The organism is Pseudomonas fluorescens (assembly GCF_000802965.1).
In the GTDB taxonomy this organism is placed as follows: Bacteria; Pseudomonadota; Gammaproteobacteria; order Pseudomonadales; family Pseudomonadaceae; genus Aquipseudomonas; species Aquipseudomonas fluorescens_A.
Genome location: NZ_JSAK01000019.1, coordinates 1 through 115,343 on the forward strand (window position 1 = coordinate 1; position 115,343 = coordinate 115,343).

A 115,343-nucleotide genomic window follows, 5' to 3' on the forward strand; every position below is an offset into this window, starting at 1 on the left:
AAGCAGTTGGGGTTTTGTTTTTTCGGTCGAAAATAGGCACGCCCCACTCAAGGTCAATCGTGAAAATAATCACACAAACCTGAGTCCACGGTTTTGGTAAGGTGCAGCTCATTTTTAATGGACTGAGTTTGCGGCCACGGATCGGCATTATTCTCAATGAGTTGCTGTACAAGTGCCTGAACCAATACCAATCAAAGACCACGAAAAAGAGACGCGCCTGGTCAACAAAAGACTGATGGCCTGCGCCTCCTTCGTCGTCGCCATTACCTGCGCGCTGGTGGTGCGCATGTATGTCTTGCAGGTCGTCGAATTCGACTATCACTCCACAATCTCTGAGAACAACCGCGTCCACGTCCTGCCTATCACTCCTACTCGTGGGTTGATCTACGACCGCAATGGCGTAGTCCTGGCAGATAACCGGCCCAGCTACAACCTGACCATCACCCGCGAACGCGCGTCCGATGTCAAAGAAGAGCTCGACGAGGTAGTTAACCTCCTGCATCTACCTGCTGAGGACCGCACACTGTTCGACAAGGCGATGAAGCAGGCACGGCATCCGTTCGTACCGGTCACGCTGTTCTATGAGCTCACTGAAGAACAGATTGCTGTACTCGCGGTTAACGAGTTCCGTTTGCCGGGCATTGATGTCGAACCGCAGTTCGTCCGTCACTATCCATTGGCCGAGCACTTCGCTCATTCGATCGGCTACGTCGGTCGCATCAACGAGAAGGAATCCAAGGTCCTGGATTCGGTCGAATACCGTGGCACCCAATCCATCGGTAAAACCGGGATCGAAAAATTCTACGAGTCGGAACTGCACGGCCACGTCGGTTACGAGGAAGTCGAAACCAACGCCCAGGGCCGGGTTCTGCGGGTGCTCAAGCACACCGATCCAATCCCCGGCAAAAACATCGTCCTGAGCCTCGACGTCAAACTTCAGGAAGCCGCTGAGCAAGCCTTGGGCGATCGTCGTGGTTCGGTGGTGGCGCTTGATCCCTCCACCGGCGAAGTGCTGGCCATGGTCAGTAAGCCAAGTTTCGACCCTAATCTGTTTGTCACCGGCATCAGCTTCAAGGAATACGCGGCACTGCACGATTCAATCGACCGGCCTCTATTCAATCGGGTGCTGCGCGGCCTCTACGCGCCAGGTTCGACCATCAAGCCGGAAGTCGCGATTGCCGGTCTCGACACCGGCGTTGTGACGCCGCAAACCCGGGTCTTCGATCCGGGTTACTACCAACTCCCTGACTTCGATCACAAGTATCGCAACTGGAACCACAGCGGCGACGGTTGGGTGGACATGGACGCGGCAATCATGCGTTCCAACGACACCTACTTCTACGACCTCGCGCACAAGCTGGGCATTGATCGACTGCACGATTACATGGCGATGTTCGGCCTCGGCGAAAAGGTTTCGTTGGACATGTATGAAGAGTCCGCCGGCCTGATGCCGTCCCAAGCCTGGAAGCGCGCCACGCGACGTCAGCCGTGGTTCCCGGGTGAGACGGTGATTCTCGGCATCGGCCAGGGCTACATGCAGGTCACGCCGCTGCAACTGGCCCAGGCCACGGCGCTGATCGCCAACAAAGGCGTGTGGAATCGTCCGCACCTGGCCAAAACCGTGGACGGCGTAGCGCCGGTGGATGAGCACCCGATGCCAAACATCCTGCTCAAGGATCCGCGTGACTGGGAGCAGGTCAACCACGGTATGCAGATGGTCATGCACGATGCCCGCGGGATTGCCCGGGCGGCGGCGGCGGGGGCGCAGTATCGCATCGCCGGCAAGAGCGGCACTGCGCAGGTGGTGGCGATCAAGCAGGGCGAACGTTACAACCGTGAGAAAACCCGCGAGCGAAACCGTGACAACGCGTTGTTTGTGGGCTTCGCCCCAGCTGAGCATCCTAAAATTGTCATTTCGGTGATGATCGAGAACGGCGAGGCCGGTGGTCGCGTCGCAGGTCCTGTGGTGCGGCAGATCATGGACGCCTGGTTGCTCGATCAGGACGGCCACTTGAAGCCGCAATACGCGGCGCCGAGCAAATTACCGGGCGATTCTCACGTTTAGTGCCGAACGGCTTCATCGCACATCTCACGAATCTTTCTGAAGGTCCACCAACGCTGGAAGGAAATCCGCGAGGACTCTGTGTTATCCGCTGTCCGGGGATGCCGACATCGCTAGCAAGCCAGTTCCTACAGATTGATGGTGTTCACCTTTTTCGTGAACGACTCAGTTCCGTAGGAGCAAGCTTGCTCGCGATGAGGCCATCACAGATGCTGAAGATTCAAACCCCCGGCACCGGACACCCCAAATCCCCCTCCTGACACTTCAAGTAAGTCTTGAACGTCTCAACCCGCGCCTTGGTCAATTCCGTCACGCAATTGCTGTAGATCAGCGGATAAACGCTCCCGCCTTCCACCGCGGACGCCGAAAACTTGCACTCGGCATCGCGAAACGCAATCCACGAACGCTGCGCGCCCACCAGCAGTTTCTTGCTGTCGGGATTGCCCTTCAAACGCGTGGTGATCTGCTGGTAAAGCGCATTCAACTCTTTATCTGCGGCCGCATGCTGTAGCGACGCACACTGATTCATCGTGGCCTGATCGGTGGCGTTATCGCAGTCCACGGCTTGGGCCAGGGGAATGAACAGCAAAGGCGTCAGCGCCAGGAAAAAACGTGGGTACATGGACAAAGCTCGCTGTAACCGGAAAAAGTGAGGTGCAGTGTAGCGAAGGCAAGTGAACAAACTTGCAGCCCGGCACAAACCTGTTGCGAGGGTGCTTGCTCCCGCTGAGGTGCGAAGCGCCCCCAATCATTTATTCAGAGTGACACCGATTTACCACTGCTGTGCAGGCGAGCGGGACGGTGCGGCGATCCGACAGGCTTCCTCGCCACAGAATATGAGTTGTCAACGGGAAACAGTGCTGCAGTCCATCAGGGCGTCAGCCATTGCTTCGATGCCTTCGCGCTGGTGCAACTTTTCTAGCCAGACTTCGGGAATGGCCTGTACGCCGTAATGAGCCCCGGCCAATTGGCCGACGATGGCAGCAGTAGTGTCAGCATCGTCGCCCAGATTGGCGGCTTTTAGGATGGCTGCTTCAAAAGTGTTTGTGTGATGGAAGCACCATAGGGCCGCTTCGAGTGAGGCAACGCAGTATCCGGTGCCTTGAATATTGCTTTCAGGTTTGGCGAGGAAATCGCTTCGGGCGATGGCGGTGACTTTTGGTTCAAGGAATGATGCATCTGTTGCGTTGAGCAAATCCTGCTTGGATGTGCCTCGCAGTGCCTCGCAGATTAGATCAGCGAACAACAGACAGCATTCGACTGCTTCCGGCGCAGCGTGCGTTGTCCGTGAGCTCTTGGCGGCAAAGGTTCGCACCCGCTCGCGATTTGGAAAGTAATACAGCACCACGGGCACCAGGCGCATCAGTGAACCATTGCCGGCCGTATAGGGATCGCTGGAGCCGGCGAATGGTTGGCCGGTCTCCTTGTACCGAGCCAGTGCATCACTGACGGTCATCCCAATGTCGAAGCATTCCCCGGTTGAACTCAAGTGTCCGTGTTGCCACCAATCGAGGTACCGGTCCATCTGGTCCGCCGCATCGAAGCCGTTTTTGGCTAACAGACTTTCGGCCAGGCACAGCGCCATTGAAGTGTCATCGGTCCATTGTCCAGGCTTGAGGTGGAACGGACCGCCGCCGACCATGTTGGTCAGGTGTGGGAAAGATCCGCGCGGCTGGAACTCGACACTGGTGCCAACAGCATCACCGCAGGCCAGGCCCAGTAGAGCTCCGCGATAACGTTCGATGAGCGAAGGCTGCATGAAAATTCCTTTTTTCGGGGCAAATACGTTGGGGAACGTTAGCAGGTTTGATCGGCTGACTTTGCTCGCTGATCTCGAACTTATCACCAGAAATGCAGCCGAATGTTTCAGGCAAAGTTGATCGTCGCACAACTTTAGGGTTGGACATGTGGTCTTACAGGCCTACTGTTGTTCATTACAGGAGGTGATGTATGAAACCAGTACCCAATAGTTTTGAGCGCAAAATCACGCTCAAATCGCCGCGTTCCCATGTATGGCGTGCCTTGGTCGATGCCGAGGCGTTTGGACAATGGTTCGGTGTTGCGCTCGAAGGCAGGCGTTTTATTGCCGGCGAGTGGACGCAGGGGCAGGTTACATATCCCGGTTATGAACATGTGTTGTGGAACGTGCTGGTCGAGCGGGTCGAGCCGCAGCAGTTGTTTTCCTTTCGCTGGCATCCCTACGCGGTGAACCCGAAAATCGACTACTCCCAAGAGCCCACTACGCTGGTCAAATTCGAACTGGCAGACTACGAGGACGGCACGTTGCTCAAAGTTTCCGAGTCAGGTTTCGCGCACATTCCCGACATACGCCAGAAAGAGGCGTATTACATGGACAGCCGTGGCTGGGAAGAGCAAATGAACCGACTTGAACAATTCCTCACCGAAAACGCCAAGGCCCGTGAGCGAGAGTGACTAACCGCGGCTCCTGACCTGCCGCCTGAGGCGTCTAAGGGTTTTCGGAAGATCCCTTATAGCGAATGTCTTACACGCGTTACTGAATATGTCGTCTATTTAAGATTGGATCCGATGCGTATTCTGGCCTCATCCACTGAAGCACAGGGAGTGCCTCAGGATCATGGATGATCGGCCATTTGCACGGAATGCTGACGACAGGGAGTTGTAATGGTCTTGGAAGAACCCGCTTCGGCGGGTTTTTTTATGAGCGCAGGAAAAGTAATGGCTGCGAGGACCTGGTCCCCGCAGCCATTTTTTTCACTGCAGATCGAGTTTCGCTGCGGCACGTTCGGTGATTTCCGCGCGCAGTTTCAATGAGCCAGCGGCACGTTTGCGGGCCTCTTCGAGCACGCTGGTCGGCGCTGTTTCCGGGCTCCCGGCTTTAAACGGTGGTGCCGGGGCGTATTCCAACTGCAATTGCACCAGCTCGGCGGTCTCCTGATCGAACAGCTCTGTGGCCAAGGTCAGGGCGAAATCGATGCCCGCAGTGATCCCGCCACCGGTCAGTAAGTTACCGTCACGCACCACCCGATCCTTCACGGCAATTGCGCCCAGCGGAGCCAGCAATTCGTGATAAGCCCAGTGGGTGGTGGCGCGTTTGCCCTTGAGCAATCCCGCCGCGCCGAGCACCAACGCACCGGTGCAGACCGACGTCACGTACCGCGCGTTGGCCGCTTGGGTCTTGATGAAGTCCAAAGTCTGCTCGTCTTCCATCAATGGGCCGACACCGCTTCCGCCGGGAATGCAAATCACGTCCAGCGTCGGGCAATCCTCAAAAGTCACGGTCGGTTTCAACATCAGGCCGGTGCTGGCAGTGATGGGCATCAGGTCCTTCCAGATCAGATGCACCTTCACGTCTGGCAGCGAAGCCAGTACGTCATAAGGGCCGGTCAGGTCGAGTTGCTGAACCTGTGGAAACAACAGAAAACCGATCTGCAAGGTCATGACGTTTTTTCTCCAGAAGTGGGTGGACGGCTCCACTGTAGGCGCTTAGGATTTGGCGCATACGCCAATCACCCCACGAATTACGCCAAATGACTAAAACCATTCACGTGCTCGCGTTCGCCAACGTGCAGTTGCTCGACGTCACCGGGCCGTTGCAGGTGTTCGCGTCGGCCAACGACATCGCCCGCCAGCAAGGTATTCCAGCACCCTATGCGCCAACGGTGATCGCCAGCGGCGGCGGGGCGGTGATGTCGTCGGCAGGGTTGGCGTTGCTGGCGGAACCGTTGCCGGAACAGGGCAGCGATACCTTGATCATTGCCGGCGGCTGGGGCGTATACGCGGCGGCGCAAGATCTGCCGCTGGTGGCCTGGGTGCGCGAGCATGCATCTGGGTGCCGACGGGTTTCATCGGTGTGCACCGGGGCGTTTTTGCTGGCCGCCAGTGGCTGGCTCGATGGCCGGCGCGTGGTGACCCATTGGACTCGCTGCGAACAGTTGGCGCAGCAACACCCGCAGTTGCAGGTCGAGCCCAATCCGATCTTCATCAACGACGGCCCGGTCTGGACGTCGGCCGGAGTGACTGCCGGCATCGACCTGGCGCTGGCCATGGTCGAGCAAGACCTCGGCCGAGCCATGGCCCTGGAAGTCGCCCGACAACTGGTGATGTTTCTCAAGCGCCCCGGCGGACAGTCGCAATTCAGCGTGACTCTGTCATTGCAGAAAGAAGGCAACCGCTTCGATGACCTTCACGCCTGGATCAGTGAAAACCTTACCAAGGATCTCGGCATCCCGACGCTAGCCCTTCAGGCTGGCATGAGCGAACGCAGCTTCGTCCGCCACTACCGCGCCGACACAGGCCAGACCCCGGCCCGGGCCATCGAACTGATCCGAGTCGAGACCGCGCGTCGCTTGCTCAGCGATACCGGCGTGCCGATCAAACGGGTCGCCGTGCAATGCGGGTTCGGCAGCGAAGAAACCCTGCGCCGCAGTTTTCTGCGGGCCATGGGCGTGACGCCGCAGGCTTATCGGGAACGGTTTTCGGTCAGCGTTGCGGCGGATTCTTAACGCTGTAAGCGTGATGGACTTTGTGGCGAGGGAGCTTGCTCCCGCTGGGTTGCGAAGCAGCCCTGAAATCTGAGTACGGTATGTGAGTTGTTCAGGGTTCAAAGGGGTTGGCGACTGCTGCGCAGCCGAGCGGGAGCAAGCTCCCTCGCCACGGGTGATAGGTGGTGTCGGACAGACTTGTTTACGGCTGCCACACGCTCTTTTCCCCACTCAACTTCCGATCGAGAAAACACGCCGCGCTGATCAACGCCAGGTGCGTCAGCGCTTGCGGTGTGTTGCCCATGTGACGCGCATGACTGTCGAATTCTTCGGCGTACAGCCCCAGCGGGTTGGCGTAGCGCAGCAGTTGTTCGAACTCCAGATGAGCCTTGTTGACCTGGCCGGCGCGGGCCAGGCATTCGACGTACCAGAAGGAGCACGCGGCAAATGCGCCTTCTGTACCGGGCAGGCCGTCGATGTGCTTGTCGTCATTGTGGTAGCGGTAAACCATGCCGTCGCGCACCAGGTTCTTTTCAATGGCGTCGAGGGTCGCCAGCCAGCGTGGGTCCTTGGCGCTGACGAAACGCACCAGCGGCATCAGCAACATTGATCCGTCGAGCGCGTTGCCGCCGATGTGCTGCACGAAATGCCCGCGTTCTTCATTCCAGAAGTTTTCCCAGATGTCTGTGTAAATGGCCTGACGGGTCTGATCCCAACGGGCGAACGGCGCGGGCAGGGAGCGTTTCGAGGCGAGGCGGATCGCCCGGTCCAATGCGACCCAGCACATAAGTCGCGAGTGCAGGAAATGATGCTGCTCGCCGCGCATTTCCCAGATGCCAACGTCTTCCTGTTCCCAGGTTTCACACACCTGATCGATCACTTGCACCGTGTGCTTCCAACCCTCATGGGAAATGGCTTCGCCGTACTTGTTCACCAGATAAATCGCGTCCATCAGCTCGCCGAAGATGTCCAGTTGCACCTGCGCGTAGGCCAGGTTGCCGATGCGCACCGGTTTCGCACCGCCATGGCCGGACAAATGAGGGAGTTCGACTTCCGGCAATTCCTGGCGGCCGTCGATGCCATACAGAATATTGAGTTTCATCGATTGGCCGTGGCAGTCGCTGACTCGCCCGCGCAACCAGCGCATGTAGGCGTTGGCCTCTTCGACAAAGCCCAGGCGCATGAAGGCGTATACCGTGAACGAGGCGTCGCGTATCCAGGTGTAGCGGTAATCCCAGTTGCGTTCGCCGCCGGTGACTTCCGGCAGGCCGAAAGTCGCCGCCGCGAGGATCGCGCCGTGTTTGCGCGAGGTCAGCAGCTTCATCGCCAGCGCCGAGCGATTGACCATTTCCCGCCAGCGGCCGCGATAGTTGGACTGGCCGATCCAGTCGCGCCAGAATTTCAACGTGCGCTCCAGGCACATCGACGCAGCACCTTCCTTGAAGCGCGGATCGTCGATGGCGCCGAGCAGGAACTCGGCCGTCTGGTCTTGTTTGAGAGTGAATTCGGCAACTGCTGCCTGGCCTTCGACCCGCATAGCCTGATCCGCCGCCAGGCGCAGGGACGGCTGATCGGCAGCCTCGAAAACCACGTCCTTTTTATCGAGGCGGGCGTGGGTGCGAGCGCGAGCGTAGTCATGGCGCACCGCGCAGCGCAGGTGAAACGTTGCCTGGCCGCTGACTACGCGAACCCGGCGCATCAGCACCGGCAAGCTATCTTCGCTGTCGCCGATGGGCAGCAGGTCGGTGATTTCTACCACAGCGTGATCGCTGAGCCAGCGGGTTTGCAGGACATTGGTGTCCGGCAGGTAGATTTGCTCGCGACGCGCATCGGGCAGGTCCGGGGAGAGTTGGAAGATACCTGCCTCGGGGGTGTCCAGCAGGGAACAGAAGATCGACGGGCTATCGAATTCCGGCCAGCAGAAAAAATCCACGCTGCCCTTGTCATTGACCAGCGCGGCGCTGCGCATATCGCCGATGATGCCGTGGCCGTCGATGGGGCTTTGTCGTTCGGGGTGATGGTCGGGCATTGTCGCGAAACTCCACAATTCAAGCGCGTATTCAGCTGACTGGGGCGCGCCGTCGAGAGTTCATGACCACCCATGAAAAGATCTTCACTTCAAGGCCGCCCCTTCGTCACGCCCTGATCTCAGGTCTGGTAACGCCCACTGTGGCGATGCCATTCCAGACTGCCCGCCACCCAGATTTTCACCCCTGCCAGATAGCGCTTGAGCAGCGGTGAGGCGTTTGCGAGCAGCTGTTGTTCGGCGGTCTCATATAGGCGCACCACATCGTCATGAACGTTGGCGCTTAGCTGCATGGCTTGTTCAATTGAGCATTTATGCTCATTCATGAGCAGTAACGGCAGATTGAAGTCACCGACTTGCGCCAGGCTTTCCTTGGGAGCCGAATACAGGTCGTTGGCGATGATTGTTGCGCTGGCGGCCAGGGTCGTGACGCGTCGCACGGCGGGTGCGGAGTAGACGTTGGCCGGCAGCTCATAGCCGCCGATGATGTCAATCAGCGACATGCATGGCAGAAAACTGTTGGTCTGACGCTGGGCCAGATATTCCCAAAGGGCAGGAGTGACGCCACTGATGCGCCAGGCGGCTTCGGCAGTCATCGTGACGAACATGGCGATGATTTCATGTCGGACTCTGGCGATCTGGGCAGGCGCGGCGAACTCGGCGACCCGCGCGATATACGCACGCAAACCCACCAGCACAGGATCGCGTTCCAGGGCCGCTTCCAGATCCGCGCGAAAGGTGTCGGTCAGGTGCGCTGGCTCAAGCGCCGCCAGCGCGACGGACAGCCGAGGCCCGACCAGTGCCGGGATCGATCCGGTGCTTTCATCGTCGCAGTAATAATCATCGACTGCGAACAATGCTGCAATGCATTGGGCGGACAACAGCAAGCGATCCGGATCGTCGGTATCCGCGTGACACAACATGGCGAACCGGCCGAATTCCGAAGCGCGAATCTTTTTCTGCTGACCGGCAAAGATGCCGGTTTTATCGATCCAGAGCATCAGCCGGTCATTGACCTCTGAGGCTAACGCTTCGTCGATCCGACCTGGTGAAGGGCAATACAGCGGCGGCACTCGCCAGTTCGATTTCAGTTGGTTTCGTGGCGTGGAACCCAGCGCAAGTTCGTACCATTGCTGTACGCCGTTCAGGCCGAACTGCTCGAAGATCCGGCGAAACCATGCGGTGAACGTCTGCGGCGCGGCATTGATGGCGCCAGGGATTTCAGACAGTGTTCGCCACTGCCAGCTCTGGGCTTCATCGGGATTGGCAACGGGATCGATGTCGCAGATGCCCGCGAGTACATGATCGTATTCGTGTTCGATCAACTGGTTGGAGACCGGTTCGTAATACAGCAATGTCGAGACTTTGATCAGTTTGCAGGTCATGCCCATTTCTTCGCGCAATCGCCGTTGCGCGGCGGCGGCCGTTCGCTCGCCGAGCCGGGGGTGGCCGCAACAGGTATTAGTCCAAAGGCCCGCCGAATGATATTTGCCAAGCGCACGTTGTTGCAGTAGCAGACGCCCGCTGCGATCAAAAATGAACACGGAAAATGCACGATGTCGCAGGCCTTGTTGATGGACCTGCATTTTGGGGGCGAAGCCGGTCTGGCGGTCTTTGGGGCTGACCAGAATCAGTATCTCTTCCATAGCTGGACTCCTGCGTGCCTTCGCTACTGGACGATACTGCGGGCCAGACTTCTTAGTGAACTTCAGACGTGTTGTTGAAAAGGAAAATCTAGTTCAGCTCCGGTGGTGTCGCAAGGGAGCCGTGTCGCCGGCCAAACTTACCGAGGGCCTGACCTGGCTGATCACCGTGTTGAGCTGCTCGGATCTGCAATCCAAAGTTATCGCCACCTGAAGTAAGGCACTACCCGTAGGAGCTGCCGAAGGCTGCGATTTTTTGACTTTGCCTTTTAAAAACAAGATCAAAAGATCGCAGCCTTCGGCAGCTCCTACAGGGGGTAATGATCCGACTAATTCTCCTCGGCGCTCATCCGTTCTTTTAGCAGACAACTGTTGAGGTAAGCCCGGTGACCCAGCTGACATTACTGTGCCTGCCGTATTCCGGCGCGAGTGCCATGGTCTATAGCCGCTGGCGGCGCAAGCTGCCGGAGTGGATCAAGCTGCAGCCCGTGGAGCTGCCGGGGCGCGGGGGCCGTTTCGGTGAGCCGTTGCACACCGACATGCGCCGCCTGTCGCTGCAACTGGCGCAGGAACAAAAAGCCACGCTCAAAGCGCCATACGCCTTGTTCGGCCACAGTCTTGGCGCGTTGCTCGCCTGTGAAATGGCCCATGCGTTTCGCTCGTTCGGCTGCCCGGAGCCGGTGGCGCTGTTTGCCTCCGGGACGGCTGCGCCGACGATGCGTGCCGACTACGACCGCGGTTTTGCCGAGCCCAAATCCGATGCCGAGCTTATCGAGCAACTGCGCAGCCTCAACGGCACCAGCGAAGAGGTTCTGGCCAATGAAGAACTGATGAGCCTGACGCTGCCAATCCTGCGCGCCGACTTCCAGTTGTGCGGTCGATTCGAGCCCTTGCAGCGGCCTTTGCTCAGGTGCCCGTTGCACGTACTCGGCGGCAAGGCGGACCGGGCGACCACCGAACAGTTGATCGGCTGGAGCCAGGAAACCCACGGCAGCTTTTCGGTGGACATGCTTGCCGGCGGGCACTTCTTTATCCATGAACACGAGGCCAAGGTGTTGAAGGTGATCAAGGATCAGCTTGAAATTCATCATCGCCGCCACAGCATGACCGTCACTGTCTGACCCAACCCCTGTAGGAGCTGGCTTGCTAGCGATGGAGTCATTACAGGCGACTTTGATGTGCCTGACCCGCCGCCATCGCTGGCAAGCCAGCTCCTACAAAGTGTGTTCTTCCCTCCTGACAATTATTCTCATTCGCTAATTTTTCCGGTCTGCATTCGTTTTATAGGGACGACGTGCCTTTGTGCTTCCCGCCACTGATCCGGATACCCAGAAATGAATGCTGAAGACTCCTTGAAACTTGCTCGCCGGTTTATCGGGTTGCCCCTGGAAAAGCGCCAGATGTTCCTTGCGGCCTTGCACAAGGAGGGCGTTGATTTCGCCCGGTTTCCGATTCCTGCCAGCGTCGACGCCGAGGATCGCCAGGCGCTGTCGTACGCCCAGCAGCGCATGTGGTTTCTCTGGCAACTGGACCCGCAAAGCGGCGCCTATAACCTGCCCGGCGCGGTGCGGTTGACCGGTCGCCTGAATCTGCCAGCGCTGGAGCAGGCGTTTGCCAGCCTGGTGGCGCGTCATGAAACCTTGCGCACCGTTTTCCAGCGTCAAGGCGACGATACGCTTCTGCAAGTTCCGGCCACCGAGCCGCTGGTGATCGCCCATACGGATTTCAGCACCTTGCCGGCCACCGAGCGCGAGCAGGCCGTGGCCCGGGCCGCCGAGCAGCAATCGGTCTTGCCATTCGATCTGGGCACCGGCCCGATGCTGCGCGTCACTTTGCTCAAGCTCGACGATCAGGAGCACGTGCTGCTGTTGACCTTGCATCACATCGTGTCCGATGGCTGGTCGATGAACGTGCTGATCGATGAATTCATCCGCTGCTACGACGCCTTCGATGCCGGCGCACAACCGCAACTCGCGCCATTGCCGATCCAGTACAGCGACTACGCCTTGTGGCAGCGGCGCTGGCTGGAGGCCGGCGAGCAGGCACGGCAACTTGACTACTGGCAGGCGCAACTGGGTGACGAGCATCCGGTGCTGGAATTGCCCACCGATCATCCGCGCCCGGCGATGCCCAGCTATCGCGGCACGCGCTACGAATTCGCCGTCGAGCCGCAACTGGCCGAGTACCTGCGAAGCACCGCTCAGAAACACAACGTCACCCTGTTCATGCTGCTACTCGGCGCCTTCAATGTGCTGATGCATCGCTACACCGGGCAGACCGACATCCGCGTCGGCGTGCCCATCGCCAACCGCAATCACGCCGAAATCGAAGGGCTGATCGGCTTCTTCGTCAACACCCAAGTGCTGCGCACGAAGCTTGACGGCCAGACACGCGTCTATGATCTCCTGCGTTCCATCAAGGAGACTGCGCTCGGCGCCCAGGCCCATCAGGATCTGCCGTTCGAGCGTCTGGTCGAGGCCTTGAAACTGGAACGCAGCCTCAGCCACACACCGCTGTTCCAGGTGATGTACAACCACCAGCCGCAAGTGGCGGACATTTCCACCGTCACGACAAAGTCCGGCCTGGCGTTAGGCGTGATCGAGTGGCAAGGACGCACCACCCAGTTCGACCTGACTCTCGATACCTACGAGAAGGGCGGCAAGTTGCACGCCGCGCTGACTTACGCCAACGACTTGTTCGACGCCGCGACCATCACACGCATGGCGCAACACTGGACGCACCTGTTGCAGGGCATGGTCAACGATTCGCAGCAGCGCATCAGCGATTTGCCACTGCTGGAACAGGCTGAATATCAGCGCATCGTCCATGAGTGGAATCGCGCTGACGAAAGCTTCGCGCAGGACTTGTGCATTCACCAATTGATTGCCCAACAAGTCGCCGCAAACCCGACCGCACTGGCCGTTACCTTCGGCACCCGGCAACTCGCTTACAACGAACTCGATCAGCAGGCCAATCGCCTGGCGCACAAACTGATCGAGCTCGGCGTCGGCCCGGAAGTCCGGGTCGGCGTGGCGATGCAGCGTTCCGAACATCTGCTTGTGGCATTGCTGGCAGTGCTCAAGGCCGGTGGCGCTTACGTCCCGCTGGACCCGGATTACCCGGCCGAACGCGTCGCCTACATGCTGGAAGACAGCCGCGCTTTGGTGTTGCTGACTGAACACGATGTCGCCGCGACATTGAACGTGACCGCCGACACCCAAGTGCTGCTGATGGACGACACCGAGTGGCTGGCCGCTCACCCATCCAGCGCCCCTGTCACCCGCGTCTCGCCGGATAACCTGGCCTACGTCATCTACACCTCCGGCTCCACCGGCAAGCCCAAGGGCGTGGCCATCGCCCACCGCAACGTGCTGGCGCTGATCGACTGGTCGAAATCGGTCTACAGCCGCGACGACATCCAGGGTGTGTTGGCCTCGACTTCAGTGTGCTTCGACCTGTCGGTGTGGGAGCTGTTCGTCACCCTGGCCAACGGCGGCTCGCTGATCATCGCCCGCAACGCCCTGGAGTTGCCGCTACTGCCGGCGCGAGATCAGGTGCGCCTGATCAACACCGTGCCGTCGGCGATCAACGCCTTGCAACGGGACGGGCAAATCCCGCCAAGCGTACGCATCATCAACCTCGCCGGTGAACCGCTCAAACAAAGCCTGGTGGAGGCGCTGTACCAGCAGCCGACCGTCGAACACGTCTACGACCTGTACGGCCCATCGGAAGACACCACCTATTCGACCTGGACCCGTCGCGAAGCCGGGGGCCGCGCCAACATCGGTCGCCCGCTGAAGCATACCGCCAGCTACCTGCTCGATGCCGACCTGCAACCCGTACCGCAAGGCGTTTCCGCCGAGCTGTACCTGAGCGGCGCCGGCATCACTCGCGGCTACCTGGCGCGCCCGAGTCTGACCGCCGAAAAATACGTGCCCAACCCGTTCGCCAGCAACGGCGAACGCCTGTACCGCACCGGTGACCTGACCCGTTATCAGGTCGACGGCACGCTGCAATACGTCGGGCGCATCGACCATCAGGTCAAGGTGCGCGGCTTCCGTATCGAGCTGGGCGAAATCGAAGCGCGGCTGTTGCAGCAAGAGGCTGTGCGCGAACTGGCTGTACTCGCCCAGGACGGCGCCAATGGTCAGCAACTGGTGGCCTATATCGTGCCGAGCGAGCCGGCATTGTTGGGCGACACCGACGCGCAAGCAACCCTGCGCGAATCCCTGAAAACAGCGTTGCGCCAGCACCTGCCAGATTACATGGTCCCGGCGTTCCTGCTGTTCCTCGCAGAATTGCCGCTGACCCCCAACGGCAAGCTCGACCGCAAGGCCTTGCCAGCCGTTGACGGCACACAGCAAAAGCGCGAACACATCGCACCGCACAGCGTTCTGGAAAAGTCCCTCGCGGCGATCTGGCAGGACGTGCTGGCCATCAACAACGTCGGCCTCGAAGACAACTTCTTCGAGCTGGGCGGCGACTCCATCGTGTCGATGCAAGTGGTCAGCCGCGCCCGCCAGGCCGGGATCGTGTTGAGCCCCAAGGACCTGTTCCAGCACCAGACTATCCGCAGTCTTGCCCAAGCGGCTCGTAGCGGTGAGCAGCAACTGATCGACCAAGGTCCGGCGGTGGGAACGGTGGCATTGGCGCCCGTGCAGCAGTGGTTCTTCGAACAGGACATCCCGCAGCGTCAGCACTGGAACCAGTCGCTGCTGCTGGTGCCGCGTGAGCCGTTGAACGGCGCGGCGCTGGAACGTGCCCTGGAGCAACTGTTGACCCACCACGACAGCTTGCGCCTGCGTTACCAGCAGACCGCCAGCGGCTGGCAGCAAGCCTATGCGGCGCCGACCACCGACTCGGTGCTGTGGCAGCGTCAGGCGCAGTCGGTAGAAGAACTCAACGCCTTGTGCGATGAAGGCCAGGGCAGTCTCGACCTTCAGAACGGCCCGCTGATCCGCGCTCTGTTTATTGCCATGGCCGACGGCAGCGAGCGCTTGCTGTTGGTGGTTCACCATTTGGCAGTGGATGGCGTGTCGTGGCGCGTGCTGCTGGAGGATCTTCAGCGGTTCTACAACGGCGGCGATGCGGCGGCGAAAACCAGCAGCTATCAGCGCTGGGTTGCCCGTTTGCAGGACCACCTTCCAGCGTTTGAAAACAGCCTTGGTCATTGGCAGACCCAATTGCAGGATGCACCGAAAGATCTGCCCTGCGAGCGTCCGAACGGCGCGCTGGAAAAACGCTTGGAGGAAAAACTCGAACTCAAACTCGACACCGAACAGACCCGCAAGCTGCTGCAACAAGCCCCGGCAGCCTATCGCACCCAGGTCAACGACCTGCTGCTGACCGCATTGGCCCGCGCCGTTTGCCGCTGGAGCGGGCAGGGCAGCTCGCTGATCCAGCTCGAAGGCCATGGCCGCGAAGACCTGTTCGATGACATCGACCTGACCCGCACCGTGGGTTGGTTCACCAGCCTGTTCCCGGTCACCCTGACGCCTGCGGCTGATGTCAGCGACTCGATCAAAAGCATCAAGGAGCAACTGCGCAGCGTGCCGGACAAAGGCCTGGGCTACGGCGCGCTGCGTTACCTCGGGACTGCGCAAACCCGCGCTGAACTGGCCGCGTTGCCGCAACCGCGCATCACCTTCAACTATCTGGGGCAGTTCGATCGGCAGTTCGACGACGGCGCCTTGTTCACACCGTCCACCGAAGGCAACGGCTTGGCTCAGGATCCATCGGCACCGCTGGGCAACTGGCTGGTGGTCGAAGGCCAGGTTTACGGCGGCGAGTTGTCCCTGAGCTGGGGTTTCAGCCGCGAGATGTTCGACACCGCGACCATCCAGCGTCTTGCCGACGATTACGTGCAAGAACTCAACGCGCTGATCGAACATTGCTGCGCACTCGAGGCGCCACAGGCCACGCCATCAGACTTCCCGCTGGCGCGCATCAACCAAGTACAACTCGATGCATTGCCGGTTGCCGTTGCGAACCTCGAAGACCTCTATCCACTGTCGCCGATGCAGCAGGGCATGTTGTTCCACACCCTGTATGAGCCGCAGGTCGGCGCGTACATCAGCCAGTTACGCCTCGACATTCAAGGCCTCGACCCGGAACGTTTCGCCAAGGCCTGGCAGTTTGCGCTTGAGCGTCACGACATCCTGCGCAGCAGCTTTCACTGGCAAGGTCTCGACACCGCGCATCAGGCGATTGCCCGTCAGGTGACGCTACCGCTGCAAGTGCTTGAAGCCACCGACACCGACGCACTGGCCGACGCCGAACGTGCCGAAGGATTTGCCTTGGGCAGCGCGCCACTGTTCCGCTTGAAACTGGTCCGCAAAGGCTCCCAGGACTGGCACCTGATCTACACCAGCCATCACATCCTGATGGACGGCTGGAGCAACGCGCAGTTGCTCGCCGAAGTGATCCAGCACTACGCCGCCGGCCAGTCGCTGCCGGCGCCGACCGGGCAATACCGCGATTACCTGGGCTGGTTGCACAAGCAATCGGCAGCGGCGGGCGAGCAATTCTGGAGAACCGCACTGGCACCGTTGGACGCACCGACGCTGCTGGCCGAAGCCTTGCGCCCACCGGTCGGCGCCTCGGGTATCGAGGAATACCGCGTCGCCCTCGACAGTCGCACGACCCAGCGTCTGGCCGAGTTCGCCCGTCAGCAGAAAGTCACCCTGAACACCTTGCTGCAAGCGGCGTGGAGCCTGTTGCTGCAACGCTATACCGGCCAGGATTGCGTGGTGTTCGGCGCTACCGTCGCCGGGCGTTCGGCACCGTTGCCGGGGATCGAGGAGCAGCTCGGCCTGTTCATTAACACCCTGCCACTGGTCTGCGCGATGAAGCCGGACCAGACCGTCAGCCAATGGCTCGGCGAGTTGCAAGCGCTGAACCTGGCCATGCGCGAGTTCGAGCACGTGCCGCTGTACGACATTCAGGGTTGGGCGGGGCAGCAGGCATTTGAGAAGAGGAGTTCGGCGCTGTTCGACAGCCTGTTGGTGTTCGAAAACTTCCCGGTGGCCGAAGCGCTGAAGCAGGGTGCGCCGGCCGGGTTGTCGTTCAGCAACCTGCACAATCATGAGCGCACGCACTATCCGCTGACACTCGGCATTGAACTGGGCGAAGGTCTGGGTCTGGATTTCAGCTACGACGCGGCGCGGTTCAGTGCCGCGCAGATCGCGCAGTTGTCGGTCAATTTGCAGCATCTGCTGACGCAATTGGTGGCGTCGCCAGATGCGGCACTCGGTTCCCTGGAATTACTCGAGCTCGGTGGCAAAAACGCGGTGCTTGCGATCAGCCAACCGGCCCCGGTTGAGTTATCCACAACGCTTTTGGTGCACGAGCAAATCGCGGCTCAGGCCGCTGCCACGCCGGACGCACTGGCGTTGCAGGTCGACGGACAGTCGCTGAGTTACGGCCAGTTGAATGCTGAGGCCAACCGCCTCGCCCATCGTTTGATCGAAAACGGTGCGGGTCCCGGCAAACGTGTCGGACTGGCGCTGCGTCGCGGCCCGCAACTGATCGTCAGCCTGCTCGCGGTGCTGAAAAGTGGCGCGGCCTATGTACCACTGGACCCGAATTACCCGACCGAACGCCTGGCCTACATGATCGAGGACAGCCGTATCGATGTGCTGCTGTGCGAGTCCGGTTTGTTGGAAGACATGCCGTTACCGACGAATCTGACGCGGCTCAGCCTTAACGACAACACCAGTTACCCGGACAACAATCCGCAAAACCATGCGGTTGCCGAAGACCTCGCCTACATCATCTACACCTCCGGTTCCACCGGCCAACCCAAAGGCGTGGCCATCGCCCATGGTGCGCTGCGCGAGTTCTGCCAGAGCGCCGCCGATTACTCGAAGTTGTCAGCCGCCGACTGCGTATTGCAATTCGCAACCTTCAGCTTCGACGGCTTCGTCGAGCAATGCTTCCCGGCGTTGTGCATCGGCGCGGCGTTGATCATGCGTGGCGATGATCTATGGGATGTGGGCCGACTGGCCGCAGAAATCGTCGATCAGGGCGTGACGGTGGCCGACTTACCTGCCGCGTACTGGTTCCTGCTGGCCGGTGAATGTGCCAGCGGTGCGGTGCAAAGCCTCGGCAATCTGCGTCAGGTCCACGTCGGTGGCGAAGCCATGTCGGTGGAAGGTTTGCGCCTGTGGCATCAGGCCGGTTTGAGCCATGTACGACTGCTCAACACCTACGGCCCGACTGAGGCGACCGTGGTGTCCAGCGTGCATGAATGCCAACTGCGAGATGCCAGCGACGCGTTCGGCATTCCTATCGGTCGGGCCATCCCTGGCCGCGCCTTGTATGTGCTGGATTCGGCCGGGCAATTGCTGCCGAACGAGGGCGTCGGCGAACTGTGCATCGGCGCCCCGGCCTGCCTGGCGCAAAGCTATTTCGACCGTCCGGCGCTGACTGCCGAACGCTTTCTGCCGGACCCGTTCGCCCGCGTGCCGGGTTCGCGGCTGTACCGCAGCGGCGACCTCGCGCGCTACAACCCCAATGGGAATCTGGAATACGTCGGGCGGATCGACCATCAAGTGAAGATTCGCGGTTTCCGCATCGAGATGGGTGAAATCGAAGCCTGCCTGCAAGCGCGGGAGAACGTGCGCGAAGCGGCGGTCATCGCTCAGGACGGTACGCAACTGGTGGCGTATGTCGTGGCCAGCGGCGCGGTGGGTTCTCAGATTGAATATGTGCAAGGTCTCAAGTCCGTTTTGCGTGAGTCGCTGCCGGAATACATGGTGCCAAGTCACCTGATCCTGCTGGACAAACTGCCGCTGAACAACAACGGCAAACTCGACCGCAGGGCCTTGCCCCGTGCCGAAGCAGGCGACGCACAACGTGATTTCGTGGCCCCGGCTCAAGGGCTGGAAACGCAACTGGCGCTGATCTGGCAAGGCGTGTTGCAGGTCGAGCAAGTGGGCCGCACCGACAATTTCTTCGAGTTGGGCGGGCACTCGTTGTTGGTGCTGCAAGTGATCTCCCGGGTGCGTCAGCAATTACAACTTGAGCTGTCCGTGAGCAGCCTGTTTTCCGCCGCGAACCTGGCGCAATTTGCCGAGCGTGCGGCGCTGGCCGAAACCAGCGGCCAACCGGAGCTGCAACGTGCGGCGGCCGATCAACCGCGAGTCCTGTCCTACGCCCAGCAGCGCCAGTGGATTCTCTGGCAACTCGATCCGCAGAGTTCGGCCTACAACATTCCGGCGGCGCTGCGTCTCAAGGGCACGCTGAACCGCGAAGCCCTGCGCGCAGCGTTCACGCAGTTGCGGGCCCGCCACGAAACCCTGCGCACGACCTTCGAGCAGGATGGTCAGCAGGCGCGTCCATTGGTTCACGGCGAAATGGCGCTGCAACTGAACGAGCGGTCAGTCGCCGAGTCATCGATCAACAGCGCCGTGGCGGAAGAAATCGCCCATCCGTTCGACCTGCGCAACGGCCCGCTGTGGCGCGTGTTGCTGCTGCAAATCAGCGCCGAGGACCATGTGCTGGTGCTCACCGTGCACCACATCGCCGCCGATGGCTGGTCGATGCAGGTCATGGTCGATGAGTTCAGCGCGTTGTATCAGGCTGCAGTAGCAGGTAACGCTGCAAACCTGAATGGCTTGCCGGTGAATTACAGCGACTACGCCCGTTGGCAGCGTGACTGGCTGGAAGCGGGCGAGGGCGCGCGGCAACTGGCGTGGTGGCGCGAACAACTGAATGGCAGCCAGGCACCACTCGAATTGCCGAGTGAACTGACCCGCCCGGCGCGCCGCAGTCAGCGCGGTGTAACACTGGCATTGAACGTCGACCGTGAGTTGCTGGCTGGTTTGCGTGAGCGTGCCCAGGAACAGCAAGTGACGCTGTTCATGCTGTTGTTGGCGAGTTTCCAGACGCTGCTGCATCGCCAGAGCGGTCAATCGAGTATCAGCGTCGGCGTGCCAAGTGCCGGGCGTTCGCGCCTCGAAACCGAAGGCCTGATCGGCTTCTTCATCAACACCCAGGTGCTGCGTGCCGAGATCGATGGACAGCAGTCCTTCAGCACGTTGTTGCAGCATGTCAAAAAGGTCGCGTTGGGTGCGCAGGCCCATCAGGACTTGCCGTTCGAGCAATTGGTCGATGCCTTGCAGCCGGACCGCAGCCTCAATCACAGCCCGTTGTTCCAGGTGCTCTACAACCATCAGCAACAGTTGGGTGGCAGCGTCGAGCGTGCTGTCGCCGACCTGCAGGTCGAACGCCTGCTCTGGCAGCAACACACCGCGCAATTCGATCTGGTGCTCGACACCCAGGAGCAGGGTGATGCACTGGACGCCAGCCTGAGCTACGCCACCGATCTGTACGACGAAGCGTCAATGCAGCGCTTCGCTGAGCAGTGGCTGAATCTGCTGCGTGCCGTGGTCGCCGATCCACAGCAACGCGTTGCCGAACTGCCGTTGCTGCAAGCGCCGCAATACGAAGATTTGATCCAGCACTGGAACCCTTCGTTCGAGTCGCAACCACAGTCGCCAACCTTGCATCAGCTATTCGAAGCCCAAGCCGCGCAACGCCCGGACACCATCGCCCTGTCCTGTGAAGGTGAGCACCTGAGCTACGCCGCGCTCAACGCCCAGGCCAACCGCCTGGCGCGCAAACTGCGCGAGCAGGGCGTTGGTCCGGAAGTGCGGGTTGGCATTGCCACCGAGCGGACGATGCCGCTGGTGGTTGGCTTGCTGGCGATTCTCAAGGCTGGAGGCGCTTATGTGCCGCTCGATCCGCAATACCCGGCCGAACGTTTGAGCTACATGATCGAAGACAGCGGCATTGCGCTGCTGTTGACCCAACAACATTTGATCGACGGTCTGCCGGCCCGCGACGGCGTGCAGGTGCTGAGCCTGGAGTCGTTGCAACTGGACGCCTACAGCAGCGACAACCTGCCGGCGCAGGCGTCTGCGGACAGCCTCGCCTACGTGATTTACACCTCCGGTTCCACCGGTCGGCCAAAAGGTGCGTTGCTCAGCCATGGCAACGTGGGGCGTCTGCTGACTGCAACGACAGCCGAGTTCCACTTCGGCGCGGATGATGTCTGGACCCTGTTCCATTCCTACGCCTTCGATTTTTCGGTGTGGGAGCTGTTCGGATCGCTGTGCACCGGTGGGCGTCTGGTTATCGTGCCGTATTACATCAGCCGCGAGCCGCAGGCGTTTCACCGCTTGCTCTGCGATGAAGGCGTGACGGTGCTGAACCAGACGCCTACGGCGTTCCGCCAACTGCTGCCGATTGCCTGCGCCAGTCCAAATAATCTGGCACTGCGGCAGGTGATTTTCGGCGGCGAGGCGCTGGAAGTGGCGAGCCTGCGGCCGTGGTTCGAACGCTTCGGCGACCAGCAACCGACCCTGGTCAACATGTACGGCATTACCGAAACCACGGTGCACGTGACTTACCGCGCGATTCGTTTGGCCGACCTCGACGGCAAGGCGCAGAGCCCGATCGGCCTGCCGATCCGCGACCTGCGCTGGTATTTGCTCGACAGCCAGTTGCAACCGGTGCCGGTGGGGGTGGCGGGCGAGCTGTACATCGCCGGTGCCGGTCTGGCACGGGGTTATCACGGGCGCTTCGGTCTGACTGCCGAACGTTTCGTGCCGAGCCCGTTCGACGCCGGGCAACGGCTCTATCGCAGCGGCGACCTGGCGCGCCAGCGTGCCGATGGCAGCATCGACTATCTCGGTCGCATCGACCAACAAGTGAAGATCCGCGGTTTTCGCATCGAACTGGGCGAAATCGAAGCCGCGCTGCTGGCCCAACCGGGCGTGCGTCAAGCGGTGCTGAGCGTGCACGCGGGCGATGGCGGGTCGCAGCTGTGCGCGTACCTCGTCGCCGAGCAGACCCCGCACGATCCGATCAGCTGGCGCGACAACCTGCGCGCTGCGCTCAAGGTCGACTTGCCGGATTACATGGTGCCGAGCCACTGGCTGTTGCTCGATGCCTTGCCGCTGACCAGCAACGGCAAGCTCGACCGTAAGGCCTTGCCGCTGCCGGATGCCGAAGACTGGCAACGACCGTTCGAAGCCCCCGAAGGCGACCTCGAACAGCAATTGGCAGCGATCTGGGCCGACGTGCTCGGAGTGGCGCAGATCGGCCGGCACGACAACTTCTTCGAATTGGGCGGGCACTCGTTGCTCGCCGCCCAGGCCAGTGCCCGCGTGGAGCTGGATTTGGGCATCGAGCTGCCGCTGCGTGCGCTGTTCGAATCCACCGACCTTCAGGCTTACGCCGCCATGGCCGGGCAACACGCCCCGACTGACAACGATGCACGTCTGGATGCGCTTGAGTCGCTTCTCGACGAGATGGAGATCAATTGATGGAACACAGCACCGCCATGCGTATCGCCACCCGCTTCGCCGGCCTGCCTGCCGACAAGCGCCGCGAGTTTCTGACAAAAATGCAAGAGCAGGGCGTGAGCTTCGGCCAACTGCCGATCCCGCCCGCCGCCGAGTCACACGCGACTTTCGAGTTGTCTTACGCGCAACAACGCCAATGGTTTCTCTGGCAGCTCGATCCGCAGAGCAACGCCTACAACATTCCCGCAGCCCTGCGTCTGCACGGGCCGCTGAATATCGCGGCGTTGCAGCAGAGTTTCGATGTGTTGTTGGAGCGGCATCAGAGTTTGCGCAGCCGTTTCGTCGAGGACGACGGCCAAGTCATGCAGGCGTTGGCGACGTTCACCACGCTGCCCATCGAACAGCATGATTTACGCACCGAGCCCGAGGCGCAGCGCCTCGAACTGGCGATGAGAAAAGTCGAGCAGCAAATCGCCCGGCCGTTCGATCTGCAACACGGCCCGCTGTTGCGCATCAGCCTGTTGCAACTGGGCGCTGAGGACCATGTTCTGGTGCTGACCCTGCACCACATCGTCACCGACGGCTGGTCGATGGGCGTTTTGGTGGAGGAGTTTTCCCGGCTCTACGCCGCTCATTGCCAAGGGCAGAGCGCGGTACTGGAAGCGTTGCCGATCCAGTATTCGGACTACGCCGCGTGGCAACGTCGCTGGATGGAAACGGGGGAGCTGGAGCGTCAACTCAACTGGTGGCGCGACAAACTCGGCAGCGAACAAACGCTGCTGGAGTTGCCGACAGATCGCCCGCGTCCGGCACAACCGAGCCAGCGCGGTGCGCGTCTGGATTTCGCCCTTGATGCCAACGTTGCCAGCGGCTTGATGAGCCTGGCCAAACAGCACGGCGTCACACCGTTCATGCTGTTGCTGGCGAGCTTTCAGGCCTTGCTCTATCGCTACAGCGGCCAGTCCGACCTGCGCATCGGCGTGCCCATCGGCAATCGCAATCGCGCCGAAACCCGTGGACTGATTGGCTTCTTCGTGAACACCCAGGTGATGCGTGCCCATCTGGACGGGCGTCTGCCGTTCAGTCAGTTGCTTGAGCAAACCCGCGCCGCTTCGCTGGATGCCCAGGATTATCAGGACCTGCCGTTCGAGCGTCTGGTGCAGGCGTTGCAAGGCGAGCGCAGCCTGAGCCACAGCCCGTTGTTCCAGGTGATGTTCAACCATCAGCAGGCCAAACCCGCCGCGGTCAGCGGTTTGTTGGCGGGCCTTCGTGTTGAAGCGTTGAACGCCACGGCGCACACCACCCAATACGACCTGCAACTGGATACCCAGGAAGAGGGCGAAAAACTGTTCGCCAGCCTGACCTACGCCACCGATTTGTTCGACGCCGAGCGTATCGAGCTGCTCGCTAAACATTGGCGCAACCTGCTGGCCGGAATACTGGCAAACCCGCAAACCCCGCTGGCCGAATTGCCGCTGCTGGATGCCGACGAGTGCCTGCGCATCCTCGACGACCTCAACAACACCGCCACGCGCTATCCGGGCGAAGTCTGCGTGCAGCGGCATTTCGAAGAGCGGGTGATTGAAAATCCTGAGGCCACGGCACTGGTGTTCAAGGGCAAGCGCCTGAGCTATGCCGAACTGAACCAGCGCGCCAACCGCCTGGCCCATCATTTGCGCGCCCAGGGTGTCGGCCCGGAAGTGATCGTCGGCATTGCCTGCGACCGTTCGTTTGAAATGGTCGCCGGCCTGCTGGCCATCCTCAAGGCCGGTGGCGCCTACGTGCCGCTGGACCCGGAATACCCGCTCGATCGCCTGAGCTACATGATCGAAGACAGCGGCATTTCGCTGTTGCTGACCCAGGAGCACCTGCTCGCCCAGTTGCCGACCCCGGACCACGTGCGCACCTTGTGCTTGCACCGTGACGTCGATTGGCTGAACGATCTGCCGGGCACCGACCTGCCAAACGTTGCGGTCGCAGAAAACCTCGCCTACGTGATCTACACCTCCGGCTCCACCGGTAAACCCAAGGGCGCGGGCAACCGCCATGTGGCGCTGCATAACCGTCTGGAGTGGATGCAGCAAGCCTACAACCTGCTGCCGAGTGACCGCGTGCTGCAAAAAACGCCGTTCAGTTTCGACGTGTCGGTGTGGGAGTTTTTCTGGCCACTGATGAAAGGCGCCACGTTGGTGATCGCCGCACCGGGCGAGCATCGCGACCCGCAACGCCTCGCCGCGTTGATCGTCGAGCAGTCGATCACCACGTTGCACTTCGTGCCATCGATGCTCTCGGCGTTCATCGGCGCTGACGAAGCGCTGGCCTGCACCTCGCTGACGCGGATCATTTGTAGTGGTGAAGCACTGCCAATGGAGCTGCAACGCCAGACCCTGCGCAGTCTGCCGCAAGCCAATCTCTACAACCTCTACGGCCCGACCGAAGCGGCCATCGACGTCACCCATTGGACCTGCGTCGAAGAGGGCCGCGACAGCGTGTCGATCGGTCGCCCGATCGCCAACCTGCGCACCTGCATCCTCGACAGCGAACTGCAACCGTTGCCACTGGGCGCGGTGGGCGAGTTGTACCTCGGCGGCGTCGGCCTGGCCCGTGGTTACCACCGTCGTGGCGCGCTAACTGCCGAGCGATTCGTGGTCGACCCGTTCGGCAGCGGCGAGCGTCTGTACCGCACCGGTGACCTGGCGCGCTACCGCGCCGATGGCGCCATCGACTACTGCGGACGCATCGACCATCAAGTGAAGATTCGCGGCTTGCGCATCGAACTGGGGGAAATCGAAGCGCGTCTGCAAGAACATGCCGAGGTGCAGGAAGCCGTGGTGCTGGCCCTCGACGGCCCGGGTGGCAAACAACTGGTGGCCTACATCGTGCCGCAGGACCGTGCATTGATCGGCGCCGATGCCGAGCAGCAAGGCGCATGGCGTGAAACCCTGAAGAGCCATTTGCTCGGCAGCCTGCCCGATTACATGGTGCCGGCGCAGACCGTGCTGATCGAGCAAATGCCCCTGAGCCCCAACGGCAAACTCGAGCGCAAACGCCTGCCGGCGCCGACCGCACAGATCAGCCAGCGCGCCTTCGAAGCGCCGCGCAGCGAACACGAACAGGTGCTGGCGCAGATCTGGCAGGACGTGTTGGGTGTGGTGCAGGTTGGGCGCCAGGACAACTTCTTCGAACTGGGCGGCGACTCGATCATTTCCATTCAGGTGGTCAGCCGTGCCCGTCGCGCCGGGTTGAGCCTGCAACCGCGTGACCTGTTCCAGCAGCAGACCTTGCAAGCACTGGCTGCGGTGGTCAAAGAGCAAGCGGCACCGCTGGCGCAACAGGGGCCGGTGGACGGCGTGCAGAAGCTCACGCCGATCCAGCGCTGGTTCTTCGACGAGCCGATCCCGCAACGCGCCCACTGGAACCAGGCGGTGTTGCTGACACCACGGGAAACTCTCGATTTGCCGCGTCTGCAATCGGCGCTGCAACGTGTGCTCAAACAGCATGACGCGTTGCGCTTGCGCTTCAGTCTGGTAGATGGCCAATGGTCGGCGCGCTATGTCGGCGCGGACAGTGCCGATGTCATCGACATGCTCTGGACCGCTCGCGTGGCCAACGAAGCCTCGCTGGAATCGGTGTGTGATGAAGCTCAGCGCAGCCTCAGTCTGCAAGACGGGCCGTTGTTGCGCGTGGCGTTGATCGCCCAGGCCGATGGCTCGCAGCGTTTGCTGCTGGTGATCCACCACTTGGCGGTGGACGGTGTTTCGTGGCGCGTGCTGCTGGAAGATTTGCAGGCCGCATATCAGGGTGAAGAACTGCCGCCGAAAACCAGCGCCTTCCAGGCTTGGGCGGACAAACTCGATACCTACGCACGCTCCGCTACCGCCGCTGACGAACTGAGCTGGTGGCAAGCGCAACTGGCCGGTGCCGATGATTCGCTGCCAGCGGCCAACGCACAAGCCAGTCAGGCCGGGCATCTGCGCCAAGGCGTCAGCATCGGTCTGGATCGCGAACAGACCCGCCAATTGCTGCAACAGGCGCCGGCGATCTATCGCACCCAGGTCAACGACCTGCTGCTGACCGCATTGGCCCGAACCCTCAGCCGCTGGACCGGTAGCGAATCGGCACTGATCCAGCTCGAAGGCCACGGTCGTGAAGAGTTGTTCGATGACATCGACCTGACCCGCACCGTTGGCTGGTTCTCCAGCCTGTTCCCGGTGCGCCTGACACCGACCGCCGACTTCGCCGGTTCGATCAAAGCGATCAAACAGCAACTGCGCGAAATCCCCGGCAAAGGCCTGGGCTATGGCCTGTTGCGCTACATGGGGGACACCGAAACCCAAGCGGCATTGGCCGCGCTCCCTCAGGCGCGAGTGACGTTCAACTATCTGGGTCAGTTCGATCAGAGCTTTGCCGAAGACGCCTTGTTCACGCCCGCGAAGGAATCCAGCGGCGCCGCGCAATCGGCGGATGCGCCCTTGCCGAACTGGCTGTCGGTGGACGGTCAGGTCTATGGCGGCGAACTGAAACTCGACTGGACCTTCAGCCGCGAATGCTTCGACTGTCGCGAAATCGAAACCCTGGCTGCGGATTTCCGCGCCGAATTGCTGGCGCTGATCGAGCATTGCCTGAGCGACGGCGCGGGCGGCGTGACCCTGGCGGACTTCCCGCTGGCCCGACTGACTCAGGCGCAACTCGATGGCTTGCCAGTGCCACCGGCGCAGATCGAGGATCTGTATCCGCTGTCGCCGATGCAGGCCGGTCTGTTGTTCCACAGCCTGTATGAGACTGACTCCGGCGCCTATGTGAACCAACTCAGCGTCGAGGCTCGCGGTCTCGACGCCGAACGCCTGGGCCGCGCCTGGCAAGCGGTACTCGACAGCCACGCGATCCTGCGTAGCAGCTTCCACTTCCCGGAAGGTTTCGAAGCGCCGGTGCAATTGGTCCATCGTCACCTGCAATTGCCGATGACCTGCCTCGACTGGCGTGGTCGTGACGATCAGGCCGAAGCCCTGGCGCAACTGATCGACAGCGAACGCCTGCAACTGGATTCGACTAAAGCGCCGTTGATGCGGCTCACGCTGGTGCGTCTGGACGATGAGAGTCAGCAACTGATCTACACCCACCATCACCTGTTGCTCGATGGCTGGAGCAACTCGCTGCTGTTGAGCGAAGTCCTGCAACGTTATGCCGGGCAAGAGGTTCCGGCGCCGATCGGGTGTTTCGCCGACTACATCGGTTGGCTGCAACGCCAGGATGCCCACGCCGACGAGATCTTCTGGCGCGAGCAACTGGCGACGCTGGACAACCCGACGCTGTTGGCCCAGAGCCTCGCCCATGGCGACAGCAAAAACCGCTCGAACGAGGCGTTTGCCGACCACCGCCAGACCTTCGACGTCGCCACCAGCCAACGCTTCAGCGACTTTGCCCGCCAGCAAAAAGTGACGCTCAACACGTTGGTCCAAGGTGCCTGGGCACTGCTGCTGCAACGCTACAGCGGCCAACTCAGCGTGGCGTTTGGCGCGACAGTGGCGGGGCGTCCGGTGGATTTGCCCGGGGCCGAAAGTCAGCTCGGTCTGTTCATCAACACCTTGCCGGTGATCAGCAGCCCGGACGCTATTGAAAGCGTCGAGCAATGGTTGAGCCGTTTGCAGGTGCAGAACCTGGAGCTGCGCGAACACGAATTCACCGCGCTGGGGGATATTCAGCGCTGGGCCGGGCGAGCCGGTGAGCCGCTGTTCGACAGCCTGCTGGTGTTCGAAAACTTCCCGGTGGCCGAAGCGTTACAGCAGGGCGCGCCGGCCGGGTTGAGCTTCTCGATCCCGCAAAACCATGAACGCACTAACTTCCCGTTGACCCTGGCCGCCACTGCTGAAGGCCAACTCAGTATCAACTGGAGCTACCAGTGTGCTCACTTTAGCGGCAAAGCCATTGCGCGCATGAGCGAACATCTGGCGGCGTTGCTGGCGGCGATGGTGGCCGCGCCACAGGCGGCCTTGAGTCAACTGGACCTGCTGACCGCACCGGAACGTGCGCAGCAATTGCTGGAATGGAACCCACCGTTCACCACGACGCAAAACCCGCTGTGCGTGCATCAGTTGATCGAAGCCCAGGCCGTCATCCGACCGGACGCCACGGCGCTGATCTTCAACGACCTGGAACTGAGCTTCGACCAACTCAACCGCCGCGCCAACCAATTGGCCCATCGCCTGCGCGCACTGGGCATCGGTCCGGAAGTGCGGGTCGGCCTGGCGATGCAGCGTTCGCCAGAAATGATCATCGGCCTGCTGGCGATTCTCAAGGCTGGCGGTGCCTACGTGCCGCTGGACCCGGCCTATCCAGCCGAACGCCTGCGTTATCTGATGGAAGACAGCGGAATCTCACTGCTGATCAGCCAATCGTGGTTGCGGGAAAAACTGCCGTTGCCGGAAGGGTTGGCGGTGCTGGAAATCGACCGTGAACCGCTGGCGTCGATGGCGGACAGCAATCCGCTCAATCTGACTTGCGGGGAAAACCTCGCTTATCTGATCTACACCTCGGGCTCCACCGGCCGGCCCAAAGGCGTCAGCGTGGCCCACGGTCCGCTGGCCATGCATTGCCTGTCGATTGGCGAGTTGTACGGCATGACCCCGGATGATCGCGAGCTGCAATTCGCCTCGATCAGCTTCGACGGCGCCCACGAGCGCTGGTTGACGCCGTTGGTATTCGGTTCGGCGGTGATGCCCCGCGACGATGAATTGTGGAGCGTGGAGCGCACCTGCTTCGAGATCGAAAAACACGGCATCACCATCGCCTGTTTCACCCCGAGCTACCTGGCGCAGATCGCCGATTTCATGGGCGAAGCGGGGCGTGATCTGCCGATCCGTTCCTACACGCCGTGCGGTGAAGGCATGGCCAAGCATGCGTTCGACGAGGTGCAGCAAGTCTTGCAACCCAAGCGTCTGATCAACGGCTATGGCCCAACCGAAACGGTGATCACGCCGCTGATCTGGCTGGCGTATCCGGAGACCGAATTCGACTCGGCGTTCATGCCGATTGGCCGGCCGGTCGGCAACCGCAGCGCCTATATTCTGGACGGCGGTTTGCAGCCGTTGCCGGTCGGCGTGGCGGGTGAGTTGTACCTGGGCGGCGAGGGTGTCGCCCGTGGATATCACCAACGTCCAGACCTCACTGCTGAACGCTTTGTGCCAGACCCGTTCGTGCCGGGCGCGCGTTTGTACCGCAGTGGCGACCTCGCGCGATTCCGTGCCGACGGCGTCGTCGAGTACCTCGGTCGTATTGACCAGCAAGTGAAGATTCGCGGTTTCCGCATTGAACTGGGCGAAATCGAAGCCTGCCTGATGGAGCACGAAGGCGTGCGTGAAGCCTTTGTGATCGATCGCGACGGTCCGGTGAGCCGGCAGTTGGTCGGTTATGTGGTGCCGCGCGATCCGCTGGCTGATGAGCAGGCGTTACGTGACGCGCTGACGGCGCACCTGCGCAGCCGTCTTCCGGCGCACATGCTGCCGGCGCACTTGATGTCTCTGGCTGCATTGCCGCTGACGCCGAACGGCAAGCTTGATCGCCAGGGGCTGCCGGCGCCGGAAGCGTCGCGCCAGAGCCATGATCAAGTTGCCGCCGCGTCGCCGGCCGAAGCGTTGTTGGTGGAGATCTGGCAGGAACTGCTGGGCCTGGATTCAGTAGGTGTCACCGAGAACTTCTTCGAGCTGGGCGGTGACTCGATCATCTCCCTGCAAGCGGTGAGTCGCGCCGGGCAACGTGGATTGGTGTTCAGTCCGAAGCAATTGTTCGAGCAGCAAACCATTCGTGCCTTGGCCGCTGTGGCGAGCAGCCGTGAAGCTGTGCTGATCGAAGCGCCGAAGGTCGAGGCCTTTTCGCTGGTGCCGCACATCGACGTCGCCGCCCGCGAAGGGCTGCAAGACCTGTATCCGCTGTCGCCGATGCAGCAAGGCATGTTGTTCCACTGCCTCGATTCACCGGAGCTCAATCCCTACGTCAACCAGTTGAGCGTGGCGGTGGAAGGTTTGCAGGTACCGCGTTTCCGCGCGGCGTGGCAAGCGTTGATCGAGCGCCATGAAGTGCTGCGCGCGGCGTTCCGCTGGCGCGATGGTCTGGCTGATCCGCTGCAAGCGGTGTTCGCCGCGGTGGAGTTGCCGATCGAAGAGTTCGACTGGCGTGACCGCAGTGACACCGAGCAGGCATTGAACGAATTGGCGGCTGCCGAGCAGCTCAAGGGTTTCGACCTGAGCTGCCCGCCGCTGATGCGCTTTGTGCTGGTGCGTCTGGGCGAAGATCGCTACCAGATGATCTGGATCTACCATCACCTGTTGCTGGACGGCTGGAGTGCTTCGCGTTTGCTGGGCGACATGCTGCGCCTGTACCACCACGACAGCCTGCCGGCCCTGACCGGTCGCTATGCCGACTACATCGCCTGGCTGCAACGTCAGGACGGTGCGCAGGCGGAAGGGTTTTGGCGCGAGCGTCTGTCCGTGCTCGAAACGCCGACCATTCTGGCCAAGGCGTCGGGCGCCGCAGGTTCCGGCCACGGCGTGATGTACAGCAACCTCGACAGCGAGGCGACACGCAAACTGCACAGCTTCGCCAAGCGTCAACGCATCACCCTCAACACCCTGGTGCAAGGCGCCTGGCTGTTACTGCTGCAACGCCACAGTGGTCAGCGCAGCGTTGCGTTTGGCGCCACGGTGGCGGGGCGTCCGACCGGGCTGGCCGGTGCGCAGGACATGCTGGGCCTGTTCATCAACACCCTGCCGGTGATCCAGACCCTCGACCCGCAACAGCCATTGGGCGAGTGGTTGCGCGAGTTGCAGGATTACAACCTGATGGTCCGTGACTATGAGCACACGCCACTCTCGGACATCCAGCGCTGGGCCGGGCAGGGTGGCCAGGGCTTGTTCGACAGCATCATCGTCTTCGAAAACCATCCGGTGGACCGTGCCTTGCGCGGTGGCGAGGAAGGTGAGCTGCGCTTTGCCGAAGTCGGCAGCGGCGGGGTGACCAACTTCCCGATGGACTTGATGGTCAGCGCCAACGACCAAGGCCTGGAGGTCGAGTACCTGTTCCTGCGTGATCGCTTCAGTGACGTGGAAGTGCAGCGGATTCGTGCGCAACTCGAAGGCTTGCTGCGTGCGTTGCCGCAGGACGCGGCTTGTCTGCTCGGCAACATTGGTTTGCCCGAGGCGCAGGTCAGCCTGCCGCAACCTTCAGAAGACAGCAGCGATTTGCTCCATAGCTTCAATCAACATGTGCGCACGCAACCGCAGAAAATCGCCTTGTTCTGTGAGGACCGGGAAGTCAGTTATGCACAGCTGGAAGTGCAGGCCAATGGACTGGCGCAGCAGCTGGTCGCGCGCGGCATCGGCGCGGAAAGTCTGGTGGCGGTGGCGCTGCCGCGTTCCGAGCGGACCATTGTTGCGTTCCTCGCGGTACTTAAAGCTGGCGCGGCGTATCTGCCGCTGGACCTGGCTTATCCGGCTGAGCGCCTGGCGTTCATGCTCAGCGATTCGGCTGCCAGCCTGTTGATCTGCGACAGCGATTTGGGCGAGCGGCTGACCCTGGCCGACAGCGTGCCCCGCCTGGTGCTCGATCAGTTGAGCATGGCTGATAACGCCCAGTGCCCGGTGATCCAGCCATTGGCGGATCATCTGGCGTACCTGATCTACACCTCCGGTTCCACCGGCCAGCCGAAAGGCGTGGCCGTGGCGCGCGGTCCGATTACCCGGCATTGCCGCGGCATTATCGACCTCTATGAATTGGCGCCACGTAGCCGCGAACTGCACTTCATGTCGTTCGCCTTCGACGGTGCCCAGGAACGCTGGTTGAGCGTAATGCTGGCCGGCGGCAGTCTGGTGATCCGCGATGACAGCCTGTGGACCCCGGAACAGACCCTGCAAGTGCTGCATCGTCACTGCGTCACCGTGGCGTGTTTCCCGCCGGCATATCTGCAACAGATGGCGGAAGTGGCCGAGCGCCTGGGCAATCCGCCGGCGGTCGAGGTGTATTGCTTTGGCGGCGATGCGGTGCCGGAGGCCAGTTTCGAACAGGTCAAACGCACCTTGCGTCCGCAGCGACTGGTCAACGGTTACGGCCCGACCGAAACCGTGGTCACGCCGCTGTTGTGGCGTGCCGAGTCCAGCGAAACCTGCGACGCCGCTTATGCGCCGATTGGCCGTGGCGTAGCGGGGCGCGGCTTGTACGTGCTGGATGCCGACCTCAATCCCTTGCCGGTCGGTGTCAGCGGCGAGTTGTACCTGGGCGGCGAATGCCTGGCCCGTGGGTATCACCAGCGTCCGGGTATGAGCGCCGAACGGTTCATTCCCGATCCGTTCGAGGCCGGTGGCCGCATGTACCGCACCGGCGACCTGGTGCGCCAGCGTGAATGCGGTTTGATCGACTACCTGGGGCGTCTCGACCAGCAAGTGAAGATCCGTGGTTTCCGCATCGAACTGGGTGAAATCGAAGCGCGCCTGCGCGACTGCGCCGGTGTGCAGGACGCCGCGGTGGTGGTGCATGACACGCCGACCGGCAAGCAATTGGTCGGTTATGTGGTGGCCGCTGGTGCCATCGGGGTTGATCGCCGCTTGAAATCCGAGCTGCAAGCACAACTGCCGGATTACATGGTGCCGGCGCGAATCCTGGTGCTGGAACGCTTCCCGCTGTCGGCCAACGGCAAGCTCGATCGTCGTGCGCTGCCGGAGCCGGAATGGGCACTAGGCGGTTATCGCGCGCCGCGCAATGCACTGGAAACTGCGTTGACTGCGATCTGGCAAGAGGTGCTCGGCGTGCCGCAAGTGGGCATCGACGACAACTTCTTCGAACTCGGCGGCGACTCGTTGCAGGTGCTCAAAGTCATCTCGCGGGTGCGCAGCCAGCCGCAGCTCGGCTTCGAATTAAAACTGCGCGACCTGATGCAGAAACCCTGCATTGCCGAACTCAGTGGCTATCAGGCGATGGAAGCGGCGAAAGCGCCGGACCCGCTGCTGGCGTTGAATGGCCGGGTTGCGAACGCGCCGGCGCTGTTTTGCCTGCACGCCGGTTTCGGCACGGTGTTTGACTACGAACCGCTGGCCCGGCGTCTGGAAGGACGGCGCACGGTTTATGGTTTGCAATGCCGGATGCTGCTCGATCCGCAGTGGCAGGATCAATCACTGCTGGCCATGGCTCAGGCCTACGCGCAGCGGATTCGCGCGCAGCAGCCTGAAGGGCCGTATTACCTGCTCGGCTGGTCGTTGGGTGGCGCGTTGACGCAACTGGTCGCCCATGAACTGGAAAGCCAGGGCCAGACCGTCGCGTTTGCCGGACTGGTCGACAGCTATGTGGCCGGCACGGCGGAAGCGGGGGACTGGCGCGAAGATTTGGCGGACTTCCTGAAGTTTGTCCTCGGTCATCCGTCTGAAGAAGCACAGGCATTGATTGCCTTGAAGGCCGCAGGCCTGAACGAGCGCGACGGTGCCGCTGCGGTGATCGAGGCGGCCATGCACGGTTCCAATGGCCACGCGGCGTTGGGGGCGAGTGAGCTGACGCAGATCTTTGCCACCGGTTCAGCGCTCAAACAGCTTGCCCTGGCGCAACGGCAACTGCCGAAGACTCAGGTCGCGGCGCATCGTTGGTGGGTGGCCGGGCGCGAGGATGAGCGTCGAGTGTTCGAAGCTCAGGACAGCAGCCACGGCGTTGATCGGTTGTTGGGGGGCGGGCATTACGAATTGCTGCGGGGTGATGAGTTGCTGGATCAGTTGGAAGACTTGTTGGAACGCCGCATGGTCAATGCATAAAAATTGTGGCGAGGGAGCTTGCTCCCGCTGGATTGCGCAGCAATCCCTCTTTTGGGGCCGCTTCGCAGCCCAGCGGGAGCAAGCTCCCTCGCCACATGTTCGTCGCTCGTAACTGTCTTGCCCGATTATTGACCTCTTTGTGTAAAAGGATTCGCCCCATGGCCGTGTTGCCAGAACTGGAAGCTTTTCTCGAACTCGCCGAGTTCGGCCGCCTGACCGGCAAAAGTCGCCCGATGCACGAACAGACGCCGCAACAGGCGCGGATCGACTTCGAAGCGGCTTCGGGTTTTCTCGATGTGCCGCTGGAGCACATCGCCTGTGAGGACTTCTCCATTGCCGCGCGGGATGGTCATAACCTGCCAGCGCGGTTGTATCGCGACGGCCAAGCGGTCGAAGGACTGCAACCGGTGATGCTGTATTTCCATGGCGGCGGCTATGTGGTTGGCAGCCTCGATTCCCACGATGCGCTGTGCCGACGGCTCGCGGCGCAGGGTGGTTTCGCCTTGTTGACGGTGGATTATCGTCTGGCGCCGGAGTGGCGTTTCCCGACGCCAGTGCAGGATGCCTGCGATGCGGGCAACTGGCTCGTCCGTGAGGGTGCGGCCCATGGTTTGGATGCTACGCGGGTGGCGTTGGCCGGAGACAGTGTCGGCGCGACGCTGGCCACGGTGTTGTCGATCATCGCCGTGCGTGAACCTCAGGAACTGGCGTTGAAACCCAAGGCGCAGGTGCTGGTGTATCCGGTCACCGACGCTACGATTCACCGCGCTTCGCACCGGGATTTTGCCGAGGGGTATTTGCTGGAAACCCCGACGCTGGACTGGTTCTACGCCCACTACGGACGTACCCCGCAGGACCTGGCGGACTGGCGCTGTTCGCCGTTGCTGGCCGACGATTTGTCAGGCGTGGCGCCGGCACTGGTGTACTTGGCCGGGCATGATCCGTTGCATGACGAAGGCCTGGCCTATGCCGAGCGTTTGCAGGCTGCGGGTAATGACGTGACGTTGCTGGAACAGCCAGGCATGACCCATGACTTTTTGCGTATGGCGGGGTTGTTAAGCGAGGTGGAAGGGATTCATGCGCAAGTGGCGGAGTGGGTGCACTCGCGATTGTGATTTGAATTTTTTGTGGCTGGTCCGAGGGTTTGTGGTGAGGCAACTATCGCCATCGCTGGCAAGCCAGCTCCCGCAGTTATTGCGTCGTGCTCAAATAATGCGATCCACATCAATCCTGTGGGAGCTGGCTTGCCAGCGATGGCGGCATCACTTTCACCAAAACCCTTCAGCCATAAAAAAATGCCCGCATCTCACGATGCGGGCATTTTTCATTTCAGCTCAAACTCAGAAGTCGTACTTCGCGGTCAGTTGCAGGTTACGCGGCTCGCCGTAGAACGTGGTGCCGAAGTTGCCCAGGCCAGTCAGGTACTTCTTGTCGAAGACGTTGTTGGCGTTGGCGGTGAAGCTCAGGTGTTCGTCGTATTGAAAACGCGTCATCAGGTCGACAAGGGTGTAGCCGCCTTGTTTGAGATTGACGGTGGAGCCCACACCACTGCCATCGACGCTAGGGTTGAAGCTCTGGCCGTAGAACGAACTCTGCCAGCTGACGCCGCCACCGACGGTGAACTGGTCCAGCGCGCCAGGCAGGCGGTAGGTGGTAAATGTACGCACCACATGCTCGGGTTTGGTGGTGGCCAGCGGGAAGCCGAAGATGCGTTGCTCGTCTTCGTCGCGGGTACGGGCGTAGGTGTAGCCGGCCGACAGGTTCCAGCCTTCGGCCAGTTCGCCGGCCATCTCCAGTTCCAGGCCTTGGGTGGTCGCGCCGGAGATTGGCTTGTAGACGTCCTGTCCGGTGCTGGTGTCGGTGGTGACGTACTGGGCGACGTTGTCCTGCTCGATGCGGAAGAAGGCCAGGCTGGCGTTCAACTTGCCTTCGAAGTAGGCCGCTTTCAGACCGGTTTCGTAGCTGTTGCCTTCAACCGGTTCCAGGGTCTTGCCACTGGCGTCCTTGTAGATTTGTGGCTGGTAAATGCTGGTGTAGCTGGCGTAGACCGAGTAGGTATCGTCCAGGTCATAGACCACACCGGCGTAAGGCGTGACGACGCCGTGTTCCTTGTAGCTGGCGTGAGTGTCGGCAAGGCCCGCACCCGGGTAGTAGCTGTAATCTTCGTTGTACTTGAAGGTGCTGACACGGCCGCCGAGGATGAACGACAGGTCGTCGGTCGGACGCAGGCGCGTGGCCAGGTAAGCGCCGTTCTGGCTCTGGGTACGCTCGTATTTGCCGTTTTTCGGGAACTCCTGTTTGCCGATGTGACCTTCCCAGTCAAAGATGTTGCCCGGCACCAGCTCGAAGGCGCTGGAGTCGTAAGTTGCACCGGTCTGGCGGGAGTGGGAAGTCATGAAGCCCGCCACCAGCTCATGCTCGCGACCACCCAGGGAGAACGGGCCGGAGACGTTGATGTCAGCTGTGTTTTGTACGCGATGGCCTTCCCAGCGCCCCCAGTAAAAGAACATGCCTTCGCCGGTGGCGCGATCCGGGTAGCCGCCGCTGGCCGAGGCCAGTTGGGTGTCGTGATCGGTGGTTTTCTGATCGAGGCTGACTTTGAGTTTCCAGTCATTGGCCAGCGCTTGTTCCAGCGAGGCGAAATAGGTGGTGCTGTCGAAGTCACGACGGCTCCAGTCAGAGCCCGGGTTGAAACTGCGGGAGAACTCGGTGCGGCCGCCGTCGGTGTAGAACGGCGAGTTACCGGTCCAGGAACTGCCGCGCGGGGTGGCGCTGGACTGGTCGACGCCCAGGGTCAGCAGGGTGTCGTCGGTCAGGTCGGCTTCGAGGACGCCGTAGTACAGGTCTTTTTTCTGGCTGTAGTGGTCGATGTACGAATCTTTGTCTTGCAGGGCGCCGACGAAGCGGCCGCGCACGCTGCCGGTATCGTTGAGAGAGCCGGAGACGTCGCCTTCGGTGCGGTAGTTGTCCCACGAACCGGCGGTGGCGCTGACTGAAGCCTTGAAGTCCTTGGTCGGTTTTTTACGGACCAGGTTGACGGTGGCGGCCGGGTCACCGGCGCCGGTCATCAGGCCGGTCGAGCCCTTGATGATTTCGATGCGGTCGAGGCTGGCCGAATCGTCGCTGTTGTTCGGGTTTTCACCGTAGACGCCGTCGTAGGGAATGTTGACGCCATCGTACTGAAAGTTGGTGATGGCAAAGCCCCGGGCGGAAAACTCGGTACGGTCGCTGTCGTACTTCTGCATGGTGACGCCGGGGGTGTTGCGCAAGGCGTCGCTGACACTGGTGACGCCACGGTCGTCCATTTGCTGGCGAGTGACCACGGTCACCGACTGCGGCGTTTCACGGATGGTCAGCGGCAACTTGGTGGCGGTGGTGGTCGCGCCGGTGGTGTAGGAACCGGTGTCTTCGGTGGTCAGGCCCAGGGCCTGGCCGGAAATGGTGGTCGCGCCCAGTTGCAGGCTCGAGCCGCTGCCGGATACCAGGGTCACGCTGTTGCCGTTGATCTGGAACGAAATGCCGGTGCCTTTGAGCATCTCGGCCAAGGCAGCGGATGGCTCCAGCGAACCGGAGACCGCGCGGGACTTGATGCCCGCAACCTGATCCGGGCTGTAGAGGATTTGCAGGTTGGTTTGCATGCCCAGTTCGGTCAGTGCGCTGGACAGCGGTTGTACGGCAATACTCACTTTCACAGGTGCAGCATTGGCCATCGAGCTCCCCAGCAAGGTGGCGGTCAGCAGTACGCTGGTCAACAGGTTTCTGTGCAGAGTCGGGCGCTGTACGGCCAGCGCGAGAGGTGTGCGGCGTGGAAGAGATCGCATTACTTGCCTGTGCTCCTGAAAAGTGTCGTGCAGAGTTTTTGTTAATAGGAATGATTATTAAGACGGGGCGCGAATGCGAAACCGGAAAAGAAATTTCAAAATGATGAACGAGTGAGTTTTCAGGTGGTTCTTTTGAAGAGGTTTCCTGTGGCGAGGGAGCTTGCTCCCGCTGGACTGCGCAGCAGGCCTTGGCTTTTTGGGGGCCGCTTCGCGACCCAGCGGGAGCAAGCTCCCTCGCCACAAATGGGTTTCAACCACAGATCTCAGCTAATCAGGCAGGCATCAGCTCGGTGACAACCCGTCCGCTCTCCATGCGCACCAACTGGTCCGCGACGTCGAAATAACGGTCGTCGTGGGAGATCACGATGATGGTTTTGCCCAGTCGTTTCAGGTCCGGCAGCAGCTCGGTGTAGAAGATGCGGCGGAAGGTCGGGTCCTGGTCGGCGGCCCATTCGTCGAACACCAGCACCGGGCGTTCTTCCAGCCAGGCATTGACCAGCGCCAGGCGTTTGCGCTGGCCGGTGGAGAGGTCAGTGGTGGTGAAATTGCCGTCCTTGACGCTGACCTTGTGCGCGATCTCCAGGCGTTGCAGGTACTTGTTGGCGTCTTCCGGGATCTGCATGTCGCCCTGGACCACATCATCGAACAGGTAGTAGTCGGCGAAGATGGTGGTGAACAACTGGCGATAGTCATCGCGGTTTCGGGCGTCGATGGTTTCGCCATTGACGCGGATTTCGCCCTGCTGCGGCGTGTACAGGCCCAGCAGCAACTTGATCAGCGTGGTCTTGCCGCAACCGTTCTCGCCGACGATGAAGGTGATGTCGCCTTGTTTGATCGACAGGTTGACCGGCCCCAGTTGAAACGGCGCGGCACCGTCCACCGACGGGAACGCGTAGCGCACATCGGCCAGTTGCAGCTCGTGCACCGCAGGTTTGACGTTGCCTTGATCGCTGAGCAGCAGGTGCGGCTCAGGGGTGGAAAACTGCTCCGACAACTCGGCGATACGGCGGAAGGCAATCTGTGCGCGGCTGACGATGGGCAGGGTGCTGATCAAGTGTTCCAGCGGACCTTTCATGTACAGCAGCACCAGCACGAAGCCGCTCATCACGGTTTTATCGGCGCTCGGCCAGAAGGTTTGCAGCGCCAGGGCCAGGCCGATAACCACGAAGAACAGCATCGAGCCGAAGGTCTTGGCGATGACGAAGGTGTTGATCGAACGCACTTGGGTATTGCAGATGAACTCGGCGGTGGCCTTGATGCCGGACGTGAACATGCGCTGGCGGCGTGGCCGGTGGATGCGCAGTTCCTTGGCGCCTTCGGCAATCGCGTTGTAGTGCTTTTGCAATTCGTCTTCGGCGTCGCGGGCGGCCATGAAACCCTGCACGCCCTTGCTTTGGGCGTAGGCCTGGATCGCCGTGCCGATCAGGATCGCCGCGACCATGATCAGGAACATCGGCCACGACAGGATCGCCAGGTAACCCATGCAACCGAGGGTCACGGTGACGGAAATCGCCAGCGGCGCGAAGGCGAAGGCGAAGTCGCTGATGGTGTCGACGTCGTGGGTCAGCACCGGGATCAGGCGATGGCTGCGGTAGCGCTCGATCTGTTCGATCGGCGCCGACAGGACCTTTTCACCCAGCTGTTTGCGCAGCTTGGCGATGATGTGCTGGCCGACGTAGTTGGTGCCGATGTCGGAACAGATCGAACTGGCCAGCGCCAACAGACACAGGCCGGCGAACAGTGCGACCACGCCTTGGGTCAGGCCGGTTTGCGAATGCAGGGCATTGTTGATGGTCGCCAGCAGCACAGTGACGCTCAGGCCGCCGACCATGCCCAGGAAGATGGACGCGGCGACGATGAGCCGAAAAGGTTTCAACAGGGCGAACAACTCGCCGATGGCGCCACGGGTTGGCTGGGTCATGGAAGACTGTTCCTTGGGTCGTAAGGCAGATACCCAGTAGAACGTCTGGTCGAGCACGTAATTTAGCGCTCACTGACAACACGGACCCCTGTAGGAGCTGCCGAAGGCTGCGATCTTTTGATCTTGTTTTTAAACAATCATCGCCAAAAGATCGCAGCCTGCGGCAGCTCCTACAGGGGGGATGTGAATTTAGAGGTCGCGCACTACGCGAAAGCCCATCCAGTCGCCACGCTCCTGCGGATACTGGCTGTTGCGGTTGCCGGAGCGGGAGAACACCGGCGCTTCGCCCCAGTCATTTCCGCGAATGCGCACGGCTTCGCAATTGGGTTCCAGCCAGGCGCTGCCATCGGTGGGGGCGCCGATGTAGTTCGGGTGTTCGCAGTCTTCGACCCATTCGTAAACGTTGCCGTGCATGTCGTACATGCCGAAAGCGTTGGGCGGGTAGCTGCCCACCGGCGAACTGAAGCTGTAGCCGTCCGTTGGGCCATAGGTGTTGGCATGTTTGGCGATGCTGTATTCCTTGCCTTCATCGAACGGGAAGGGGAACGGGCCTTTGCTGCCGCCACGGGCGGCGTATTCGCGCTGGGCTTCGCTGACCATGCTGTACTTCTGCCCGGTTTTCTTCGACAGCCAGGCGACGTAGTTTTTAACGTCATCGAAGTTCATGCACACCGCCGGCTGACGCGGGTTCTGCGGATAACGCGGCTTGCTGGCGATGCACTCGCGACCGGGCCGGGTATCGCCGTTGGCGATGGTCACGCCGCTCTCGCGTATGTAGTTGTCCCACTCACCGGCGGTCACCTGGAAACGGCTCATGGCGAATGGCTTGGCGAAGGTCACGTCATGCATCGGCCCTTCATCGGGTTCGCGGCCCACTTCGTCTTCCGGGGTGCCCATGGTGAAGGTTCCGGCGGGCAATACGATCATTTCCGGGCAGTCGCGGCAGTCTTTGAATACTTTGCCGGGTGGCGGTGGAGTGGCGGCCTGGGCAGCAGCCGGAAGCAGCATGAGGGCGGACAGGGCAAGGGCCTTGAGTGGCGCGTGCGGGAAGTTATGAGTCATGAGTCCTCTCAATCAAGAAAAACGCAATTGCGGCCAAACGGCTTGCTTGTGGCCAGGCAGGTGTCTGTGGCGAGGGAGCTTGCTCCCGCTCGACTGCGCAGCAGTCGCAATACCCTTGCACGCGGTGTGTCAGACACAACTGTGCGCGCAGGTTTTGGGGCCGCTTCGCAGCCCAGCGGGAGCAAGCTCCCTCGCCACGTAAAAGCGCCATGGCCACAGGCGGGAGGGCCACGGCTTCATGCGGTTTTGTTGAGCAGCGCCACGAAGCGGTCGATTTCGTGTTCGCTGTTGAGCAGGCCCGGGGCGATGCGCACCACGGGCCCGGCATCGCGCTCCACGGCATCGCAGACCACGCGGTTTTGCATCAGCCCGCCAGCGACCTTTTCGCAGTCCATATCCTTGATCCGGAAGAAGGTAAAACCGGCGGACAGCTGCGGACTTTGCGGGGTGACCAGCTCGACCTGCGGCTGCTCCCGCAGGCGATTCTTGGCGTAAGTATTGAGTTCGTGGATACGCGCCTGAACCTCAGCCTTGCCCAGATACAGATGCAACTTGAACGCTTCGTCTGCGGCCCAGCGGTGTTCGAAGCTGTGATAGCCGCCGGGGGTCATGATGGTCGAGAAGGTGGTGGCTTCGGAGAAGGTCGGAATGATCGGCGTGACGTCCTTGAGCTCGGCCGAGCGGGCGCAAATGATCCCGGTGCCACGGGGGCCGAACATCCATTTGTGGGTGCCGGCGATGAAGAAGTCGCAGTGCATGTCGGGAAACTCGAGGTCCTCGACACCAAAGCCGTGCACGCCGTCGACCACATAGAGAATGCGGTCCTTGTCGTCGCGCTTTTGGTTCTGCTCTTCGACCAGTTTGCCGATTTCGCCGATCGGCAGTTTTACGCCACTGCCCGATTGCACCCAGGTCATGCCCAGTACACGGGTTTCAGGACGGATGCCTTTAGTGATCGAGTCCAACACTTCGTCCACCGAAATATCGCGGCTGCTCTCGAACAGCTTGAGCTTGCGCACCTTGGTACCCTGGCGTTGCTGGCGGAATTCCAGGGTGTAGTGGGTGGAATAGTGTTCGTGTTCGCTGACCAGGATTTCCTGATCCGGGCGCACATGAATGCCGCCATAAATCATCGCCAGGCCTTCGGTGGTGCTGCCGGTGAGGGCGATCTGTTCGGGCTTGGCATTGAGGTAGCGCCCGGCCCAGACCCGCACGTTGTGCTCGCGCTTCTCGGTTTCCTGCAAGTCCCAATCCATCGCCCGGCCAGGGTTGCGGTCGATGTTGGCGCGGTGCAGGTCGATGGCGTTGCGCACTGGCGTGGGGTGCGAGGTCACCAGGAAATTGGCGAAGTGCAGGTAATCCGGATCCTGATTGAACAACTGCCGCAATTGCGCCCATTTACCCTTGGGTAACGGTGGCGGAGTGCCGGCCAGCGCCGGCAGGTTCACACCGGCAGTCAGGGGCAGGCCGGCGGCGAGAATGCCGGCCTGCTTGAGGAAAGAACGACGGTTGGTCATGGCTCGGTTCGCTTATACAAAAGAGGAAATCAGTTTTTCGCCACAGGCTTGGAGGACTTCTGCACCTGGTCCCAGACCCGCAGGAAATTGCCGCCCCAGAGCTTGGCGATATCGGCCTCGCTGTAGCCGCGACTGATCAGTTCGGCGGTCACGTTGCGCGCCTCGCTGACGTCCTTCCAGCCATTGAGGCCGCCGCCATCGTTGAAGTCGGAACTGATGCCGACGTGATCGATGCCGATTTTCTTCACCGCGTAATCAATGGCGTCGCCGTAATCCTTGAGAGTGGCTTTGGGTTCTTCGTCGACAATCGCGTAGAGCTGGCTGGCGTACTCGCCGAAACGCTGCTCGGACCACACGGTGATGATTGGATCGCCCGGCATCAGCGCCATCTCCAGGCCCTGCAACGGTTGCAGGTCGAAACGCGCGCGCAGGGCGTTGAGTTTGTCCTGGGTGGCCTGGCTCAGCGGGCGGATGTAAGTCGGGAAACCAACGATCTGCACCACGCCGCCGCTGTCCTTGATCAGTTGCATTTCGTGGTCGCTGAGGTTGCGCGGGATGTCCACCAATGCACGCGGCGCCGAGTGCGATGCAACCATCGGTGTGCGGCTCAACCGGGCCACTTGCTCCAGGGCCTTGGTCGACATCTGTGACACATCAATGATCACACCGAGGTCGTTGAGGCGATGCACCGCTTGTTTGCCGATGTCCGAGAGGCCGCCGAGGGCGTCCCGGGAATCGTTGAAAAACGGCAGCGGCCGCGACGAATCGGCCCAGGCGTTGTTGCCTACATAACTGAAGCCGAACATACGCATGCCCCGGGCCGCCCAGTTGTCCAGGGCGTTGAGGTCGTTACCCAGCGGGTAGGCGTTGAGCATGCTGAGGAAAATCGCGAACTTGCCTTCGCCATGCAGGCGGCGGAAATCGTCAGGGGTGTAGGCGATGGCGACCTGGTTGGGGAAGTCGCGCACCATCGTCGAGATGATTTTGTAGCGGGTTTCCTGCTCGAACCGCGCTTCTTCGACGAAACCGGCGGTGGGCCGATGCGGCGCGTTCTCGCCGTTCCATATTTCCGGCCAGCCAAAGATCGTCAGGGCCGCGCCGGACAAACGTCCGCGTCCGGTCTTGATCAGGTCGAACTGGCCGCTGCCGTCCTTGTCGGCTTCATTGCCGGCGGTGCCAAAATCCATCGGCACGGTGATGTGGCTGTCGAACGAGAGCAGGCGCTCCTGCAACTCGTCGGCCTGTTTCATGACCTTGGCCGGGTAGCCGGGATTGTCCTTGAACCAGTAATCCCAGGCCGCGAAACCGGCACCGGCGCTGATCGCCAGGGCCAGCGGCAGGCCGATGAAAAGAGCCTTTTTCGAACGTGGTTTTGTCATTGCCGTCTCGGTCAGGGTTGCCGCCCCGGGATGGGCGCTGGGGGCTTTGCTATCTGGTGAGAACGTATGGGTGACGAAGGAATTTAGTGTTTGTGCGGGCCCCATCGCTGGCAAGCCAGCTCCCACAGTGAACACCACTGTCAACTGTGGGAGCTGGCTTGCCAGCGATGCTTTTAAATTTCGGCGGGCAACAAACGTTCTAGCTTGGATAAAGCCTGCTTCATGGCTGACACAGGTAGGGCAATGACGATTTCTCGACGATGGTTCATGGCAGGCCTGGCGCTGACCGGCGCGGCCGTGCCTGCGGCTTTTTATGGGCATCGCGAATGGACGAAACCGGATCCGACGATCACCCCCGGCGAAGCGACGTTCGATGTCGCGGATGTCGCCGGGCAACGCTTGGCGGACACGCTGCGCGGTGTCTGGCAGATTCGTTTCGAGGGTCGTGATGCGGGGCTTGAAGGTTTGCCTCTGGACGGGCTGGAAGTGTTTCTCGACATCGGCCACAAGGGGCGCGGCCTGATCGGTTTTCTCGACACCGCCGAGCGTTTGCGCTCGAACGAACAACCGCGCTACCGGGTGCTCGGCGATCTGGCCGGGGTCAAACCGGCGCAGTTGAGCTGGCGCTTGCTCGGCAGCCAGGGCACTTGCGCCTACGAATTCAGCATGGCGCTGGACGAAGTCTGGGCCGGGTTCGGTAATGCCGGCAGCGGTTCGCTCAGTGGTCGCGTGGTGGATCTGGACCGCCCGTTGATGATGACCGCCCAGGATAATCACTTCATCGCCGTCAAACGGGTATTCCCGGAGGCTCGTGAGCGTACGGGGCTGAACCCGACGTTGCTGGCTTGGCTGGTGTCACCCGAACATCGTCTGTTTCACCAGCTCTGGCATGCGTCCCGGGACAAATGGCACACATTGCCCGAAGACAAGCGCAGCGCCTTGCGCGGCATCGGCTGGCAACCCGGCCCGCGAGACAAGGAGCGCGACGCCCGGGGCAAGCGCAAGGATCGCAACGGCTCGGGCGTGGATTTTTTCTTCATGCACCGGCACATGCTCGGCACGGCGCGTTCGATGATGGATTTACCGTCCTGGCAGCAGTTCCCGCTGCCACAACCGGAACTGGCACGGGATCGCATCGGTTTCGCCCATTACTTCGACAACCATGACGGCACGGCATTGCCTCCGACGTGGCTGGCGGATGACGATGCCGAATACTCGCAATGGGTCGCCGACATCAAGACCGCCGAGACCTATCACAGCAATTTCCAGGTTTGGGAGTCGCAGTATCGTGATCCGCGTTATCTGTCGAAGTTGACTCTGGGGCAGTTTGGGTCGGAGGTGGAGCTGGGCCTGCACGACTGGCTGCACATGCGCTGGGCTTCGGTGCCGCGCGATCCGTCCAACGGCCACCCCGTGCCGTTCGCCCGCGATCCGTCGGACTTTTCCGCGCGCTGGTTTGCGCCGGAAAACGACTTTCTCGGCGACCCGTTTTCGTCCCATGTGAACCCGGTGTTCTGGCATTTTCATGGCTGGATCGATGATCGCCTGGAAGACTGGTTCCGCGCCCATGAGCGTTTTCATCCGGGGCAGGTGAGTCGGCTGGAGGTCAATGGCGTGCCGTGGTTTGCGCCGGGGCGCTGGGTGGAAATCGATGATCCGTGGCTCGGTCCGGGAACCCACGGTTGCAGCACCACGCCGGGGTTGCAGGCGGGCAAGTCGGTGGAAATGGACCCGGAGACCATGAAGCTGGCGTTGCGCATTACCTTTGGCGAGGATGAAAAGAAGCTCGCGGATCTGTTCCGGAAGGTGCCGCAACGGCCGTGGTACGCGCGGCATTTGAAGGCCAAGCAAAGACAGGTTTGAGGACCGCGTTATCGTTCGATCGCTGGCAAGCCAGCTCCCACAGGTTATGCGTCGTGCACAGGTCGTGCGGCAAACTTAACCCGCTGTGGGAGCTGGCTTGCCAGCGATGGCGGCCTCTCAAACGCCGCAATTACAGAACCTGCCACCCTCCACCCAACGCCTTGTACAACGCAATACTCGCCTGCATCCGCGACAGCCTTAGCTGCACATTCAAATCCTGCGCCGCATACAGCGTGCGCTGGGTTTCCAGTACGGTCAGCAAATCTTCGGCCCCGGCCTCATAGCGACTTTGCGCAATGTTGAAGGCTGTCTGCGCCTGGCTCAGTTCTTCGCTTTGCCATTGCCGCTGTTGGTCCAGTCCACGAATGCTGTTCAGTGCCCTTTCCACGTCGGCGAAACCATTGATGATCGCGCCGCGGTAGGTTTCCAGCAGTTCTTCCTGGCGGGCCGTGGCCTTGTCGCGCTCGGCGCCTAGGCGACCATTGTTGAACACCGGGGCGAGCAGTCCGGCGGTCAGGTTGTAGAACGGGCTGCGCAGAATGTCGCCAGCACTGTCGGCGCCGGAGCCGATTTCCGCGCTCAGGGTCACGGTCGGGAACATCGCAGCGCGGGCGACGGTGACGTCAGCCTGGGCGGCGGCCAGTTGCGCCTCGGCCCGGGCGATGTCCGGACGGCGGCTGAGCAACTGGCTGGGCACCCCGGCGTCGATGGCCGGCCATGACAATTGATCGAAGTGTTCCTGACCCAGCGTCAGTTCCTGCACCGGGCGGCCGAGCAAGGTGGCGAGGCTGATCTGTGCGTCCCTGGCCTGTTGCTGCACCAGCGGCAATTGCCGTTGTTGTGCCGCCACCAGGCTTTTCTGCTGGGCTAATTCCAGAGCCGTCGCAGAGCCGGAATCGAAACGGGTCTGCACCAGTTTCAACACGTTTTGCGCATTGGCCAGATTCAACTCGGCAATGCGGCTCTGCTCCTGCAACGACAAGGTTTGTGCGTAGCCGTTGGCCACACCGCTGAGCAGCGTCAGCTCCACGGTCGCTTGATCGAACTCGCTGGCCTGCAAGGCGAATTGCGCACTGTCGCGGGAGGCGCTCTGGCCGCCCCAGAAGTCGATTTCATAACTGGCACTGAGGCTGGCGTTGAAGTAATCGACGGCGCTGTTGTCGCTGTCTGCGTCCAGTTGGCTGTAGCCGTCGCCGCGCAGCAGTTTCTGCCGATTGGCATTGAGCGCGGCTTTGACCTCCGGCAGCTGCGAACCGCCAGCGACCACGGTTTCGGCCTGCGCCTGGCGCACCCGGGCCATGGCGGCGGCCAGGTCGTAACTGCCGACCCGCGCCTGTTCGATCAGCCGTCCCAGCTGCGGACTGCCGAAACGGTTCCACCATTGCCGGTTGTCATGAACGGCGCCTTGGGTGTGCGGTGAGTGCCAAGTGGCGGGTGGCTGGATGCCGCTGTCCGGGCGCTGGGCGGAACTGCCACAAGCACCGAGCAGCAGGCAGAGGGTCAACAGACTCAATTGCGGCTTCATGGAGAAATCATTCACTGGTAAGGGCCGTGACCGGGTCGAGTCGGGCAGCTTTGCGGGCCGGCATGAAGCCGAAGACAACACCGGTGACCAGGGCGCAGCCGAAGGCGCCGAGCACCGCTATCAACGAGAACGCGACGGCGACTTCACTGAGGATCAGCACGCCGCCGACCATCAGCGCCAGGGCGATCCCGGCGAGGCCACCGACCACTGAGAGCATCACCGCTTCGGTGAGGAACTGGCGCAGGATGTCGCGTTGCCGGGCGCCAGTGGCCATGCGAATGCCGATCTCGCGGGTACGCTCGCGCACGGTCATGAGCATGATGTTCATCACGCCGATGCCGCCCACCAGCAGCGAAATCGCCGCGATTGAACCGAGCATCAGCGACAGGGTGTTTTGCGTGCGCGCTTCGGCCTGGATCATCGCCGCATTGTTGGTCAACTCGAAATCCTTCTTGCCGTTGTGCAGGCGCAGCATCAACTGTTCGATGGCGTGTTCCGTCTCCTTGACCTTGCGCGCATCGGCGGCGGCAATCGCGATGTACTCCGGGTTATGCGTGCCGAACAAGCGCACGCTGGCGGCGGAGTAGGGGATGGCGATGCGGTCGTCGCTGTCGGAATCGCCGGAGCTGGCGCCTTTTTCCGCCAGCACGCCGACCACCTGGAACGGCACGTTTTCGATCAGGATGTACTGGCCGATAGGGTTGGCCACGTCCTTGAGCAATTTGGTCCGCACTTTGTGGCCGATCACCGCCACCGCTGCGGCGTTCTGTTCATCGGCTTCGGTGAAGTAGCTGCCTTCGACCACCGGCCAGTTGAAGATCGCCGGGAAGTTGGTGTCGTTACCGCCGACGTAGCTCAAGTGGTCGAGGTTGCCGAAACGCACCCCGGCTTCCTGGCCGTTGACCGGCATGATGCGCATCACTTGCGGCAGGCTCGCCACGGCTTTGACTTCGTCGAGGGTGACGATGCCCAGCGGCGTGCGCGGATTGGGCGACGAGCCACTGAGGTAAATGATGTTGGAGCCGAACGCGCCCATCTGCGCCATGACCTGGCGCTTGCTGCCTTCACCGACCGCCAACATCACCACCACCGAAGCGACGCCGATGATGATGCCGAGAAGGGTCAGCGCGGTGCGGAACTTGTTGATCCACATCACGCGCCACGCGGCCTGCACCGCGTCGACCAGTTCGCCTTTCCAGGCGCCAGTTGCTTCGGCGCCTTCGCTCAGGCGTTTGCGTAAATCGACGGCTTGAAGGGCGCCGGGGTTGGCCGAGTTTTGCGCGGCGGGATTGTCCCGGGCGCTGTCGCTGATGATCAGGCCGTCGCGGATTTCGATGATGCGCTTGGCCCGCGCCGCCACTTCGCGGTCGTGGGTGATCAGGATCACCACGTGGCCCTGGCTCGCCAGTTCGTCGAGCAGCGCCATGACTTCCTTGCCGCTGTGACTGTCGAGGGCGCCGGTGGGTTCGTCGGCGAGGATGATGTGGCCGCCGTTCATCAAGGCGCGGGCGATCGACACCCGTTGCTGTTGCCCGCCGGAGAGTTGGTGCGGGCGGTTGCCGGTGCGCGTGGCCAGGCCGAGGCGGTCGAGCAGGGCGGCGGCACGGGCGTGGCGTTCGGCGGCCGGAGTGCCGGCGTAGATCGCCGGCATCTCGACGTTTTCCTGGGCCGAGCCGGACGGGATCAGGTGGTAACCCTGAAACACGAAGCCGAACGCCTCGCGGCGCAACCAGGCCAGTTCATCACTGTCGAGGGCGGCGACGTTTTCCCCGGCGAAGCGGTATTCGCCCGAGGTCGGGCGGTCGAGGCAACCGAGGATGTTCATCAACGTCGACTTGCCGGAACCGGAGGCGCCGACAATCGCCACGAATTCCCCGGCATGGATCGACAGATCGATACCGCGTAACACATGAACTTCAGGAGCGTCGCCACCGCCATAGGCTTTGCGGATGCCTTGCAGTTCGATCAGGGGCGTCTGCATTCAACCGCCACTCCCGTCGGCCGGACCGATCAACAGGTGATCGCCTTCCTGCAAGCCGTCGAGGATCTGTACCCGCAGGCGATCGCTGATGCCGGTGCGGACGTTGCGCTGTTCGATGCTGCCGTTCTTGGCCACCACTTGCGCGATCTGGCGATCGGCCTGTGCGCCTGCTTGCAGCGCGGCGATGGGTGCGGTCAATACGTTTTGCGCCTGGTCGGCAACGAAAAATACCTGGGTGGTCATTTCCGCCATCAAGGCATTGTCAGCGTTGTCGACGTCGAGCAAAACGGTGTACAGCACCACGCGCGCGCTGCCACTTTTGCTTGAGCTGGCGGGGCTGCCACCGCCCTGGCTGGTTTGATCCAGGGGTTTTGGCGGCACCGGAAGAATCTGCCGTACGGTGCTTTTCCAGCGCCGGGTGCCGCCGCTGAGGGTGGTGAACCAGGCGTTCATCCCGGGTTTGACGTGGCCGATGTCGGCTTCGGAAACCTCGGCCCAGACGGTCATCGGCGACAGTTTGGCGATGCGCAGAATCAGCGGTGTCTGTTGCTGGGCGTTGAGGGTCTGGCCCTCACGGGCGTCGAGCGCCACGACGGTGCCGGACATCGGCGCGTAAATCCGCGTGTAACCGAGTTCGGCCTGATCGCTGCGCAGGCTGGCCTGGGCCTGGCGGATTTGCGCCTGGAACATGTCGATGCGCGCCTGGGTGGCGCGCAGTTCGGCCTCGGCGGTCTGCACGTCTTCTTCGCGGGTGGCGTTGCCGGCCTTGAGGTTTTGCTGGCGCTGGAATTTCTGTTTCGCCAAGTCGTGTTGTGCCCGTTGCTCCTGGAGCTGCGCCTTGAGGTTTTCGATGGAGAAACGCCCGGCGTCGAGTTTGGCCTGTTGCGTGGACGGATCGATTTCCACCAGCAACTGACCTTCCTTGACCACGTCACCGACTTCCACGTGGATTTTTTGAATCTGCCCAGACGCCTGGGCGCCGACGTCGACGTAACGCCGTGGTTGCAGGGTGCCCAACGCGGTGACGCTGCTTTCGATGTCGGCGCGGGTGACCTGCACGGTCGCGAACTGGTCACGGCCGGGCGGGATGATCTGCCAGGCGGCGACGGCGATAACGGGGATCAGGCTGAGTGCGGCAAGCAGGGCGCGTCGGGTCTGACGGGGATGTTTCATGCAGGGTTCCAAAGCAGTTAAACACTGCCGTGGAGCCGGCAGGGACATGGAGCTGTCCTTGTAGACGAGGACGGCAGCGGGGAATTTAGCCCGCGACACATGGCGTAACACCTGCGCCCGTACCTGTGGATCTGCAGGACCTGTAGGAGCTGTCGAGTGAAACGAGGCGGCGATCTTTTGATCTTTAAAAATCAAAAGATCGCAGCCTTCGGCAGCTCCTGCAGGGGGCGTACTGGCGCTAGACCATGACTATTTGTCGGGCAAGCCAAAGCAATACTTTAAATCTATATGAGAATTACTATAAATTACGCATCTCAAACTGCCACTATCGTGCCGTTGCCTGTTTTTGGCGTCGATAGCCTGGTTCAAGGACAGAAACCGCCCCCCGTGCCGGAGTCATGTTGGAAAACTACTATCGCGAGCTGGTGTGTTTCCTGAACGCCAAGCTCGGCAACCGTCAGGTCGCCGAAGATGTGGTGCATGACGCTTATCTGCGGGTCCTGGAACGCTCCAGCGACACGCCGATCGAGCAGCCGCGAGCCTTTCTTTATCGCACCGCGCTGAACCTGGTGATCGACGATCACCGGCGCAATGCCTTGCGTCAGGTCGAGTCGCTGGAAGTGCTCGACAATGAAGAACGCTATTTCAGTCCGTCCCCCCTCAGCAGCCTCGATCACGGCCAGCGCCTCGACATGCTCCAGCGTGCCTTGGCCGAACTGCCTCGGTTGTGTCGCGAGAGTTTCCTGCTGCGCAAGATCGAAGGTTTGTCGCACCCGGAGATCGCCGAACAGCTAGGCATTTCCAAGGCGCTGGTCGAAAAGCACATCGTCAATGCGATGAAGCATTGCCGGGTGCGGATGCTGCAATGGGATGCCCATTGATCTTCGCGATCATCTGTTCTTGTTAAATTTTATTTCACTGTCCTCGTTCCTAATCAACAGACGACCTGCTGTCCTGCTCAAGGCTGGTCAGGTCACTTAGGCTTATCTCCCCGCCGCTCGGGGGTTTCTCCAGAGGACACTGGAAATGACACAGGCAATTGCATCGCCCATCGTTCACGACCTGATCGGCGTCGGTTTCGGCCCTTCGAACCTGGCGCTGGCCATCGCTCTGCAAGAGCGCGGGCTGAGCCAGGGCGAGCTGGATGTACTGTTTCTCGACAAGCAAGCCAACTACAGCTGGCATGGCAACACCCTGTCGACCCAGAGCGAGTTGCAGATTTCCTTCCTCAAGGACCTGGTGACCCTGCGCAACCCGACCAGCCCTTACTCGTTCGTCAATTACCTCAAGGCCCACGCACGCCTGGTGGACTTCATCAACCTCGGCACCTTCTATCCGTGCCGCATGGAGTACAACGACTACCTGCGCTGGGTCGCTGCTCAGTTCGACAAGCAGAGCCGGTACGGCGAAGAGGTGCTGACCATCGAGCCGGTGCTGCACAACCAGCAGGTCGAAGCATTGCGGGTGATTTCTCGCGACGCCACCGGGCATCAACAGGTGCGCACCACCCGTTCGGTGGTGGTCAGCGCCGGCGGCACCCCGCGCATTCCTGAGGCGTTCAAGGCACTGAAAGATGACGGTCGCGTGTTCCATCACTCGCAGTACCTGGCGCAGATGGCCAAACAGCCGTGCGTGAACAACCAGCCGATGAGCATCGCGATCATCGGCGGCGGTCAGAGTGCGGCGGAAGCCTTTATCGATTTGAATGACAGCTTCCCGTCGGTGCAGGTGGACATGATCCTCCGTGGTTCGGCGCTGAAACCGGCGGACGACAGCCCGTTCGTCAACGAAGTGTTCTCGCCGGAATTCACCGACCTGGTGTTCCAGCAGGAAAGCAGCGAGCGTGAGCGTCTGGTCAACGAGTACCACAACACCAACTATTCGGTGGTGGACATCGACCTGATCGAGCGCATCTACGGGATCTTCTACCGGCAGAAAGTCTCGGGCATTGCCCGTCATGCGTTCCGCACCCTGACCACTATCGAAAAGGCCACCGCCACCGAGCGCGGCATTGAACTGGTGGTGCGCAACAATGCGAACGGTGAAGTCACGGTTCGGCATTACGACGCTGTGGTGTTGGCCACCGGTTACGAACGCCAGATGCACCGCAAATTGCTGGCGCCGCTGGAGCAGTACCTGGGGGATTTCGAGGTCGATCGCCATTACAAACTGATCACCGACGAGCGCTGCAAGGCTGGCATTTATATGCAGGGCTTCTGCCAGGCCAGCCATGGTCTGAGCGACACCTTGTTGTCGATCCTGCCGATTCGCGCCGATGAGATCGCCGGGTCGTTGTATGACCATGGCAAGCATCGAGGGCATGGCCGGTCGGTGGTGGATTTGTTGTTGGCGACTGCCAGCTGACATCTTCGGCGGCCTTGAGGCCGCCATCGCCAGCAAGCCAGCTCCCACAGTTTGATCTTTGGGCAAAATATTTGTGTTCACTGAAGATCCCTGTGGGAGCTGGCTTGCCAGCGATGAGGCCCTGAAGAACCCTACAACTTTTGATTCCTGAACCCGTCCTGAAGAACCCCGCGATTCCCCCAACGAACCCCAGCGCTGCGTAACGCGTAGCCAACGGGGCTCGGGATTTAGGAAAAGTCCTACAGAAAGCTCAAAGGGTCTTCCGTAGCCTTGCAGCCTCAATAATCTGCCGCGCTTCGGGGGCCACGGTGTCGAGCAAGTCCTTGCGTATCCTGATCGCTGACGAACAACACTTTAATTGCCTCAGAATCGAACGCTGCTTCAATCAGCTCGGGTACTTCCGTGTGGCTCCAGTGCACTGCCTCGAAGAGCTGCTGACGCTGGTGTGCTTCGCGAGCGAGCCATTCGATCTGCTGGTCGTCAACGCCGCGTTGGGGGGAGGGAAGTTGGATGTGCTCGACTTCTGCCTCGATAACCGGCAGTTGGAGCGGGTGTTGATCTACGACGGCCGGGCGGCGCAGCTACCCGGCATTGCGGCCGGCGAGCAACGAAAGGTTCAGATTAGCCACGCGTTGCTGCCCGATCTGGCAGCGATCCAGCGCTTGATGGATCGTGGATCGCTGCGTGCCGTTCGTCGGCACTGTCATTTCTGTCAGGTAGTTCGCCCCGGCATTCCATGCAAAAGTCTATGCGCAGCCGCTGCGTCTAACCCGGGCCTTTAGTGCCCAATCGTCGTGTTTTTGCACAGGGAGTTGCCATGAAGTCAGTGCTGATTGTGGACGATCACCCGGTGATTCGCGGCGCGGTCAAAATCGTTCTCAAGCAGGAAGGGTACAAGCGCATTTACGAAGCCGACAGCGGTAACGAAGTGTTGCCGATGATCCGTGAGCACCGGCCCGATCTGGTCGTGCTGGACCTGAATATCCCATCCCTCGACGGATTGGATGTGCTGGCGCGGATAAAGGCCGGTGAGGTGCCGTGTCGCGTCGTGGTCTTCACCTCTCAGGAACCGATGTTTTATCAGGAACGCTGCATGCGCGCGGGTGCCTCGGCTTATGTGGCGAAGACCAACGATTTACAGCACTTGCACAAGGCCGTGCACGCGGTGATGTCGGGGTACACCTATTTCACCCGGCTGCCCTCGAGTTCGGTGTCGCTGAGCACGTTGCAACGCAGCGAAAAAGAGTTGATCGACAAGCTCTCGGATCGCGAGCTGACCATTTTTCAGCACCTGGCCCGGGGCATCAGTAACAAGGCGATCGCCGAAATCATGCATTTGAGTCACAAGACCGTCAGCACCTACAAAACCCGCTTGACGGAAAAGCTCAACGTGGAGTCGTCGGTGCATTTGCGCGACCTTGCCCGACGCAATCATTTGATCTGAATGAACGCCTACCCACGTCTGTTCGGCCTGCTGAATCTTTTGTTGCCGTTGCTTTGCCTATGGGCATCGAGTGCCGGTGCGCAGCCACAATCCCTGACGCTACTGGGGCGATCCAGCGTCGAAGGTTTTAGCGCCGGACTCTCGGGCGCAGATTCGCGCTGGCTGCAGCAAAAGGGTCGACTGGTGCTGGCCGTGTCCGCACCGGACTATCCGCCCTTCGAGTTCAACGTCGAGGGTAAGCTGTTCGAGGGGGTGACCGCAGATTACGCCGGTCTGCTGCGACAGCTGTTGAAGGTGGAGGTCGAGGTTCAACGCTACCCGTCGCGAGCAGACGCGGTGCGGGCGATCAAGCAAGGCGAAGCGGACTTGCTGGGTACGGCCAATCGTTTCGAGGCGGAAGATCGGCAATTGCAGATGTCTCGCGCCTACGCGGTGGATCAGCCGGTGTTGGTGACCCGCACCGATTCGCCTTCGGTGCCGGACCCGACGCTGACCGGCAAACGCCTGGCGATGCTGTATCACTATTTGCCCGAACAAAACGTGCAGCATTTTTATCCACAAGCGGATGTGCGACTGTTTCCCTCGACGCTGGCAGCGGTGGGTGCCGTAGCGTTCGGTCAGGCAGACGTCTATCTGGGCGACGCGATCAGTGCCCATTACTTGATCAGTAAAAATTACCTCAACAACGTTCAGTTGGCGGATTTCTCGCGGATGGAATCCGGGCGTTTCGCCTTTGCGATGGCCCGGGACAACGTGCAGCTGTTGCGCATCGTCAACCAGGCGCTGGCGGCGGTCACGCCCAGTGAACAGATGAATATCCTGCGGCGTTGGGGAGCCTACGGGTTATCCATGCCGGGCACTCAATCACTGCAATTGAGCGTGACCGAACAGCGCTGGCTGAATGCGCACCCGCGTGTGCGGGTGGCGATCAACGAAAATGTCCCGCCGATTTCGTTCATCGACAGTGAAGGCAAGTTACGCGGGATCAGCGTGCAAGTGCTGGCGAAAATCACCCAGCGAACCGGCCTGCAATTCGATATCCAGTCCATGCAGTCGGTGGCCGAGATGCTTACGGGCATCAAAGATGGCCAGGTCGACGTGCTGGCTGGTATCGGCCTCAGTTCTCAGCGTGAAGAGGCGTTGCTTTTCACCCGGGCATTCCTGACCAGTCCGTCAGTACTGGTCACCCGCATAGCACCGGACAGCCCGAAAACCCTGGATGAGATGGACGGAAAAACCCTGGCACTGACCCAGGGCAATATCGTCGGCGAGTTCATTCGAAAACACTTCCCGGGGATCCGTTGTGTGGATGCGCCACTGTCGGCCGAGGCCATGGAAATGGTCGCTCAGGGCAAGGCCGACGGGGGCATCAACTCATTGATCAGCGCCCGTTACCTGATTTCCCGGCAATACCGCGATCGCCTCCAAGTGACCAGTACCGTGGGCACCGACCCTGCTCGCAGCACCCTGGCAACCGGTCGTGAAGCCATCGAGTTGCATTCGATTCTGGACAAGGCCTTGCTGAGTATTCCCCCAGAGGAAATTGACGAGTTGGTTCAACCCTGGCGCAATGATTTGCTGGTGGAACAAAGCTATTGGCTGCGCAATCGACAGACGATTCTTCAGGCGTTTGCCGTCGCTGGCGTCTTGCTTTTGCTCGCATTGGGCGGGATGGTCTGGCAGCGTCGGCAGATCCGTCAGCGCCAGCAATTGTTGGTTCAATTGCAGGACGCCAAGGTCGCTGCCGACGATGCCAACCGGGCCAAGACTACGTTTCTGGCGACCATGAGCCACGAAATCCGTACACCGATGAATGCTCTGATCGGCATGCTGGAGCTGGCACTGAAACGAGCGGACGAAGGCTTTACCGACCGCGCTGCCATCGAAGTGGCGTCGAATGCCGGACAACAATTGCTGGGCTTGATCGGCGACATCCTCGACATTGCCCGCATCGAGTCGGGGCATTTGTCGTTGACGCCGGAACGGGCCAATTTGCAGGCGCTGGTGCAGTCGGTGTGCCGGGTCTTTGAAGGTCTGGCCCGGGAGAGGAATTTGAATTGGCGGGTTGAACTCGACGCGCGCAGCGATTGCGATGTGATGATTGATCCCACGCGCTTCAAGCAGGTGCTGTCGAATCTGTTGAGCAATGCCATCAAGTTCACCCGTCAAGGTGAAGTCAGTCTGCGGCTGCGGGTGGACGCAGCGGCATCCGGGCGTTTGGCGGTTAATGTAGCCGTCGCAGACAGCGGCATCGGTATCAGTGAATACGACCAGAAACGATTGTTCAGCCCGTTCGTGCAGGCCGGCAACAGTCAGCAAACCGCTCGCCAGGGTTCCGGATTGGGACTGGTGATCAGCCGTACCCTGTGCGAAATGATGGGGGGGCAATTGCTGCTCGACAGCGCCCTCGGGCGTGGCACGCGGGTAGATATCAACCTTGAACTGCTCGCGTTGCAACCGTTACCCGCCATTGAGGTGGTGCAAAGTGAAGCGCAGACGCAGACCCGGCCGCTGACCGTTCTGGTGGTCGATGACTATCCGGCCAATCGCCTGCTGCTTTCACGACAACTGCGCTTTCTGGGACATCAGGTTCTGGAAGCGGAGGATGGTCAGCAAGGTATTGAGCAGTGGCGTGAACACGAATTCGACCTGGTCATCACCGACTGCAACATGCCGGTTTTCAGTGGTTATGAATTGGCGGGTGCAATACGCGATGAGGAGCGGTTCAACGGCCTTGCGTCCAGTCTGATTCTGGGCTTTACCGCCAATGCACAAGCTGAGGAAAAGATTCGTTGTATCGAGGCCGGTATGGACGATTGTCTGTTCAAACCGATCCGCTTGGTGGACCTGAGTACCTGGCTGGCCAGCAGGTTTTCCAGCGAATCGGCCAGGGTCACCGCTGACACGCCAAACGCCGAAATCGATTTGACCGGGCTGGAGCACTACGTCGGCGCGGACCATGAGTTGATCACCCAATTGCTGCAAGACCTGGCCACCACCAACCGCGATGACCGCGAGCGTCTGCTACAAGTGCACGCCAGTGGTAATCACGATGGTTTGCAGGTATTGGCGCATCGCATCAAGGGCGGGGCGCTGATGGTCCGGGCGCTGAGTCTGGTCGAATGTTGCGAACAGCTGGAGCGTGCGTGCAGCGCGGGCAACACCTCACTGATCGACTCGGCCGTCGATCAGTTGCAGCACGCCATGCAGCGCCTGGACCACAGCCTGGGGCAGGCCTGATAGGCAAACCTGTGGCGAGGGAGCTTGCTCCCGCTGGACGGCGCAGCAGTCCCCCTTCTTCATCAGGTGAAGAGGGGCCGCTTCGCGACCCAGCGGGAGCAAGCTCCCTCGCCACAGATACCTTTTTTTCGCAGGCCTGAGGCTTAATCCCAGTTCGGCGCGATGCCTTTCGGGCTGGTCAAGCGCTGGCCGCGATCCAGACTTGCGATCAACGCCATGTCGGCGTCGCTCAGCGTCAGCACGCAGGCTTTCAGGTTGCTGGCGAGGTTGTCGCGCTTGGTCGAGGAAGGGATCACTGCGTAACCCAGTTGCATCGCCCAGGCCAGGGTGACTTGAGCCGGTGTTGCTTGCAGGCGATCGGCGATTTGCAGGATCACCGAGTCCTTCAGGACTTCGCCGTAGGCCAGGGTCATGTACGACGTAATCTGAATGCCTTGGCTTTGTGCGAACTCGACGACTTTGCGGTTTTGCAGGTACGGATGCAGTTCGATCTGGTTGGTGGCGATGTGCTCGGCACCGACGGCGGCGATGGCTTGCTTCATCAGGTCGACGGTGAAGTTCGACACGCCGATCTGCCGAGTCAGGCCCAGGCGTTTGGCTTCGAGCAGGGCGCCCATGAATTCTTCCACCGGCACTTGGTCTTCGGGGGACGGCCAGTGAATCAGGGTCAGGTCCAGGTAATCAGTCTGCAGTTTTTGCAGGCTCTCCTTGAGGCTGTCGATCAAGCGATCCCTGGCGAAGTTGGCGACCCAGATCTTGCTGGTGATGAACAGTTCTTCACGGGCAATGCCGCTGGCGGCGATGGCCTCACCGACTTCGGCTTCGTTCTCGTAGATTTGCGCGGTGTCGATGGCCCGGTAGCCCAGTTCCAGGCCGGTGCTTACCGAATCAATGACCACCTGGCCTTGCAAGCGAAAGGTGCCCAGGCCGAATTCGGGAATAGACATGAATGACTCCAGAGGTTGCAGTGGGAATGGCCGCGAGTATCCGCGCCTGCATCCGTGAGAAAAACCGCTGGAGCGGCAAAGCAATGTTGACTGGAAATCAAAGATCAAAAGATAAAGATCAAAAGATCGCAGCCTTCGGCAGCTCCTACACACCCCGCGCCTCAAGAATCATGCAGGTCGTCGATCCCGTCGCATACAAGCGCCCATCCACGTCATAAATCCGCCCCTCGGCCAATGCCGTCGAACGCCCCAGATGCACAATCTTGCCCTCGGCCCGCACCGGTCCGCTGGCGTTGTTCAAGGCCCGCACATAGCTGATGCGCAGGTCCAGCGTCGTATAACCCTGGCCTTTTTTCAGCTGCGTATGGATCGCGCAGCCCATGCACGAATCCAGCAAAGTCGCGGCATAACCGCCGTGCACCGTGCCCAGCGGATTGTAATGCCGCGAATCCGGTGTGCCTTGAAAGACAAACAGCCCGGCGGACCATTCGATGGGGATGAAATCCATCAGCGTGCCAATGGGCGGCGAGGGCAGTTCGCCGTTGCCGATACCGTCGAAAAACTCGGCGGGCGATAACGCGCTGACCTCAGCAAGGGACAAACTGCCAGGCCCCGCAAGGCGGGCGCGCATGGCCTGTTCCTGAGCGATCCATTGGGCGAGCGTGGCGTCGCGGTTTGGGCTTTGCATGATCATGACCTCGGACAGTTCTGGGTATTATGGCTGTAATCCAGATCGATATTATGCCCGAAATAAAATCCCCGCCAGCCCCCCAATCAGCTTGCTGCTTGCTGCTAAATACTTGCCGCTGCTCTCAAGCAATATCGGAGTGACTGAACTCCTCGCCTAAAAAGTCGATCAGCGCGCGCACTGACGGCAGCAATCCTCGGCGCGAGGGGAAGATCGCATGGATGACCCCGCACTTCGGCGCCCAGCCCGGCACCAGTTCCACCAAGCGTCCGGCCGCAATGTCATCGCGCACGACCACGGCAGGCAGGTGGACGATGCCGACACCGGCAACCACCGCGTGGCGAAGCGCCAACAGGTCATCGGTGACCATTCTTGGCGTGTGCCGAATTGTCGCGCTGGCGCCGTCGGCACCGAGCAACTCCCATTGATATTCACGCTGCGCACCGCCCCAGTGCAGGCTGGGCAAGCCGCTCAGGTCGGCGGGAGAGGGCGGTGACGACAGGTGTTCGGCGAATGCCGGACTGCCCACAATGCACTGAGTGCTGTTGCCCAGCACCTTCATCACCATGTCGGTGTTTTCCAACGGCGGAAAACGTACCCGCAACGCAATGTCGTAACCCTCGTGGATCAAGTCGACCCGGCGGTTGGTGCTCTCGATGAACAACTCCACCAGCGGATACTTGAGCATGTAGCGGGTCAGCATCGGCCCTACCCAGGAGTTCAGCAACGCCGTCGGGCAACTGATGCGCACCAGACCCTGGGGTTCCGAGCGATTGCGTTCGATCAATTCGGCAGCGCTTTCCGCTTCGACGCGCATCGCCAGGCAACGCTGGTAATAGGCCAGGCCGATTTCTGTCAGCGAAAATTGGCGGCTGGTGCGATTCAGCAACCGCACGCCAAGGCGCTCCTCGAGTTCGGCAATGCGTCGACTGAGCTTGGACTTGGGCATGTCCAGCGCCCGCCCGGCCGCAGCAAAGCCCTGATGTTCCACCACTTGGGTGAAGTAGTAGAGGGTGTTGAGGTCTTCCACCATCGTTCTCCAAATAGAACGCTAAGGTTGATTTTTGCAGTCTAGCGCAGCAAAGGCCTCGGTTTTAAGCTTTGTCCATGGCTTCAACCACCTGATTCGGAGGCACCATGAAAAACATCATCGGTATCTACACCAGCCCGCGAGCCCATTGGGTCGGCGACGGTTTCCCGGTTCGCACGCTGTTTTCCTACGACAACCTGGGCAAACACATCAGCCCGTTCTTGCTGCTGGATCACGCCGGTCCTGCTGAATTCACCCCGACCACCGAGCGTCGTGGCGTTGGTCAGCATCCGCACCGTGGCTTCGAAACCGTGACTATCGTTTACAAAGGCGAGCTGGAACACCGCGACTCCACCGGCAGCGGCGGCAAGATCGGCCCCGGCGACGTGCAATGGATGACCGCCGCCTCGGGAATTCTCCATGAAGAGTTCCACTCCGAAGGCTTCGCCAACAGCGGTGGCACCCTGGAAATGGTGCAGTTGTGGGTCAACCTGCCAGCCAAGGACAAAATGGCCGAGGCCGGTTACCAGACGATTCTGGATGGCGACATCCCGAGCATTGCCTTGAAGAACAACGCCGGCAGCGTGCGTTTGATCGCCGGTGAATTCGAAGGCCACAAAGGGCCGTCGCGCACTTTTACCCCGATCGACGTCTGGGACCTGCGCCTGAATGCCGGCAAGTTGCTAACGCTGGATCTGCATGAAGGGCGCAACACCGCACTGGTGGTTTTGCGCGGTTCGATTCAAGTCAACGGCCTGGAGTCGGTGCGTCAAGGGCAGTTGGCATTGTTCGACCGCAAGGGCGATCAAATTACCCTCGAAGCCAGCGAGGACGCGGTGGTGCTACTGCTCAGCGGCGAACCGATTGACGAACCGATCGTCGGTCACGGCCCGTTCGTGATGAACACCGAGCAAGAAATTCACCAGGCCTTCGCCGACTTCCAGTCCGGCCGCTTCGGCCGGATGCACGGTTAATCCGTAGCGCTTCTACAACCCGACTCTACCCAGGATGAGTGGGCCGGTTTTCAGGCCAGGGATGGCTGTTGCCTGTCAAAAGAGGAACACTGATGAACACCGTCAACGCGGCCAACTTCAACGGCCAGAAACCGACCATCGACCCCAACGACAGCGCCATGCTGTTGATCGACCATCAGAGCGGACTGTTTCAGATCGTCAAAGACATCGACGTGCCGCAGCTGCGGGCCAACGCCATTGCCCTGGCGAAAGCCGCGACCCTGCTGAAGATGCCGGTCATTACCACCGCTTCCGTGCCACAAGGTCCGAACGGGCCGCTGATCCCGGAGATTCACGAAGCTGCGCCGCATGCGCAATACGTGGCCCGTAAAGGTGAAATCAATGCCTGGGACAACCCGGAATTTCACGCGGCGGTCAAAGCCACCGGCAAGAAAACCCTGGTGATCGCCGGCACCCTGACCAGCGTATGCCTGGCGTCCCCCTCCATTGCGGCGGTGCATGAAGGCTACAAGGTATTCGCCGTTGTCGACGCCTCGGGCAACCACTCGAAACTGGCCACCGATCTGACAATCGCCCGTTTGGCGCAGGCCGGAGCGGTGCCGATCGACATCATGGCCACGCTCTCTGAGCTGCAACGCTCGTGGAACCGTCCGGACGCCGAGCAGTGGGCCGCTGTCTACGCCCAGGCCATGCCGCATTATCAATTGCTGATCGAGAGCTATCTCAAGGCTCAGCAAGTGGCGAATGAACACGAAACGCTGGATTCCCAGCGCTAACTGCGACCACCACGCCGACTTCCCTCGGCATCGATAAAACGTGAGGACTACTGCAATGACTACTTCTTACAAGCGTCTCGACAAGGATAACGCCGCCGTTCTGTTGGTGGATCATCAGGCTGGCCTGCTGTCGCTGGTACGCGACATCGAACCGGATCGTTTCAAGAACAACGTGCTGGCCCTGGCCGACCTGGCCAAGTACTTCAAATTGCCGACCATTCTGACCACCAGTTTTGAAACCGGCCCCAACGGCCCGCTGGTGCCCGAGCTCAAGGCGCTGTTTCCGGACGCGCCATACATTGCTCGCCCTGGCCAGATCAACGCGTGGGACAACGAAGACTTCGTCAAGGCGATCAAGGCCACCGGCAAGAAGCAATTGATCATCGCTGGTGTGGTGACTGAAGTGTGCGTGGCGTTCCCGGCGCTGTCGGCGCTGGCCGAAGGCTTTGACGTGTTCGTGGTGACCGATGCTTCCGGCACTTTCAACGAACTGACCCGTCAATCGGCATGGGATCGCATGTCGGCCTCCGGCGCGCAACTGATGACCTGGTTCGGCCTGGCCTGTGAGCTGCATCGCGACTGGCGCAACGATGTGGAAGGCCTGGGGACCTTGTTCTCCAACCACATCCCGGACTACCGCAACCTGATGACCAGCTACAACACCCTGACCGACAGCAAATAGCACAAGCGCACATCGCCCCACTGTAGGAGCTGCCGCAGGCTGCGATCTTTTGATCTTGATTGAAGATCAAAAGATCGCAGCCTGCGGCAGCTCCTACAATGTATGCGATATTGCGCCGATAACCCGTGCTGGAGTTGCTTGATGCTGTCGTTGCTCACTGAACATCCGCTGATTTGCGCGTTGGTCCTGATCCTGACCGATCTGGTGTTGTGGCGCTTGATTGGCACCCGTGGCCACAACGTGAAACTGCTGGTACGGGTGGTGATTTTCGCGCTGTACAGCCTGGTGCTGTTCAACGAAGGCATGAACCCGCTGGAACCGGCGCCCTGGGTCGAGAACGTGCCGTTGCATCTGGCGGCCACGGGGTTGCAGATCGGCTGGTGGCTGTTCGCTGCGCGCACCCTGACCGTGCTGATCGGCGCGGGACTGATGCAACGGGTGGGGCATACCGGGCGTTTGCTCCAGGATTTGCTGGGTGCGGTGATCTTCCTGGTCGCGGTCATCGCCGCCCTGGCCTACGTGCTCAATCTGCCGGTCAGGGGCGTGCTGGCCACGTCCGGCGCGTTGGCGATCATCGTCGGCCTGGCGTTGCAAAGTACCCTCAGCGACGTGTTTTCCGGGATCGTCCTCAACACCACCAAACCCTATCAACTGGATGACTGGATCGCGATCGACGGCACGGAAGGCCGGGTCATCGACATCGACTGGCGCGCCACGCGGCTGCAAACCTCCCAGGGCAGCATGATCGTGATTCCCAACTCGCTGGCGGCCAAGGCCAAGATCACCAACTTCAGCCGGCCCAGCGACATGTTCGGCGTTGCGATCAGTCTGCAGATCAGCCCCCATGTCCGTCCCAGTACGGTGATCGAAGCCCTTGAGCGCGCAAAGCAGGGCTGCCGCATTCTGCTCAGCAAGCCTTCGCCAAAAGTCGCGCTGAAAAGCTCTACGGCCGCTGGCGTGGAATACGAAATCAGCGGCTTTGTCGCCTCGATGAGCGAAAAGCGCGAGGTGCGCAATCAACTCTACGATCTGGCGTATCGGCACTTGCGCGCATCCGGGGTCAATTTGCTGTCGAGCGTGGAACCGATTCCGACCACCGACCTCTCACGGCCACGGGCGTTGATCGACAGTTCGCCGATTTTCTCGACCTTGCGTGAGGAAGAGAAAGAAACCTTCAGCCAGAACATGACCCTGCAAAACTTCCGCGCCGGGGAGACGATCCTGGCGGCGGAGGAGGTCAGCGATCATTTGTTCATCATCGAGTCCGGGGTGGTGTCGGTGACGCTGAACCGCAACGGGACGCTCATGGAAACCGGTCGCATGGGGCCGGGTGAAGTGATCGGCGAGGCCGGCATCCTGACCGATAGCTCGCTGCCGGCGGAATTCGCCGCGAAAACTGCTTGTGTGCTTTATCGCATTGAAAAGGGCTATTTGAGACCGTGCCTGGAGGCTCGCCACGACATCAACGATGCGATGCAAAACTTGCTGGATTTCCGCTTGCACAAGGTCAAGGCCATGAGTCAGGACGTGCCGGTGGTGGTGCAGAAGAAGGGGTTTTTGAAGTGGTTGCTTAATCGGGCGTAAGCCGCTGGGTTCCTGGAGGTCATTGGCCTCCTCGACTTCTGGAATATTGGCTATTTGTGCAAACCGGTCGCGGGGCTAACGTAATGACACATTCACCTGCCCTGGAGCCTTCCATGCAACCGCGTATCGATTTCTACACCGCCTCGCCTGACGCTCTCAAAGCGATGATCGCCCTGGAAACCGCCGTCTCCAAACTGCCGCTGGAAAAGAATCTGATTGAACTGGTCAAGCTGCGCGCGTCGCAGATCAACGGCTGTGCCTTCTGTATCGACATGCACACGGCCGATGCGATCAAGGGGGGCGAGACCCCACGTCGTCTCTTCGCCGTAACCGCCTGGCGTGAGGCGCCGTTCTTTTCCGAGCGCGAGCGTGCCGCGCTGCTCTGGACCGAATCCCTGACCCAACTCAGCCTGACCCACGCCCCGGACGAAGACTACGAAGTGGTCAGCGCTCAGTTCACACCGAAGGAAATGGTCGACCTGACCGTGGCCATCAGCACCATCAACAGCTGGAATCGCCTGGCCGTTGGCTTCCGCAAAACACCTCAAGCCTGACTTTCAGCAGGAGCGCCGATGCCTCAGTGAGCATCGGCACTCGGCGCGGCCGGTGGTTGCACCTTGCGCATCAAGGGCACCATCACCGTGGCGATGATGAAGCAGACCATGATCATCAGAAACGCGTCGCCGTAGGTTTGCGTTTGCGCTTCGCGATAGGTCAGCAGCCAGAGCTGATGCAGGCTCGCAGTGACCCCGACATCGCCGCCCTGGCCGAGGGCGGCGAAGTTGTTTGCGACCTGGGACAGCCACTGGTTCAGTGCTTCGTTGGTGCTGTTGAGGTTTTCCGCCAATCTTGTGAAGTGCAGGTTGGTACGGTCATTGAGAATGGTCGCGCACGCGGCGATACCGATGGCGCCGCCCAGGTTGCGCATCAGGTTGAACAGCCCTGAAGCATGTTTGAGTCGCGCCGGTGCCAATCCACCCAAAGTCAAAGTCACCGCTGGCGGCACCGCCAGTTGCTGGGCGATGCCGCGCAAGGCTTGCGGCAGCATCAATTCCCTGGCGCCCCAGTCGTGAGTGATCGGGCTGAAATCCCACATCGACAAGGCAAACAACCCAAGGCCGGTCATCATGATCCAGCGCAGGTCGACGCGATTGGCCAGAAAGGCGTACAGCGGAATCGCCATGATCTGGAACACCCCAGTGGAGAAAACCGCCAGACCAATGTCCAGCGCGCCGTAGCCACGCACCCGACCGAGAAACAGCGGGGTCAGGTAAATAGTGGCGAACAGGCCAATCCCGGTGACGAAGGAAAAGAAGCAGCCGAGGGCGAAGTTGCGGTCCTTCAAGGCATGCAAATCGACGATCGGATTGGCCACGTGCAAGGTCCGGCCAATGAACGCCAGGCCGGCCAGGCCGCTGATCCACGCCGTGGTGAGAATGGTGCGGTCGCTGAACCAGTTCCAGCGCGGGCCTTCTTCGAGGGTGTATTCCAGGCAGCCGAGAAACAGCGCCAGGAACACCATGCTCAGATAGTCGGCGCCCTTGAGCAGAGAGAGTTCCGGTTGGTCGATTTTCACCAGCATCGGCACCGCCACGGCGACGAAAATCCCCGGCACCAGGTTGATGTAGAACAGCCAGTGCCAGGAGGAAATGTCGGTGATCCAGCCACCGATTACCGGCCCCAGTGTCGGTGCCAAAGATGCGACCGCGCCGATGGTTGCAGCAGCAATCACCCGTTGCTTGCCGGTGAAGAAAAAGAATGCGGTGGTGAACACCAGCGGAATCATCGAACCGCCGAGAAAACCTTGCAAGGCGCGGAAGGCGATCATGCTCTGAATGTTCCACGCCGCGCCGCAAAGCAGGCTGGTCAGGGTAAAACCCACCGCTGACGCGCAGAACAACCAGCGCGTGGAAAACACCCGCGACAGCCAGCCGGACAGCGGAATCACGATGATTTCAGCGATCAGGTAGCTGGTTTGCACCCACGCGGTTTCGTCGGTGCCGGCGGAGAGGCCACCGCCAATGTCACGCAACGACGCCGAGACAATCTGGATATCCAGCAGCGCAATGAACATGCCGATGCACATGCTGGCGAAGGCGAAGACCTTGGTCGCTGTCGTCATGCTCGCGGCATCGAACGGTTGCGCGGGGAGGGCGAGCGCGCGGCTCATGGTGCGCTGGCCACGGCTGTGGTTTCAGGCTCCTTGCGCGTGTCGACTTCCGCGGTGACCGACAAGCCGGGGCGCAGATGGCCGAGCACGCTGTCGGCCGGATCAAGGTAAATGCGCACCGGCACCCGCTGCACGATCTTGGTGAAGTTGCCGGTGGCGTTTTCTGGCGGCAGCACGCTGAATTGCGAACCGCTGGCGGGAGCAAGACTGTCCAGATGACCGTGGAATTCCTGCCCGGAAAGCACGTCGGCATGGATCACCACCCGTTGCCCCGGCACCATGCGCGCCAGTTGGTCTTCCTTGAAATTGGCATCGACCCACAAGCCGCTGGACGGCACCACCGACAGCAACTGCGAACCGGCCTGGGCATAAGCGCCGACCCGCGCCCGGCGATTGCCGATCACACCATCCACAGGGGCGCGAAGTTCGGTGTAGCCGACGTTCAACTGCGCCAGGTCACGCTCGGCTTTGGCTTGAATCAACGCGGCGCGGGCTTGTTGTTTCTGGGTAGCGATCACATTCAATTGCCGTTGCGCTGCCAGCAATTCAGCCTGGGCGCGATTGCTTTGGGCCTGTGCCGTCTTGAAAGTGGCGTTGGCCCGTTGCGCGCTTTCCACCGAGACCGCGTTGGTGGTGACGAGCTTTTTGTAGCGCGCATCGTCATCGCGCGAGCGCAAGGTTTCGGCACCGGCGGCGTCAATGCCGGCTCGTGCCTGACCGATCACCGCTTGTTGCAGTTGCTCGGTGGCATCAAGGTTGGCGAGCAAGGCTTCTTCCGCCGCCACCGCGCCTTCGGTCTTGGCCAGGTTGGCGCGGTAATCGCGGGCGTCGAGACGAATCAACACATCGCCAGCCTTGACCTTCTGGTTATCAGTCACCAGCACTTCATCGATGTAACCCGCGACCTTCGACCCAATCACCGTCACGTCGCCGCCGATGTACGCGTCGTCGGTTTCTTCAATGAACCGCCCGGCCGTCCACCAATGCGCGACGTACACACCGGCCAGCACTAGCGCAGCGATGACCGTTGTCGCCAGTAACAGGCGCTTCAGCAGGGAAGGCTTCGGGGTGTTCACCGGCACAGCAAGGTCGGGTTCAACGGTGGGCATGCTGGTCATGGAGAATTACCTGTCGGAAACGGCTATAAATTACGTACGTAATATGACGTATGTCATATTTGGTAGCAATTGGTTTTTGTTGCCGGTCGTCAGGTGTCTTGTGATCGTGAACTGAACTGCGATCTGTAGGAGCCGGCTTGCTGGCGATTGGGATCTCAGAGATGTGCTGTTCTCGAGGTCGTCATCGCTGGCAAGCCAGCTCCTACAGGTCAGGGCTAACGTCGATCCATCGGAAAAGCTCCCGATGTTGTCATCCACCGAAGTCGGGGGACAGAGGTGGGCAACTAATCTGTTTAGGCGGTTTGGGCTCCAGATATATATTTTTTGAATAATGATCTAGCGCCTTAGGCGGGCAGGATGTTGAAAATGGCGAAGCACATTTTTATGGCTATTTGAATATAAACTATTTTGAGTATGTCGCTGTTCTCCATGGTTCCATAAAATGCAATGAAGCAAAAAATAAAGCTGTCGATTATTACCGCGAAAAAAGTGCTGAAAAAGACTCGCAAAAATAGAAAACGGGAATTTGTCAGTTTTTTTATTTTGCAAAGAAGATAAGAGTTAACATACTCAGAAAAAAGAAAAGAAATACACGATGCTATCAGTGCAGATGATACATGTGTAATTACTTCGGTGTAGGGCGTGTCGAGTCTCCAGCCAGATAAGCCTGGAAGGTAGCTGGTGCCAGTCAACAGAATTAAAATAAAAGCATTGCTTGCAAATGCAAATAGTATGGCGCGTCTTGCGAGTCTTAATCCGTATGATTCGTTTAGTATGTCAACTACCAGAAAGGTAAGCGGATATATAAAGACTCCCGGTGTAATAGTGATATCAAGGGATGCTATGTAGACAAGTTTCGTGGTAGCAATATTTGTGAAGATGTAAAGAGCGAAAAGAGTCAGGTTCAGGGCAACATAGGCCATCCACGATTTTTCATGGCGGTCATTGATTTCGTAAGTGGTTAATGCTGCTCCTCCGGAGTAATATTTTCGGTATATGTCTCTGGTTTCCGCCTTGCTCAGGTCATCTATTATTTCACTTCTTAATATCTCATTGATTCTTACTTTTATTATTTTTCCAGTTGAAATAACCATGATGATGACGAGATTTTGGTTTTTTTCAAAACCTAATAATTTATATTTAACATTATCGATTTCCACGCTACTTTTCATTGAATCTTTCCTCAATGATATCTCCAATAACGTAAGTGTTCTCAGAGGCAAAATGGTTCTCACCGACAATTACTGATTTTTTCGTTGTTTTGTTAAAAGCCAATTTGTCATCGGTGTTATTTGAAACTCCCCTTCTCACAATCAAGATGTCTCCTGCCTCGTTCAATCCGTTGATATCATTTTCCAATAGGACACCTATGACATTGCATGCCGTACCAAAGTAATATGTCAGCGGGTGAGTGATGGCTAACTCTCCAATTTTTTTATCAAGACTCTGAATCAGTAACCCTTCTCGAATGATAGGAACTGCTGCGGGATTCATGTTTCCGTGTGGTGAGACACTGCTCTCTATTGTTTCCTTTTCTTCAAAGTCAACCGTTTCGATTTCATTGTAAGAAACGCCGAAAAAATCAGATATTTTGCGGATGGTCGATTGTTGTACATTTACCACCCTGCCTTCCAATATGTTGTAAATGGTTGTTCGGGTTACGCCACTGGAATTGCATAAAGAAAGTCGAGTCTCCCCGCGGCTCTTTATCAGGTATTTAATATTGTTTTTTAATTTTTCCGTTCTGTCTTTCTTGTGCATTGAATATTTACCGTTTCCATGCTCATTCAATAGGCCAAGCGCATATGTGTTTTTTGAAAAATAATATCCTACACATCTGGGCCTCTGGGAGAAAAGATAAATTTCACATCGGCCCACATAGATAGAATTATTCGTGTGACTAGGATCTAACTCTTCATATCAGATGCGGCCTACTTAAATTAAAGACTGTTCCTACAGTAATTCGGATATGCCAAGGTTTCGTATCGGGCGAGAATCATTTAATTACACAGATGTTCATTTATTTGATTAATAAAATGGAATTTTCTGGTAATAAAACGACTGATCCGCCACGTATGCCCGCCACCTGATTTTTGATGAAGGCGAGAGACTGGCGTGTTCTCAACTTCCAAGGAGCGTGTATGAAAAAGGCCATCCCAATCGCACCCAAGCCGTCGGGCCTTCCCGCCAGCGGCAACGTCGATTTACCCAATACCCCCAAGTCATCCGAACAACTCGTCACCGTGCGCCTGCGCAATCACACCCGCCCTGAACCTGCCAGCCAGTTCTTCGCGGTCATTCCGGACGTCGACACGCAATCCCTGCTTAGTCACACCTCTGAAACCCTTGCTTCCCTCAGTGTCATGGCCACCGATCTCGCCCGTGAGCTCGAAGGCCCGCGCCGTCAGGTGATTTTGACCATTCAGCAACTGTCCGCACTGGGCGAATTAATGGTCAATCGAGCGCTGGATAACCTGGATTCGCCTCGGCAATCGTCTGAAACACCATCTACCAGCCAACGCTGAACAATTACGTTTTTTATCTAATGGAGGTTTTTTGTCATGGATCGATACATGCCTGTCACCGGTATCGACTGCAGCGTCCCGTCGTTGCTGATCGACACCGAGGCGCCGCTGGATGTGTTGCATGAAACTGCTGCCTACCGCATTCGAACGGCGACGCAACTGCTGGAGAGTTATGCGGATGGCGAGGGTGTGCACAGTGAACTGGCGCGGGTATTGGTGACTTCACTGCGCGATGGCTGTGATTTGTTGGATGTCGTCGGGCGGCGATTGCAGCGGCAGGTTTCAGCGTAGATAAAAAAGGGCGCCTACGGCGCCCGGTATTTCAGCGTTTCAAAACAGCAAGCTCTCAGGTGCGTTCGAATATTGCCGCAATGCCTTGACCACCACCAATGCACATGGTCACCAGCGCATAACGGCCGTTGATGCGGTGCAGTTCGTGGATGGCTTTGGTGGCGATGATGGCGCCGGTGGCGCCGACCGGGTGGCCGAGGGCGATGCCCGAGCCGTTAGGGTTGACTTTGGCCGGGTCGAGGTCGAGTTCCTGGCTGACGGCGCAGGCTTGTGCGGCGAAGGCGATATTGGCTTCGACCACGTCCATGTCGGCGACGGTCAGGCCGGCGCGTTTGAGCGCCAGGCGTGTGGCCGGGATTGGGCCAAGGCCCATCAGTTCCGGTTCGACACCGGCGTGGGCGTAGCTGACCAGGCGGGCGAGTGGGCGCAGGTTGTTGACCTGTACCGCGGCGCCGGTGGCCATGACCAGTGCGGCGGCACCGTCGTTCAGGCCGGAAGCGTTGCCGGCGGTGACCGAGCCGTCCTTTTTGAACGCTGGCTTCATCGCCGCCAATTGTTCCAGGGAGGTGGCGCGTGGATGCTCGTCGACGCTAAACAGCTTGGTGCCTTTGCGATCCTGGATTTCCACGGTCGCGATCTGCTCGTTGAAGTAGCCGTTGGCAATCGCATGGGCGGCGCGTTTCTGGTCTTCCAGCGCCAGGGCGTCCTGCATTTCGCGGGTGATGCCGTTGCGCGCGGCGACGTTTTCGGCGGTGATGCCCATGTGGATGCCGTGGAACGGGTCGTGCAGGATGCCCAGCATGTAGTCGATGGCTTGCACATTGCCCATGCGCGCACCCCAACGGGCGGACGGCAGCAGGTACGGGCCGCGGCTCATGGACTCGGCGCCGGCGCCGATGGCGATGTCGGCATCGCCCAACATCAAGGTCTGGGCGGCATTGATGATGGCCTGCAGGCCGGAACCGCAGAGGCGGTTGACGTTATAGGCCGGGGTTTCTTTCGGGATGCCGGCGTTGATGGCGGCGACGCGGGAGATGTAGGCATCGCGGGTGTCGGTCGGGATCACGTTACCCATCACCAGGTGACCGACGAGTGCCGGGTCCACGGCGGCGCGTTCCAGGGCGGCTTTCACAGCGGTGGTCGCGAGGTCGGCCGGTGGCACGTCCTTGAGCGAACCGCCGAAGGTGCCAATGGCGGTACGGGCGGCGCTGACAACGTAGATTTCCGGGGTGTTCATGGCTGTTTTCCTTTCGGTGGATTCTTATCTGTACTGCGATTGAGCAGGGCGTTCAAGGCCGTTTTTGCTTCATCGCTGTTGAGGCGCTGGATGAACAGCAAGTTCTCTTCGCGCAGGGTGGCTTGCAGTTCGGCCATGCCGGCCTGTTTCATCAATTGACGCGATTGGCGCAGGGATTCTTGTGGCATTGCCAGCAGTCGCTGGGCGAGACGGGTGGCCGCCGCCAGGCATTGCGCGCCGTCGTCGAATACTTCGTTGGCCAGGCCCCACGTCAAAGCTTCGCTGCCGTCGAGGCTGTCGCCCAGCAACAGCAGACGTGTCGCTCGGGCCTGACCGAGCAGGCGCGGCAGCAGCAGGCTGGCGCCAAACTCCGGACACAGGCCCAGGTTGACGAAAGGCATGCGCAGCTTGGCGTTGCGGGTGACCAGGACCTGATCGCAATGCAGCAGCAACGTGGTGCCGATGCCGATGGCCGCCCCGCAAACCGCAGCAATCAGCGGTTTTTGCAGGTGAGTCACGGCGCGCATCAGGCGGAATGCCGGGCTGTCCAGATGCGTCGGTGGTTCCTGAAGGAAATCCACCAGGTCGTTGCCGCTGGTAAAGCACGTCGGGCCGCCGGTCACGATGATCACCCCGACCGAGTCGTCTTCGTCCGCCGCAAACAACAGGTCGGCCAACCTCGTGTACATGCTGTTGGTCAACGCGTTGAGCTTGTCGGGACGATCGATCGTCAGCGTCAGCACGCCATCGCGATGCTCTTGTTTGATCAGGTCGGTCATTGCTGGCTCTTGCAGAGTCGGTTCGACGGCCACTTTAAGCGCCGGGCTTACTCCGGAGCTATGACAAAACGGGTCAACCGAGCTGATGCTTTTTGCCATATGGCGTCGCGAAAACGACCACACACCCATTCGGGGTATGGTGCCGTCCGGCGAATCCACCAATAGTAGGTTCATCCGCTCATCCAGAGCCGAACTCGCTTGATAAGGTGCATTTGCTATGGGCAAGACACTGCTTAAGGTGATTTCCAGTCTGTTTGTTGTACCGCTGACTTTGAATGCCTACGCCGCCGAGGTGAACGACAGCAATACGCTGCGGTTGTACAACTGGACGGATTACATCGGCGAGAACACCCTGGCGGACTTTGAAAAGGCCACCGGTATCAAGGTCATCTATGACACGTTCGATGCCTATGAAACGGTGCAGGCCAAGTTGCTCACCGGCCACTCCGGTTATGACCTGATCGTGCTCAACGCGTCCCTGGTGCCGCCGCTGATCCAGGCCAAAGTCTTCCAGCCGCTGGACAAGAAGTTGCTGCCGGGCTGGAGCAATCTCGACCCGAAAGTGCTGCACGACTTGCAAGGGTTCGATCCGGGCACCGCCTACTCGGCGCCCTACACCTGGGGCAGTAACGGCGTCACCTATAACGTCGACAAGATCAAGGAACGCATGCCGGATGCGCCCATTGGTTCGCTGGCGATGATCTTCGATCCGAAGATCGTCTCGCGCTTCGCCGACTGCGGCGTGACCCTGCTCGACGCCCCCACCGAAGTCATCCCGATGGCCCTGACGTATCTGGGGCGAGACCCAAGAAGCGCCGCGCCGGAGGATCTGAAAGCCGCCCAGGATTTGCTCCTGTCGGTGCGGCCTTACATCCGCAAATTCGACTCGGTCAATTACCTCACTAGCCTGCCCAATGGCGACGTGTGCATGGCCATGACCTGGTCTGGCGACTACGCGACAGCCATGGCCCGTGCCGAAGAAGCCAAGAAGCAGATCAACCTGGCGTACTTCATTCCCAAGGAAGGCTCGCTGATCTGGTTCGACAACATGTACATCCCGACCGACGCGCCCCACGTCGCCAACGCCCACAAGTTTCTGGAGTACTTGATGCAGCCGCAGGTGATGGCGGACGTAAGCGATTACATCAATTACGCCAACAGCAATGCGGCGGCCACGCCCTTGTTGAATGCCAGTGTGCGCGACAACCCGGCCATCTACCCCGATGCACAAACCCGCGAGCGGCTCTTCCCGCAGAAAACCCAGAACGCGAAAGACATGCGTGCCATGACACGCGTCTGGAGCACCGTGAAAAGCGGAATTTGATCGTTCAATCGTTTTGTTTGAGGTTTTGGTATGACTAACTCGACTAAAAAACTGTTCTCGACCGTAGAAGCCGCTGAACTGGTCAAGGCCGACAAGGCTCATCACATGCACGGCTATCACGTGTTCGACGAGCATGCCGAGCAAGGCTCGCTGAACATCGTGGCCGGTGACGGCGCCTACATTTACGACACCGAGGGCAACCGCTTTCTCGACGCGGTCGGCGGCATGTGGTGCACCAACATTGGCCTCGGTCGCGAGGAAATGGCCCTGGCCATCGCCGATCAAGTGCGGCAGCTGGCCTATTCCAATCCGTTTTCCGACATGTCGAACAACGTGGCGATTCAGCTGTGCGAAAAACTTGCCAGCCTCGCGCCCGGCGATCTCGACCATGTGTTTCTCACCACCGGTGGCTCCACGGCGGTGGACACCGCGTACCGGCTGATCCAGTACTACCAGAACTGCCGTGGCAAGCCGGAGAAGAAGCACATCATCGCCCGTTTCAACGCCTATCACGGCTCGACCACGCTGACGATGTCGATCGGCAACAAGGCCGCCGACCGGGTGCCGGAGTTCGATTACGCGAACCCGCTGATCCACCACGTTTCCAATCCCAATCCCTACCGCGCACCGGAAGGCATGGACGAGGCGCAGTTTCTCGAGTTCCTGGTCAAGGAATTCGAAGACAAGATCCAGTCGATTGGCGTCGACAAGGTTGCGGCTTTTTTCGCTGAACCGGTCATGGGCTCGGGTGGCGTGATCATTCCGCCAAAGGGTTATCTCAAGCGCATGTGGGAGGTCTGCCAGCGCTTCGACATCCTGTTCGTTGCCGATGAAGTGGTCACTTCGTTCGGACGCTTGGGCAAGTTCTTCGCGTCCAAGGACGTGTTCGACGTTCAGCCCGACATCATCACCACCGCCAAGGGGCTGACCTCGGCCTATCTGCCGCTGGGCGCGTGCATCTTTTCCGACCGCATCTGGAAGGTCATCGCCGAGCCGGGCAAGGGCCGCTGCTTCACCCACGGTTTCACCTACAGCGGGCATCCGGTGTGCTGCACGGCGGCGCTGAAGAACATTGAAATCATCGAGCGGGAAAACCTGCTGGCCCATGTCGACGATGTCGGCGGCTACCTGGAGCAGCGTCTGGCCACGCTCAGGAATTTGCCGCTGGTGGGTGACGTGCGTTGCCTGAAATTGATGGCGTGCGTGGAGTTCGTCGCCGATAAGCGCACGAAGGCGTTGTTTGCCGACGAGATCAATATCGGTGAGAAAATCCATTCGCGAGCCCAGGCCAAAGGTTTGCTGGTGCGGCCGATCATGCACCTCAATGTCATGTCGCCGCCGCTGATTCTCACTTACGCCCAAGTGGATGAAATCGTCGAGATCCTGCGCGAGTGCATTCTGGAAGTGGCGGCCGAGCTTGAGCAGAGCGGCCAGTATTCCGGGCAATGAGTGCTTCAGTCAGGCTTTTACCTAGGGCCTGCTCACCCGCTAGACTGCGGGGCATGAGCAAACCGAACGACGATACGTTGATCGCAATGCCCTTCGGGGCGTTGCACAAATGGCATGGGGGAATGCGCGAGGCATTCGCCCATATCGACGAGCCTGACGCCCTGCAATACCTGGCGTCAGCCTTGGCGCAACTGGTGTCCATCGAGTCGATGATGATCAGCCTGGAGCGCAAGGACCGCGCGCCGCAGTTGCTGCATCAGCGCGGGATTGCCCAGGAGTATCAGGTGTCGATTCTCGAGCGCTATTTTTCCGGCGGCTATTTGCTCGACCCATTTTGCCTGGCGGTGGAGCAGGGGCTGGCGCAGGGGTTCTATCACCTGGAGGAAATTGCCCCGGACAACTTTTTCGACAGTGACTATTACAAGACTTACTACCTGAACGCGGGTTGTTCGGAAGACAGCTACTACATCGTCGACGCCGGCAATGACACGAAGATTTCCGTGAGCCTCTTTCAAGGTTTCGGCGGTGAGTGCCTGCGGGTCGAACAGTTGAATGTGTTGCGCGCCGTCGAACCGCTGGTGCGCGAGTTTGTCAGCGAGTTCAGTCAGCGTGGCTTGCAGCGCAATAGCGAAATCCAGAGCAATAACGATCAAGGCCTGCGCGATGATCTCAAACACCGGGTGCAGTCGGCGTTCGAGCAATTCGGTTGCGACGTACTGACCGAACGCGAGCGGGAAGTGGCCCACATGGTACTCAGGGGCCACTCGGTGAAGTCCACGGCCAGCCAGATGAGCATCTCACCGGAAACCGTGCGCATGCACCGCAAGAATCTGTATATGAAACTGGAAGTGGGATCGCAGTCGGAGTTGTTTGCGCTGTTTATCGAGTGGTTGCGCAAGCACTGAACATAACGCAGGCATTGTAGGAGCTGGCTTGCCAGCGATGGCGGCGTGTCAGTCGACATCTTCGTTACCGATAGATCGCCATCGCCAGCAAGCCGGCTCCTACGGGTTTTGCGGTGGATCAAATTCCTGGGGCCAACCCGTAACCTTGTGGGAGCTGGCTTGCCAGCGATGGCGGTGTGTCAGTCGACAACATCATTACCGATAGATCGCCGTCGCCAGCAAGCCGGCTCCTACAAGGGGCGGTCAGTCTTCGCGTTTGACGACCAAGGTCAAAATGTCATAGCTGGCGACCAACTCGCCGAGCTGGTTGGTGACTTCCACATCCCACGCCACCACCCCTTGCGGAACGCCTTGCGGGCTCTTCTTGCCCTGGTCGATCTTGCGTTTGCAGGTCAGGCGCGCCTGGATGGTGTCGCCGATGCCCACCGGGTTGATGAAGCGCAAGGTGTCGAGGCCGTAGTTGGCCAGCACCGGGCCGACGCCGGGGGATACGAACAAACCGGCGGCTGCCGACAGCACGAAATAACCGTGGGCGATACGTTTGCCGAATTGCGATTCCTTGGCCGCGATGTCGTCGAAGTGCATGTAGAAGTGATCGCCGGACAGGCAACCGAAATTCACCAGGTCCGCCTCGGTTACGGTACGACGGTGCGTCAGCAGCGACTCGCCAATCTGCAGATCCTGGAAGTAGCGACGGAACGGATGCACCTCGGTTTCAATGACCTTGGCGCCACGCACGAATTCGCCGGTAACGGCTGCCAGCATAGTCGGCGAACCCTGTACCGCCGCGCGTTGCAGGTAATGTTTCACCGCACGCAAACCACCGAGTTCTTCACCACCGCCGGCACGACCTGGGCCACCGTGTTTCAGCTGCGGCAGAGGCGAGCCGTGACCGGTGGATTCACCCGCGCAATTGCGGTCCAGCACCAGCAAACGGCCGTGCAATGCCGCCGCCACCGGAATCGCTTTGGCGGCGATTTGCGGATCCTTGGTCACCAGGCTGGCGACCAGACTGCCTTTACCGCGTGCGGCGAGGGCCAGTGCTTCATCCAGATCGTCGTAAGCCATCAACGTGCTGACCGGGCCAAACGCTTCGATATCGTGGGCGCCACCTTCGGCATGCGGATCGCGGGACTGCAACAGCGTCGGGGCGAAGAACGCGCCTTTATCTACGTTCACACCGCGTGGTTCAAAGCCATCGCGGGCGCCGAACAGCATATCGCTGCTCTGCAACAGGGCTTCCAGGCGTTCGGCCACGTCTTTCTGCTGATCGTGGGAAGCCAACGCACCCATGCGCACACCTTCCACCGACGGGTCGCCGACGACCACTTTTGCCAGACGATCACGCAGGCGCGTGGCCACTGCATCGATGTGTTTGGCCGGCACAATGGCGCGGCGAATGGCGGTGCATTTCTGCCCGGCCTTGGTGGTCATTTCCCGAGCGACTTCCTTGATGAACAGCTCGAATTCTTCGTCGTCCGGCGTCACGTCCGGGGCGAGGATTGCGCAGTTCAGCGAGTCGGCTTCGGCGGTGAACGGCACCGAATTGCGGATCAGGTTCGGGTTGACCCGCAGCTTGGCGGCGGTGTCGGCGGAACCGGTGAAGGTCACCACGTCCTGGCCTTGCAGGCGGTCGAGCAGGTCGCCGGTGCCGCCGATGATCAGTTGCAGACTGCCCGCCGGCAGCAGACCGGATTCGTCCATCATGCGCACCACGGCTTCGGTCAGGTAGCTGGTGGCGCTGGCCGGTTTGACGATGCACGGCATGCCCGCGAGGAAGCTCGGGGCGAACTTTTCCAGCATGCCCCAGATCGGGAAGTTGAAGGCGTTGATGTGCACCGCCACGCCGCCACGTGGCACCAGAATGTGGGTGCCTGCAAAGCTGCCCATTTTGCTCAGTTGCAGCGCCGGGCCTTCGTGGACGACGTTACCGGATGGCAATTCACGGGAGCCGAGGCTGGCGTAGGTGAACAGCGTGCTGTTGCCGCCTTCGATGTCGATCCAGCTGTCGGCACGGGTCGCGCCGCTGTGATGGGAGATCGCGTAGAGCTGTTCCTTGCGCTCGCTCAAGTACAAGGCCAGTGCCTTGAGGCGTTGGGCGCGTTGCTGGAAATCCAGCGCCATCAGGCCGCTGACACCTTGGCGGCGGCCGTGTTCGATGGCTTCGGCGAAGTCCGGGCGTTCTTCGTGGGTACGGAAGATTTCATGGCCGTCGAGGGCGCTGCGCAGGACCTGCGCGCCGTGTTGGCCGATCCAGCGACCGGCGATGAAGCTTTGCAGGGTAGGTGAAGAGGACATCACAATTGCTCCGGGTTTGGTCAGTGTCTGGCGCGGCCGCAACCGCGCCCTTCAAGTTAAGGGTCAGTGCTGGCTGGCGCCCGAGGCGCCGATACCGGTCATGGAACGGATGAACTGCGCCAGGTAACGGCCGCGCTCAAGCACCGCACGGGGTGATCGGTCGGTGACGGAAAACAGCCAGGCGCTGAAGAAGGCCAGGCTCATGGAAAACAGTGCCGGGTTGGAATACGGGAATAGCGCCTTGTCGTGGTGCATCAAGTTGACCCACACCGCCGGGCTCAGCACCAGCAAGACGATTGCCGAGACCAGCCCCATCAGGCTGCCGATGACCGCGCCACGGGTGGTCAGGCCTTTCCAGTACATCGAAAGGAACAGCACGGGGAAATTCACCGACGCGGCGATGGCCAGAACCAGGCCCGAGAGGAAGGCAATGTTTTGCGATTCGAAGAGCAGGCCCAGGATGATCGCCAGCACACCAATGCAAGCCGTGGCGATGCGCGAGACACGCATTTCCTGCTGTTCGCTGGCCTGGCCCTTGCGCATCACGCAGGCATACAGGTCGTGGGACACCGCCGAGGCGCCGGACAATGCCAGCCCGGCGACCACCGCCAGAATGGTGGCGAAAGCCACTGCCGAAATGAAACCCAGGAACAGGTTGCCACCCACGGCCTGGGCCAGGTGCACGGCGACCATGTTGCCGCCGCCGATGATCGCACCGCTGGCATCGCGATACGAAGGGTCGGTGCCGACCATGACGATGGCGCCGAAGCCGACGATGATCAGCAGCAGGTAGAAGTAGCCAATGAAACCGGTGGCGTAGAACACGCTTTTACGTGCTTCCTTGGCATCGCTGACCGTGAAGAAACGCATCAGGATGTGCGGCAGCCCGGCGGTGCCGAAGATCATGCCCATCCCCTGGGAAATCGCATCGATCGGGTTCGACAGCAAGCCACCGGGGGCCATGATCGCGCTGCCCTTGGCATGCACGGCGGTGGCGCCGGCGAACATCGCCTCGGTGCTGAAACCGAAATACTTGAGCACCATGAACGCCATGAAACTGGTGCCGAACAGCAGCATCACCGCTTTGATGATCTGCACCCACGTGGTGGCGAGCATGCCGCCGAAGGTCACGTAGAACACCATCAACACGCCGACCAGCATCACCGCGTAGAGGTAGTCGATGCCGAACAGCAACTCGATCAATTTGCCGGCGCCGACCATCTGCGCCACCAGGTACATCAGCGCCACGGTGAGGGTGCCAAAGGCCGAAGTCAGGCGCACCGGAGTCTGTTCCAGGCGATAGGAAACCACGTCGGCGAACGTGTATTTACCGAGGTTGCGCAGGCGCTCGGCAATCAAAAACAGGATGATCGGCCAGCCCGCCAACACGCCCAAGGCGTAGAGCAAACCGTCATAGCCATTGAGGAACATCATCGCGGAAATGCCTAGAAAGGACGCCGCCGAGATCATGTCGCCAGCTATCGCCAGGCCGTTCTGAAAGCCGGTCATGCCGCCGCCGGCGGTATAGAAGTCGCTGGCCGAACGGGTGCGCAATGCCGCCCAACGGGTCACGCCGAGGGTGAATAAAACGAACACCAGGAACATGCCGATGGCGTTCCAGTTCAATGGTCGCGATGCGCCGTCGGCCGCGACGGCAACGTCCGTGACCACTGCCAGCGGCAGCAGGAACAGCGCGAGAAGGCGGCTCATCGGGCGCACTCCTGCTTGAGTTTTTCATTCAGCGGGTCGATCACGTTGTTGGCGCGATAGACATAAAAACCGGTCAACGCAAAGGCCAGTACCACAATCACCACACCGACCAACATGCCCACGGTGGTCACGCCGCCGCTCAGCGACTGGCCGAGGGTGGAAGGGGAGAACGCCACCAGCAGCACGAAGCCGAAATAGATCACCAGCATGATCAGCGACAGCGACCAGTAGAGCTTTTGCTTGCGCCGCACCAACTGGATGAAGTCGGGGTGCTGGCGGATGAGTTCTATGTCTTGGGGTGTCATGGAAGCGCTCTCCTTATTGTTTTTGTATGAACGAACGTATTGCCTGTGTTGTGGCGAGGGAGCTTGCTCCCGCTCGGCGGCGCAGCCGTCGTAAATTCTGCATCCGCGTTTTATCTAGCTAAACCAGATGGCCGGTTTTGGGGCCGCTTCACAGCCCAGCGGGAGCAAGCTCCCTCGCCACAGGATTTTGTGGATCATTCAATTACGGCAGAAGAATCAGAGCTGATCGAAATCCAGCACCACCCTGTCGCTGATCGGGAAGGCCTGGCACGACAGCACATAACCGGCCGCCACTTCGTAGTCTTCCAAGGCATGGTTGCTGTCCATTTCCACTTCGCCTTCGATGACCTTGCATTTGCAGGTCGAGCACACGCCGGCCTTGCACGAGTAGGGCAGTTCGGCGCCTTGGGCATTGCCGGCGTCGAGAATGCTCTGGCTGTTGCGCGGAAGGTCGAAGGCCAGGGCGCGACCGTCGCTGATCACGGTGATCTGGCTGACCGCCGCATCCACCTGACGCGCCGCCTCGCGGGCTTCGCGTTTTTGCTGGCTGCCAGCGGCGGCGAACAGTTCGAAATGAATGCGCTCAGGCGCCATGCCCTTGGCCTTGAGGCTGTCGCGCACGGTCTCGGTCATTTCCTGCGGGCCGCAAATAAACGCGGCATCGAGGGCCTTGACGTCGAGCCAGCGGCTGAACAATTGCTCGCATTTCTCGGCGTTGATCCGGCCGTTGTACAAGTCGACATCTTGCTGCTCGCGGCTGAACACGAAGATCAGGTTCAGGCGTTGCAGGTAGCGGTTTTTCAGGTCTTCGAGCTGTTCGCGGAACAGCGCGCCAGAGCTGGAACGGTTGCCGTACAGCAAAGTGACGCGGCTGTGGGGCTCGGTTTCCAGGGTGGTTTTGATGATCGACAGGATCGGCGTGATACCGCTGCCGGCCGCGACCGCGAGGTAGCTGCCGTGGCGAGCAGGATCGAGTTCGACTCTGAAATGCCCGGCGGGCGGCATGACTTCCAGGCTGTGCCCGGCTTTCAGCTGTTCGTTGGCGAACGCGGAAAAGCGCCCGCCCGCCACACGCTTGATGGCAACGCGCAGTTCACCGTCGTTGACCCCGGTGCAGATCGAGTACGAACGGCGTACTTCTTCACCGTCCAGTTGGGTGCGCATCACCAGGTGCTGGCCTTGGGTGTAATGAAAGCTGTCTTGCAGCTCCTGCGGAATCTCGAAGGCGATGGACACCGCATCACGGGTCTCGGTGCGCACGTCCTTGATGGTCAGGCTGTGAAATTTGCTCATTATTGTTCTCCAACTGGGTCGGCCGATCGCCGCTCAGATGCACTTGAAATAGTCGAACGGTTCCCGGCAATCGACGCAGCGGTACAGCGCCTTGCACGCGGTGGAACCGAACTCGCTGAGCACCTCGGTGTGGGCGCTGCCGCATTGCGGGCAGACGATCACCGGGCTTTCACCGAGCAGGCTGCGCTTGCTGGTGCTGCCTTCTGGCGGTGCGATGCCGTAGGCGCGCAGGCGTTCGCGGCCGCTGGCGCTGATCCAGTCGGTGGTCCAGGCCGGGGTCAAACGGCGTTCCAGGTTGGGTGCTTGGAAACCGGCCAGCTCCAGCGCCTGGCGGATATCACTCTCAATCACTTCGGTGGCCGGGCAACCGGAGTAGGTCGGTGTGACCACCACGTGCAAATGCCCAGCCTGCCAATCGAGATCGCGAACGATGCCAAGGTCCACCACGCTGACCACCGGCACTTCCGGGTCCATGACTTCGGACAGGATCGCCCACGCAGCCGCCAGGTCGGTCGGTTGTGCCGGCCGGGCGCCGAGGTCGCTGGCGATCAGCTCACCAGGTTGCATCGGGGTACGCTCGTGGCAGGAACTGCATTTCGGCCAGCAGAATGCCCAGGTGTTCGGTGTGCAGGCCCTTGCGTGCGTTCAGGTAGAAATAGCTTGGCGCGGCGGGAACCGGCAGGGTGGCGCTGGCGAAAATTTCATTGACCTTGGCTTGCCAGGCAGCGGCGACTTGCGCGGTGTCCGGGGTAATGCCAGCGGCATGCAGACGCTGTTCGCTGTCGTCGGCGCTGGTCAGTTCCACGGTGAAACGCCAAACCTCGGGAATCGCCGCGAGCATGCGCCGGTGGCTTTCCTCGGTGCCGTCACCCAGACGCTCGACCCACTCGCCGGAGCGGCGCAGGTGATAGGTCACTTCCTTCACGGCTTTGGCGGCGATCCCGGCGATGCGCTCATCGCTGGACTGGCCCAGGCCGGTGAGCACTTGCAGGTGCCAGGCGTCATACAGGAACTGCTTGAGGATGGTCACCGCGTAGTCGCCGTTGGGTTGTTCCACCAGCAGCAGGTTGCGATAGGCACGTTCGTCGCGGCGGAACGCCAGGTCATCGGCGTCGCGGCCGTCGTCCAGCAGTTCAGCGGCGTAATCCAGCCAGTTGCGCGCCTGGCCCACCAGGTCGAGGCCGACGTTCATCAGCGCCAGTTCTTCTTCCAGCGCCGGCGCCTTGCCGCACCATTGGCACAGGCGCTGGCCCTGAATCAGAGCGCTGTCGCCGAGGCGCAGCAGGAATTCGATCAGATCGGTTTTGTTATTCATGGTCGACCTCACATGTGCCCGACTTCGGCCGGCAGCTCGTAGAAGCTGGCATGGCGGTAGACCTTGTCGTCCGACGGATCGAACAGGGGATCTTTTTCATCCGGCGACGAGGCGGTGATCAGCGCCGATGGCACGACCCACAGGCTCACGCCTTCGCTGCGACGGGTGTACAGCTCGCGGGCGTTCTCAATGGCCATGGTGGTGTCGGCGGCATGCACGCTGCCGACGTGTTTGTGGTTGAGGCCGTGCTTGCTGCGCACGAAAACTTCGAAGAGGGTCCACTCGGACATTTCAGTTACTCCACATCTGTTCGGTTTTTACTGGCGGGGCTGAAGATCAAAAGATCGCAGCCTTCGGCAGCTCCTACACGGGATCACCGGCTCCTGTAGGAGCTGGCGCAGCCTGCGATCTTTTGGCGGCAGGGAAGTCGCCGAAGATCAAGATCATCAAACGTGCCGAATCAGGCGGCGTTCTTGTTTTGTTTTTTGTAGGCGTGGGCGACGGCGGCTTCGCGAACCCAGGCGCCGTCTTCAATCGCCTTGCGGCGGGTGGCGACGCGTTCGGTGTTGCACGGGCCGTTGCCCTTGAGCACTTCGTAGAATTCGCTCCACTGGATCTCGCCGAAATCGTAGTGGCCGGTTTCGGCGTTCCACTTCAGGTCCGGGTCGGGGCAGGTGCAGCCCAGCAGCTCCAGTTGCGGGATGGTCTGGTCGATGAAGCGCTGGCGCAGTTCGTCGTTGCTCTGGCGCTTGATCTTCCAGGCCATGGATTGCGCGCTGTTCGGCGAGTGTTCATCGCTCGGGCCGAACATCATCAACGACGGCCACCACAGGCGATTGATGGCGTCCTGGACCATGTCTTTTTGTGCCTGAGTACCGTGGCGCATCATGGTCAGGAGGATTTCGTAGCCCTGGCGCTGGTGGAAACTCTCTTCCTTGCAGATGCGCACCATGGCCCGGGAGTAGGGGCCGTAGGAGGTGCGCTGCAAAACCACCTGGTTAACGATCGCCGCGCCATCCACCAGCCAGCCCACCGCGCCCATGTCGGCCCAGTTCAGCGTCGGGTAATTGAAGATGCTCGAATACTTGGCCTTGCCGCTGTGCAGCTTGGCGATCTCTTCGTCGCGGTCGGCGCCGAGGGTTTCCATGGCGCTGTACAGATACAGACCGTGACCGGCCTCGTCCTGGATTTTCGCCATCAATTGCAGTTTGCGTTTGAGCGTCGGCGCGCGGGTGACCCAGTTGCCTTCGGGCAGCATGCCGACGATTTCGGAGTGGGCGTGCTGGGAAATCTGCCGGATCAGGGTTTGCCGGTAGGCATCTGGCATCCAATTCTTGGCTTCGATCTTGATTTCTGAATCGATTTTTTCCTGGAAAGCGCGTTCCTCTTCGGACATCTCCGAGAGGTCTTTGATGCGCTTTACGCCTGTTTCTACGAGCTGTGCGTACATTGGGGGTCTCCCGCCGTGAATCTGTTCGAGGGCATGGAGAACTTTATAAGCGATACATAAATTAATATCAAACAGTAAATGACGTGTCGTATTTGTTTTTTGTATCGCTTTGGATGAGTGGTGGTTTTTTCGGGGCTGGGTACATATCCGTTGCTGCGGTAACGGCGGCTTATGGTTTCGCCCTTACGGCGACTCACTTTTTTACAAGCGCCTAAAAAAGTAAGCAAAAAAAGCTCGCCCCTTACGTACGGCCCCTCGCTAAGGCTCGGTGTTCCTTCGCTCCGGCATTCATCCGGGGGTATCGCCTCCGGTCTGCTTCGCGACGACCTCCTCTCGATGTGTGCGGCTTCGCCGCACGGCGCTGCGCGCCCACCCCCGGATAAACGCCTCCACTCAGCCTGCCGAGGGGGCGGGTGAATCAAAAGGGCCGAGGCGGCCTACCGGCCGGCCTGGTTGTTTGGTCCGTATGCATTTCAAAACTGTGGGAGGGAGCTTGCTCGCGATAGCACCCTGCCTGCCTACAAATATCTCTCGAATGTACCCAACCCTGTAGGAGCTGCCGAAGGCTGCGATCTTTTGACCTTGCCCTGAAAAAACCAAATCAAAAGATCGCAGCCTCGTTTCACTCGTCAGCTCCTACAGACAACGAATCACCACCGGATGTACCCAATCCAAACTGTGGGAGCCAGCCTGCTGGCGATAGCGGTATGTCAGGCGCAGCGATGTCGACTGTACGGCCGCCATCGCCAGCAAGCCGGCTCCTACAGGAATTGCGACTGGCTTCGGAATCAACAAGCTCCAGGCAAAAAAAAGCCCCGCAAAAGCGGGGCCATAAGGGGTGCAGCAGTCATGCTTTCGGACGGTTATCCAATACGTGGCAAGCCTTGCCTTCCGAGCGTTTGATCGAATGGAACGGCTGCAAGACAATCCGCGAACTGATCCCGATATACGTCTTGATGTGCTTGCTCAACTCACCACAAACAGCCTTCTGCTGTTCATCGCTCAGGTGCTGATGTTCAGCCTTCAACTCGACATGCACATCCACGCTGTCGAGGTTGCCATTGCGATACAGATGGATCTCATAACACTCGGCCAGCTGTTTGACTTTCAGCACCTGCTCTTCGATCTGCGTCGGGAACACGTTGACCCCGCGGATGATCAGCATGTCATCGCTGCGTCCGGTGATCTTGTCGATGCGTCGCATTGGCCGTGCAGTGCCCGGCAGCAGGCGCGTCAGGTCGCGGGTGCGGTAGCGGATCATCGGCAGGGCTTCTTTGCTCAAGGAAGTGAACACCAGTTCGCCCATCTGACCGTCCGGAAGCACTTCGCCAGTCACCGGGTCGATGATTTCCGGGTAGAAGTGGTCTTCCCAGATCGTCGGGCCGTCCTTGGTTTCGGCGCATTCCATGGCGACGCCCGGGCCCATGATTTCCGAGAGACCGTAGATGTCGAGGGCGGTGATACCCAGGCGTTGTTCGATGGCGCTGCGCAGTTCGGCAGTCCACGGCTCGGCGCCGAAGATGCCCAGGCGCAGGGCCAGTTTGTGCGGGTCGATGCCCTGGCGCTCGATTTCATCGGCGATGTTGAGCATGTAGGACGGCGTGACCATGATGATGTCCGGCTGGAAATCCTTGATCAGTTGCACTTGCTTTTCAGTCTGGCCACCGGACATCGGGATCACCGTGCAACCCAGGCGTTCAGCGCCGTAGTGCGCGCCGAGGCCGCCGGTGAACAGGCCGTAGCCATAGGAAATATGCACTTTGTCGCCACGCCGGCCACCCGCCGCTCGGATTGAACGGGCCACGACGTTGGCCCAGGTGTCGATGTCGTTCTGGGTGTAGCCGACGACGGTTGGTTTGCCGGTGGTGCCGCTGGACGCGTGCAGGCGCACGATGTCGTGCATCGGCACCGCGAACATGCCGTAGGGGTAGTTGTCGCGCAGGTCGGACTTGGTGGTGAACGGGAATTTCGCCAGGTCGTCGAGGGACTTGATGTCGTCCGGGTGCACGCCCAGGGCATCGAAGCGCTGACGGTACAGCGGCACATTGTTGTAGGCGTGGTTGAGGCTCCAGCGCAGGCGTTCCAGCTGGTGCTGACGGAGTTCGTCGACGCTGGCGGTTTCCAGCGGGTCCAGCACAGGATCAAGCACGGATTGGGCAATTGGCATGTTCATGACTTCACTCGAATTGTTTTTGTGTTCCGGCCCTTTTGCACAAGGGCTTTGAGTGCATGCCCCAAGGATACCTCTCGGCTCCTCGGGAATCGCGGTTCTTTAGTGGGGTAGACGCTCGATGATCAGCGCGATCCCCTGGCCAACACCGATGCACATGGTGCACAGGGCGTAGCGGCCATTGCGTTCCTCAAGCTCATGCAGGGCGGTGGTCACCAGGCGCGCGCCGCTCATGCCCAGCGGATGGCCGAGGGCAATGGCGCCGCCGTTGGGGTTGACCCGCGGATCGGTGTCACTCAGACCCAGTTCACGCAACACCGCCAGGCCCTGCGCGGCAAAGGCTTCGTTGAGCTCAATCACGTCCATGTCGGCCAGGCTCAGGTTGGCCAGTTCCAGCACCTTGCGGGTCGCCGGGACCGGGCCGATGCCCATGATTCGCGGTTCCACGCCAGCCGTTGCCATCGCCACCACTCGACCACGTGCGGTGAGGCCGTGACGCTTGGCGACTTCCGGGCTGGCCAGCAGCAATGCGCAAGCACCGTCGTTGACCCCGGAAGCGTTGCCGGCAGTGACGCTGCCGCCTTCGCGGAACGGCGTGCCGAGTTTGGCCAGCTGCTCAAGGGTGGTGTCGCCGCGCGGGTGTTCGTCCTGCTCGACCACTTTGGCCGGGCCTTTGCGCTGCGGAATTTCGACCGCAACGATTTCTTTCGCCAGACGCCCATTGGCTTGGGCGGCAGCGGCGCGTTGCTGGCTGCGCAGGGCGAAGGCGTCCTGGTCGGCGCGGGAGATGTTGAACTGTACGGCGACGTTCTCGGCGGTTTCCGGCATGGAGTCGATGCCGAAGGCTTTTTTCATCAGCGGATTGACGAAGCGCCAGCCGATGGTGGTATCAAAGATTTCGGCGGCACGGGAAAACGCCTGCTCGGCCTTGCCCATCACCAGCGGTGCGCGGGACATCGATTCGACGCCGCCTACCAGCATCAGCCCGGCTTCGCCGCTGCGAATCGCCCGTGCCGCCGTGCCGACCGCATCCAGTCCGGAGCCGCACAGGCGATTGAGGGTGGTGCCGGGCACGCTGACCGGCAACCCGGCCAGCAGCGCCGACATGCGCGCGACGTTGCGGTTGTCTTCGCCGGCCTGGTTGGCGCAGCCGTAGATCACATCGTCGACGCTGCTCCAGTCAACTTGCGGGTGACGGCGCAGCAGTTCACGCAGGGGCACCGCGCCGAGGTCGTCGGCGCGCACGCTGCTCAAGACTCCGGCGTAGCGACCGATCGGGGTGCGGACCGCGTCGATGATCAGGGCGTCATTCATTGGGATTCTCCTGCGCCAGCACCGAGCCGCGCACTTTGTAGGATTTGCCATGGAACAGGGCGATCAACTGGCCCTGCTGGTTTTCAATGCGGACGTCGTAGTTGCCGGTGCGACCGGAACGACTTTGCTCGATGCAATCGGCGTTCAGGGTGTCGCCCAGCCGAGCCGGCGCGATGTAGTCGATGCTGCAACCGATGGCCACCGTGGCTTCGTTGTAGCTGTTGCAGGCAAAGGCGAACGCCGAGTCGGCGAGGGCGAACAGATAACCGCCGTGGCACGTGCCGTGGCCCTGGACCATGTCGGCACGCACGGTCATGCCGACGCGGGCGCAACCGGGGGCGGCGGAGAGCAAACGGATGCCCATCGCCTGACTGGCGGCGTCGCGATCCAGCAGCGTTTGCGCGCAGTTGACGGCCAGGTTCATCGCTTCGTGGTTAGTCATGGAATGTCCTCCCTTCGGCAACCCGGCGGCGCAACAGCAACGACGGCCGGTAGCGTTCTTCGCCATAACCGGCTTGCAGGTTTTCCAGCACTTTCAGAATGTGCGGCAGGCCGACGGCATCGGCCCAGGCCAGCGGGCCTTGGGGGTAATTGACCCCGGCGCGCATCGCGAGGTCGATGTCGGCGGCCGAGGCCACGCCTTGCAGCAGGGCGTCCGCCGCTTCGTTGGCGAGCATCGCCACAGTGCGCAGGACGGCGAGGGCCGGGCTGTCGCTGAGCAGGCTGACCTTGAGCCCGGCCCGTTGCAGCAGGGCGATGCCTTGCTTGAGCGCGAGCGGATCAATGCCCGCCGCGTAGCTGATGGCGATGCGCTGGGCCTTGGCGTAATCGAGGGTCAGATCCAGCAGGATCAGGTTGCGCAGCCCGTCTTCCTTGGCCCGCTGACAGGCCATGCGACCGTCGCTCAAGGCCAGTACCGCATCACCGACGCGCAGCAGGCCGCGACCATCGCGCTGGATGACCTCGACGCCTTGCTCGCTCAATCGCGGGAGCAAACGACGGGCGATGCCCAAATCACCTTCGGCGATGCAAACCTCTACGTTCGCATCGCTGCTGATCTCAAGCGGTTGCGGGCGTTCTGAACCTTGGGCGTAGCTGTAGAAACCCTGGCCGCTTTTGCGCCCCAGTCGCCCGCCGTCCACCAGTTCCTTCTGGATCAGCGAAGGCTGGAAGCGGGTGTCCGCGTAATAGGCGTCGAACACTGAACAGGTCACGGCGTAGTTGACGTCATGGCCGATCAGGTCGGTCAGCTCGAACGCACCCATGGCAAACCCGCCGGCGTCGCGCATCAGCGCATCCAGCGTCGGGCAATCGGCCGCGCCTTCCTGCAACAGGCGCAGGCTCTCGGCATAAAACGGCCGCGCCACACGGTTGACGATGAAGCCCGGTGTGGAGCGGGTGTGCACTGGTTTTTTGCCCCAGGCTTTGGCGGTGTCGTACAGGCACTCGGCGAGTGCCGGGTCGCTGGCCAGACCGGAGACGATTTCCACCAGCGCCATGACTGGCGCCGGGTTGAAGAAGTGCAAGCCGAGCAGGCGATTCGGATGATCAAGCTGCGCGGCAATGCTGGTGATCGACAGCGACGAGGTATTGCTGGCCAGGATGCAGTGCTCGCCGCAAATGCCTTCGAGTTGTCGGAACAGGGCGCGCTTGACCTCAAGGTTCTCGACGATGGCTTCGATGATCAGCTCGCAATCGGCCAGCGCTTCGATGGCTTCTGCGGCTTGCAGGCGAGCGATGGTGGCGTTGCGCGACTCGGCGGCCAGCTTGCCGTTCTCGACCCGTTTGCCCAGTTGCCGGTCGATGCCTTCGATGGCTTGGGCGGCGGCGCCGGGGCGATTGTCCAGCAGCAACACTGGATGACCGGCCTGGGCGGCGACCTGGGCAATGCCGGCACCCATGGCGCCGGCGCCGATCACGGCGACGCGTGCGTTGGTATTGAGTGCGGTCATGGCTCAGCGTCCCTTGAAGCTTGGGGTGCGTTTTTCCATGAAGGCGCTGACGCCTTCGCGGTAGTCCTCGCTGCGCCCGGCCAGGCGTTGCAGGTCGCGCTCCAGCTCCAGCTGTTCGTCGAAACTGTTGCTCATGCTGGCGTTGAGGCTGCGCTTGATCAGCGCCAGACCGTAGGTCGGTTGCGTGGCCAGATGTCGGGCCAGTTTCAGGGCCTCGTCGCGCAAATCAGCGTCGTCCACGCACTGGTAAATCAGTCCCCATTGTTCGGCCTGTTCGGCGGTCAAGCGATTGCCGAGCAAGGCCAGAGCCTTGGCACGGGCCATGCCGATCAGGCGCGGCAGGGTCCAGGTGCCGCCGGAATCAGGGATCAGCCCGATCTTGCAGAACGCTTGAATGAAACTGGCCGAACGCGCCGCCAGCACCAGGTCACAGGCCAGCGGAATGTTCGCGCCGGCACCCGCGGCCACGCCGTTGACCGCGCAGATCACGGGCATCGGCAGGTCGCGCAGCTGGCGGATCATCGGGTTGTAGAACTTCTCGATGGACTCACCCAGATCCGGAACGGCGCTGCCCGGCGCGACGTTGCGGTCGCTCAGGTCCTGCCCGGCGCAGAAGCCACGACCTTCACCGGTCAGCAAAAGCACGCGCACGTCAGGGTTCTGCCGCACTTGCTTCAGCGCTTCTTTCACTTCGCCATGCATCTGGGTGTTGAAGCTATTGAGCTGGTCCGGACGGTTGAGGCTGAGCAGGGCGACGCCGGCCTCGATGGAAAACAGGATGTGTTCGAAGTTCATGGTCTTGGCGCTCTCCTGGAGGTCTCGAATTCGGCGATTACTGGCCGGTGAAAGTCGGCGTGCGTTTTTCCTGGAACGCCGCGATGCCTTCATCGCGGTCGCGGGTCCCGGCCAGCACGGTGAAGGCGTGGCGCTCGAAACGCAGGCCGCTGGCCAGGTCGGTGTCCATGGCCTTGAGCAATGCTTCCTTGGCCAGGCGCACCGCCAGTGGAGCTTTGCCGGCAATGTTGCGAGCGATCTGCAGGGCGCGGTCGACAGTGAATTCCGGTTGCGTCACTTCGCTGACCAGTCCGGCACGCTGGGCCTGGCGCGCGTCAATCGGCTCGCCGGTCAGGACCATTTGCATGGCCATGGATTTACCGACCGCGCGTAGCAAGCGTTGGGTGCCGCCGGCGCCGGGCATGATCCCGAGGTTGATTTCCGGCTGGCCGAAACGAGCGTCTTCGCCGGCAATGATGATGTCGGCGTGCATCGCCAGTTCGCAGCCACCACCGAGAGCGAAGCCGTTGACGGCAGCGATCAGCGGTTTGCTGAAGCGGGTGATGGCTTGCCACGAAGCCTGGCGCGGGTCGTCGAGGATGCCGACCAGATCGCGTTCGGCCATTTCCTTGATATCGGCGCCGGCGGCGAAGGCTTTGCGGCTGCCGGTGATGACTACGGCGCGAGTCTCGGGATCGGCTTGTGCGGCGCTCAGTTCGTCTGCCAGCTCGCCCAGCAATTGGGTGTTCAGGGCATTCAAGGCTTGCGGGCGCTGCAGGGTAATCAGGCGGACGCCGGGCTCGATCATCTCGACGGCAAGGGTTAGAGGCATGGCGGATGCCCTCACGGTGCGCGCTCGGCGGTGATGCCGGCTTGTTATTGGATCGGCCGCTGGGGCCGGTTTTGTCGGAGTATACCTGTAACGTGATACGCAAAAGCAATACTGAAATTGATTTAATGTGTCCTTTTGTCGTTTGTTTGGTTTTAGCTTATCGAGTGAAAGAGGACGGTTGTGTCGCTTTAATGCCCGGTTTATATGGATTTTCGCGGGGTTTTCATGGGTCAATAAGGACGCCAGAGAAAGCCCTTTTCAAGTGATACGGTTTTTTTGTCTTTGTGATGGTAAAAGCGATGTGATACAAAACGAGTCAATATCGGCATCGCTTTGTGAAGGAACCCGCCATGACCTGCTACAGCCTCAATGGCCTGACCCCGGTGGTTGATCCCAGTGCTTACGTCCACCCGTCAGCCGTATTGATCGGTGATGTGATCATCGGCCCGCATTGCTATGTCGGGCCGCTGGCCAGCCTGCGTGGCGATTTCGGGCGGATCGTGCTGGAGGAGGGCGCCAATGTGCAGGACACCTGCGTGATGCACGGTTTCCCCGACAGCGACACGGTGGTCGAGCGCAACGGCCACATCGGCCACGGCGCGGTGCTGCACGGTTGCCGGATCGGCGCCGATGCGTTGGTGGGGATGAATGCGGTGGTGATGGATAACGCGCGCATCGGCCCGCGTTCTTTCGTCTCGGCAGCGGCATTCGTCAAGGCCGGCTTCGAATGCCCGGAGCAGTCGCTGATCATGGGCGCCCCGGCCAGCGTCAAGCGCAGCCTCAGCGATCAGGAAGTGGCGTGGAAACAGGCGGGGACGCGCGAGTATCAGCAACTGGCCCAGCGGTGTCTGGAACAGATGCAGGTCTGCGAACCGTTGAGCGAGCCGGAAGCGGATCGCCCGCGAATCAGCGACAGCGGCCATCGCCCCAAAGGCACCTGACCCCTACAGGGATTGGTGAATAATTCGGTATATTCCTTTTCTTTTTTTGCTCGGTACGCCCATGTCGTCCCTGACACCCTTGAACCATCTCATCACCCGCTTCCAGGAACAGACGCCGATCCGCGCCAGCTCGCTGATCATCACGTTGTACGGTGATGCCATCGAACCCCATGGCGGTACCGTGTGGCTGGGCAGCCTGATTCAATTGCTCGAACCGATCGGCATCAACGAACGGCTGATCCGCACTTCGATTTTTCGCCTCACCAAGGAAGGCTGGCTGACCGCCGAGAAAGTCGGTCGTCGTAGCTACTACAGCCTGACCGGCACGGGTCGCCGGCGTTTCGACAAGGCGTTCAAGCGGGTCTACAGCACCAGCATGCCGGCTTGGGATGGTTCCTGGTGCCTGGTGATGCTCTCGCAGCTGACCCAGGACAAGCGCAAACAAGTGCGCGAAGAACTGGAGTGGCAAGGTTTTGGTGCGATTTCGCCGGCGGTGCTCGCGTGCCCGCGGAGCGACCGTACCGATGTCAACGCGACCCTGATCGACCTCGGCGCCCAGGAAGAAACCATCGTCTTCGAAACCACCGCCCAGGACGTACTGGCCTCCAAGGCCCTGCGCCTGCAGGTGCGCGAGAGCTGGAACATCGAGGAACTGGCGACTCACTACAGCGAGTTCATCCAATTGTTCCGACCGCTCTGGCAGGCGCTTCGCGAGCAGGAAAACCTGCAACCGGCGGACTGCTTCCTGGCACGGATTCTGCTGATTCATGAGTACCGAAAACTGCTGCTGCGCGACCCGCAACTGCCGGACGAATTGCTGCCCGGCGATTGGGAAGGGCGTGCAGCCCGGCAGTTGTGCCGCAACATTTACCGTTTGATCTACGCCAAAGCCGAGGAGTGGCTGAGCAGTGCACTGGAAACCGCCGACGGCCCGTTGCCGGACGTGGGCGAGAGTTTTTATCGACGCTTTGGCGGGTTGAAATAACCCGCCGACATTCAGGGAGAGTCGCTGTTCAGGAGGATCCGTGTTTTGACGTAGACAATAAAAATAAGCCTGCGTGAGGCCTGCCATGATTTCTACAACCGCACAGCGCCAGGATGGGTTCGATCAGTGGATCCATCAGATCAACCAGATCTGTGGCGCCTTTAACGCGCAACCCCTGGGCAGCGAATTTTCCGGCCAGATCCGCGAGTATCGCAGTGATGCCCTGAAGCTGAGTTTTGTCGATGCCTGTCAGGCACGGCTGTACCGCACGCCGCAGGAAGTCGCGGCGGGCGAAGGCGGCAAATACTTTGCGGTGTTCCAGCTCGAAGGCACGGCGGGCATGGCCCAGGGCGATGACAAGGTGCTGCTGTCCGCCGGCGACATCACGCTAATCGACGCGGCGCGGCCCAGTGATTTCACCTACAGCGAAAATTCCCGGCAGTTGTCGCTGATCCTGCCGTATCAACTGGTGGAGCAGACTCTGCGCTTCAATCAGGTCAAGTGCGGCCATCGGATCGTCGCGACTTCGCCTATTGCGATGCTGTCGCACCGGTTGATCCTCGATGCGACGCGCCAGCAGAACCTCAGCCGTCAGGAAAGCGAAGCGACGCTGGAAGCGATTGTCAGCCTGCTGCGTCCGGCGATCAGCCAAACTGACGACTGCACCGATCTGCACGAACGCACCTTCCGCAAGACGTTGAGTTTTATCGATCAGCACATTCGCTCGGAAGAGCTTTGCCCGGAATGGCTGGCGCGGGAAGTGGGCATGTCCACTCGCGGGTTGTACCGGATGTTTGCCAAGAAAGGCCTGGTGGTGGCGCGTTACATCAAGAACCGGCGCCTGGATCTTTGCGCCGAATCGCTGCGCCAATCGGGCAAGGAACAGAAGCTGTCGGTGCTGGGGTATTCGTGGGGTTTTTCCGATTCGAGCTACTTTTCCACCGCATTCAAATCACGCTTCGGCATTGCGCCGGGGGAGTATCGCAAGCAGCATGCTTGATCGTTCATTGAACACCAAATAACCCCGTAGGAGCCGGCTTGCCGGCGATAGCGATGTGTCAGCTGGCAAAGCTGCTGCCTGACACACCGTGATCGCCAGCAAGCCGGCTCCTACAGGAGTTGAGGCTGATCCGGGTTTTCAACGCGCCCGCACCCCGTAGGAGCCGGCTTGCTGGCGATGGCAGTGGGTCAGCTGGCAATGCTGTTGCCTGACACACCGTGATCGCCAGCAAGCCGGCTCCTACAGGAGTTGAGACTGACACGGGTTTTCAACGCGCCCGCACCCCGTAGGAGCCGGCTTGCTTGGCGATGGCAGTGGGTCAGCTGGCAATGCTGTTGCCTGACACACCGTGATCGCCAGCAAGCCGGCTCCTACAGGTTGGGTGTTACTTCGGGGAGTTGAGGTTCAGCGTCGGCGTTTCATCGAAGAAGTTCCAAGGCTTGAGCAGCACATGCACCCACTCGGTCGGCATGATCGGCCACTCTTCAGCACGGGCGATGTGGGTGGTGCCGGTGGTCAGCCACACCACATCGTCGGTGTTCTCGATCGACTGGTTATCCTGGGTGAATTGCCCCAGGCCCGAGTCCTTGTCCGAGCGGTTCGGATACTTGCCTTCCGGGTACTTCTCTTCCGGGTTGTACTGCGTCACCCACAGTTGCTTGTCCATGAAATTCAGGCGGTGATAGAGCCATTCGTCCTTGCCGAAGTTAGCGCCTTTGGCCACCGGGTGCGTGCCGCCGGCATACGGAATCAGTTGATAGGAAACCGGGTTGCCGACTTTGTTTTCCTTGCTGAAGTTGGTCAGCAGGCGCACGGTCGACGGGTCGAATTTCTGCGCACCTTGCTGCTCGGTGCTGACCACTTTGGTTTCAGTCTGCATGGTGCTGGTTCGCGGCCCGCCACGGTCGTTGGGCAGGACCACCGGGTTCACTTCCACCAGCGAGTTTTGCTCGCCGTCCACGTCCATATCGAGGCGGAAGTTGTAGATGTGCTGGTGCGTGGTGCCGACAATGTTGTGGTCGAGCAGGGTGCCGTAGCGCGTGTCTTCCTTGGCGGTTTCTTCGTGCATGGTCCTGGACTTCACGCCCTTGACCGCTTCGATACCGGTGGCGCCCGCGTCGATGCCGATGGTGCCGTTTTGCTGGAAGACCCAGTCGAAGATGTAATCGTAGTTGCCGACGGTGCTGATCCAGCGCACCACCAATTCACGACGTTCCGCGCTGAGGTTGGGCTGGCCCATTTCCTGGTGTTTGTACTCCGGGCCGGCATAGCGCTCGAACACGGCGATGGCGCGCGGGATCGCGGTCGGTGCGCCGGTGTAGTCGGCGATGGTCGCATCCAGCAGCACGGCGTTTTCCGGGGCGTCTTTGCCTCGGGCGATTGGCGAGGTCAGGGTGCCCATGCCGTAGTCGCCGGAGTCGAGATACGCCTTGAAGTACCAGCCGACATCCGGGTCGCCGTAAGGCACGATCATGCCGCCCAGCGAGCCCTCGTACATGATTTTGCGTTTCTTGCCCTTGTCATCGTAAGTGACGGTGGACAGGATCGGGCCAACCCGCGAATCGAGGCGAACGTGGAAGTCCCAGTTCTGCCAGTGAATGCTGTTGCCGGTGATGGTGTAGTTCTTGCCTTCGGGTTCGATGATTTCCAGTGGCTTGACCTGCACACCCTTGCGCCCGCGACCGTCATACGGCGTCGGTTTCATCGGCACCGGGATGAGCGCTTCGTCCTCGATCTTGATCAGTTTCTTCTGTTCCAGATCGACGATGGCCACCAGGCCCTCGATCGGGTGCGCCCAATAGTTGCCGTCATCGGTGTTGAGGTAGCTGACGATCTTCAGCAGACGCTTGTCCTGCGCCAGACCATCCTTGCCGTCGAAGTAACCCACCGTCAGCGGCGTCGCCACGACTTTTTTCACGTCATTGATGCCGCGCTTGGCCAGGGCTTGCGCGTATTCCGGGCTGCTCTCCACGGCCGCTTGCACCGTGGCGAAGTCGTCCAGCAAGACCATGCCGTGGGCGCCTTCAACCGGTTTCCACGATGTGAGTTGTTTGCTGTCGAGATCGACCAGCGCTTCGATCACATGCTTGCCGTCCAGCACTACGATGTTGGCTTGGCGCGGCTGCGTGACGTTTTGCCCGGTGTAGACGAAGTTCCAGACCTGGTCTTTCGGCGGCGTCTTGATCGAGATTTCGGTGAAGCGGAAACCGGGTTGGTAGTGCTCGGACTTCTTGACGATGTCCACCGCCGCATTGATTTCATCCGCGCTCAATGGGTTGAGCGGGTTAGGGCGGGTTTCCACGACGAAAGTGGTGTCCAGGCCGGACTGGAAGACCTGGTTGATGAAGTCCTTGGACATGAACGCGGTTTTGCCCTTGAACACTACGGGCACGGTCAGCTCCATGCGTTTGCCGTTGAGCATGGCCACTTTGCTGTTCGGCTTGACCTTGAGATAGACCCCATCCTTGGCAATGGTGAACAGGTTGGAATAGTCGTCCCATTTGACCGACGCACCAAATTCCTCGAGGCCCGCTTGCAACGGCACCATTTCGGCGTGACCGCCGTGAGCCTGCGCAGTGCCCGCCCAATAAGGCAGGCCGAGCGTGCCCAAAGTGATAGCCAGCGCGAGCCGGGCCAGCGGTTTTCTGTTTCGCAACGCAAGGGAGGTGAACATTCTGGGTTCCTTCGGAAAAACCGATGACAGGCATGCCCGCACTTTGCTACAGCCTGTGAATGGCTGCTTTGGGAATCCTGCCAGATTAGTTTGGATCTGTGCCTTTTTTAGCTCTGATGAAGCGCGTTCTGATCGATGCTCTGTTGTTGTCGTACAACATGGAGCTAACAAAAACCAACTTCCAATCAGACAATGGTCGGAGATGGAAGCTGCTGCAACAGAACCAAGCGCTTGTTTCACAACGTTATTCGATTATATGTAGCGTTTTCAGGCTAGTCAGGCCGTTCAGATCTAAGGGTTTTTTGTGTTGACAGTAAACCAGCGTCTGGCTATAAATCTCGCAAGTCATACGACGACATATGACATGCGCGTGTATTTTAAAAATAAAAATGAGTGTCGACATCAGCATGAATCCAATCGCCCCCCTCTCGTTCAGAAATCCCCGTGTTCACCCACCCACACAATTGCGCCCGTTACCGGTGACAGCCCAGCAGTGATTCGCGTGAGAAATGCAGGCTGACCAACAGTCTCGTTTCGCAGTGAGTTGTCCGATGAGCTGTCCGAAAATGCCCAATTGATCTCGATTTACACCGAGAGATCATCACCAAAAATCTACAATAAAGTGATGCCATGAATCTGAACGAGACCTTCACTGCGCAGCGTGTCAGCCAGTCCGTCGGTAAATACCGGTGGACCATTTGTGCGTTGTTGTTCTTTGCAACCACCGTCAACTACCTCGACCGTCAGGTGCTCAGCCTGCTGGCGCCGGACCTGTCGAGGCAATTTGGCTGGAGCAACACCGATTACGCCAACATCGCTGCGGTGTTCCAGTTCACCTACGCGATTTCCATGCTGTTTGCGGGCCGGGTAGTCGACAAGATCGGCACAAAGGCGGCTTTCGTGGTGGCGATTTGTATCTGGTCGACTGGCGCGGTCATGCACGCGTTTGCCGAACCCATGGGCGAGGGCATTGCCTCCATCTGTGCCACGCTGGGCATCGCGGTCATCCCGGTCTCGATCGCCGGCTTCATGCTGTCGCGCGCCGTGCTGGCGATAGGTGAATCAGCCAACTTCCCGACCGCCATCAAGGTTACCGCTGAGTATTTCCCGAAGAAGGAACGCTCCTTCGCTACCGGGATTTTCAACTCTGGCGCCAACGTTGGCGCGATCCTGGCGCCTATTTCGGTGCCGCTGATTGCCAGCCTGTGGGGCTGGCAAGCCGCGTTCATCGTGATCGGCATGCTGGGCTTCATCTGGATGGGCGTATGGCTGGTGCTGTACGACAAACCGGAAAACCAGAAGCGCCTGTCGGCGTCGGAACTGGCACATATCCGCAGTGATTCGCCTGCCAATGCCGCAGTGCAGACTGGCGCTGACAAAAAGGTTTCGTGGTTCAAACTGCTGAAATACCGTCAGACCTGGGCATTCGCTTTCGGCAAGTTCATGACCGATGGTGTGTGGTGGTTCTTTCTGTTCTGGCTTCCAACCTACCTGTCGGAACAGTACGGCTTGAAGGGCGCAGCGATTATCGTGCCATTGGCCGTGCTGTACAGCATGACCATGGTCGGCAGTATCGGCGGCGGCTGGTTCCCGAGCTACTTTATGGCGCGCGGTGACAAACCGTATGACGGCCGCATGAAAGCCATGCTGGTGATCGCCGTGTTCCCGTTGGTCGTGCTGTTGGCGCAGCCGCTTGGTCACATCAGTGTCTGGGTACCGGTGTTGCTGATTGGCATTGGCGCCTCGGCGCATCAGGCCTGGTCGGCCAACATCTTCACCACCGTGTCCGACATGTTCCCGCAAAAGACCGTTGCTTCGGTGGTCGGCATTGGTGGTATGGCGGGCGGCTTGGGCGGCGTGTTGCTGACCAAGATCGGCGGCTGGGTGTTTGACTATTACAAATCGGTCGGCGAAATCCGTACCGGCTACATGATCATGTTCGCCATCTGCGCCGTGGCCTACCTGGTGGCGTGGAGTGTGATGAAGACGCTGGTGCCACGTCACAAGGAAATTACCGATTTGTGAGTGACGGTTAGAACCCACGTTGAACAAGGCCGCTGAGCAATCAGCGGCCTTTTTTTGTGCTTAGACCGATAGCGCAATACCTGTAGGAGCCGGCTTGCTGGCGATGGATGCACCGCGGTTAACCAGACCACACGCATCATCGTTCACGACCATCGCCAGCAAGCCGGCTCCTACGGAATTCGCATTCCAATGTAGGAGGCTGCGATCTTTTGATCTTGCCCTTTAAAGATCAACGTCAAAAGATCGCAGCCTTCGGCAGCTCCTACAGGAACCGAATTAAAGGGCTTCCAGAGCCGCAGGGCGGCAAACGATTGCTTCGTTTTAATAAGAAGCATTACTATTCACGCCCCGTTTACACAGCACATCGCAATGACCCCCAAGCTGCCCCGCAGACACGGCTTTTTCGAGCATTACGAAGAGTTGGTTGGCACCTGGACCCGTCGCCTGAGAAATCGTCAGCAGGCCGAGGATCTGGCCCACGATACCTTCGTGCGAGTGCTTGAGTCCGATTCGGCGGCGGTGCAGCAACCACGGGCGTATCTGCACCAGACCGCGCGCAATATCGCGGTGGATGGCTATCGGCGTGAGGATCGGCGGGGCGCCATGGAGTCGGAGGCGATTGATCACAGTGTGTCGTCATCCGGCGACCCGGAGCATCTCATGCATGCGATCCAGTTGGCTGATTCCATCGAACGGGCGCTCACCGAGCTGCCGGTCAACTGCCGCAAAGTGTTTGTCTGGCAGAAAATCGAAGGCCTGACCCAGGCCGAAATCGCCGAACGCCTGGGACTGTCCAAGAACATGGTGGAAAAGTATATGATCCGCACGCTGCGGCATCTGCGCGATCGCCTGGAAGGACTGTACCCGTGATCGGCCGCGCTTTCTCATCCCCAGCCAAACAGGAACTTCCATGATGGATACTCGTGATTGTGCGTGCGGGCAAACAGCGGTTCGCGATGACGCGGCGCGGTGGTTTGTGCGTTTGCAGGAACCCGCGGTCGATGTCGTAGAGTATCGCCAGTTCGAAACCTGGCTGAATGAACACCCCCAGCACCGCGACGAATTCGAATGGCTCCAGGGCCTGTGGAAAGCCACCGACCTGGTGCCAGCGGCGCGTTTGCAGGCCTTGTGCGAAGAAGCGCCGGCGCGCCGTCAACGTCGGCCGATGCTGCGTTACGCGGTGGCCGCCAGTGTGCTGGTGGTGGCGGCGGGATTGGGGCTGTTCAGCGGCTTGAATCACCCGACGCCGTACACCGCCGAATTTTCCACGGCACTGGGCGAGCGTCGGCATGTGGCATTGCCGGATGGCTCGGTGGTCGACCTGGACAGCCGCAGCCGGATTCAGGTGCGGTTTGAGAAGGATCGTCGCGCCATCGAGTTGACCGAAGGCGAGGCGATGTTCAGCGTCGAGCACGACACCAGTCGGCCGTTTGTAGTTGAAGCGGGCAGCGGCAAGGTCACGGTCACCGGCACCCGTTTCGATGTGCGCCGGGGCAGCGCTGACACGCGGGTCGTGGTGGAGCAGGGCACGGTCAAGGTTCAGGGGCGCGAAGGCGCCGACACCGATTTCATCAACCTCACCGCCGGTCTCGGCACCCATGTCGATGCCCAGGGCAAAGTCGCAGCGGCTTACGCGGTTAATCCAGCTGAAATGACCGCCTGGCGCAACGGCAAACTGGTGTTCAACAACGCCAGCCTCGCCGATGTCGCCGAGCAGGTCTCGCGCTACCGCGAGAAGCCACTCAAGGTCGGTAACGCGGCGGTGGGCAATCTGCGCCTGACCAGCGTATTCAAATCCGACAACACCGACGCGCTGCTCAAGGCCTTGCCGAACATCCTTCCGGTGGCCGTGCGCACCCTCGATGACGGCAGTCAGGAAATAATTTCAAAATAAAATTCAGGTTTTTTTCGAGTTCATCGTCTTCCTGTTCAACTGCAACTGGTTTGCATTAACAAGCGCACACTCTTGCGATCCACAGGACTACGTTCGACGTGAAAAAATCCATCGCTAAAAACAACAAATTCCCTTGGTTGCCGTTGGCGCTTGCGCTGGCGGTCAAAGTTGCGATGCCGCAGGCATTCGCCGCCGACGCCATCCACATCAAGGCGCAGCCATTGGGTCAGGCCTTGAGCGAGCTTGGCCAACAAACGTCGCTGCAGGTTTTTTTCAGTCCTGAACTGGTCGCCGGCAAGCAAGCCCCGGCGGTGGACGGCAATATCTCGCCGGAGGAGGCGCTGCGTCAGTTGCTGCAGGGCAGCGGCCTGCAATACCAGATCGATGAAGGCTCGGTGACGCTGATGCCGGCACCGGTTGCGGCGGTAAACGGCCCGCTGGAACTGGGCGTGACCGACATCAAGGTGGTCGGCGACTGGCTCGGCGACGCCGACGCCGCCGTGGTGCAAAACCACCCGGGCGCGCGCACCGTGATCCGACGTGAAGCGATGGTCGAGCAAGGCGCCATGAACGTCGGCGACGTGCTCAAGCGCGTACCCGGCGTGCAAGTGCAGGACGCCAACGGGACGGGCGGCAGCGATATTTCCCTGAACGTCGGTGTGCGTGGCCTGACCTCGCGCCTGTCGCCACGCTCCACCGTGTTGATCGATGGCGTGCCAGCAGCGTTCGCGCCTTACGGCCAGCCTCAGTTGTCCATGGCGCCGATTTCCTCCGGTAACCTCGACAGCATCGACGTGGTGCGTGGCGCCGGTTCCGTACGCTACGGACCACAGAACGTAGGCGGCGTGATCAACTTCGTGACCCGGGCGATCCCGGAACAAGCCTCGGCGGAAATCGGCTCTACCCTGGAAACGTCCCAGCACGGCGGCTGGAAGCACATCGACACGTTATTTGCCGGCGGCACCGCCGATAACGGCATGGGCGTGGCGCTGTTGTATTCCGGCGTGAACGGCAACGGCTATCGTGAAAGCAACAACGGCAACGACATCGACGACGTGATCCTCAAGACCCACTGGGCGCCCACCGATGTCGACGATTTCAGTCTCAACTTTCACTACTACGACGCCAAGGCCGACATGCCCGGCGGCCTGACCCAGGCGCAGTACGACGCCGACCCGTTCCAGTCCGACCGCGACCACGACAACTTCAGCGGCCGCCGCAAGGACGTGTCGTTCAAATGGGCGCGGCTCATCGGTGAGCGCACCCAGGCCGAAGTGCTGACTTACTATTCCGACAGTTTTCGCGGCAGCAACATCGCCGCCCGCGATCAGAAGACCCTCGGCTCGTTCCCGCGCACCTACTACACCTTCGGTATCGAACCGCGTGTGTCCCATGTGTTCGACCTCGGCCAGACCACCCAGGAAGTCAGTGTCGGTTATCGCTACCTGAAAGAAGGCATGCACGAAGAGGCCAGCCGCCTGGCGCTGGTCAACAACGAGCCGGTGGCGCGTCCCGGTTCGGACGGCCATGTCTATCAGGACCGTACCGGTGGCACTGAAGCCAACTCGGTGTACGTCGACAACAAAATCGATGTCGGCAACTGGACCATTACCCCGGGTATCCGTTTCGAACACATCAGCACCGACTGGCACGACCGCCCTGTGCTCGATACCGCTGGCCGGCCTGTGCCGGAAAAGCACCGCAGCATTGAAAGCAACGAGCCACTGCCGGCCCTGAGCGTCATGTATCACATGTCCGATGCCTGGAAGCTGTTCGCCAACTACGAAACCTCGTTCGGCGCCCTGCAATATTTCCAGCTCGGTCAGGGTGGCGCAGGCGACGAACCCGCCAATGGCCTTGAGCCGGAAAAGGCCAAGACCTACGAGATCGGCACGCGCTACAACGATGATGTGTGGGGCGGCGAAGTGACGCTGTTCTACATCGACTTCGACAAGGAGTTGCAATACATCAGCAACGACGCGGGCTGGACCAACCTCGGCGCGACCACGCACCGTGGCATTGAAACGTCGGTGCACTACAACATGGCGGCGCTCGACCCGCGCCTCGAAGGCCTCACCGCCAATGCCGGCTTCACCTACACCCGCGCCGTTTATGAAGGTGAAATTCCCGGCTTCAAGGGCCGCGACCTGCCGTTCTACTCGCGCCAGGTGGCGACGGCCGGCCTGCGCTATGACATCAACCGCTGGACCTACAACATCGACGCCTTCGCCCAGTCCAAACAGCGTTCGCCGGGTGTCGCCGTGAACGCCGATGGCAGCTTCACCAACAACTACATCACCGAAGGCACCGCCGATGGCCAGTACGGCGACATTCCGGGTTATGTCACTTGGAACGTTCGCAGCGGCTATGACTTCGGTCCGTCGGTGTCGAACCTGAAAGTCGGGGCCGGGGTGAAGAACGTTTTCGACAAGCAGTATTTCACCCGCTCCAGCGACAACAATTCGGGTATGTACGTTGGCGCACCGCGCACGTTCTTTGTGCAGGCCAGTGTCGGTTTTTAATAGTTAAAATCAAAAGATCGCAGCCTTCGGCAGCTCCTACAGGTCCAGTGTCGTTCACAAATACTGAGTACGACGCAATCCTGTAGGAGCTGCCGGAGGCTGCGATCTTTTCGCTTTTAAACCTTCAACACCTTCCCGCCAATCGCCACGGCCACCAGCAACAGCGCCATCAGCCCAAAAGCAAAACTCAAACTGGCGGCATGGGCGACGAAGCCGATCACCGCAGGCCCCGCAAGAATCCCCGCATAACCCAAGGTGGTAATCGCCGGCACAGCGACGCTTTCCGGCATGACGGTCTGTTTACCCACTGCGGTGTACAGCACCGGCACAATGTTCGAACAACCGGCCCCCAACAGCGCGTAACCCACCAGCGCCGCTTCCCAGTTCGGGGCAAAGGTCGCGAGAAACAACCCGGCCGCCGCCGTCAGCCCGCCGAACACAATCACCCGCGTCGCCCCAAGGCGTCGCACGATCGAGTCACCGGTCAACCGCCCGGCGGTCATGGTCAGGGCAAACGCTGCGTACCCCAATCCGGCATAGGCCGTGTCGATCCCGCGCTCCTGCGCCAGGAACACCGCGCTCCAGTCCAGCGCCGCACCTTCGGCAAGAAACACGATGAAGCACATGCCACCGATAAACAGCACGATACCGTGGGGAACGGCGAACGCCGGTCCCGAACTCTCGCTGCCGTAGGGCAATAGATGCGGCGCAGCTTTGGCCAGCGCAATCAGCAGCAAGACAATCACCACCAGCGTCGCGCCCAGCGGCGAAATCCCCAGGCCGAGCAAGCCACTGACGCCCGCCGCCCCGACAATCCCGCCGAGGCTGAACAAGCCGTGGAAGCCCGACATCATGTTCTTGCCGCTGGCCCGTTCGACGATCACCGCTTGCAGGTTCACCGTTGAATCCACCGTGCCGAGGCCGGCACCGAAGATGAACAACGCCGCGATCAGCGCCGGGATCGAAGACACCGTCGCCAATAGCGGCAGGGCCAGACAGATCAGCAAGGTCCCGCCAGTCGCCACTTTGCGACAGCCAAAACGCGTGGCCAGAAGCCCGGCCATGGGCATCGCCAGAATCGAACCCACCCCCAGGCACAACAGCAACAATCCGAGGGTGCCTTCATCCAGGCCGGCGCGAGCCTTGGCATACGGCACCAGCGGCGCCCACGCAGCGATGCCGAAACCGGCGATGAAAAAAGCGATGCGCGTGGACATTTGCTCCAGGCGCCCCGGAACGAAAGAGCTCTGGTTGTTGAGGTTGGTCATATCAATCCTTGGCAAAAAACGTCGCGTCTCCAACGGACAGTGATCCTCCCGCAAGGGTTCGATCAGCGTCCGCAGGGTTTGCGCTGAAACAGGCTGACATCCTTGCACAGCCAGGGCGTGTTTCGCGATATGTTGAGCCCGATCAACGATTCCAGCACGGAGGGCGCCATGGCGCGGATGTACGATGCACGAGGCAATATCTACATGGTGGTGGCGCCCGAGGACTTGCGCCACCAGGGTATCGACTTGCCCGAACAGGCCAGCCACGCTGCGCAAACCCGCGAGGCCTGGGCGTTGGCGGCGATCGAGGCTTGCTGTGGCTGGGCCCCCGGCACTCAACCACCCGGTAGCAAGGAGCATTGCAGCGATGGGCTGCTGGTCGGCCCCTTTCAGTTATCGCAGCCTTTTGATTTGTTGATCGTCAACACCGACGGCACGCTGGCCGAACGCAGCGGCAACGGGCTGACGATTTTTTCCCAGGCGCTCAGCGATCAGGGGCTGTGGCCGAAGGACGAGGCTTGCCGGCTCCGGGTTCATCACGACAAGGCTGATGTGCTTTCGCCTGGGGAAATCTCGGTGAAACCGGCCGTGGTCGAAGAGGTAAAGGGATTTTGGCTGGACCTGGGCAAACCCGGATTCGGCCCGGAGGCGGTCAGCGCTCACGGGGTTGAAAGCGTGACGCTTAACGGGCGCGAGCTGAGCCACGTGCAGCCGCTGTCGTCACTCAATGCTGCCTGGTCACGCAGCCAGTTCGCGCGGGTCGGCAATCCCCATTGCGTGACCCTGGTGCAGAGCGTGGACGCCCTGCCGAGCAATGAGCAGATGCGTGAGCCGGGGTTGTCCGAAGGGCTGACGCGTATTGCCTACGCCATGCCAGCGGGAGCAGGACGGCCATGTCCAGCAGGGATCAACCTGCAATGGGCGATGCATGAGTCCGGGCAGCGAGTGAGCGCGCGGGTGTTCGAACGCGGCGAAGGGCCAACGGCATCGTCGGGCACCAGCGCTACTGCGGTCGCTTGCGCGGCTTGGCGAGTGGGGTGGGTGAATGCCGGCGAAGTGAAAGTGGTGATGCCCGGTGGCACCGCGCCGATTTTGCTGGAGGAAGAGCAGGGGGAGTTGAGCCGGGTGAGTCTGTTTGGTACGGCTCGGTTGATTGGTTGATAGTTAGATAGCTATCGCGGGCAAGCCCGCTCCCACAGGTTTTGTGAACGACTTAAAATCATTGTGGGAGCGGGCTTGCCCGCGATGGGGCCTGTCCAGTCCCTGCAAAACTCAAATCAGATTACTGAACTCCACCACCGGCATCGTCCGCTTCATCAACACCTTGCCGCCGCGAACCGAATACAGCGGCAACCCCTGACTTCGAATCACCTCGTAATCGCTATCCGCCGACAGAATCAACAAATTCGCCGGCCGTCCCGGTTCCAGTCCATACCGACTACCCAAGGCCATGGCCTTGGCGCTGTTGTCGGTGACCAGGTCCAGGGCGCTTTGCAGATTGCGGTAACCGAGCATGTGGCAGATGTGCAGGCCGGCTTCGAGTACCCGCAAAATGTTGCCGTTGCCCAGCGGATACCACGGGTCGACGATCGAGTCCTGGCCGAAACATACGTTCATGCCCGCTTCCAGCAACTCGTTGACCCGGGTCACGCCCCGGCGTTTCGGAAAGTTGTCGAAACGTCCTTGCAGATGGATGCTCTCGGTGGGGCAGGAGACGAAACTGATCCCCGAATGCCCAAGCAGGCGAAACAGTTTGGCGCAGTAAGCGTTGTCGTAAGAGCCCATGGCCGTGGTGTGGCTGGCCGTGACCCGCGAGCCCATGCAGCGGCTGCGAGCTTCTTCAGCCAGCACTTCGAGGAAGCGTGAGTGCGGGTCGTCGGTTTCGTCACAATGCACATCGACCAGGCAACCTGTGCGCTCGGCCAGGTCCATGAGGAACTTCACCGAACTCACGCCCTGTTCGCGGGTGTACTCGAAATGGGGAATGCCGCCGACCACGTCTGCGCCCATGTGGATCGCTTCTTCGATCAAATCGCGACCGTTGTGATAGGACTCGATGCCCTCTTGGGGAAACGCGACGATTTGCATGTCGATCAGGTGACGACTTTCCTCGCGTACTTCGAGCATCGCCTTCAGGGCGGTCAATTGTGGGTCGGTGACGTCGACGTGGGTGCGTACGTGCTGGATGCCGTGGGCGGCGAGGTTCTGGATGGTTTTCTTCGCCCGGGTCTTGGTGTCTTCCAGGGTGATAGTCGCTTTGCGCTCGCCCCAGCATTCGATGCCCTCGAACAGCGTGCCGCTCATGTTCCAGCGTGGCTCGCCGGCGGTCAGGGTTGCGTCGAGGTGGATGTGCGGCTCGACAAAGGGCGGCACCACCAGGTTGCCGCCGGCGTCCAGATCGTCCGGCCCCAAGGTTGGGGCTTCAGTTTGCCGGGCGATGTTGCTGATCAGGCCGTTTTCCAGGTGCAACTCATGCAGGCCTTCTTGGTTGCGTAGACGGGCGTTGATGATGTGCATGAGTGAATCCTTTTGAAGAATCTTGTCGGCTGTCTCTCTACGTTAGCTTGCCAGTGGCAATCCTCGCCAGCGGCGTTGGTCATTGCATTGAAAAATGTGGGAGCGCTTTCGTCAGCCTGTCCGATGGGCGAGTGAGAGCCAAAAATATCAGGCATAAAAAAACAGCCGTTAAAGGCTGTTCATTTAATCAACTGACGAAACGCATTCCCCTGTAGGAGCAGCCGCAGGCTGCGATCTTTTGACTTTTGATTTTTTAAAGCACGATCAAAAGATCGCAGCCTGCGGCAGTTCCTACAGGGGATTCGCTTATTCGCCGCGATAGATGCAACCGCTGGTGCAGGTTTCGTGGATTCGAATCGCACTGAGTTCCGGCAGCAGTGGCTTGAGCTCGGCCCAGATGAATTTGGCCAACACTTCACTGGTCGGGTTTTCCAGGCCAGGAATATCGTTCAGGTAGTTGTGGTCCAGACGTTCGTACAGCGGCTTGAAGATCGCCTTGATCTCCGAGAAATCGCGAATCCAGCCGGTATGCGGATCCAGATCGCCGCTCAGGTGAATGGCCACTTTGAACGAGTGACCATGCAGGCGCCCGCACTTGTGGCCGTCCGGGACGTGGGGCAGGCGGTGGGCGGATTCGAAAGTAAACTCTTTGAAGATTTCCACAGGTATTCAGCTCTGTTCAGGTGGCGATCGCCGCGGCGATTTGGGCAGGCGGCGAGTTTAACAGCTTGCCTTGACTAAAGGGTCAGCAAGCGCTCGCCGAGGCGACCGTTGGCGGCCAGTTCGAGGAATTCGTCGCCCAGCCGACGGCTTTCATCCATCGCCGCGCGCCAGTATTTCTGCCGGCTCGGCGCATCACCCATGAAACGCTTGAAGTCATTTCGGTCCGGCAATTTGCCGTAGGGCAGACGCGCCAGGTACTCCTTCGATGGCGCCAGCAGCAACACGTTCTGCAAGCGCGCCGGACAGGCGCGACGCCACGGCAGGGTCTTGTCGAACCAGCCGGGAATCACCCGGTCGGTGAAGTGCGGATAGAGCACGATGTCGTTGCCGCTGTAGGGCAGGTCGAGGTGATAGTCCAGCAGACCGCCATCGCGAAACGTTCCTGCGCCGGCGCCCGGCAAGTCGCGTACGCCTTCCATCACCATCGGGATCGAACCCGAGGCGAGCAAGGCCTGGCGCAGGTTGCCAGCGTTCAGCGCGACGAAGCGCGAAGGAAAGTCGTTCAGCGCATCGACTGGCGGCGCCAGGCGCGGGTCGTGGATGATCAGCCGTTCGAAGTGCCGCGACAGCCGCGCGCGCCCGCGCAGGTTGTCGGCGATCACCGACGACAGTCCCAGGCCCAACCGACCGCGATGATCGTCCGCGAGCAGACCGTGGCTTTTGACCACCATGATGTTCAAGCGGTAGTGGGCATTGTCGAGAAGGGCGGCGTCGCGGCCGTCGAGCAAGTCATCGAGCATGCGCCGTGAGCTCTGGCTGATCTGCGCCATGGTCACGCCTTTGGCGAAGTGCTGCTCGGTGTAGAGGTGACCGAGGCGACGGATGCCCTCGGCGGCATCCGGCAGGCAGGCACTGGCGAAGCGCCAGGAACCCACCGACGCACCGATCAGCGAGCGCTCCCGAGGTGCCGCCGGCAGCCATTCGCCGAACAACGCCAGGTCCAGCCCCTGAATCCCCAACGCCTTCGGACCACCGGCGGCGCCTGGCAGTGTGCCGACATCGGCGGCACTCAGACCGTTTGCACGGATGCGCGCGAAAGCACGGGGGCCGGCCTTGAGGGTCAGGGAGGGGAACTTGATGTGGATGGCGGTCATACCGGTCTCGAATGTTGGCAAGCGGGCAAGATTATAAACGTGTGTCACTTGTTGTGTTCGCAAGCGGTCCCTGTAGGAGCTGCCGCAGGCTGCGATCTTTTGATTCTGTTTTTTAAAATACAAGATCAAAAGATCGCAGCCTGCGGCAGCTCCTACAGGGGGATCGCGGGCCAATGATGGCCATTCAGTTTCAATTAAGTTCATATCGCTAAGGTGGCCCCCGTAGGCAACACATAAAAGAATACGGAGACACCCATGAAAACCCTGACTGCCCTGTTCACCGCGTCCCTCTTCGGCCTGACCGCCAGCCTCGCCCACGCCCGCGATCTGGGCCCGGACGAAGCACTTAGGCTGCGCGACGCTGGTACCATTGTGTCTTTTGAAAAGCTCAATGCCACCGCGCTGGCCAAGCATCCCGGTTCCACCGTCACCGAAACCGAGTTGGAAGAAGAGTACGGCAAGTACATCTACCAGATCGAACTGCGCGATCCGCAGGGCATCGAGTGGGACCTGGAATTAGACGCGGTCAGTGGGCAGGTACTCAAGGATCATCAGGATTCGTAATGACGCTGCTTTCTTTTACACATCGGCGCGCCGCCAGCCTGGCGCTGCTGTTTCTGGCTTTTTGCTCGGTGGTCATGGCCCGCGACCTGGATCAGGACGAAGCTCTGCGCCTGCGCCAACGGGGTGTGATTCTGCCGCTTGAGCAACTGTTGCAGCAGGCGCTGGACCGCTATCCGGGGGCCAAACTGCTGGAAGCCGAGCTCGAAGAGAAACACGACGTCTACATTTATGAAGTCGAGTTGCTGACCACCGAAGGCGTGGTCCGCGAACTCGACCTCGACGCCGCCACTGGCCGCTTACTCAAAGACAAGGAAGATTGACCGATGCGTTTGCTCCTGGTGGAAGACCACGTGCCCTTGGCCGACGAACTGATGGCCGGCCTCAATCGCCAGGGTTACGCCGTGGACTGGCTGGCCGACGGTCGCGATGCGGTGTATCAGGGCAGCAGCGAACCCTACGACCTGATCATCCTCGACCTCGGCCTGCCGGGCATGCCGGGGCTTGAAGTGCTGGCCCAGTGGCGCGCCGGCGGTCTCGCGACGCCGGTGCTGATCCTTACCGCCCGGGGTTCCTGGGCCGAGCGCATCGAAGGCCTCAAGGCAGGAGCCGACGATTACCTGACCAAACCCTTTCATCCCGAAGAACTGCACCTGCGGATTCAGGCGCTGTTGCGTCGCTCCCATGGCCAGGTCAATCAGCCGACGCTTCAGGCGGCGGGGTTGCATCTCGATGAAGGGCGTCAGTGCGTGACCCGCGACGGCGCGGACATTCAGCTGACGGCGGCCGAATTCCGCTTGCTGCGTTACTTCATGCTGCACCCGGAACAGATCCTCTCGAAAAGCCATCTCGCCGAACACCTCTACGATGGTGAAACCGAGCGCGATTCCAACGTGCTGGAAGTCCACGTCAACCATCTGCGGCGCAAGCTCGGGCGCAGCGTGATCGAAACCCGTCGCGGCCAGGGTTACCTGTTCGGCGGACAAGCCCGGTGAGGTCTATCCAGCGCCGCTTGAGTCTGGGTTTGATCAGCGTGATGGTGATCGTCGGACTGGTGCTGGCGCAAACCAGCCTGTGGCTGTTCGAAATGGGTTTGCAGCGCTATCTCGAAGCCGGGCTGCGCAATGACAGCGAGAGCTTGCTGGTGGCGCTGGTGCGGGGCCCGCAGGGTTTGCAGTTGGACGAGCGACACCTGTCGCCGGCCTATCAGCGACCCTTTTCCGGTCACTACTTCCGCATTGATTTTGCCGACAGCCATTGGCGCTCGCGTTCGCTGTGGGATCAGGAACTGCCGCGCCTCGAACACCCCGGCCTGCACAGCAACTTGCAGTTGGGCCCGGAAGGCCAGCAGTTGCTGGTGCTACGCTCGGACTATCGCCGCTTGGGCCAATCGATTTCCATCAGCGTGGCGCAGGATTACACCCCGGTACGCGAAAGCTTTCGACGCATGCAACAGGTCGGCCTCGGCCTGGGGCTGGCGGGGTTGTTGCTGATTCTGCTGCTGCAAAGGATCACCGTGCGCCGCGCCTTGCGGCCACTGGAAAAGGCCCGCGAGCAGATCGCGCAATTACAGCAAGGCCAGCGCTCGCAACTCGATGATCAAGTGCCGGTAGAACTGGAGCCGCTGGTGGCGCAGATCAACCACTTGCTGGCCCACACCGAGGACAGCCTCAAGCGCTCGCGCAATGCCCTGGGCAACCTCGGCCATGCGTTGAAAACCCCGTTGGCGGTGCTGTTGAGCCTGGCCTCAAGCGAGCAACTCGACGCGCATCCGCAGCTGCGCAAGATCCTCAAGGAGCAACTGGAACAGGTCCAGCAACGGCTCAATCGCGAACTCAACCGCGCACGGTTGTCCGGCGATGCGCTGCCGGGAGCCTTGTTCGATTGCGATGCCGAGCTGCCAGGCTTGCTGGCGACGTTGAACATGATCCATGGCGAACACCTGGCGCTGAGCTACCGCGCCCCGGCCGGCCTGCAATTGCCCTGGGATCGTGAAGACCTGCTGGAATTACTCGGTAACCTGCTGGACAACGCCTGCAAATGGGCGGACGCCGAGGTGCGGTTGAGTGTGGTCGAGACTGCGGACGGTTTTGAGCTGAGTGTGGAAGACGACGGACCGGGCATCCCCGAAGACCGCCGCGATCAGGTGTTCAGTCGCGGCACACGGCTGGACGAACAGACCGACGGGCATGGTTTGGGCCTGGGTATCGTGCGTGACATCGTCGAAACCTGGGGTGGGGTTTTGCGCTTGCAGGAGAGCGAGTGGGGTGGGCTCAAAGTGGCGATCGAGTTGCCCAAACGAATCTGAAGACACCCGCAAACCCTGTAGGAGTGAGCCTGCTCGCGATACCGGTCTGGCAGCCACAGTGATAGTGAATGTGCCGCCGTCATCGCGAGCAGGCTCGCTCCTACATTGATTTGTGTTGAGTCGGGCTCAGGTGTGATGAATCTCCCGATCCTTGGTTTCCGGCATGAAGAAAATGCCTAGCACCGCTGTCATCACCGCGATCACGATCGGGTACCACAGCCCGTAGTAGATATCCCCCGTGGCCGCCACCATGGCGAATGCCACCGTCGGCAGGAAGCCGCCGAACCAGCCGTTGCCGATGTGATAGGGCAGCGACATCGAGGTGTAGCGGATGCGCGCCGGGAACAGTTCCACCAGCCAGGCGGCGATCGGGCCGTAGACCATGGTTACGTAGATCACCAGAATCGTCAGGAGCAACAGCACCATCGGGTAGTTGGTCTTGGCCGGGTCGGCCTTCTCGGGGTAGCCCGCCTCTTTGAGCCCGGTGGCGAGCGTGGCGGTGAAGGCATCGTTCTTGGCCTTGAAGTCGGCGGCCGGCATGCCGGTGCCCTCGAAGCTCTGGATTACTTTGTCGCCGATGCGCACTTGCGCAACAGCCCCAGGCTCGGCCTTCTCGTTCTTGTAGGGGATGGCGCGCTTGGCCAGAACGGTCTTGGCCAAGTCACAGGAACTGGTGAATTTGGCCTTGCCCACCGGGTCGAACTGGAACGAACACTGGTCAGGATTGGCGATCACCGTGACCGGGTTTTTCTCCTGCGCGATGAACACGTCGGGGTTACCGTACTGGGTCAGCGCATGGAAGATCGGGAAGTAGGTCAGCGCCGCGAGGATGCAGCCGGCCATGATGATGCCCTTGCGGCCGATGCGGTCGGACAGGCTGCCGAAGATGACGAAGAACGGCGTGCCGATCAGCAGTGAGCCGGCGATCAGCAGGTTGGCGGTTTGCGGGTCGATCTTCAGCGTTTGCAGCAGGAAGAACAGCGCATAGAACTGCCCGGTGTACCAAACCACTGCTTGGCCAGCGGTGCCGCCGAGCAGGGCCATGATCACGATCTTGAGGTTGTCCCAGCGAGCGAAGGATTCTGTCAGCGGCGCTTTCGAGGCTTTGCCTTCGGCCTTCATTTTCAGGAACACCGGCGACTCGCTCAGTTGCAAGCGGATGTACACCGAGACGATCAGCAGCAGGATCGACAGCAGGAACGGAATCCGCCAGCCCCAGGCTTCAAAGGCCTCAGTGCCCAGCACGGTGCGGCAAGCGAGGATCACCAGCAGGGAAAGAAACAGGCCGAGGGTTGCGGTTGTCTGGATCCACGAGGTGAAGTAGCCGCGCTTGCCTTTCGGCGCATGCTCGGCCACGTAAGTCGCGGCGCCGCCGTATTCACCGCCCAGCGCCAGACCTTGCAACAGGCGCAGGGTGATCAGGATGATCGGCGCCGCCACGCCGATGGTTGCGTAGCCGGGGAGGAAACCCACGATCGCCGTTGAAATACCCATGATCACAATGGTGATCAGGAAGGTGTGTTTGCGCCCGATCATGTCGCCCAGTCGCCCGAACACGATTGCCCCGAAAGGCCGAACGGCGAAGCCGGCGGCAAACGCGAGCAGGGCGAAGATGAAGGACGTGGTCTCGTTGACGCCGGCGAAGAAGTGCTTGGCGATGATCGCGGCGAGGGAGCCATAGAGGTAAAAGTCGTACCACTCGAACACGGTGCCGAGGGACGAGGCGAAGATGACTTTGCGCTCTTCCTTGGTTATGCCGTGGTGAGGCGCGCTGCCTGTGCTTGTGTTGTCGATTGCCGCCATGAGTTTTCTCCGTTGTTCTTGTTTTAGGCCGGAGCACCTCTCATTTGTTGCCGTACCCGGGCCATGGGACACAGACTGACGGCCTCGCATCGCTGCAAGGTTTCATGAAGCATAATCGCGTTTGCGTAGATATCCACTCGCCATCATACGAAGACGCAGGAACAGGGGATGGCGAACACAAAAACTGTAGGAGCGAGCCTGCTCGCGATAGCGGCGGCACATTCAACATCAATGTGTCTGACACACCGTCATCGCGAGCAGGCTCGCTCCTACAGGGAAACTTAAACGCGGAACTGATCCATCAGACTCTGCTGCTGATTCGCCAGGCTATTGAGCGACTGACTCACCCGCGCCGACTCATTGGCCTGTCCCGACAGCGACTCGGTGACGTCACGAATGGTCGCGACGTTGTTGTTGATCTCCTCGGCCACCGCGCTTTGCTCTTCGGCGGCACTGGCGATTTGCAGGTTCATGTCACTGATGACGGTAACCGCCTCGCCGATCTGCCGCAGCGCCGTCACGGCTTGTCCGACCTGCTCGACGCTGCCCTGGGCCTGACGATGACTGTTGCCCATCGACCCGACCACATCCTGCGTACCGCTTTGCAGTTGCTCGATCACCAGGCGGGTTTCTTCGACCGACTCCTGGGTGCGCCGCGCCAGATTGCGCACTTCATCGGCCACTACGGCAAAACCACGCCCGGCCTCACCGGCCCGGGCCGCTTCGATCGCGGCGTTGAGCGCCAGCAGGTTGGTCTGCTCGGCGATGGCGCGGATCACTTCGAGTACCGAACCGATCTTCTCGCTGTTGGCCGCCAAACCTTCGACCTGCACCATCGCCGCGCTCATGTCGGCAGCGAGGTTGTCGATGCTGGTGGTGGTGCGGTCGATCACGGTCAGGCCCTGACGGGTCGCTTGATCGGCATCGCGTGCGGCCTGCGCCGCTTGGGCGGCGCTGCGGGCGACGTCCTGGGCGGTGGCGCTCATTTCGTGGGACGCGGTCGCGACCTGATCCACCTGACGGTATTGCTGCTCCATGCCGGCGCTGGTCTGGGTGGCGATGGCAGACGATTGGTCGGCGGTGCTGCGGGCGTCCTGCACCGAGCGTTTCACCTCGGCGATGATCGGTTGCAGTTTGTCGAGGAAGCGGTTGAACCACCCGGCCAACTGGCCCAGTTCATCCTGCTTGTCGTAGGCCAGGCGTCGCGTCAGGTCACCTTCGCCGCTGGCGATGTCTTCGAGCATGTGCGCCACGCCGAGGATCGGCTTGGTCACGCTGCGCGCCATCAGCCACACCAGCAGCAGGCCGAGCAACGCGGCCAGTACGCCGAGGCCGAGTTCGGTCAGCGTGCCGGCGGTGTTGCTTTCATCCAGTTGCTTTTTCAACGCTTCGGCGGGGCCGACCAGGACTTTCTCCGGCACGTCGAGCAGCACGCCCCAGGATTTTCCACCGGGAATCGGCTGGAACGGCGACAGCACTTTCAATTGTTGGTGGCTGTGCAGGCTGCTGGTGTTGGTGCTGCCGGCGAGCATGCGCATCAGCTCGGCACCGGTGGTCG

78 protein-coding genes and 1 pseudogene (1 of these 79 running past the window's edge) are annotated in these 115,343 nt (G+C 60.6%); 35 read left to right on the forward strand and 44 right to left on the reverse strand.

Features of this window, described 5'->3' with window-relative positions:
• Positions 1-172 precede the first annotated feature (172 nt).
• The gene (gene mrdA, locus NL64_RS17025) at positions 173-2,065 is read left to right on the forward strand and encodes a penicillin-binding protein 2 (protein ID WP_034149242.1); all 1,893 of its coding nucleotides are present in this window, start codon (positions 173-175) and stop codon (positions 2,063-2,065) included.
• Positions 2,066-2,282: 217 nt separating this feature from the next.
• Here the strand turns inward: mrdA and NL64_RS17030 are convergent, their stop codons facing one another.
• Positions 2,283-2,684 (reverse strand): lysozyme inhibitor LprI family protein, encoded by a 402-nt coding sequence (locus NL64_RS17030; protein WP_034149243.1) that lies wholly within the window; start codon positions 2,682-2,684, stop codon positions 2,283-2,285.
• Positions 2,685-2,906: 222 nt separating this feature from the next.
• On the reverse strand, positions 2,907-3,821 hold the full coding sequence (locus tag NL64_RS17035) for an ADP-ribosylglycohydrolase family protein (protein WP_034149244.1): 915 nt from the start codon (positions 3,819-3,821) through the stop codon (positions 2,907-2,909).
• A gap of 191 nt (positions 3,822-4,012) precedes the next feature.
• Here NL64_RS17035 and NL64_RS17040 point away from each other — a divergent pair, with 191 nt between their 5' ends.
• The gene (locus NL64_RS17040) at positions 4,013-4,495 is read left to right on the forward strand and encodes an SRPBCC family protein (protein ID WP_034149245.1); all 483 of its coding nucleotides are present in this window, start codon (positions 4,013-4,015) and stop codon (positions 4,493-4,495) included.
• 300 nt (positions 4,496-4,795) lie between these two features.
• Here the strand turns inward: NL64_RS17040 and inhA are convergent, their stop codons facing one another.
• The gene (gene inhA / locus NL64_RS17045; protein WP_034149246.1) at positions 4,796-5,482 is read right to left on the reverse strand and encodes an isonitrile hydratase; all 687 of its coding nucleotides are present in this window, start codon (positions 5,480-5,482) and stop codon (positions 4,796-4,798) included.
• Positions 5,483-5,571: 89 nt separating this feature from the next.
• On the opposite strand from inhA, the gene NL64_RS17050 reads away from it, so the two are divergent.
• The gene (locus tag NL64_RS17050; protein ID WP_034149247.1) at positions 5,572-6,546 is read left to right on the forward strand and encodes a GlxA family transcriptional regulator; all 975 of its coding nucleotides are present in this window, start codon (positions 5,572-5,574) and stop codon (positions 6,544-6,546) included.
• Between the two features lie 181 nt (positions 6,547-6,727).
• On the opposite strand, the gene NL64_RS17055 is transcribed toward NL64_RS17050, so the two are convergent.
• On the reverse strand, positions 6,728-8,554 hold the full coding sequence (locus tag NL64_RS17055; protein WP_034149248.1) for a glycoside hydrolase family 15 protein: 1,827 nt from the start codon (positions 8,552-8,554) through the stop codon (positions 6,728-6,730).
• A 119-nt stretch (positions 8,555-8,673) separates the two neighbouring features.
• Positions 8,674-10,197 carry a family 2 encapsulin nanocompartment cargo protein terpene cyclase gene (locus NL64_RS29160; protein ID WP_052321260.1) on the reverse strand — a complete coding sequence of 508 codons (1,524 nt, stop codon included), beginning with the start codon at positions 10,195-10,197 and terminating at the stop codon, positions 8,674-8,676.
• 383 nt (positions 10,198-10,580) lie between these two features.
• Here NL64_RS29160 and NL64_RS17065 point away from each other — a divergent pair, with 383 nt between their 5' ends.
• The 4 genes from NL64_RS17065 to NL64_RS17080 all read left to right on the forward strand — a co-directional run bounded on the left by NL64_RS17065 (position 10,581) and on the right by NL64_RS17080 (position 35,403).
• Positions 10,581-11,315, forward strand: coding sequence for a thioesterase II family protein (locus NL64_RS17065; RefSeq protein WP_034149249.1), 735 nt, complete (start codon positions 10,581-10,583; stop codon positions 11,313-11,315).
• A gap of 213 nt (positions 11,316-11,528) precedes the next feature.
• Positions 11,529-22,526 (forward strand): non-ribosomal peptide synthetase, encoded by a 10,998-nt coding sequence (locus NL64_RS17070; protein WP_034149250.1) that lies wholly within the window; start codon positions 11,529-11,531, stop codon positions 22,524-22,526.
• The gene (locus tag NL64_RS17075) at positions 22,526-34,288 is read left to right on the forward strand and encodes a non-ribosomal peptide synthase/polyketide synthase (protein WP_034149251.1); all 11,763 of its coding nucleotides are present in this window, start codon (positions 22,526-22,528) and stop codon (positions 34,286-34,288) included. The genes NL64_RS17070 and NL64_RS17075 overlap by 1 nt, the downstream gene beginning before the upstream one ends.
• Positions 34,289-34,446: 158 nt before the next feature.
• A complete protein-coding gene (locus tag NL64_RS17080) occupies positions 34,447-35,403 on the forward strand; it encodes an alpha/beta hydrolase (protein WP_034149252.1) in 957 nt (318 codons plus the stop codon).
• A 225-nt stretch (positions 35,404-35,628) separates the two neighbouring features.
• On the opposite strand, the gene NL64_RS17085 is transcribed toward NL64_RS17080, so the two are convergent.
• The 5 genes from NL64_RS17085 to pvdM all read right to left on the reverse strand — a co-directional run bounded on the left by NL64_RS17085 (position 35,629) and on the right by pvdM (position 43,988).
• Positions 35,629-38,109 carry a TonB-dependent siderophore receptor gene (locus NL64_RS17085; RefSeq protein WP_034149253.1) on the reverse strand — a complete coding sequence of 827 codons (2,481 nt, stop codon included), beginning with the start codon at positions 38,107-38,109 and terminating at the stop codon, positions 35,629-35,631.
• Between the two features lie 271 nt (positions 38,110-38,380).
• Positions 38,381-40,030 (reverse strand): cyclic peptide export ABC transporter, encoded by a 1,650-nt coding sequence (locus NL64_RS17090; RefSeq protein WP_034149254.1) that lies wholly within the window; start codon positions 40,028-40,030, stop codon positions 38,381-38,383.
• Between the two features lie 189 nt (positions 40,031-40,219).
• Entirely contained in the window at positions 40,220-41,092 is an 873-nt protein-coding gene (gene pvdO / locus NL64_RS17095; protein WP_034149255.1) for a dihydropyoverdine dehydrogenase, read from the reverse strand.
• A 236-nt stretch (positions 41,093-41,328) separates the two neighbouring features.
• Positions 41,329-42,609 carry a pyoverdine-tailoring periplasmic protein PvdN gene (gene pvdN, locus NL64_RS17100; RefSeq protein WP_034149256.1) on the reverse strand — a complete coding sequence of 427 codons (1,281 nt, stop codon included), beginning with the start codon at positions 42,607-42,609 and terminating at the stop codon, positions 41,329-41,331.
• 29 nt (positions 42,610-42,638) lie between these two features.
• Entirely contained in the window at positions 42,639-43,988 is a 1,350-nt protein-coding gene (pvdM, locus tag NL64_RS17105; protein WP_034149257.1) for a pyoverdine-tailoring dipeptidase-like protein PvdM, read from the reverse strand.
• A 243-nt stretch (positions 43,989-44,231) separates the two neighbouring features.
• Between pvdM and pvdP the strand changes: the two genes are divergently transcribed.
• Positions 44,232-45,851 (forward strand): pyoverdine maturation tyrosinase PvdP, encoded by a 1,620-nt coding sequence (gene pvdP, locus NL64_RS17110; protein ID WP_034149258.1) that lies wholly within the window; start codon positions 44,232-44,234, stop codon positions 45,849-45,851.
• 130 nt (positions 45,852-45,981) lie between these two features.
• On the opposite strand, the gene NL64_RS17115 is transcribed toward pvdP, so the two are convergent.
• Genes NL64_RS17115 through NL64_RS17125 form a run of 3 tightly spaced genes read right to left on the reverse strand, consistent with a single transcriptional unit; the run spans position 45,982 to position 50,530 of the window.
• Positions 45,982-47,376 (reverse strand): efflux transporter outer membrane subunit, encoded by a 1,395-nt coding sequence (locus tag NL64_RS17115; RefSeq protein ID WP_034149259.1) that lies wholly within the window; start codon positions 47,374-47,376, stop codon positions 45,982-45,984.
• A gap of 7 nt (positions 47,377-47,383) precedes the next feature.
• Positions 47,384-49,357, reverse strand: a complete 1,974-nt coding sequence (locus NL64_RS17120) for a MacB family efflux pump subunit (RefSeq protein ID WP_034149260.1) — start codon at positions 49,355-49,357, stop codon at positions 47,384-47,386.
• Positions 49,358-50,530, reverse strand: a complete 1,173-nt coding sequence (locus NL64_RS17125) for an efflux RND transporter periplasmic adaptor subunit (RefSeq protein ID WP_034149261.1) — start codon at positions 50,528-50,530, stop codon at positions 49,358-49,360. It abuts the gene before it with no gap.
• Between the two features lie 398 nt (positions 50,531-50,928).
• Here NL64_RS17125 and NL64_RS17130 point away from each other — a divergent pair, with 398 nt between their 5' ends.
• The 5 genes from NL64_RS17130 to NL64_RS17150 all read left to right on the forward strand — a co-directional run bounded on the left by NL64_RS17130 (position 50,929) and on the right by NL64_RS17150 (position 57,578).
• The gene (locus tag NL64_RS17130; protein WP_034149262.1) at positions 50,929-51,411 is read left to right on the forward strand and encodes a sigma-70 family RNA polymerase sigma factor; all 483 of its coding nucleotides are present in this window, start codon (positions 50,929-50,931) and stop codon (positions 51,409-51,411) included.
• Positions 51,412-51,556: 145 nt separating this feature from the next.
• On the forward strand, positions 51,557-52,894 hold the full coding sequence (locus NL64_RS17135) for a lysine N(6)-hydroxylase/L-ornithine N(5)-oxygenase family protein (RefSeq protein WP_034149263.1): 1,338 nt from the start codon (positions 51,557-51,559) through the stop codon (positions 52,892-52,894).
• A gap of 323 nt (positions 52,895-53,217) precedes the next feature.
• Positions 53,218-53,676 (forward strand): response regulator, encoded by a 459-nt coding sequence (locus NL64_RS17140; RefSeq protein ID WP_253277094.1) that lies wholly within the window; start codon positions 53,218-53,220, stop codon positions 53,674-53,676.
• A 35-nt stretch (positions 53,677-53,711) separates the two neighbouring features.
• Entirely contained in the window at positions 53,712-54,338 is a 627-nt protein-coding gene (locus NL64_RS17145) for a response regulator transcription factor (protein ID WP_034149264.1), read from the forward strand.
• Positions 54,339-57,578, forward strand: a complete 3,240-nt coding sequence (locus tag NL64_RS17150) for a transporter substrate-binding domain-containing protein (RefSeq protein WP_052321261.1) — start codon at positions 54,339-54,341, stop codon at positions 57,576-57,578.
• A 143-nt stretch (positions 57,579-57,721) separates the two neighbouring features.
• Here the strand turns inward: NL64_RS17150 and dkgB are convergent, their stop codons facing one another.
• The 3 genes from dkgB to NL64_RS17165 all read right to left on the reverse strand — a co-directional run bounded on the left by dkgB (position 57,722) and on the right by NL64_RS17165 (position 60,246).
• On the reverse strand, positions 57,722-58,525 hold the full coding sequence (gene dkgB, locus NL64_RS17155; protein ID WP_034149265.1) for a 2,5-didehydrogluconate reductase DkgB: 804 nt from the start codon (positions 58,523-58,525) through the stop codon (positions 57,722-57,724).
• 145 nt (positions 58,526-58,670) lie between these two features.
• The gene (locus NL64_RS17160; RefSeq protein ID WP_034149318.1) at positions 58,671-59,213 is read right to left on the reverse strand and encodes a PaaI family thioesterase; all 543 of its coding nucleotides are present in this window, start codon (positions 59,211-59,213) and stop codon (positions 58,671-58,673) included.
• 124 nt (positions 59,214-59,337) lie between these two features.
• Positions 59,338-60,246: a LysR family transcriptional regulator gene (locus NL64_RS17165; RefSeq protein ID WP_034149266.1), complete on the reverse strand. Its 909-nt coding sequence runs from the start codon at positions 60,244-60,246 to the stop codon at positions 59,338-59,340.
• A 104-nt stretch (positions 60,247-60,350) separates the two neighbouring features.
• On the opposite strand from NL64_RS17165, the gene NL64_RS17170 reads away from it, so the two are divergent.
• From NL64_RS17170 to NL64_RS17190, 5 genes are all read left to right on the forward strand, one after another.
• Positions 60,351-61,217 carry a pirin family protein gene (locus NL64_RS17170; protein ID WP_034149267.1) on the forward strand — a complete coding sequence of 289 codons (867 nt, stop codon included), beginning with the start codon at positions 60,351-60,353 and terminating at the stop codon, positions 61,215-61,217.
• Positions 61,218-61,309: 92 nt separating this feature from the next.
• Positions 61,310-61,993, forward strand: a complete 684-nt coding sequence (locus NL64_RS17175) for an isochorismatase family protein (protein ID WP_034149268.1) — start codon at positions 61,310-61,312, stop codon at positions 61,991-61,993.
• 55 nt (positions 61,994-62,048) lie between these two features.
• Positions 62,049-62,675 carry an isochorismate family cysteine hydrolase YcaC gene (ycaC, locus tag NL64_RS17180; RefSeq protein WP_034149269.1) on the forward strand — a complete coding sequence of 209 codons (627 nt, stop codon included), beginning with the start codon at positions 62,049-62,051 and terminating at the stop codon, positions 62,673-62,675.
• 141 nt (positions 62,676-62,816) lie between these two features.
• The gene (locus NL64_RS17185; RefSeq protein WP_034149270.1) at positions 62,817-64,259 is read left to right on the forward strand and encodes a mechanosensitive ion channel family protein; all 1,443 of its coding nucleotides are present in this window, start codon (positions 62,817-62,819) and stop codon (positions 64,257-64,259) included.
• 113 nt (positions 64,260-64,372) lie between these two features.
• Complete coding sequence (locus NL64_RS17190) at positions 64,373-64,813, forward strand: carboxymuconolactone decarboxylase family protein (protein ID WP_034149271.1); 441 nt, start codon at positions 64,373-64,375, stop codon at positions 64,811-64,813.
• Between the two features lie 23 nt (positions 64,814-64,836).
• Here NL64_RS17190 and NL64_RS17195 read toward each other — a convergent pair whose 3' ends face one another.
• The 4 genes from NL64_RS17195 to NL64_RS17210 all read right to left on the reverse strand — a co-directional run bounded on the left by NL64_RS17195 (position 64,837) and on the right by NL64_RS17210 (position 69,308).
• A complete protein-coding gene (locus NL64_RS17195; RefSeq protein WP_034149272.1) occupies positions 64,837-66,429 on the reverse strand; it encodes a DHA2 family efflux MFS transporter permease subunit in 1,593 nt (530 codons plus the stop codon).
• Positions 66,426-67,547: an HlyD family secretion protein gene (locus tag NL64_RS17200; RefSeq protein ID WP_034149273.1), complete on the reverse strand. Its 1,122-nt coding sequence runs from the start codon at positions 67,545-67,547 to the stop codon at positions 66,426-66,428. The genes NL64_RS17195 and NL64_RS17200 overlap by 4 nt, the downstream gene beginning before the upstream one ends.
• A gap of 344 nt (positions 67,548-67,891) precedes the next feature.
• Positions 67,892-68,719 (reverse strand): queuosine precursor transporter, encoded by an 828-nt coding sequence (locus NL64_RS17205; protein WP_052321262.1) that lies wholly within the window; start codon positions 68,717-68,719, stop codon positions 67,892-67,894.
• Positions 68,709-69,308: a helix-turn-helix transcriptional regulator gene (locus NL64_RS17210; RefSeq protein WP_034149274.1), complete on the reverse strand. Its 600-nt coding sequence runs from the start codon at positions 69,306-69,308 to the stop codon at positions 68,709-68,711. Before NL64_RS17210 ends, NL64_RS17205 begins: the two co-directional genes overlap by 11 nt.
• 380 nt (positions 69,309-69,688) lie before the next feature.
• Between NL64_RS17210 and NL64_RS17215 the strand changes: the two genes are divergently transcribed.
• A complete protein-coding gene (locus tag NL64_RS17215) occupies positions 69,689-70,072 on the forward strand; it encodes a DUF6124 family protein (RefSeq protein ID WP_034149275.1) in 384 nt (127 codons plus the stop codon).
• Positions 70,073-70,108: 36 nt separating this feature from the next.
• Complete coding sequence (locus NL64_RS17220; RefSeq protein WP_034149276.1) at positions 70,109-70,363, forward strand: hypothetical protein; 255 nt, start codon at positions 70,109-70,111, stop codon at positions 70,361-70,363.
• A 55-nt stretch (positions 70,364-70,418) separates the two neighbouring features.
• On the opposite strand, the gene NL64_RS17225 is transcribed toward NL64_RS17220, so the two are convergent.
• Complete coding sequence (locus NL64_RS17225; protein ID WP_034149277.1) at positions 70,419-71,600, reverse strand: acetyl-CoA C-acyltransferase family protein; 1,182 nt, start codon at positions 71,598-71,600, stop codon at positions 70,419-70,421.
• Complete coding sequence (locus tag NL64_RS17230) at positions 71,597-72,379, reverse strand: enoyl-CoA hydratase (protein ID WP_034149278.1); 783 nt, start codon at positions 72,377-72,379, stop codon at positions 71,597-71,599. The genes NL64_RS17225 and NL64_RS17230 overlap by 4 nt, the downstream gene beginning before the upstream one ends.
• Positions 72,380-72,596: 217 nt before the next feature.
• Between NL64_RS17230 and NL64_RS17235 the strand changes: the two genes are divergently transcribed.
• From NL64_RS17235 to NL64_RS17245, 3 genes are read left to right on the forward strand one after another with little or no spacing between them, the layout of a single operon-like run.
• A complete protein-coding gene (locus NL64_RS17235; RefSeq protein WP_034149279.1) occupies positions 72,597-73,703 on the forward strand; it encodes a polyamine ABC transporter substrate-binding protein in 1,107 nt (368 codons plus the stop codon).
• 30 nt (positions 73,704-73,733) lie between these two features.
• The gene (locus tag NL64_RS17240) at positions 73,734-75,152 is read left to right on the forward strand and encodes an aminotransferase (protein ID WP_034149280.1); all 1,419 of its coding nucleotides are present in this window, start codon (positions 73,734-73,736) and stop codon (positions 75,150-75,152) included.
• A complete protein-coding gene (locus NL64_RS17245; protein WP_034149281.1) occupies positions 75,149-76,057 on the forward strand; it encodes a helix-turn-helix domain-containing protein in 909 nt (302 codons plus the stop codon). Before NL64_RS17240 ends, NL64_RS17245 begins: the two co-directional genes overlap by 4 nt.
• Before the next feature lie 243 nt (positions 76,058-76,300).
• Here NL64_RS17245 and paaZ read toward each other — a convergent pair whose 3' ends face one another.
• The 14 genes from paaZ to paaF all read right to left on the reverse strand — a co-directional run bounded on the left by paaZ (position 76,301) and on the right by paaF (position 91,470).
• On the reverse strand, positions 76,301-78,355 hold the full coding sequence (gene paaZ / locus NL64_RS17250) for a phenylacetic acid degradation bifunctional protein PaaZ (protein WP_034149282.1): 2,055 nt from the start codon (positions 78,353-78,355) through the stop codon (positions 76,301-76,303).
• A gap of 63 nt (positions 78,356-78,418) precedes the next feature.
• Positions 78,419-80,065 (reverse strand): cation acetate symporter, encoded by a 1,647-nt coding sequence (locus NL64_RS17255; protein ID WP_080758006.1) that lies wholly within the window; start codon positions 80,063-80,065, stop codon positions 78,419-78,421.
• On the reverse strand, positions 80,062-80,370 hold the full coding sequence (locus tag NL64_RS17260) for a DUF485 domain-containing protein (RefSeq protein ID WP_034149283.1): 309 nt from the start codon (positions 80,368-80,370) through the stop codon (positions 80,062-80,064). Before NL64_RS17260 ends, NL64_RS17255 begins: the two co-directional genes overlap by 4 nt.
• A gap of 216 nt (positions 80,371-80,586) precedes the next feature.
• Positions 80,587-81,663, reverse strand: coding sequence for a 1,2-phenylacetyl-CoA epoxidase subunit PaaE (gene paaE, locus NL64_RS17265; RefSeq protein ID WP_034149284.1), 1,077 nt, complete (start codon positions 81,661-81,663; stop codon positions 80,587-80,589).
• A 33-nt stretch (positions 81,664-81,696) separates the two neighbouring features.
• Positions 81,697-82,230: a 1,2-phenylacetyl-CoA epoxidase subunit PaaD gene (paaD, locus tag NL64_RS17270; protein WP_034149285.1), complete on the reverse strand. Its 534-nt coding sequence runs from the start codon at positions 82,228-82,230 to the stop codon at positions 81,697-81,699.
• Complete coding sequence (paaC, locus tag NL64_RS17275; protein WP_034149286.1) at positions 82,217-82,978, reverse strand: 1,2-phenylacetyl-CoA epoxidase subunit PaaC; 762 nt, start codon at positions 82,976-82,978, stop codon at positions 82,217-82,219. Before paaC ends, paaD begins: the two co-directional genes overlap by 14 nt.
• An 8-nt stretch (positions 82,979-82,986) precedes the next feature.
• Positions 82,987-83,268 carry a 1,2-phenylacetyl-CoA epoxidase subunit PaaB gene (paaB, locus tag NL64_RS17280; RefSeq protein WP_007943393.1) on the reverse strand — a complete coding sequence of 94 codons (282 nt, stop codon included), beginning with the start codon at positions 83,266-83,268 and terminating at the stop codon, positions 82,987-82,989.
• A gap of 170 nt (positions 83,269-83,438) precedes the next feature.
• Positions 83,439-84,428 carry a 1,2-phenylacetyl-CoA epoxidase subunit PaaA gene (gene paaA / locus NL64_RS17285; protein WP_034149287.1) on the reverse strand — a complete coding sequence of 330 codons (990 nt, stop codon included), beginning with the start codon at positions 84,426-84,428 and terminating at the stop codon, positions 83,439-83,441.
• 847 nt (positions 84,429-85,275) lie between these two features.
• Positions 85,276-86,601 (reverse strand): phenylacetate--CoA ligase PaaK, encoded by a 1,326-nt coding sequence (gene paaK / locus NL64_RS17290; RefSeq protein WP_034149288.1) that lies wholly within the window; start codon positions 86,599-86,601, stop codon positions 85,276-85,278.
• Between the two features lie 99 nt (positions 86,602-86,700).
• The gene (pcaF, locus tag NL64_RS17295; protein WP_034149289.1) at positions 86,701-87,912 is read right to left on the reverse strand and encodes a 3-oxoadipyl-CoA thiolase; all 1,212 of its coding nucleotides are present in this window, start codon (positions 87,910-87,912) and stop codon (positions 86,701-86,703) included.
• Complete coding sequence (gene paaI / locus NL64_RS17300; RefSeq protein ID WP_034149290.1) at positions 87,905-88,354, reverse strand: hydroxyphenylacetyl-CoA thioesterase PaaI; 450 nt, start codon at positions 88,352-88,354, stop codon at positions 87,905-87,907. The genes pcaF and paaI overlap by 8 nt, the downstream gene beginning before the upstream one ends.
• Complete coding sequence (paaH, locus tag NL64_RS17305) at positions 88,347-89,864, reverse strand: 3-hydroxyacyl-CoA dehydrogenase PaaH (RefSeq protein ID WP_034149291.1); 1,518 nt, start codon at positions 89,862-89,864, stop codon at positions 88,347-88,349. Before paaH ends, paaI begins: the two co-directional genes overlap by 8 nt.
• 3 nt (positions 89,865-89,867) lie before the next feature.
• On the reverse strand, positions 89,868-90,659 hold the full coding sequence (paaG, locus tag NL64_RS17310) for a 2-(1,2-epoxy-1,2-dihydrophenyl)acetyl-CoA isomerase PaaG (RefSeq protein WP_034149292.1): 792 nt from the start codon (positions 90,657-90,659) through the stop codon (positions 89,868-89,870).
• 37 nt (positions 90,660-90,696) lie between these two features.
• A complete protein-coding gene (gene paaF, locus NL64_RS17315) occupies positions 90,697-91,470 on the reverse strand; it encodes a 2,3-dehydroadipyl-CoA hydratase PaaF (RefSeq protein WP_034149293.1) in 774 nt (257 codons plus the stop codon).
• A gap of 350 nt (positions 91,471-91,820) precedes the next feature.
• Between paaF and paaY the strand changes: the two genes are divergently transcribed.
• The 3 genes from paaY to feaR all read left to right on the forward strand — a co-directional run bounded on the left by paaY (position 91,821) and on the right by feaR (position 94,396).
• Complete coding sequence (gene paaY / locus NL64_RS17320; protein WP_034149294.1) at positions 91,821-92,411, forward strand: phenylacetic acid degradation protein PaaY; 591 nt, start codon at positions 91,821-91,823, stop codon at positions 92,409-92,411.
• Between the two features lie 61 nt (positions 92,412-92,472).
• Entirely contained in the window at positions 92,473-93,396 is a 924-nt protein-coding gene (gene paaX, locus NL64_RS17325) for a phenylacetic acid degradation operon negative regulatory protein PaaX (RefSeq protein ID WP_034149295.1), read from the forward strand.
• An 85-nt stretch (positions 93,397-93,481) separates the two neighbouring features.
• Entirely contained in the window at positions 93,482-94,396 is a 915-nt protein-coding gene (gene feaR / locus NL64_RS17330) for a transcriptional regulator FeaR (RefSeq protein ID WP_034149296.1), read from the forward strand.
• Positions 94,397-94,781: 385 nt separating this feature from the next.
• On the opposite strand, the gene tynA is transcribed toward feaR, so the two are convergent.
• Positions 94,782-97,070 (reverse strand): primary-amine oxidase, encoded by a 2,289-nt coding sequence (gene tynA, locus NL64_RS17335; protein ID WP_034149297.1) that lies wholly within the window; start codon positions 97,068-97,070, stop codon positions 94,782-94,784.
• A gap of 630 nt (positions 97,071-97,700) precedes the next feature.
• On the opposite strand from tynA, the gene NL64_RS17340 reads away from it, so the two are divergent.
• The 4 genes from NL64_RS17340 to NL64_RS17355 all read left to right on the forward strand — a co-directional run bounded on the left by NL64_RS17340 (position 97,701) and on the right by NL64_RS17355 (position 103,511).
• Positions 97,701-99,095 carry an MFS transporter gene (locus NL64_RS17340; RefSeq protein WP_034149298.1) on the forward strand — a complete coding sequence of 465 codons (1,395 nt, stop codon included), beginning with the start codon at positions 97,701-97,703 and terminating at the stop codon, positions 99,093-99,095.
• A 369-nt stretch (positions 99,096-99,464) separates the two neighbouring features.
• The gene (locus NL64_RS17345) at positions 99,465-99,965 is read left to right on the forward strand and encodes a sigma-70 family RNA polymerase sigma factor (protein ID WP_034149299.1); all 501 of its coding nucleotides are present in this window, start codon (positions 99,465-99,467) and stop codon (positions 99,963-99,965) included.
• A 40-nt stretch (positions 99,966-100,005) separates the two neighbouring features.
• Positions 100,006-100,989 (forward strand): FecR family protein, encoded by a 984-nt coding sequence (locus NL64_RS17350; protein ID WP_034149300.1) that lies wholly within the window; start codon positions 100,006-100,008, stop codon positions 100,987-100,989.
• Between the two features lie 98 nt (positions 100,990-101,087).
• Positions 101,088-103,511, forward strand: a complete 2,424-nt coding sequence (locus NL64_RS17355; protein ID WP_034149301.1) for a TonB-dependent siderophore receptor — start codon at positions 101,088-101,090, stop codon at positions 103,509-103,511.
• Between the two features lie 116 nt (positions 103,512-103,627).
• Here NL64_RS17355 and NL64_RS17360 read toward each other — a convergent pair whose 3' ends face one another.
• On the reverse strand, positions 103,628-104,779 hold the full coding sequence (locus NL64_RS17360) for an MFS transporter (RefSeq protein WP_034149302.1): 1,152 nt from the start codon (positions 104,777-104,779) through the stop codon (positions 103,628-103,630).
• A gap of 168 nt (positions 104,780-104,947) precedes the next feature.
• Here NL64_RS17360 and NL64_RS17365 point away from each other — a divergent pair, with 168 nt between their 5' ends.
• Entirely contained in the window at positions 104,948-105,940 is a 993-nt protein-coding gene (locus NL64_RS17365) for a DeoR family transcriptional regulator (RefSeq protein ID WP_034149320.1), read from the forward strand.
• 111 nt (positions 105,941-106,051) lie between these two features.
• Here the strand turns inward: NL64_RS17365 and codA are convergent, their stop codons facing one another.
• The 3 genes from codA to NL64_RS17380 all read right to left on the reverse strand — a co-directional run bounded on the left by codA (position 106,052) and on the right by NL64_RS17380 (position 109,113).
• The gene (gene codA / locus NL64_RS17370) at positions 106,052-107,296 is read right to left on the reverse strand and encodes a cytosine deaminase (protein WP_034149303.1); all 1,245 of its coding nucleotides are present in this window, start codon (positions 107,294-107,296) and stop codon (positions 106,052-106,054) included.
• A 306-nt stretch (positions 107,297-107,602) separates the two neighbouring features.
• Positions 107,603-107,959 carry a 6-carboxytetrahydropterin synthase QueD gene (gene queD, locus NL64_RS17375; protein WP_008056290.1) on the reverse strand — a complete coding sequence of 119 codons (357 nt, stop codon included), beginning with the start codon at positions 107,957-107,959 and terminating at the stop codon, positions 107,603-107,605.
• Between the two features lie 74 nt (positions 107,960-108,033).
• Complete coding sequence (locus NL64_RS17380; RefSeq protein ID WP_034149305.1) at positions 108,034-109,113, reverse strand: hypothetical protein; 1,080 nt, start codon at positions 109,111-109,113, stop codon at positions 108,034-108,036.
• A gap of 255 nt (positions 109,114-109,368) precedes the next feature.
• On the opposite strand from NL64_RS17380, the gene NL64_RS17385 reads away from it, so the two are divergent.
• The 4 genes from NL64_RS17385 (at position 109,369) to NL64_RS17400 (ending at position 111,982) form a co-directional block, all read left to right on the forward strand.
• Complete coding sequence (locus NL64_RS17385; protein WP_034149306.1) at positions 109,369-109,677, forward strand: PepSY domain-containing protein; 309 nt, start codon at positions 109,369-109,371, stop codon at positions 109,675-109,677.
• Between the two features lie 74 nt (positions 109,678-109,751).
• Positions 109,752-109,997, forward strand: coding sequence for a PepSY domain-containing protein (locus tag NL64_RS17390; RefSeq protein WP_411741411.1), 246 nt, complete (start codon positions 109,752-109,754; stop codon positions 109,995-109,997).
• A gap of 3 nt (positions 109,998-110,000) precedes the next feature.
• Complete coding sequence (locus NL64_RS17395; RefSeq protein ID WP_034149308.1) at positions 110,001-110,669, forward strand: response regulator transcription factor; 669 nt, start codon at positions 110,001-110,003, stop codon at positions 110,667-110,669.
• Positions 110,666-111,982: a sensor histidine kinase gene (locus NL64_RS17400; RefSeq protein ID WP_034149309.1), complete on the forward strand. Its 1,317-nt coding sequence runs from the start codon at positions 110,666-110,668 to the stop codon at positions 111,980-111,982. The genes NL64_RS17395 and NL64_RS17400 overlap by 4 nt, the downstream gene beginning before the upstream one ends.
• A gap of 126 nt (positions 111,983-112,108) precedes the next feature.
• Here the strand turns inward: NL64_RS17400 and NL64_RS17405 are convergent, their stop codons facing one another.
• From NL64_RS17405 to NL64_RS31170, 3 genes and pseudogenes are all read right to left on the reverse strand, one after another.
• On the reverse strand, positions 112,109-113,785 hold the full coding sequence (locus NL64_RS17405) for an MFS transporter (RefSeq protein WP_034149310.1): 1,677 nt from the start codon (positions 113,783-113,785) through the stop codon (positions 112,109-112,111).
• Positions 113,786-114,066: 281 nt separating this feature from the next.
• A complete protein-coding gene (locus NL64_RS31165; RefSeq protein ID WP_437176924.1) occupies positions 114,067-114,822 on the reverse strand; it encodes a methyl-accepting chemotaxis protein in 756 nt (251 codons plus the stop codon).
• 102 nt (positions 114,823-114,924) lie between these two features.
• Positions 114,925-115,343, reverse strand: a pseudogene (locus NL64_RS31170) (HAMP domain-containing protein); its annotated part runs 871 nt beyond the window's last position; the annotation flags it as partial.

Bases quoted from the DNA above. Each gene is read 5' to 3' on its own strand.
- NL64_RS17030 (WP_034149243.1), bottom strand. From the start codon at position 2,684: ATGTACCCACGTTTTTTCCTGGCGCTGACGCCTTTGCTGTTCATTCCC.
- NL64_RS17035 (WP_034149244.1), bottom strand. From the start codon at position 3,821: ATGCAGCCTTCGCTCATCGAACGTTATCGCGGAGCTCTACTGGGCCTG.
- NL64_RS17040 (WP_034149245.1), top strand. From the start codon at position 4,013: ATGAAACCAGTACCCAATAGTTTTGAGCGCAAAATCACGCTCAAATCG.
- inhA (WP_034149246.1), bottom strand. From the start codon at position 5,482: ATGACCTTGCAGATCGGTTTTCTGTTGTTTCCACAGGTTCAGCAACTC.
- NL64_RS17050 (WP_034149247.1), top strand. From the start codon at position 5,572: ATGACTAAAACCATTCACGTGCTCGCGTTCGCCAACGTGCAGTTGCTC.
- NL64_RS17055 (WP_034149248.1), bottom strand. From the start codon at position 8,554: ATGCCCGACCATCACCCCGAACGACAAAGCCCCATCGACGGCCACGGC.
- NL64_RS29160 (WP_052321260.1), bottom strand. From the start codon at position 10,197: ATGGAAGAGATACTGATTCTGGTCAGCCCCAAAGACCGCCAGACCGGC.
- NL64_RS17070 (WP_034149250.1), top strand. From the start codon at position 11,529: ATGAATGCTGAAGACTCCTTGAAACTTGCTCGCCGGTTTATCGGGTTG.
- NL64_RS17075 (WP_034149251.1), top strand. From the start codon at position 22,526: ATGGAACACAGCACCGCCATGCGTATCGCCACCCGCTTCGCCGGCCTG.
- NL64_RS17080 (WP_034149252.1), top strand. From the start codon at position 34,447: ATGGCCGTGTTGCCAGAACTGGAAGCTTTTCTCGAACTCGCCGAGTTC.
- NL64_RS17085 (WP_034149253.1), bottom strand. From the start codon at position 38,109: ATGCGATCTCTTCCACGCCGCACACCTCTCGCGCTGGCCGTACAGCGC.
- NL64_RS17090 (WP_034149254.1), bottom strand. From the start codon at position 40,030: ATGACCCAGCCAACCCGTGGCGCCATCGGCGAGTTGTTCGCCCTGTTG.
- pvdO (WP_034149255.1), bottom strand. From the start codon at position 41,092: ATGACTCATAACTTCCCGCACGCGCCACTCAAGGCCCTTGCCCTGTCC.
- pvdN (WP_034149256.1), bottom strand. From the start codon at position 42,609: ATGACCAACCGTCGTTCTTTCCTCAAGCAGGCCGGCATTCTCGCCGCC.
- pvdM (WP_034149257.1), bottom strand. From the start codon at position 43,988: ATGACAAAACCACGTTCGAAAAAGGCTCTTTTCATCGGCCTGCCGCTG.
- pvdP (WP_034149258.1), top strand. From the start codon at position 44,232: ATGACGATTTCTCGACGATGGTTCATGGCAGGCCTGGCGCTGACCGGC.
- NL64_RS17115 (WP_034149259.1), bottom strand. From the start codon at position 47,376: ATGAAGCCGCAATTGAGTCTGTTGACCCTCTGCCTGCTGCTCGGTGCT.
- NL64_RS17120 (WP_034149260.1), bottom strand. From the start codon at position 49,357: ATGCAGACGCCCCTGATCGAACTGCAAGGCATCCGCAAAGCCTATGGC.
- NL64_RS17125 (WP_034149261.1), bottom strand. From the start codon at position 50,530: ATGAAACATCCCCGTCAGACCCGACGCGCCCTGCTTGCCGCACTCAGC.
- NL64_RS17130 (WP_034149262.1), top strand. From the start codon at position 50,929: ATGTTGGAAAACTACTATCGCGAGCTGGTGTGTTTCCTGAACGCCAAG.
- NL64_RS17135 (WP_034149263.1), top strand. From the start codon at position 51,557: ATGACACAGGCAATTGCATCGCCCATCGTTCACGACCTGATCGGCGTC.
- NL64_RS17145 (WP_034149264.1), top strand. From the start codon at position 53,712: ATGAAGTCAGTGCTGATTGTGGACGATCACCCGGTGATTCGCGGCGCG.
- NL64_RS17150 (WP_052321261.1), top strand. From the start codon at position 54,339: ATGAACGCCTACCCACGTCTGTTCGGCCTGCTGAATCTTTTGTTGCCG.
- dkgB (WP_034149265.1), bottom strand. From the start codon at position 58,525: ATGTCTATTCCCGAATTCGGCCTGGGCACCTTTCGCTTGCAAGGCCAG.
- NL64_RS17160 (WP_034149318.1), bottom strand. From the start codon at position 59,213: ATGCAAAGCCCAAACCGCGACGCCACGCTCGCCCAATGGATCGCTCAG.
- NL64_RS17165 (WP_034149266.1), bottom strand. From the start codon at position 60,246: ATGGTGGAAGACCTCAACACCCTCTACTACTTCACCCAAGTGGTGGAA.
- NL64_RS17170 (WP_034149267.1), top strand. From the start codon at position 60,351: ATGAAAAACATCATCGGTATCTACACCAGCCCGCGAGCCCATTGGGTC.
- NL64_RS17175 (WP_034149268.1), top strand. From the start codon at position 61,310: ATGAACACCGTCAACGCGGCCAACTTCAACGGCCAGAAACCGACCATC.
- ycaC (WP_034149269.1), top strand. From the start codon at position 62,049: ATGACTACTTCTTACAAGCGTCTCGACAAGGATAACGCCGCCGTTCTG.
- NL64_RS17185 (WP_034149270.1), top strand. From the start codon at position 62,817: ATGCTGTCGTTGCTCACTGAACATCCGCTGATTTGCGCGTTGGTCCTG.
- NL64_RS17190 (WP_034149271.1), top strand. From the start codon at position 64,373: ATGCAACCGCGTATCGATTTCTACACCGCCTCGCCTGACGCTCTCAAA.
- NL64_RS17195 (WP_034149272.1), bottom strand. From the start codon at position 66,429: ATGAGCCGCGCGCTCGCCCTCCCCGCGCAACCGTTCGATGCCGCGAGC.
- NL64_RS17200 (WP_034149273.1), bottom strand. From the start codon at position 67,547: ATGACCAGCATGCCCACCGTTGAACCCGACCTTGCTGTGCCGGTGAAC.
- NL64_RS17205 (WP_052321262.1), bottom strand. From the start codon at position 68,719: ATGAAAAGTAGCGTGGAAATCGATAATGTTAAATATAAATTATTAGGT.
- NL64_RS17210 (WP_034149274.1), bottom strand. From the start codon at position 69,308: ATGCACAAGAAAGACAGAACGGAAAAATTAAAAAACAATATTAAATAC.
- NL64_RS17215 (WP_034149275.1), top strand. From the start codon at position 69,689: ATGAAAAAGGCCATCCCAATCGCACCCAAGCCGTCGGGCCTTCCCGCC.
- NL64_RS17220 (WP_034149276.1), top strand. From the start codon at position 70,109: ATGGATCGATACATGCCTGTCACCGGTATCGACTGCAGCGTCCCGTCG.
- NL64_RS17225 (WP_034149277.1), bottom strand. From the start codon at position 71,600: ATGAACACCCCGGAAATCTACGTTGTCAGCGCCGCCCGTACCGCCATT.
- NL64_RS17230 (WP_034149278.1), bottom strand. From the start codon at position 72,379: ATGACCGACCTGATCAAACAAGAGCATCGCGATGGCGTGCTGACGCTG.
- NL64_RS17235 (WP_034149279.1), top strand. From the start codon at position 72,597: ATGGGCAAGACACTGCTTAAGGTGATTTCCAGTCTGTTTGTTGTACCG.
- NL64_RS17240 (WP_034149280.1), top strand. From the start codon at position 73,734: ATGACTAACTCGACTAAAAAACTGTTCTCGACCGTAGAAGCCGCTGAA.
- NL64_RS17245 (WP_034149281.1), top strand. From the start codon at position 75,149: ATGAGTGCTTCAGTCAGGCTTTTACCTAGGGCCTGCTCACCCGCTAGA.
- paaZ (WP_034149282.1), bottom strand. From the start codon at position 78,355: ATGTCCTCTTCACCTACCCTGCAAAGCTTCATCGCCGGTCGCTGGATC.
- NL64_RS17255 (WP_080758006.1), bottom strand. From the start codon at position 80,065: ATGAGCCGCCTTCTCGCGCTGTTCCTGCTGCCGCTGGCAGTGGTCACG.
- NL64_RS17260 (WP_034149283.1), bottom strand. From the start codon at position 80,370: ATGACACCCCAAGACATAGAACTCATCCGCCAGCACCCCGACTTCATC.
- paaE (WP_034149284.1), bottom strand. From the start codon at position 81,663: ATGAGCAAATTTCACAGCCTGACCATCAAGGACGTGCGCACCGAGACC.
- paaD (WP_034149285.1), bottom strand. From the start codon at position 82,230: ATGCAACCTGGTGAGCTGATCGCCAGCGACCTCGGCGCCCGGCCGGCA.
- paaC (WP_034149286.1), bottom strand. From the start codon at position 82,978: ATGAATAACAAAACCGATCTGATCGAATTCCTGCTGCGCCTCGGCGAC.
- paaB (WP_007943393.1), bottom strand. From the start codon at position 83,268: ATGTCCGAGTGGACCCTCTTCGAAGTTTTCGTGCGCAGCAAGCACGGC.
- paaA (WP_034149287.1), bottom strand. From the start codon at position 84,428: ATGTACGCACAGCTCGTAGAAACAGGCGTAAAGCGCATCAAAGACCTC.
- paaK (WP_034149288.1), bottom strand. From the start codon at position 86,601: ATGAACATGCCAATTGCCCAATCCGTGCTTGATCCTGTGCTGGACCCG.
- pcaF (WP_034149289.1), bottom strand. From the start codon at position 87,912: ATGAATGACGCCCTGATCATCGACGCGGTCCGCACCCCGATCGGTCGC.
- paaI (WP_034149290.1), bottom strand. From the start codon at position 88,354: ATGACTAACCACGAAGCGATGAACCTGGCCGTCAACTGCGCGCAAACG.
- paaH (WP_034149291.1), bottom strand. From the start codon at position 89,864: ATGACCGCACTCAATACCAACGCACGCGTCGCCGTGATCGGCGCCGGC.
- paaG (WP_034149292.1), bottom strand. From the start codon at position 90,659: ATGAACTTCGAACACATCCTGTTTTCCATCGAGGCCGGCGTCGCCCTG.
- paaF (WP_034149293.1), bottom strand. From the start codon at position 91,470: ATGCCTCTAACCCTTGCCGTCGAGATGATCGAGCCCGGCGTCCGCCTG.
- paaY (WP_034149294.1), top strand. From the start codon at position 91,821: ATGACCTGCTACAGCCTCAATGGCCTGACCCCGGTGGTTGATCCCAGT.
- paaX (WP_034149295.1), top strand. From the start codon at position 92,473: ATGTCGTCCCTGACACCCTTGAACCATCTCATCACCCGCTTCCAGGAA.
- feaR (WP_034149296.1), top strand. From the start codon at position 93,482: ATGATTTCTACAACCGCACAGCGCCAGGATGGGTTCGATCAGTGGATC.
- tynA (WP_034149297.1), bottom strand. From the start codon at position 97,070: ATGTTCACCTCCCTTGCGTTGCGAAACAGAAAACCGCTGGCCCGGCTC.
- NL64_RS17340 (WP_034149298.1), top strand. From the start codon at position 97,701: ATGAATCTGAACGAGACCTTCACTGCGCAGCGTGTCAGCCAGTCCGTC.
- NL64_RS17345 (WP_034149299.1), top strand. From the start codon at position 99,465: ATGACCCCCAAGCTGCCCCGCAGACACGGCTTTTTCGAGCATTACGAA.
- NL64_RS17350 (WP_034149300.1), top strand. From the start codon at position 100,006: ATGATGGATACTCGTGATTGTGCGTGCGGGCAAACAGCGGTTCGCGAT.
- NL64_RS17360 (WP_034149302.1), bottom strand. From the start codon at position 104,779: ATGACCAACCTCAACAACCAGAGCTCTTTCGTTCCGGGGCGCCTGGAG.
- NL64_RS17365 (WP_034149320.1), top strand. From the start codon at position 104,948: ATGGCGCGGATGTACGATGCACGAGGCAATATCTACATGGTGGTGGCG.
- codA (WP_034149303.1), bottom strand. From the start codon at position 107,296: ATGCACATCATCAACGCCCGTCTACGCAACCAAGAAGGCCTGCATGAG.
- NL64_RS17380 (WP_034149305.1), bottom strand. From the start codon at position 109,113: ATGACCGCCATCCACATCAAGTTCCCCTCCCTGACCCTCAAGGCCGGC.
- NL64_RS17385 (WP_034149306.1), top strand. From the start codon at position 109,369: ATGAAAACCCTGACTGCCCTGTTCACCGCGTCCCTCTTCGGCCTGACC.
- NL64_RS17390 (WP_411741411.1), top strand. From the start codon at position 109,752: ATGGCCCGCGACCTGGATCAGGACGAAGCTCTGCGCCTGCGCCAACGG.
- NL64_RS17395 (WP_034149308.1), top strand. From the start codon at position 110,001: ATGCGTTTGCTCCTGGTGGAAGACCACGTGCCCTTGGCCGACGAACTG.
- NL64_RS17405 (WP_034149310.1), bottom strand. From the start codon at position 113,785: ATGGCGGCAATCGACAACACAAGCACAGGCAGCGCGCCTCACCACGGC.
- NL64_RS31165 (WP_437176924.1), bottom strand. From the start codon at position 114,822: ATGGAGCAGCAATACCGTCAGGTGGATCAGGTCGCGACCGCGTCCCAC.